We start from the raw sequence: 109,330 nt of genomic DNA on the forward strand, positions 1-109,330 counted from the left end.
CTCAGCATCACGGCCATGGCCTACCAGAGCCGCTGGAACTCCACCGACCAGATCCCCGAACGGCTGGTCGACAGTGGCGAGCTCTCGCGCTTCGGTTCGCTCAACACCACCGACGGCGGCAAGACGCGCCGCCTCAGCCTGTCGGGCAAGTGGTTCGACAACAGCCCCGAGGGGCAGACGCAACTGAGCGGCTATGTCATCGACTACCGCTTCGACCTGTTCTCCGATTTCACCTATTTCCTCAACAACCCCGAGCAGGGCGACCAGTTCGAGCAGACCGATCGTCGTCGGGTCTTCGGGCTGCAGGGCACGCACAGCCGTCCCAATCAGATTGGAGGACTCGATGGCGTCCTGAGCTTCGGAGGCAGTTGGCGCGGTGACCGCATCGGCGAGGTAGGCCTGTACAACACGGTGGCCCGCGAGCGGATCTCGACCGTGCGCAACGACAAGGTGCAACAAGACCTGTTCTCCATGCACGCCCAGCAGCTCGTGAACTTCAGCGAACGCTGGCGCGGCTACGTGGGCCTGCGCGGCGACCTGCTGCGCTACGACGTGCAGGGGCGCGAACCGCTCTATGGCCCCGTCAACAGCGGACGCGGCCACGACTCGCTCGTGAGCCCGAAGGCCGGCCTGGCCTTCACCGTGACGCCGGCCCATGAGCTCTACCTCAACGTAGGCACGGGCTTCCACAGCAACGACGTGCGCGGCGCGACGATCAATGTCGATCCGACGAACGGCCTGCCCGCGGACCGTGTGCCCGCGCTCGTGAAGGGGCGCGGTGCCGAGATCGGCTGGCGCTTCCAGCCCAGCGAGGACTTCAGCCTCACCACAGCGCTCTGGCAGCTGCGGCTCGACTCCGAGCTGGTTTACGTCGGCGACGCCGGCACCACCGAGCCCGGCCGCGCCAGCAGCCGCCGCGGCATCGAGGCCACGCTGCGCTGGAAGCTCGGTTCGCGCTGGCGCTTCGAAGCCGATGCGGCGATCTCGCGCGCGCGCTTCCGGGGCCTCGCACCTGAAGGCGAAGGCAACTACATCGACAACGCGGTGGAGCGCGTGTTCGCGGCCGGTGTCATCTACACCGAAGGGCCACTGACGGCCTCGCTTCGCCTGCGCTACATGGGCCCGCGCGCGCTCGACACGCTGAACACGGTGCGCTCGCGCGCCACCACGCTGCTGAACTTCGGCGCGCGCTATGCGGTCAACAAGCAGCTCACCTTGGGCCTGGACGTGTTCAACCTCGCGGGCCGCAAGGGCAACGACATCGAGTACTTCTATGCCTCGTGCAGCGCGGGCGAGGTGGCGCGCGGTGCCTGCGGCGACGGCATCGACGGGCGCCACATCCATCCGATGGAGCCGCGCAGCGCGCGGGTCAGCGCACGCTGGACCTTCTGAACGAAAGAAAGCGCGCGCCTTGCCTCGAGATTGAATCTGCATCGTGGCCCGGCCCGTAGTTGCAGCAGTCGATGCGCAATTCGCGCCGGCATCCTCACCAGGAGTACTCGCATGAAGAACAGATTCAATCGCATGGCCACGGTCGCCTTGGCCATCTCGCTGAGCTTGGGCTCGTTCGCCGCGCTCGCGCAGGTCACCGTCGGCGGTGCACCGATGTATGCCACCAAGGACATCATCGACAACGCAGTGAATTCGAAGGACCACACTACGCTCGTCGCCGCCGTCAAGGCAGCGGGCCTGGTCGAGACCTTGAAGGGTCCAGGCCCGTTCACCGTCTTCGCGCCGACGAATGCAGCCTTCGCCGCCCTGCCCGCGGGCACCGTCGATACGCTGCTGAAGCCCGAGAACAAGACGATGCTGACGGGCATCCTGACCTACCACGTCGTGCCCGGAAAGATCGATGCGGCCGCGCTGACCAAGATGATCATGGACGGCAAGGGCTCGGCGACGCTCAAGACCGTGGCCGGCGGCAACCTCACGGCCAAGTCCAGCGGCGGCAAGGTCATGATCACCGACGAGAAGGGCGGCTCCGCGACCGTGACCATCGCCGACGTGTACCAGTCGAACGGCGTGATCCATGTCGTCGACAAGGTGCTGCTGCCCAAGTAATCCATCGCGCACCCGCCCGCGCAAGCTGCGCGGACGGTTCGAAACGCGCCGGAGCCCCGACATCGATCGGGGCTTTTTTCTTTCACGCGGTGCGGCCGCGCCACGGCCTCCCGCTCAAGCGAACGGCAGGATCTTCACGTCGAACACGCGCTCGCAGAACCAGATGGCCGCCACCGCCACGGCCACGACGGAGCCGCCGCGCAGCACCACTGGCGCATAGCCGCGCCAGCCGCGCAGCGACAGCAGCACGACCAGCGCCACGGCCACCACCATGAGCTGGCCCGCTTCCACGCCGAGGTTGAACTGCAGCAGCGCGAGCACGAAGCCGCGCAGCGGCAGGTCGAGTTCGCCGAGCGCGCCCGCGAAGCCGAAACCATGGATCAGGCCGAACAGGAAGCTGAAGAGCTTGCGCCGGCCGCGCAGCAACGGCCGCAGGTTGTCCACGGCCGCGAGGATGATCGTGATCGCGATGCCCGGCTCGACGATGCGCGGCGAGAGGCTGACGATCTTCAGTCCGGCCAGCGCCAGCGTGATCGAGTGCGCGATGGTGAACATGGTGACGATGCCGAGCATCGGCCAGATCGCGTCGCGCCAATGCCTCACCGGTGTCCAGCCGCCATCGCCACGCCGCAGCAGCACTGCGGGCAACAGCAGGCACAGCAGGAACAGGATGTGGTCGTAGCCGATCAGGATGTGATGGATGCCGTCGCGGAAGAAGCCGGGGCTGTCGCTCTCGGCATTCGCTGCGGGCGTAGAAGATCCCGCCACCGCGCCCGGCCATGGCAGCGTCACGCTGCCGGCCGCGGGATCGAGCGAGTGGACTGCCGGCGAAGCACCACCGTCCGAAGCGATCCGCAGCAAACCGCGATGCGTCGGATCGATCTCGCGAAACAACCGGTAGTCGATCTCGAGCGTGGACCCCGTATCACATCGCGCGTGCAGTTGCAGCACGAGGTAGGCGCCATCGACGCGGTCCTCGATCGCAGGCGGCCGGGCCTCAACCAGCGCGCACCGGCCCTGCTGCAACTGGAGCCGCGCGAGCGCATAGGCACGGATGTCGTCGAGCCGCGAACGCACCTCGCCCCAGCGCAGTCGGCGGTCGCCATCGCGGTCGAGCTCGAGCGTCGCGTCGAGATCGCGCAGCGCGATGTCCCAGCGCAGGTCCAGGCCCTCGGCATCGCGCTGGATCTGCAGGTAGGCATCGCTGGCCTTGTGGGCGTGCGCGGCGCCCGGTGCGAGCGCCAGGAGCAGCGCCAGCGCGAACACCAGGACGGCGGCGAGCCCGATGCGGCGACGTTCAGGGAATGGCATCGACACGTGCGTCCTTCAGTCCGATCTCGCGCATCAGCGCCTTCGCTTCATCGCGCGCGGCCGCATCGCCGGCGGCCGAGGCCGCGCGCGCGAACACCAGCAGGTCGATCGGTTCGCGCTGCAGGCGCACATTGAGGCGGGCCAGCTCGACAGCGCGCTTCGCATCGCCTTGCACATCGAGCGCGAACATCGCCTCCTCGCGTGCGTGCTGCGCGGTGGTGCCGGGCCGCAGCGCGGCGGCCTCGAAACGCTCGCGCAGTTCCTCGGCCTCGGGAACCACCGCGCGCGGTGCCTGCGGCTTGCCCGCCGGCGTGTGCGCGATGGCCAGCCGCAGCAGCACCGCATCGCTGCGCGCTTCCTTCGCGAGCAATGAAGGGATCTCGCGCAACCGACCCGCACGCTGCAGGAAATCGCTGTAAGCCAGCAGCAGATAGCCCGAACGCTCGGCTGCGAGCGCCTTGCGGTACGCGGCATCCGCCTCGGCGGGCCGGCCCGCGAGCTCCTCGATCTCGGCGATCGAGGTCCACAGCCACTGCCGCGTTCCGGCCTGTGGCGCACCGGCCAGCGAAGGATCGGCCAACAGGCCTCGCAGCGCGTCGCGCGCGGCGGCATGGTTGCCGCGCAGGCCCGCGTTCTCCGCCAGGCAGGCCACGCCATAGAGCGCCGGCCCCACGCGGCCCAGCGCGCGGCAGGCAGCATCGGATTCGTCGTAGCGTCCGCGCACGCGCAGCACGGTCGCGAGCGTGATCCAGCCCTGGGGATCGGCGGGCCGGCGCGCCAGCGCCGCCTTCAACAGGGTTTCGGCGCCATCGAAGTCATGAAGGAACTGGGCGACGGTGGCACGCATCACCAGCACCGCGGGCGGTGTGTGGGCGATGGGCGTGGCGTCCCAGGCCTGCAGCGCGGCCGCGGCCTGGCCGGCATAGCGCGCATCGCCCTGCGAGCGCGCGAGGTCGAGGTAGGTGGTCGCGGCCTCGATCGCGGTGGCCTCGTCGCCGGGCCGCTGGGCCAGCTCGCGGCGCAGCTTGCGCTGCGCATCGAGCCAGCCGGCGATCACGGGCAGTTTCTCGACCACCTCGTCGTCGCTGGCCGGCACCCGTGGCGCCGCGAGCGCCGCCCCGGCCGTACCCAGCAACAACAACAGCGCCGCCGCGCGAGCCAGCCGGTTCGCGGCCCGCCGCGCGGCACGCTGCGCCTGCTTCATTGCGTGGCGACGGGGTCCTTGGTCTCCGACGTCGGCGCCGGATCGAAGGCGGCCACGTTGGCCGGCTCCGCCGTGTCGAGCACCGAGGCGACCAGCGACTGCACGTAGGCGATGAAGCTGTCGTAGGCGTCGGCTTGCGGCGGCGGGTTCTCCGGCGGGTTGCCGCTCACCGGCGGGAACGGATAGAACACGGCGCCACCGCCGCCGCCCCCGCCGCAGCCGGCGAGGAAGGCGGTCACCAGCAGCAGGCCGGCGATGCGAGGGATGTAGCGGTTCATGCCGGCATCCTCCTCAGCGCGCGGCCGATGCCGAGGTCGAACCCGGCAGCGGCGTGTTGAGGTACGGGAAGGCATCGGGGAACTGCGTGGGGCTCTGCGCGGCACCATCGGTCAGCGCGGCGCTGCCCGCGGGCGCGTCGGCCGGCTTGCAGCCGACCTTGAGCGTGTCGCTGGCACCGGTGGCCACGCACAGCACGCCCATGGCCACGCGCAGCTCGGCATCGACCACGTCGTCGCCCGGCCGGCGTCCGTTCGGGAAGCCCGCGTTGTCGCCACCGAGCACGCCGAGGTTGCTCTGGTTCGCCTTCACCGTGGGCGCGATGGACGTGTTCAGCCGCAGCATTTCCGACGCCTTGACGTTGGCCGGCTTGTTCACGCCCTCCACGCCCGTGAGGAAGGCCGCGACCAGGTCGGTGCGCGGGAAGTTGGTGGGCGCGGGCGCCGAGAACAGCGTCTGCACCAGCGCCGGCAAGGTCGGGTTGGTCACGTAGTCGGCGAACTGCGCGTCGTCCTGCGGCTTGGAGCTGTTGAAGCGGTCCTTGTCCTTCAGGCCGATCACCACCTCGTTGACCAGCGGCATGCCCAGGCGCGAGACCTGGGCCCAGGCGCCGCCGTTGATCGCGGTGGTGCCGTGGCCGCTCTTGGGCGGGCTGGCGATCAGGCGCCCCTGGCGCACGCTGGCCGTGGTCCAGCCGCCCACGATCGGATGGCCGGCGGTGGTGATGCACGAGATCGGCACCTCGAGCGCCATGGTCGTCACGTTCTTGTCGGCCAGCGCGTCGGGGTTGGCCGAGCTCGAGCCCAGCGGATTGAGGTTGATCAGGTCGAACACCTGGCCCAGGGCCACGGTGAACGGATCCTTGCGCTGGCCGACGAACACGCGGCCCTGCGTGGCGCAGCCCGGAATGTTGACCGTGTAGAGATGCTGGTTCGCATAGGTGGCATAGCCGGTCGGGCCGCCGAAGGTCTTGTCGCCGATGTTGTCGGTGGGCTTGTCGAACTCGGTGCCGCCGCCCGCCTTGGACACGGCCTCGACCTTGCCCTTGCGGCGATCGCCGCGCACGATGTTCAGCGTGTAGGTCTCGCGCAGGTTGCTGGTGGCCTGGTTCGGCCCGCTGATGCCGCCGGCCTGCACCAGCGGGATCGACACCTGCTTGCCCGCGATCGGCAGCTGGATGTCGCGCAGCGTGTTCTTGAACCTGAACTGGAAGGTGATGTCCTCGACCGCGTTGCCGTCGGTGTCGAGGTGGATCTCGTACAGGCCGTTCGGGTCCATGGTGAAGTAGTTGGGACCGCCATACGGGCTCTGGTCGGGCTGGTAGTTGGCGATCAGCGTCACGAAGTCCTGGCGGCCGGCTTCGTAGCTGCGGAACATGTAGAAGTCGGTGGCATCGAGCTTGGGCATGCCCGCGATCGACGGCGCCTCTCGGTGGCTGGATGCGATGGCACCCACGGCGGTCACGGCACTGAGCACGAAGACACAGGCCCTTGCGGGGGGTAGGGAGAATCTCATCGGCGTCACCTCGGTGTAAATGGTGGATGTGCGGGCACGACTCGTCCGACGAAAACGTCGGCTCTGGATGAGTACGAACCGAAGGTTCAACCGGATGTGCTTTTTTTACCGAGGGTTTTCACCGCGCAGCGCGGCCGTGGAAGTGCTACGCGCGCGTTCCCGCGAGGGCGCGCGCGGCCCTTCCTTCCGTCACCGAAACGTCACGAACTCAGCGGCTCGTGAACACGAGCACCGAGCGCCCCGTCGCCAGATAGTCGCCGCGCGCCGCGTCATCGCCCACGCCCAGTGCCGGGTCGGCACTGTCGAGCACCAGCGTCCACGCGCCGGCGGGCGCGGCCGGCAGCGTGAAGGGCACGGCCTCGTGCCAGGCGTTGAACACCAGCAGCACGCTCGCGTCGTGCGCCGCCACCGGAATCGCCGACACCGGCGCGCGGCCGTCGAGCAGCAGCGCGAACGAGCGCGTCTGCGGGTCGTCCCAGTGCGAGGGCTGCATCTCTTCGCCGGCCGGCGTGAACCAGGTCGAGTCCTTGGCGCCGATGTCCTCGAACCAGGCGCCGGCCAGGAAGCGGTTGCGCCGCAGCACCGGGAATTCCTTTCGCAGCGCGAGCAGGCGGGCCGAGAAGTCGCTCAGTGCGCGCCCTGCTTCGCCGCCGGCCGCGGCCCAGTCGACCCACGAGATCTCGTTGTCCTGGCAGTAGGCATTGTTGTTGCCCTGCTGGGTGCGGCCGAACTCGTCGCCGGCCAGCAGCATCGGCGTGCCCTGCGACAGCAGCAGCGTGGCCAGCAGGTTGCGCTGCTGGCGCGCGCGCAGCGCGAGCACGGCCTCGTCGTCGGTCGGGCCCTCGACGCCGCAGTTCCACGAGCGGTTGTCCGAATGGCCGTCGCGGTTGTCCTCGCCGTTGGCCTCGTTGTGCTTGTCGTTGTAGCTCACGGTATCGGCCAAGGTGAAGCCGTCGTGCGCGCTGATGAAGTTGACGCTGGCCCAGGGCCGCCGGCCGCGGTGGTTGAAGCGCTCGCCGCTCGCGGTGAGGCATTGCGCGAGCTTGCCCGCGGTGCCCTCCTCGCCCTTCCACCAGGCGCGCACGGTGTCGCGGAACTGGTCGTTCCACTCGGCCCAGCCGGGCGGGAAGCCGCCGACCTGGTAGCCGCCGGGGCCGATGTCCCAGGGCTCGGCGATCAGCTTCACGCTCGAGAGCACCGGGTCCTGCCGGCAGCTCTTGAGGAAGCCGCCGCCCTCGTCGAAGCCATGCGGCTCGCGCGCGAGGATGGTCGCGAGGTCGAAGCGGAAGCCGTCCACGCGCATCTCGGTCACCCAGTAGCGCAGGCTGTCGGTCACCATCTGCAGCACGCGCGGATGACTGAGGTTCACGGTGTTGCCGGTGCCGGTGTCGTTGATGTAGTAGCGCGGCGTGTCGGGCAGCAGCCGGTAGTAGCTCGCGTTGTCGATGCCCTTGAACGAGATCGTGGGGCCGAGCTCGTTGCCCTCGGGCGTGTGGTTGTAGACCACGTCGAGGATCACCTCGAGGCCGTGCGCATGGAAGCGGTCGACCATGTGCTTGAACTCGTCGATCTGCGGCCCGTCCATGTAGCGCGGATCGAGCGCGAAGAAGCCGATGGTGTCGTAGCCCCAGAAGTTGGTCAGGCCCTTCTCGAGCAGCGAGGACTGGTTCAGGAACATCTGCACCGGCAGCAGCTCCACGCTGGTCACGCCGAGCGCGCGGATCGGCGCCAGCACCTCGTCGCGCGCCATGCCCGCGAAGGTGCCGCGGAACTGCTCGGGCACCTGCGGATGCTGCATGGTGAAGCCGCGCACATGGGTCTCGTAGAACACGGTCTCGGGCCAGGGCACCCGCAGCGCATCGGTCTGCGTCCACTCGAAGCGCGAGTCGACCACCACGCACTTGGGCACCAGCGGCGCGCTGTCGCGCTCGTCGAAGCTCAGGTCGCCATCGGCATGGCCCACGGTGTAGCCGAACAGCTCGGGGCCCCACTTCAGCTCGCCCATGTAGGCCTTGGCATAGGGGTCGAGCAGCAGCTTGTGGTGGTTGAAGCGATGGCCCTTCTCGGGCTCGTAGGGACCGTGCACGCGCAGGCCGTAGCGCGCGCCGGGCTGCAGGCCGGGCACGAAGCCGTGCCAGATCTCGTCGGTGTACTCGGGCAGGGTGACGCAGCCGACCTGCGTGGTGCCGGCCTCGTCGAAGATGCAGACGTCGACCCGCGTGGCATGGGCCGAGAACACGGCGAAGTTGACACCGTCGCCATTGAAGGTGGCGCCCAGCGGGTGCGCGGTGCCTTCGAGCACCGTCAGGGGGGTCGTAGCGTGAGGGGTGTCGGCCATGGCGTGTGGGTGATCGGGCTGAGGGGTTGCGGGAAGGGACGGCAAAGTCTCCGTGTCCCCCGCGCGCACTTGCGGCAGCACTTGGCGCAGCCGCGCGTAGGCGGCGCGCCCGTCATCCGGCCACGCCGGCCGGCGGCTCATAATGCGGCCCGTCGCCGGACCCGGAACCCCGGGGTCCCTGCCCGAGTCCACCACGGCTCCTCTGCAACCGCACTCCTCTCCCATGACCGACAAAGAACGCCTCGACTACCTCCAGGGACAAGTGGCCGCGCTCAAGAGCTTCTGCCTGGCTCTGATGTCCTCGCACCCCAATCCCAGGCTGCTGTTCGACCGGATGGAACGATTCGGCAACCAGCAGGCGGGCATCCTGCTGGGCCAGCCCACGTCGGATGCGCTGCTGCAGGGCGCCGATGCCATGCGCGACCAGCTCCTGGCCTATGCCCGGGAGCTGCAGGCGGCGATCGACAAGAAGTCGGAAGCCGACAAGGCCTGAGGCCTTCGTTCGGCCGCCGGGCCCTGGATCGGGCCTGCGCCTACTGCGAATTCGCGGGGGTCGAGGTCTCGAACTCGATGCCGCCGACGAACTTCTGCAGGAAGTTGTAGATCAGGCAGCCGATGGCCACCGCGCAGTAGGCGAAGACCAGGTACATGAGCGGCGCGAGCAGCAGGAGCAGCAGCGACGGCCCGCTCTTGCCGGCCGGCTGCACCAGCGCGAACAGCAGCGCGAAGGGCACGAGGAACACCAGCGAGGTGACCGCCATCATGACGCCGAACACCTTGCCGTTCTGATGCGGTGAGAGTCGCGAGATCTGTTGTTTCATGGGGCGGCGCCTCCTCGCGCCTGGGTTCGAAATCGGACGGATAGCGTACCAGCGCGGGCCTGGCGGCGACGGTGTTACGCTCTCGGGCGCCCTCCTGCCCGCCGCCGCGCAGGCAGTAAAAAAAGGCCCAGCCACCCGCGGCCCGTCCGCCACGCAAGGAAGCCAAGGCCACGGCCTGCAGCGCAACCTTCCCCGACATTCCATTTCCATGTCCACCTCCACCCCGATCACCTCCTCCCGCACGCTGTCCTACGTCGCGCTCTTCGCCGCGCTGATCGCCGCCCTGGGCGCCGTTCCGCGCATCGACCTGGCCCTGGGCGTGCCGATCACGCTGCAGACCCTCGGCGTGATGCTCGCGGGCTGCCTGCTCGGCCCGCGCCGTGGCTTTCTCGCGGTGGCGCTGCTGCTCGTGGGCGTGGCGCTCGGTCTGCCGCTGCTGTCCGGTGGCCGCGGCGGACCGGGCGCGTTCGTGACGCCCTCCGCCGGCTTCCTCGTGGGCTGGCTGTTCGGCGCCTTCGCCTGCGGCTGGATCATGCGGCGCTTCGCCGCCGCGCGCGGACGCACGCTGTTCGCCGCGGCGCTGGCCGCCTCGTTCATCGGCGGCATCGTCGTGGTCTACCTGTTCGGCATCGCGGGGCTGTCGCTGGTGGCCCACCTGCCGCTGCAGAAGGCGGCGCTCGCCAGCCTGGTCTTCGTGCCGGGCGACCTCGTCAAGTGCGTGGTCTGCGCGCTGGTGGTGCAGACCGTGGCGCGCGGCCTTCCGAGCTGGCGCCTCGATCGCGACTGATGACCGGCCCGGCGCCCGATTTCCGGACCGTCCATGCGCCGCTCGCCTGGTGGGCGCGGCACACGCCCGATGCCCTCGCGCTCGACGATGGCCACACGCGACTGAGTTTCGCCGCGCTCGCGGCACGCGTGGCGACGGAAGCCGCCGCATTGAACGAGGCGGCCACGCCGACGGTCGCCTGGGCCAGCGCGAGCGCCTCGCCGTCCGACCAGCTCGCGAGCTTCCTCGCGATCCTCGCGAGCAACCGCACGGCGGCCGTCGGCGATCCCGACTGGCCGCAGCCCATCAGGGACAAGGTGCAGGCGCGCATGGCGCAGCACCTGGGCGCGGCCGCCGACATCGAGGAAGCGGACGCGAGCACGCCCTTCTACATCGGCTTCACCTCGGGCAGCACCGGCGTGCCCAAGGGCTTCCGGCGCACGCACGGATCGTGGACCCACAGCTTCGAGATCTGCGTCCAGAGCTTCGGCCCCGCCACCGGCACCACCGTGCTGGTGCCGGGACGGCTCTCGCATTCGCTGTTCCTGTTCGGCGCGCTGCTGGGCCTGTGGACCGGCGCGGGCATGCGCCTGCAGCGCCAGTTCTCGGCGGCAGCCGCGCTCGACACGCTGCAGCGCGGTCTCGCGGGCAGCCTGGTCGCCGTGCCCAGCCAGTTGCTGCTGATGCTCGAGCATGCGCAGCGCCACGGCCTGGCGCCCGTGACGGGCACGCGCCTCGTGATGATCAGCGGCGCCCCGTGGCCGCGCGCGCGCACCGCGGCGCTGCGCGCGCTGTTTCCCGAGGCACGCATCGTCGAGTTCTATGGCGCGTCGGAAACCTCGTTCATCGCCTGGGCCGACAGCGACGAGGCACTGCCCGACGACGTGGTCGGCCGGCCCTTCGCCAATGTCGAGCTCAGGATCGAGCCGCCCTTGCCCGGACTGATCTACGTGCGCAGCCCGATGGTGTTCAACGACTACGTGACGCTGACGGCCGAGGAAGACGGCACTGCCGTGCTGCGCGACGGCGACTGGCTCTCGGTGCGCGACATGGGCCATGTGGACGAGAAAGGCTTCCTGCACCTGGTCGGCCGGCAGCAGCGCATGCTGCTCGTGCAGGGCAAGAACCTGTTCCCCGAGGAAGTCGAGAACGTGCTGGCCGGGCATCCGGCCATCGCGGCCGCTTCGATCCAGGGGCTGCCGCATCCGCTGCGCGGCATGGAGGCCGTGGCCTTGCTCGCGCTGTCGGCACCGCTCTCGCGCGAAGAACTGCAGGCCTGGTGCCGTGACCGGCTCGAGCCCTTCAAGCTGCCGCGGCGCTTCTACCGCGTCGACGCCTGGCCTCGCACGCCGAGCGGCAAGACGGATCACGCCGCGCTCGCGCGACAGTTGGCCGATGCGTCCGCGGCGCCATGGAGCCGGCTGTGAATCCGCCCGTGATCCTCGGCTGGGCCCGCAGCGCGGTGGTACCGGTCGGCGGCGCACTCGGCGCGCTGGCGGCGCACGAGATCGGCGCGCCAGTGCTGCAGGCGCTGCTGGCACGCGCCGGTGTTCCGGCGCAAGCGGTCGATGCAGTCGTCGCCGGCAACGCGCTGGGCGCGGGCGGCAATCCCGCGCGCATGGTCGCGTTGGCCGCCGGCCTGCCGGACCACGTCGCCGCGCTGTCGGTCGACACCCAGTGCTGCGCGGGCCTCGATGCCCTGACCCTGGCCGCCGGCCTGCTGGCCAGCGGCAATGCCGCCATCGCGATCGCGGGCGGCGTCGAGGCCTGGAGCCGCGCACCGATCCGCCAGCATCGCCCGCGCGATGCCGACGAGGCGCCCGTGCCCTACGACCGCCCCGCCTTCGCGCCCGATCCGGCGCGCGATCCCGACCTGCTGCTCGCCGCCGCGCGCCATGCCGCGCTGCATTCGATCGGCCGCGCGCAGCAGGATGACTTCGCGGCCCAAAGCCATGCGAAAGCGCTCGCATGGCGCGAACGCATGTCGCAGGAGATCGTGCCCATCGGCGCTGCCACTCACGACAGCTACGCGCGCGAACTCACGGTCTCGCGCATGGCGCGCATGCCGATCGAGGCGGTCGCGGACACGCTGTCCGACCCGGCCGTTGCGCTGGAGATGGCCGTCAGCCGCCTCGCGATCGCGCCGCGCGCCGACGGTGCCGCCTTCGTGCTGCTCGCCACGCCGCAGGCCGCGGCCGCGTTGAAGATCGCGCCGCGCTTCCATTGGCTGGGCGGCACCTCGATCGGTGTGGCGCCGGAGATGCCGATGCTCGGCGCCTCCACCGCCGCCGATGCGCTGCTGCGCCGTGCCGGCCTCGATGCGGGCGCACTCTGGGGCGCGGAGCTGCACGAGGCCTTTGCCGTGCAGGCGCTGTCTTTCATCCAGGCACTGGGCTTGCAGCCCTCGCGCCTGAACCGTGGCGGCGGCGGCCTGGGCCGCGGGCATCCGATCGGCGCCTCGGGCGCGGTCAGCCTGGTGCGCCTGCTCGCCGACATGCAGCACGATGCCCCGTCGGGCGCGCACGGCCTCGCGGCCATTGCCGGCGCGGGTGGCCTGGGCGCGGCGGGGCTGGTGCAGCGGCTCTAGCGCATCACGCGAAAGAAGTCGTCGAGCGGCCGCCGCGCGGTCCGCACGGCGTTCTCGGGCGCCTGCGGATCGGCATAGCCCAGGGCCATCCCACACACGATGTGGTGCTCGTCGCCCAGCCCCAGCGTCGAACGCACCAGGCCCGGATAGGACGCGATCGCGCCGATCGCGCAGCTGCCGATGCCCTGGGCGTTCGCGGCCATCATCAGCGCGAACAGGCACATCCCCAGGTCCATGTAGCAGCCACTGCCCATGCGTGCATCGATCACCACCAGCAGCGCCACGGGCGCATCGAAGAAGCGGAAGTTGCGCTCGAACTGCGCATCGCGCGCCGCCCGGTCCTCGCGTGCCGCCCCCAGCGCGCCATAGAGCGCCTGTGCCGCCGCGACCTGGCGCCGGCGCAGGCTGTGGGGCATCGGGCGCGGAAAGTAGCTGTAGTCCTCGGCTTCCTGCTCGCCGTTGCGGAATGCGCCCACCAGCGCCGCGCTCAGCCGCGCGCGGGCATCGCCTTCGAGCGAGATGAACTCGCCGGGCTGCAGGTTCGCGCCGCTCGGGGCGCGGCGCGCCTGGATCAGGAGCTGTTCGAGGCAGCCCTCGGGCAGGGCCTGGTCGGTGAAGCCGCGGGTCGAGCCGCGTTGCTCGAGCAGCGTCTGGAGTACGAGGGGGTCGGGGGCGGAAGAAGCGGCTGCCGGGTCGGAAGCGAGAAGGCTGTGCATGCCGCATTTTCGCAAGCAATGCGAAGCGACCGCCGGCGCGGAAGGAAGCTGCCGCGCCGAGCACCCCAGCGCTCGGATTTCACAAGGCCTTCGTATAGAGAAAGCGATCCTTCACCATCCAGACGATCGCCCCCTTCGGCTGCCTCGTCAACGACAGCATGAACCCCGGATCGTTCGGCTTCATCCACAGCTGCATGCCACCCGCCACGGTCGTCGGCGGGCCGAGGGCGGCCACGAGAAAAGCCTCGGCGTTCTCGACGCGCAGCGCCTCGAGCTTCGCCGCGAAGCCCCGCTCCTCGGCCGTCATCGCCGCCAGGGCCTGCGCATTCCTCGCCGCCGGCGACTGCCCCGGATCGAATCCGTAGAGCAGGCGGTTCAGCACGCCGTTCGAACTCTTCACGCCCAGAATGCCCATCAACTCCTCGAAGTAACCCACCGCGCGCTCGCGTTCCTCGGTGTCCTCGTTCTCCCAGGCGGGATAGGCCGCCTTGAACGCGGCCATGAGCTTCTCCTTGGGATTCGGCCGGTCCGCGAGCGGCTGCAACTGCACGGCCAGCGCATTGATCGTGGCCTCGAAGCGCAGGCGCTCCGGCTCGTTCATCGCGCCCGGGTACAGGGTTTCCGGCATGAATTTCTTCTTGGCGATGAACGCGGACAGCGCCCGGGCCTGGGGGCCCGGCGGCGTGGAAGGCGAAGGTGGAGCGGCCATGGCGAGTTGACAGAAAAGGATGAGGGCGAGCAGGAAGACGCGCATGCCGCGCACCATACCTCCAGTCGACGCCGCCGGGCGCCCCCGCTTTCCCCACTCCCCGCATATCCATGCATGGATTTCTTCGTTGGTCCGGCACCGGCCGCTTCCTAGCATCGGCCATCCCTGTTCAGAGGCAGTTCCGCTGCCGGTCGCCATGTCCATCGAAAAGCTCTCCCCCTCCCGCGAATCCGCAACCGTCGCGTTGCGCGCGCCCTCGCGCCGCGGCCTGCTGCAAACCCTCGTCTCGCTGGGCACGGTGGGCAGCCTCGGCGGGCTCGGCGCGGCCGCGCTCGTGGGCTGCTCGCGCGACGAGGCCAAGTCGGCCTCGGCCGACGCGCCGGCCATCGTCAGGAAGACCGGCGACAAGGTCGCGTTCAAGTACCCCGACAACCCCTCGTTCGACCTGATCTACCTGGCCGACCAGCTCGGCTACTTCGAGGGCACGAACACGCGGCCGCAGTACGTGGGCAAGATCGCGGCGCCGCAGATCATTCCGCTCGTGGGCACCGGCGAGATCGACTTCGGCAGCCGCATGGTGCCGCTGGTGATCTCGGCCATCGCCTCGGGCGCCGACCTCAAGGTGGTGGCGGCCGGCGGCAAGACGCTGCAGGAAGCGCCGCACATGAAGTACTTCGTACGCAAGGACTCGGGCATCCTCAAGCCCAAGGACCTCGAAGGCAAGACCATCGGCTTCAACAGCTTCGGCGCCTGCGCCGAGTTCGTGACCAAGAAGTACCTGCGCCAGCATGGCGTGGACGTGAACAAGATCAACTTCGTGGTGGTGCCCGACGAGCAGGCCGAGCAGACGCTGGTCACGCGCAACACCGACCTCGCGATCATCCACGCGCCCTTCTCGGGCCGCGCCGACCATGCCGACGCGCTGGTGCGGCTGTGGAGCGACTTCGACCTCGACGGCGGCCTCGGCGGCATGGCGCCCTACAGCGCGCACGGCCGCTTCATCCGCGAGCATCCCGAGGCGGTGCGCGACGTGGTGACGGCACTGGCCAAGGCCGGCAACTGGGTCAACGCGAATCCCGAGGAAGCGCGCAAGCTGGTCGCCAAGCGCATCAACATGGACCTGCAGAACGTGGACCGCTACGCCTACGTCGAGGACCTGGTGGTGACCGAGCCGCCGATCGAGTACTACGTCGACATCCTGCAGTCCGAGGGCAAGATCCCGGCCGGCAAGGTGGCGGTGAAGGACGTCTACACCAACGAGTTCAACCCCTACGCGCAGGCGCCCTCGCAGCCCGCCGCAGCGAAGACCTGAGCGGCGCGCGCATGAGCGGCATCAAGATCTCGGCGCGCGACGTGCGCATGGACTACGCGGCGCGCGGCGCGAGCGAGCGCGTGCGCGTGCTCGAGGGCTTCGACCTCGACGTGCGCGAGGGCGAGTTCCTCTCGGTGCTCGGCCCCTCGGGCTGCGGCAAGTCGACCTTCCTCGGCATCCTGGCCGGGCTCACCGAGCGCACCGGCGGGCGCATCGCCATCGACGGCCAACCGGTCGCGGGCGTGCACCGCAACCAGGGCGTGGTGTTCCAGGGCTATGCGTTGTTCCCATGGCTCACGGTGCTCGACAACATCGCGGTGGGCCTCGAGATCCGCGGCATCGGCAAGGCCGCGCGCCGCCGCACCGCGCAGGAATACCTCGAGCTCGTGGGCCTGCACGGCTTCGGCGAACGCTATCCGCACGAGATCTCGGGCGGCATGAAGCAGCGCGTGGCGATCGCGCGCTCGCTGGCCTACCGGCCCGACGTGCTGCTGATGGACGAGCCCTTCGCCGCGCTCGACGCGCAGACGCGCGAGATCCTGCAGGGCGAGCTGCTGCGCATCTGGGAGCAGTACCGCAAGACCATCGTCTTCATCACGCACAGCCTCGAGGAGGCGGTCTACCTGTCCGACCGCGTGGCCGTGATGACGCAACGGCCCGGCCGCATCAAGGCGATCATCGACATCCCGCTGGCGCGGCCGCGCTCGGCCGAGCTGCGCCATTCGCCCGAGTTCGCGGCCCTGCGCCAGCGCGCCTGGGAGGTGCTGAAGGACGAGGTGCAGATCGGGCTGAAGCCGCGTTCGCTCGAAGGCGTGAACCTGGGAGTGGTCTCGTGAGCGCGGTGCTCGAAGGCGCGCCCGCCGCGCCCGCGCCGCGCCGCACGCTGGCGCGCTTCGCCCGGTTCGCGGGCCGCTTCGCCGAGCGCGCCGCCGGCATCGTGCTGTTCCTTGCGCTGTGGGAAGCGCTGCCGCGCCTGGGCATCGTGAGCGACGCCTACCTGAGCCCGCCCTCGGCCGTGCTCGCGAGCATCGGGCAGCTGCTCGACAACGGCCAGCTCTGGAAGCACGTGGCCGCGAGCCTGCAGCGCTCGCTCTGGGGCCTGGTGCTCGCGAGCAGCGCGGGCGTGCTGCTGGGCCTGCTGATCGGCGGCTTCCGCCGGCTCGCGGCCATCGTCGACCCGGTGCTGCAGCTGTTCCGCCAGACCTCGGCCTTCGCGCTGTTCCCGGTCTTCATCCTGTTCCTCGGCATCGGCGAGCTGTCGAAGGTGGCGATCATCTTCTGGGCCTCGTTCTGGCCGGTGCTGCTGAGCACCGTGAGCGGCGTGAAGCAGGTCGACCGGCTGCTCGTGAACTCCGCGCTGTCGATGGGCGCCTCGCGCCGCTTCGTCTTCTTCAAGGTGGTGCTGCCGGCCTCGCTGCCCTCGATCTTCACGGGCGTGCGGCTCGCGGGCGCCTACAGCATCACGGCGCTGGTGGCGGCCGAGATGATCGGCGCGCATTCGGGGCTGGGCTTCCTCACGCTCAACTCGCAGGAGACCTTCCAGATCCCGACCATGTACGCCGGCATCCTGCTGCTGGCGGTGCTCGGGCTGTTGCTGAACTACCTGCTGGCGCTGCTCGAGCGCCGGCTGCTGCGCTGGCGGCGCGGGTTGAGCCTCGATGAGTGAGAGCCCGCGCCCTTCTTCCTCCTCGGCCGTGGCCGGCCTGCTCGACGGCGTCGGCCGCTGGCCCAGCCTGGTCGCGGCCGGGCCGGTGCTCGCGGTGGTCGCCGCGCTGGCCGCCGCCGGCGGTGCCTGGCCGAATGCCGACAACGCGCCGCGCGAGCGTGGCTTGTCGGGCCCCGCGACCTGGCTCGCATGGCTGCCGCCGCTGGCCGTGCCCGCGCTGGCCACGCCGCTGAATCAACTGCCCAAGGGCCCGGTGCTCGCACGCGCGATCGCGCGCGGCGAACTGGTCGTCGGCGTACGGCGCTATCCGCGCCCTGCCCCGCCCGGCTCGCCCACGCCGCCCGAACCCGATGCCTTCGACGCCACCCTGGCACGCGAGCTCGCGGCCTCGCTGGGCGTGAAGGCCATGCTGGTCGGCCTCGCGCCCGACGAGCGCGACGAGGCGCTGCGCGACGGCCGCGTCGACCTGCTGGTGGCCGGCGTGCCCACGCAGGGCCAGGGCGCGCGCACCGACGAAGGCGGCGCCGGCATCGATGCCGCGCCCGGCAGCTACGACACCGGCCGCGGCCAGGTGGTCGCGCTGCGCCGCGGCCGCGTGCAGGACGAAGAGGCGCTGCGCGGCGCCTCGGTCTGCGTCGGCGAAGGCTCGGGCTACGCGGGCGCGGTGGCACTGCGCTATGGGGCCCAGCCGCGCAACTATCCCTCGGCGGTGCATGCGGCCTCGGCCTTCATGGCCGGCGAATGCGCGGCGCTGGCCGAAGACGCGCAGGTGCTCGAGCGACTGATGGGCAACGAGGAATGGCGCTTCTACAAGCCGGTCGCGCAGGACCTGCGCGCACCGGCCGACGCGGCCGTGCGGCTCGCGGCGGGCGACACGGCGTCGCGCGACTACATCGCGGCCGCGCTGCGGCGCTGGCGCGCCGATGGCACGCTGGCGCAGGCGCGGGGGGCGCGTGCGGGGAATCTGCAGTTCGAGATCACCTTGTTGAAGGATGGGTTGGTCTGCCACTCGTGAGCGGAACGGAAAGCGGACAGCCGAACGCAGAAGGAAGACCAAAGCAGCGCAGAAGTCGCAGAAGAAAAGCCATTTCTGGATTTCCTTCTGCGACTTCTGCGAAACCTTCGCGACTTCTGCGTTCGGCTGCCCGCCTTCTAACCCTCACCCGCCCACTGCCACTGCGCCAACGCGAAGTCCTGCGTCACCAGTTTCTCCGCCAGCAGGAACTTCTTCACCTCCTCGATCAGTCCCAGCCCCTCGGCGGGATAGGCCGCCTCGGGGTACTGGCTCAGCGGATGCGAGGCCTTGACCGCCTCGAGCGGGAAGCCGCTGACCTCGGCATGGAAGGCGTAGTAGGCCGCGCTGTCGGCGCGCATCTCGGCGATGGCCGCGCGGCGCGCGCGGGTCCAGGCGGCCGGCAGGCCGGGCGCGGTGGTGAGCAGCTTCGACGAGGCGACGATCACCGAGGTGCCGCGCAGGGTGGGATGGCGATCGGCCTCGTCGATCACCGGGTAGCCGCGCGATGCGAGCAGCGGCCCGACGTCGATCTGGGCCGCGAAGGCGGCGATCGAGCGCTGGTCGAGCGCGGCTTCGCCGTCGCGCGGGAACATGTGGATCACCTTCACCGACTTCTGCAGGCCGTGCTCCTTGAGCAGGCCCAGCACGTAGCGGTGCATGTAGGAACCGCGCGCCACGCCGATGGCCTGGCCCTCGAGCTCGCGCACGCTGCGCACGCCGTCGCGCGGCGTGAGCAGCCAGACGTTCATGCCCACGGTGTCGAAGCCGATCAGCCGCGCATCGAGGCCGCGCGAGCGCGCGACCACGGCGGGCGTGTCGCCGTAGATGCCGACGTCGAGCACGCCCGAGATGAAGGCTTCGTTGAGATCAGGTCCGTTCGGGAAGTTGCGTGTGACCACCTCCTTGAAGCCCAGCGGCGCGAGCTCGCGCTGCAACAGGCCCTGGCGCAGCGCCCAGCCGGTGGCGGCCGCGGGCTTCCTGCCCGGACCGATGTAGCCCAGGCGCAGCACGCCTGCGCCCGATGCGCCCTGCGCAATCGAGAACAGCGGCAGCGTGGCCGCGGAAGCGGCGACGGCGCCGCGCAGCAGCCGCCGGCGGCCGGTATCGACGGGCGCCGTCATCAGTGCGCGCGCCGCAGCAGTTCGAAGCTGGCGTCGGCCGAGGCCGTCGATTGGCGGCCACGCCCCCAGCCGATGTCGCGGCGGTAGCTGCCCATCAGCGCCTGCGCGGCCACGTCGCGCTCCTCGGCGGTGGCGCCGCGGTCGGCGATCGGCGCGACGTAGAGCGCGTCCTCGGGGCAGTAGAGCTCGCACATGAAGCAGGTCTGGCAATCGTCCTGGCGCGCGATGCGCGGCAGGCCGCCGGGCACGGCCTCGAACACGTTGGTCGGGCAGGCGCTCACGCAGATGTTGCAGGCGGTGCAGCGTTCGGCGCTGATGAGCTCGATCATGCGGCCACCTCTTCCTCGGCGCGCCGTTGCACGGCGTGGCGTTGCACCCAGACCTCGTCGAGCCCGCCGCTCAAGAGGCGATGGCGCTGGGTCGGGTCGATGGCCGAATGCTCGCGCCGGCGGTGCATGCCGCGCGTCTCGGTGCGCTGCAGCGCGCTGCGGTACATCCAGCGCGAGGTGGCCAGCATGGCGGCCGCTTCGCGCGCGCGCACCGCGTCGGCCGCGCTGGCCGCCGGCGCGCCCTGGCGCAGGCGCTCCCACAGGTCGTCGAGCCGCGCGAGCGAATCGCGCAGCGCGTCGCCTTCGCGGAACCAGTTGCGTTCGTAGGGGAAGACCTCGGCCTGCACCGCGCGCACCACGGCCTGGCTGTCCCAGGCCTGCGCGCCGCGCGTGGACAGCGCGACGCCGCCGGCACGCAGGGCGATGCGTTGCGAACGCGCGCGCGCATCGCGCCCGAAATCGGCCGCGCCGGCGCCGGCCCAGAAACCCGAGGACAGCGCCCAGGCCGCGTTGTGGCTGCCGCCGCCGGTGAAGCCGCCGCAGATCAGCTCGCGCGTGGCCGCGTCGCCCGCGGCATAGAGGCCGGCCACGGTGGTGGCGCAGCTGTCGTCGACCAGGTGCAGGCCGCCGGTGCCGCGCACCGTGCCCTCGAGCCGCAGCGTGACGGGGAAATGCTGCTTAAAGGGGTCGATGCCCTGCCGGTCGAAGGAGACGAAGAAGTTCGGCTGCGCGGTGCGCATCCAGGCGCGGATCTGCGCGTCGGCGCGGTCGAGGCAGGCATAGACGGGTTGCGCCTGCAGCGTCTGCGCGATCACGCCGCGGCCCTTGGACGAGCCCGCGCCCTCGATCGCCACGCCGTCGGCCGTGTAGAAGGTGGCCCAGTTGTAGAACAGCGACTTGGTGACCGACGAGAAGGCCGGCCCGAGCCCGTAGGCATTGGAGAACTCCATGCCCGACAGGGCCGCGCCGACCTCGGCCGCCATCAGCTGGCCGTCGCCGGTCAGCACGTTGCAGCCGAGCGCGCGGCTCAGGAAGGCGCAACCGCCGGTGGCGATGACCACCGCGCCGGCGCGCACCACCCAGCTTTCGCCGGTCTGCCGGTTCACGCCGGTGGCGCCGCAGACGGTGCCGTGCTCGTCGACCAGCAACTCGAGCACCGGGCTGTGGTCGAGGATGCGCGCGCCCGCGGCCTTGACGCGCTTGCGCATCAGCCGCATGTACTCGGGGCCCTGCAGCGAGGTGCAGCGCAGCGCGCCCTGGTCGTCGACCGGGAACGGATAGCCCCATTCCTTGAGCGTCTCGACGTTGGTCCAGGTCTGTTCGAGCACGCGGTCCATCCAGGCGTGCTCGGCCAGCTGGCCGCCCATCGCGAAGCGGCTGGCCTTGGCCTCCTCGCGCGCCGTGCCTTCGGCCGGCACGTGCCACAGGCCGGTGCCCGAAGGCGCGGTGGCGCCCGAGGTGCCGCAGAAGCCCTTGTCGGCCAGCAGCACGCGCGCGCCGCGCGCAGCCGCGCTCACCGCGGCCCAGGCGCCGGCCGGGCCGCCGCCGATCACCAGCACGTCGGCCTCGTGGCGCGTGCCGCCATCGGCGCCCGAAAGAAGCTGCCGCTCGAAATCCCTGGCGCCCATGTCGCGTGTCCTCTGCTGCAAAGAAAGAAAAGAGGACCGACCGTATCAACGGCGCGGACGCGGCACAAAGAAGGAATGCGTGCTTCGATATGCGCGGCCCTGGAATGCCGCTCAGGTACCCAGTCGCAGCTTGAGCCCGGCCCAGACCGCCAGCAGCACGGCCGCGCCGAAGACCCAGCCCGAGAGGGCGCCGGCCATGGTGCCCGACAGCAGGTTGCCGACGGTGCAGCCCAGGCCGGTCATCGCGCCCCAGCCGAGCAGCAGGCCGCCGCCGAGCCCGCGCGCGACCTGCGCCGGCCGCGGCCACACGGGCCTGAACTGCCCGCTCGCGAGCGCGGCCGCGAAGGCGCCGGCGACGAGGCCACCGACCAGCAGCGCATTCGGCGTCTGCCACAGGCTCTGCGCCACGGCCGTGACGCAGCCCGCGAAGCCGTCGAGGCCCTCGAGCCGCTGCGGCAGCAGGCCCTGCCCTTCGCCGGCCGCGCGCGCCGCGCTGCCGAGCGCGGCCGTCACGCCCAGCGGCCGCAGCCGCAGCACCACGATCACGGCGATGGCGCCCACCGCGAGGCCGCCCCAGACGTAGGGCCAGCGCCCCTGCAGCAGCGCGCGCAGCGCGGCGCCGAAGCTCGCGGGCACCGCGGCGTTCCGCGCGGGCGGCAGACGTCGCCACAGCAGCGCGCTCGCGAGCGCGAGCACCGCGAGCTGCAGCGCCGCCGAGCCCGCATAGCCGAGGTGATGCGGCAGCCAGGGCACGGGCGCGGTGGCGATGGTCGCGCTGTAGAGCGGGTTCCAGGTATTGAAGCCGAGCACGAAGCCCAGTGCCGCGCCCGCGAGCGCGAAGGGCGCGGTGGGCGAGCCCTCGCCGAGCCGGTACCAGTGCGCGCTGATGCACGAGCCAGACACCACCATGCCCGCACCGAAGGCCAGGCCCGCGAGCACCAGTGCCCAGCTCACCGGGCCGATGTGGGCATCGGGGGGCAGCCGGCCCGGCTGCGGCACCGGCAGCCAGCCGCTCATCACCACGTGCATGCCGAGCGTGCCCACCGCGAGCGCCGCGACGATCGCGAGCAGGCCGCGCGCGTCGCCGCGCTCGAAGTAGTCGCGCGCATGGCAATAGAAGCAGAAGCGCGAGCGCTGCAGCACGATGCCGAGCACCGCGCCGATGCCCAGCGCGAAGGCCAGCGCGCGGCCGCCGCTGCGCTCGCCGAGCAGGTGCACGCCGGCCGCGAGCAGCACCAGCACGACCGAGGCCACGGCCAGCGCGGGCCAGCGCGCCGCGCCCGTGCCATCCAAAAAAAACGAGCCCGAAGGCTCGCCCAATGCCGTCCGCGCTTCCGGCGGACGGCCACCCAACTCCTGGTGACTCACGCACCCTCCTCGTTCTTCTTCTCTCCTCGATTCACTTCGACGCCCAGACGGTGCCGCTCGGGTTGTTCACCGGCACGCCGACCGCGTTGCCGTACTCGGTCCACGAGCCGTCGTAGTTGCGCACGTTCTTGTAGCCGAGGATGCGGTGCAGCGCGAACCAGGTGTGGCTCGAGCGCTCGCCGATGCGGCAGTAGGTGATGACCGGCTTGCTGCCGTCGATGCCCGCGGCGGCATAGAGCGCCTTCAGCTCGGCCGGCGACTTGAAGGTGCCGTCCTCGTTGACCGCGCGGCCCCAGGGCACGTTGGCCGCGCCGGGGATGTGGCCCGCGCGCACCGCGAGTTCGGCCGCGCCCGGCGGCGCGAAGATCTTGCCGCTGTATTCGTCGGCCGAGCGGATGTCGACCAGGCGCGTGTCCGACTTGCCGTCGGCCACCGCCACCACGTCGGTCAGGCGCGCGCGCAGCGCCGGGTCGGGCCGGCTCGCCTTGAAGGCGGTGGCGGCGTACTCGGGCGTGCGGTTCTCGAGCGTGCGGTTCTCGGCCTCCCACTTCTTGCGGCCGCCGTCGAGCAGCTTGACGTTGTTCAATCCGTACTGCTCGAACACCCAGGCGCCCCAGGCCGCGAACCAGTTGTTGTTGTCGCCGTACAGCACGATGGTGGTGTCCTTGTCGACGCCCGCGGCCGACAGCAGCTTCTCGAACTGGGCCTGGCTCACGATGTCGCGGCGCACGCGGTCGTTGAGGTCGTTGTGCCACGAGAAGTTGACCGCGCCGGGGATGTGGCCGCGCTCGTAGAGGCCGGGGTTCACGCTGACCTCGATCACGCGCACCTTGGCGTTCCGGAGGTTCTTCTCGAGCCATTCGGTCGACACCAGCGCCTCGCCGGCTTCGGCCGTGGATTGGGCGACGGCCACGGGGGCGCTCGCGATGAAGGTCAGCGTGGCAAGGGAGGCGGCTCGCCACCAGCGGCTCAGGATCGACATGCGTAACTCCTTGTGAAAAGTGCAGGCCGCACTTTAGGGAGTCGCCGCGCGCTCACCAACGAAGCGTTTGCGATATGGCTATGACCAATGCATCTGAAAGCGGCTGCCGCTTCGGCGCGATCAGGCCGAGGGCTTCGCGCCCTTGCGGCCGAACACCTCGGGCGCCACCAGCATGAAGGCGCGCACGCGGTCGGCCAGCACCGCGTCGAGGTCCTCGGGCATGGCCTCGGCGTAGATCCAGCGCCGCACGCCGATGTAGAAGATCCCGCCGTGCATGCCCCACATCAGCTCGCGCTCGCGCTCGGTGGGCTTGGCGCGCCCCGCGAGGCCGAGCTCGTGGCGCATCTCGCGCCAGATGTGCGGGAACAGCCGTTCCTTGAGCAATTCCATGTACTGCCCCGGCACGTAGCCGTCGGACAGCCCCGAGAACACCAGGATGCGCACCCACTCCTTGGTGAGGATCGCGCGCGCATAGGCGCCGTAGAAGCGCACCAGCCGCGCCTCGAGCGGCGTGGAACGGTCGGACAGCCACGCCTCCCACTCCTGCTGCCAGCGCTCGAGGTAGACCTCCTCGTACACGCGCTCGATCAGCGCGCGCTTGTTCGGGAAGTAGTGATAGAGCAGCGGATGCGTGATGCCGATCTGCTGCGCCAGCTCGCGCGTCTGGCCGTCGAGGCCGCGCTCCGAGAAAAAGGCGATCGCGCCGTCGAGGATCTGGCGCTCGCGGTCCTCGGTCGAGAGCCGCTGGCGCGCGGGCTTGACGGCCACGTTCTTCGGGTCTTCGGATGCGTCTTTCATGAAACGGCTGTTGTCTTCGGTGTTGTCGTTGGAGGGTCGCAATTTACCTCATGGTAAGTACCAATGATCTTATTGACCAATCGTTAAATACTCCACCCCATGCGAACGGCACCGGCTCCCGGTGCGCCACCGAAGAAAGAGACGACGGATGGAACTGCAAGGCGAACAGTGGATTCCCGCGGGCCGCGAGACGGTCTGGCGCGCCCTCGACGATCCCGAGCTGCTGGCGCGCTGCGTACCCGGCTGCGAGGAGATCCGCCGGCTCGGTGAGAACGAGATGGAGGCGCGGCTGCTCGCCAAGATCGGCCCGGTGCGCGCGCATTTCAGCGGCCGCATCCGCCGGCTCGACGTGGTCGAGCCGCAGAGCTGCCGCATCGCCTTCGAGGGCAGCGGCGGCGCGGCCGGCATGGCCAAGGGCGAATCGCGTGTCACGCTCGCCACCGAGGGCAACGGCACGCGGCTGACCTACACGGTCGAGGCGGCCGTCGGCGGCAAGCTCGGGCAGATCGGCGGCCGGCTCGTGAATGCCTCGGCACGCAAGATGGCCGACGAGTTCTTTCTCGCGCTCAACGAGCAGCTCGCGCCCAAGCCCGCGGCGCAGGTGCTCGAAGCCGCGGCGGACAGGCCCGAGGCACGGCGCGAAACCGCCTCCGCGCCGGCGGCACTGATGGCACCTCGCGCCGCCGCCGCATCGGCCGGCTTCGGCCCCTGGTCCGGCGAACTGCAGCGCCTGCTGTGGCTCGCGATCGGCAGCGGCATCGGCTGGCTCGCGAGCCGCGCGTTCTGAGCCAGGAAAGCCCGCGATGAAAGCCCCCGCCTTCTCCTACCTGCGCGCGCAGAGCCTGGCCCAGACCTCGGCCCTGCTGCGCGAGCACGGCGACGCGGCCCGCGTGCTGGCCGGCGGCCAGACCCTGCTGGCCACGCTCAACATGCGGCTGTCGAAGCCGCAACTGCTGATCGACATCGCCGCCCTGCCCGAGCTGCGCGGCATCGAACTGCGCGGCGACTTCCTGCGCATCGGCGCGCTGGTGCGGCACGTCGACATCGAATGCTCGGAACTGATCGCGCAGCGGCTGCCGCTGCTGTCCCAGGCCGCGCCGCACGTGGCGCATGCGGCGATCCGCAACCGCGGCACGCTCGGCGGCTCGATCGCCTTCGCCGATCCCGCGGCCGAATGGCCGGCCTGCGCGCTCGCGGCCGATGCGGAGCTGATCGTGAGCGACGGCCAGCGCGAGCGCCGCGTGATGGCCGGCGACTTCTTCATCGACCTCTACCAGACCGACCTGCGCGCGCACGAGGTGCTGGTGGCGCTCGAGTTCCCGCTGCCGGGCCCGGCGCGCCGCTTCGCCTTCGCCGAACTCGCGCGGCGCCATGGCGACTACGCCATCGTGGGCATCGCGCTGGCCGCCGACGTGCACGCGGGCCGGCTGTCCGACCTGCGCATCGCCTTCTTCGGCATGGGCAACACGCCGATGCGCGCGCTCGGCGCCGAGACCCGGCTGGCCGGCACCCAGGCCGACGAAAGCACGCTCGAGGCCGCCGTGCTGAGCCTCGACGAGGACATGCAGCCCGACGCCGACCTGCACAGCAGCGCCGCGGCCAAGCGCCACCTGGCCGGCGTGCTGTTGCGGCGCGCGGTCGAGCGCGTGCTGCAACCGGAGACCGCCCAGTGATGGACACCACCGACACCCACGACCTCCAGCTCGCGGTGCGCATCGAGGTCAACGGCGAGGTGCACGCCTGCCGCGTGGAGCCGCGCCAGCACCTGGTCGACTGGCTGCGCGACGAGCTCGGCCTCAAGGGCACGCGCGTGGGCTGCGAGCACGGCGTGTGCGGCGCCTGCACGGTGCTGATCGACGGCGAGATCGCGCGCGGCTGCCTGGTGCTCGCGGTGCAGGCCGACGGCCGGCACATCGAGACCATCGAGGGCCTGTCCGACGCCGGCACGCTCGCCGACCTGCAGCGCAGCTTCTCGGCGCGCAATGCCGCGCAGTGCGGCGCCTGCACCTCGGGCATGCTGCTGACCGCGCATGCGCTGCTCGAACGCACGCCCTGCCCGAGCCGCGAAACGATCCGCGAACAGATCTCGGGCAACTACTGCCGCTGCACGGGCTACCACGCGATCGTCGACGCGATCGCGCTGGCCGGGCAGGAACGGCAGGCACGCTGCGGCGGCTGTACCGGCGCCGCGGGGAGCGCGGCATGAACGACCTCACCCTCCCCGCGCCGGTGCGCGAGATCGAGGCGCAGCGCTACATCGGACAGTCGGTCGAGCGGCCCAACATGCAGCGGCTCACGCAGGGCCGCGCGAACTACGTCGACGACCTCGAGCTGCCGCGCATGCTGCACGTGGTCTACCTGCGCAGCCCGCATGCGCATGCGCGCATCGTGCGCATCGATGCCGAGGCGGCGCGCCGCATGCCGGGCATCGCGGCCATCGTCGACGGCCGCCAGCTCGCGGCGGTCTGCGCGCCCTGGGTCGGCACGCTCAAGCACCTGGCGGGCATGCGCTCGCCGCCGCAGCATGCGCTGGCGATCGAGCGCGCCACCTGGCAGGGCGAGGCGGTGCTCGCCATCCTCGGCCGCACCCGCGCGCTGGCCGAGGACGCGCTCGACGCGGTCCAGGTCGAATGGGAGCCGCTGCCCGCGGCGGTGCACATGGACACCGCGCTCGATGCCGCCACGCCGGTGATCCATCCCGAGCTCGGCAGCAACCTGTGCTTCCACCGCGAGATCGACACCGGCGGCGTGGAGGCGGTGTTCGAGGGCGCCGACGTGGTGGTCGAGGACGAGTTCCGCTTCGGCCGCCACACCGGCGTGACGCTGGAACCGCGCGCCGTGCTGGCCGACTTCACGCCCACCGGCCGGCGCCTCGTGGTGCACCACTCGCACCAGGCGCCGCACATGATGGCCGACCTCTATGCGCGCCAGCTCGGCCTGCAGGAGGCCGACGTGCGCGTGGTCTGCCGCGACGTCGGCGGTTCCTTCGGCATCAAGGTGCATGCCTATGCCGACGACTTCGCGACGGTGGCGCTGTCGGTGTTGCTGGGGCGGCCCGTCAAGTTCGTCGCCGACCGGCTCGAGTCCTTCGTCACCGACGTGCATGCGCGCGAGCACCGCGTGAAGGCACGGCTCGCGCTGGCGCGCGACGGCCGCATGCTGGCGTTCCAGATCGACGACCTCACGGGCATCGGCCCGTTCTCGATGTTCCCGCGCACCAGCGCGATCGAGGGCAACCAGGTCATCAACATCACGGGTGGCCCCTACAAGCACGCGCACTACAAGGCCACGCTCGATGTCGCCTTCCTCAACAAGGTGCAGACCAGCCAGTACCGCGGCGTCGGCCATCCGATCGCCTGCACCGTGACCGAGGGGCTGGTCGATCTCGCCGCGGCGAAGCTGGGCATCGACCCGCTCGAACTGCGGCGCCGCAACGTGATGGAGGACGGCAGCTATCCGCGCCAGGGTGCCTCGGGCATCCTGCTCGAGGGGCTGTCGCACCAGGCCTGCCTGGACCGCATCGAGACGCTGATGGACTACGGCGCGCTGCGCCGCGAGCAGGCCGCGCTGCGCGAGCGCGGCGTGCACCGCGGCATCGGCCTGGCGGCGCTGATCGAGCTGACCAATCCCGGCCCGGCCTTCTACGGCGTGGGCGGCGCGCGCATCGCGGCGCAGGACGGCGCGACCGTGCGGCTCGACCCCACCGGCGTGGTGCACTGCGCCACCGGCGTGGGCGAACAGGGCCAGGGCACCGAGACCATCTTCGCGCAGATCGTGGCCGACACGCTGGGCCTGCCGATGGCCTCGGTGCGCGTGCTGACCGGCGACACCGCGGCCACGCCCTACGGCGGCGGCACCTGGGCCTCGCGCGGCGCGGGCATCGGCGGCGAGGCCGTGCTGCTCGCGAGCCGCGACCTGCGCCGCCACATCCTGGCGCTGGCGGCCGCGCACCTCAAGCGGCCGGCCGAGGGCCTGACGATCGCGCACGGCGAGGTGCGCTGCCTGGCCACCGGCGACACGCTGTCCGACCTGGCCGAGCTCGGCCGGCTCGCGCACTTCCGCCCCGACCTGCTGCCCGCGGGCTTCCAGCCCGAGCTGGTGGTCACGCGCCACTATGCGCAACGCGACTATCCCTTCGTCTTCACCAACGGCGTGCAGGCCTCGTACGTCGAGGTCGACGTCGACACCGGCTTCGTGCGGCTGCTGCGCCACTGGGTGGTGGAGGACTGCGGGCGCGTGCTCAACCCGATGCTGGTCGACGAGCAGATCCGCGGCGCCGTGGTGCAGGGCATCGGCGGCGTGCTCTACGAGGAATGCCTCTACGATGACCACGGCCTGATGCGCAACGGCAGCATGGCCGACTACCTGGTGCCGATGGCCTTCGAGATGCCCGACATCGAGGTGGCCCACATCGAGACGCCCACGCGCACCTCGCAGCTCGGCGCCAAGGGCGCGGGCGAAGCCGGCACGGCGGGTGCGCCGGCCGCCGTGCTCAACGCGATCAACGACGCGCTGCGGCCCTTCGGCGCCCACGTGTCGGAACAGCCCGTGACCCCCGAGAAAGTGCTGCGCGCCCTCGGACGCATCTGATCCCCGGCCGCGCGGGCGCCCCCGGGCCCGCGCCTTCATCGCTTGCATTGACCCGAACGACAAGGAGACACGCCATGACCTCGCCCCTCGACCTTCCCTCCCCCTCGCTGCGCCGGCGCACCGTGCTGCAGGCCGCCGGCGGCGCCCTGCTGGCCTCGGGCGCCGCGCTGCCGCTGCGCGCGCTGGCGCAGAACGAACCGTTCCGCGTCGGCCTGCCGATTCCGCTGACCGGCCCCTTCGCGGCCGAGGCGCGCGCGGTGCAGCAAGGCGCCGAACTCGCGGTCAAGGAATTCAACGCGGCCGGCGGCCGGCGCGCCGAGCTGCTGGTGCGCGACGACAAGCTCAACCCGCAGGAGGCCGTCACGCGCACGGTCGAGCTGATCGAGAAGGACCGCGCGCACTTCATCGTGGGCTCGGTGTCGGCGGCGGTGCAGCTGTCGGTCAACAACGCCACCAGGCAGCGCAAGATCATCTACAACTCGGTGAGCCAATCCGATTCGATCAACGAGGCCAAGGACTTCAGCAAGGACACCTTCCACGAGTGCCTGAACCCGCACATGACCGCGGGCGCGGTGGCGCGCTACGCCTTCCCGAAGATGGGCAAGCGCGTGGTGTTCCTCACGGCCGACTACGCCTACGGCCACGAGATGTCGCGCGGCTTCCTCGCGGCCGGCAAGGCCTTCGGCATCGAGGTGCTGGCCGACATCCGCCATCCGCTGGGCCAGACCGACTTCTCGAGCTACTTCCCGCGCATCCTCGCGCTCAAGCCCGACGTGCTGGTGGTCTGCAACTTCGGCCGCGACCAGTCGATCGCCTTCCGCCAGGCCGGCGACTTCGGCGTCAAGCAGAAGTCGAAGATCATCGCGCCGCTCTTGATGCACTCGGGCCGGATGGTCGACGGCCACGAGGTGTATGCCGACATCATCGGCGGCACCGGCTACTACTGGGGCATGGAGGAGAGCACGCCCTCGGCGCGCGCCTTCAACACGGCGTTTCGCGCGGCCAACGGCGGCACCGCGCCGACCGACTACGCGGGCCTGGGCTATGCGGGCGTGCGCAACCTGCTGGCCGCGGCCAGGCAGGCCAACAGCACCGACAGCGATCGCGTGGCCGAGGCGCTGCAGGCCCTCAGGAGCGACGCCTACAAGGGGCCGACCTATTACCGCGCCTGCGACCACCAGTCGGTGCAGTCGGTGCTGATCGTGGAGTCGAAGCCCGCCGCGCAGGCCAAGGGCAAGGACGACATCTTCCGCATCGTCGCCACCGAGGCACCCGACGAGGCGCGCATGCGCAGCTGCGCCGAGCTGGGCCACGCCTGAGAGCCTCGCCGTGGAACTCTCCGTCTCCCTGCTGCTCCAGCAGCTCTTCGTGGGCCTGGCGCTCGGTGCCATCTACGTGCTGGTGGCCGTCGGCCTGTCGCTCATCTTCGGGCTGCTGGGCGTGGTCAACTTCGCGCACGGCGCCTTCTACATGCTGGGCGCCTACGTGGCGGTCTACGCCTACGGCCTCACCGGCAGCTTCTGGTGGTGCCTGCTGCTGGTGCCGCTCGCGGTCGGCCTGCTGGGGCTGGTGGCCGAGCGCTGGCTGATCCGGCCGCTGTACGGCCGCGGCGTGGACTACCCGCTGCTGCTGACCTTCGGGCTGGCCTACGTGCTGGTCGACGGCGTGCGCATGGTCTGGGGCGTGCAGGGCGAGGCCTTCGCCACGCCCGAGGCGCTGCGCGGCGCGGTCGACCTGGGCTTCGGCGTGTTCCCGCTCTACCGGCTGTTCCTGCTCGGCCTGTGCGCGGCACTGCTGCTGGCGCTGTGGCTGTTCATCGAGAAGACGCGCCTGGGCCTGGTGATCCGCGCCGGTGCGCGCGACCCGCTGGTGCTCAAGGTGCTGGGCATCGACGTGGGCCGCGTGTGGCTCCTGATCTTCGGCCTCGGCACCGCGCTCGCGGGCCTGGCCGGGCTGCTGGCGGCGCCGCTGCGCGGGGTGAATCCCGAGATGGGCGGCTCGGTGCTGATCGAGGCCTTCGTGGTCACGGTGATCGGCGGCATGGGTTCGCTGGTCGGCGCCATCGTGGCCGGCCTGCTGGTGGGCGTGGTGGTGGCGATGACCACGCTGTTCCAGCCCGAGCTCGCCGAACTCGCCATCTTCGCGCTGATGGCCGCGGTGCTGATCCTGCGGCCCAACGGGCTGTTCGGCGCGCGCGACTGAAGGCGCGCCCTTCGCTTCCAACGCTTTCCAGACCATGTCCACCACCACTTCCTCCTCCCCGCCCCCGCTGCGCGCGCCGCGCGCCGAAGCCGCCGCGGCCCCGGGCGCGCGACGGCTGCGCGAGGCGGCCACGCGCCACCGCGTGCCGCTGAGCATCGCGGTGCTCGCGCTGTTCCCGCTGGTCGTTCCGTTCCACGCGATGGCGATCAACATCCTGCTGTTCGGCCTGTTCGCCGCGGGCTACAACCTGACCTTCGGCTACACCGGCAAGCTGTCGTTCGGCCACGCGGCCTTCTACGGCAGCGGTGCCTACGCCTGCGGCATCCTGATCGCCAGCCACGGCCTGCCCTGGCCGCTGGCCGTGGCGGCGGGCATCGCGCTCGGCGGGCTGGTGGCGCTGGCCATCGGCGCGCTCGCGATCCGCACGCGCGGCATCTACTTCGCGATGGTCACGCTGTCGCTCGCGCAGTGCGTGTACTTCGCGGCCTTCCACGCGACCTCGCTGACCGGCGGGGACAACGGCCTGCGCGGCGTGAACGTGCCCACGCTGCGCCTCGGCGGCTGGCAGGTCGACCTGCTGCAGCCGCTGAACCGCTACTACTTCATGCTCTGCTTCGTGGCGCTGGCCGTGTGGCTGCTGTCGCGCATCCTGCAGTCGCCGTTCGGCGCGGTGCTCGAGGCGGTGCGCGAGAACGAGCAGCGCGCCCGCGCCTCGGGCTTCGACGTGGAGCGCGCCAAGCTGCTGTCGTTCGTGATCTCGGGCCTGTTCTGCGGGCTGGCCGGCGCGCTGACGGCGATCAACCTCGCCACCGTGGGCATCGACACCCTGTCGTACCACACCTCGGGCCAGGTGATGATGGTCACGCTGCTCGGCGGCATGGGCACCTTCTTCGGGCCCTTCGTGGGCGCCGGCGTGTTCCTCGCGATGGAGCATGCGCTGACGGCCGTGACCGAGCGCTGGCAGCTGATCGTCGGGGTGATCTTCATCGCGCTGGTGCTGTTCTTCCCGAAGGGCATCTGGGGCACGCTGCTCGCGAGGATGGAACGATGACGACCACGCATCGGGACGCCATCCTCGAGACGCGCGGCCTCACCAAGCGCTTCGGCCAGTTCACCGCCAACGAGGACATCGGCGTGAGCTTCCCGCGCGGGCAACTCACCGCGATCATCGGTCCCAACGGCGCGGGCAAGTCGACCTTCTTCAACATGGTCTCGGGCGCCTTCGCGCCGAGCGCGGGCGAGATCCGCTTCGACGGCCGCGACATCACCGGGCTGGCCCAGCACCGCTTCGCGCACCTGGGGATCGCCAAGTCGTTCCAGGTGACCAACCTGTTCCCCGACCTCACGGTGCTGGAGAATGTGCGCGTGGCGGTGCAGGCGCTCGACAGCGGCTTCGACTGCTGGCGCCCGCGCGCCGCGCGCCGCGACTGGATCGAGAAGGCCGAGCGGCTGCTCGAGCGGGTGCAGCTGCAGGACAAGCGCGGCTTTCGCGCCGAGCGGCTCTCGCACGGCGAGCAGCGCGCGCTCGAGATCGCGGTGGCGCTGGCGAGCGACCCGAAGCTGCTGTTGCTCGACGAGCCCACGGCCGGCATGAGCCCCGAGGAGACGCGCTCGGTGATGGACCTGATCCTCGCGCTGGTGGCCGAACGCACGGTGGCGCTGGTGGAGCACAAGATGAAACTGATCATGGGCGTGAGCGACCGCATCGTGGTGCTGCACCAGGGCCGCCTGCTGGCCCAGGGCAGCCCCGCGGAGATCCGCGCCAACGAGGACGTGCAGCGCGTCTACCTCGGCCACGGAGGGCAACACCGATGACCCCAACGCAACCGCCGCTGCTCGCGGTGCAGAAGCTCGAGGCCTGGTACGGCCGCAGCCACATCCTGCAGGGCATCGACCTCGAGGTGCACGCGGGCGAGATCGTCTGCCTGATCGGGCGCAACGGCGCGGGCAAGACCACGATCATGCGCAGCATCATGGGCCTGATGGGCCGCACGCGCGGCAGCGTGCTGTTCGACGGCGTGTCGCTGCTGGGCCTGCCGCCGCACCGGCGCTTCCACCAGGGGCTGGCCTACGTGTTCGAGGAACGCCGCATCGTGCCCGGGCTCACGGTGCTCGAGAACCTGCGCCTGGGCATCCTGGCCTCGGGCCGGCGCGCGCGCGAGCAGGAACTGATCGACGAGGTGGCGCAGACCTTTCCGCGCCTCAAGGAGCGGCTCGCGCAGGTGGCGGTCACGATGTCGGGCGGCGAGCAGCAGATGCTGGCGATCGCGCGCGCGATGGTGGCGCACCCCAAGCTGGTGATGCTCGACGAGCCCAGCGAGGGGATCATGCCGGTGCTGGTGGACGAGATGTTCGCGCTGTTCGCGGCCTGGAAGCGCGCCGGCAAGACGCTGCTGCTGGTGGAGCAGAACGTCGAGCTGGCGCTGTCGATCGCGGACCGCGCCTACATCGTCGACCAGGGCTGCATCGCGCACCACGCGGGCGCGGCCGAGCTGCTGGCCGACCGCGAGATCCAGGAGCGCTACTGCTCGGTGTAGCGCGCCCGGACCCCGGCTCAGGCGCCGTCGACCACCGGGTTCGACAGCAGGCCCACGCCCTCGATCTCGACCTCGCAGACGTCGCCGGCCTTCATGAAGACCTGCGGCTTGCGCGCCAGGCCCACGCCCGAGGGCGTGCCCGCGATGATGATGTCGCCGGGCTGCAGCGCGAAGGGCTCGGAGCACACCGACACCAGCGTCGCCACGTCGAAGATCATGTCGCGCGTGTTGGCGTCCTGCAGCACCTGGCCGTTGAGCCGGGTCTGCAGCTTCAGGCCGGCGGCACCCGCGGGCAGCTCGTCGGCGGTCACGAACTCGGGGCCGAACGAGCCCGAGCGGTCGAAGTTCTTGCCCATCATCCATTGCGCCGACTTGAACTGGTAGTCGCGGATCGAGCCGTCGTTGAACACCGAGTAGCCGGCCACGTGGTCGAGCGCCTGGTCCTTGGCGATGTAGCGGCCGGCCTTGCCGATCACGATGACCAGCTCGCCCTCGTAGTCGAACTGGGTCGAGACGTGCGGGCGCTCGAGCGCCTTGCCGTGGCCCACCCACGAGGAGGCGAAGCGGTGGAACAGCACCGGGTAGGTCGGCGGGTCGAACTTGCTCTCGGCCGCATGGTCGATGTAGTTGAGGCCGACCGCGATCGCCTTGGCGGGCGACTGCACGGGCGGCAGCCAGTCGAGGCCGGCCAGCGGCAGCCGGCTGCGCGCGCTCTCGCCGGCGCGGCGCGCGGCGGCCAGGCCCTCGGGGCCGGCGCGCAGCAGCTCGTCGAGCGTGGCGGGCAGGCCTTCGGCGCTGAGGTTCACGACTTCGTCGCCAAGACGAAGACCGAGGGCGGGCTTGCCGCTGCTTTGAAAGGCCAGGAGGCGCATGGGAGTTCCTTGTGGTGGGTGAAAGAGGAAGAGAAACGCGAAAGGATCAGGCGGCGGGATCGGCGGCCGGCGGCGCGGGCTCGATCTCGAAGTTGGTGACGAAGTCCTCGGGCACGCGCGGTCCCCAGGCATAGAAGGAGTCTTCGGGCGGATGGTCGGCGGCGGGCCAGTCGAAGTCGCCGGGCACGAAGTCGATGTCGTACGAATACTCGGAGTAGCTGCCCCAGGGGTCGCGCACGTAGTGGAAGTAGTTCGAGCCCAGCACGTGGCGTCCCACGCCCCAGCCGCGCACATGGCCGGCGGCCAGCATCTGCTCCATGCCGCGGCCGACCTCGTCGATGTCGGCCACGTCCCAGCTCAGGTGGTGCAGGCCGGGCCCGCCCGACTTGGCCATCGCGACGAGGTGATGGTCGCTGCCGTGCACGCCGTGCATGAACACGATCAGGTCGCCCGAACGGTCGGAGACGCGCAGGCCCAGCGCCTCCTCGAAGAAGCGCACCGCCTCGGGCACCTTCGCGCTGAACAGCAGCACGTGCGAGAGCCGGCGCGGGTGCACCTTCGGGATGCGCGCGCGGTTGAGCGACGCGCCCACGCCCGGCGGCGGACGCGGCGCGAGCACCCGTTCGCCCGCGGCCTCGGGCGAGCTCTTGGCGGCCACCACGACCTGCACCGGGAAGCCATCGGGATGCAGCAGCCAGAGACCGGCCTCGCCGCCCTGCCCCGCGCTCAGCGGATGGGCCTCGCAGCGTGGCAGGCCCAGCTGCTGCGCGCGCGCGGCGATGGCGTCGAAGTCCTCCGCGAAGCAGCCGAAGCGCAGGTACTGCAGCTTCTTCGGACGGCCCGGCGCTTCGTAGAGCGAACCCCAGGCCTGCGGATGGCCGACGGTGTGGAGGTCGAGCCGGTCGCCATCGCGCCGCGGCGCCAGGCCGAAGGCGGCATAGAAGCGCTCGGCCTCGGCGAGGTCGGGCACGGTGAACACGAAGCGGTCGAGCGAATGCACGGCCTGCAGCGCGGCGCGCGGCGGGTTCTTGACGGTGCGAAGCGAGGAAGCGGTCATGGCGGCTTGTCTCCGGTGGACGGGTGGATCCGTGGTTTCTTATTCGAAGAATATATTATTTATTGAATCATAGATTTAAAAGCCTGCCAAGTATGATCTGGGCCGAAGCAACGCCACGGCGCGAAAGGACGCGATGAACGAGAAGACCAAGGGCATGAGCCAGACCCGGCTGGTGTTCACCCACCTGCGCGCCGCGATCGTCGGTGGCCGCCTGCTGCCCGACGCCAAGCTCAACATCGCCGCGCTGGCCGAGGAGCTCGACGTGAGCGCGGGCGCGGTGCGCGAGGGGCTGGCGATGCTCGAGGCCGAGTCGCTGGTGGTGTCGGAGCCCGCGCGCGGTTTCCGGGTCAGCCCCATCTCCGAGCCCGAGCTCGAGGACCTGGTGCAGGCGCGCATCGAGATCGAGAAGCTCTGCCTGGCCGAGGCGATCCGCCATGGCGGCCTCGAATGGGAAGGCCGCGTGGTGTCGGCGCACCACCGGCTGTCGCGGCTGGCCGAGCTGCAGCACGAGCTGCCGCAGACTTTGCTCAGCGAGGACTGGACCGCCGCCCATGCCGAGTTCCACCATGCGCTGGTGAGCGGCTGCCCCAACGGCTGGCTGCTGCGCATGCACCTGATGCTCTACCAGCAGAGCGAGCGCTATCGGCAGCTGTCGGCGCCGCTGGGCGGCGACCGGCGCGACGTGCGCGGCGAACACCAGGCGCTGGTCGACGCGGTGCTCAGCAAGGACGTGCAGGCCGCGCAGGCGCTGATCACGGAGCATCTGCAGACCACGGGACGCCTGCTGGTCGAGGGCCTGCGCGCGCAGGCGCCGAAGGCGGCGAAGCGCCGCGCCTGACTACGCGGCAACGACGCGGCGATTGCGCCGCCACATCACAGCTATATCGCGCGGCCTCTTCAACCGGCGCGCCCGGCATCGCAAGCTCGCTGCATCTTCAACAAAGCATGCAAGGAGCGACACGATGTTCGCGATGCAGTACTCGCACCGGCTGCCGGCCGGGCACGACATGGAAGCCATCCGCCGCCGCGCGGCGCAGCGCGGTCCGCTGTGGGACCACACCGAAGGCCTGGTGTTCAAGGCCTTCGTCGCGCAGGAACGCGGCCGGCACCGTGCCGTCGGCCACCTCTACGCCTCGGTCTACCTGTGGCGCGAGCCGGCGGCAGCGGCTTCGTTCCTGATGGGCGAGCGCTTCCAGAACGTGATCGACAGCTTCGGCCGGCCGCGCGTGGAGAGCTGGCTGCCGCTCGATGCGCGCGCCGGCGCGGCGCGCACCGAACGCGCGGCCTGGCTGCGGCGCAGCGAGCACGCGCTCGATGCCGATGCCGATCGCGCGGCGGTGTTCGCCGCGCAGGCCCGCGAGCCAGAGACAGGCGTGGTCGCGACCTGGAGCGCGCTCGACCTCACCGCCTGGCGGATCGTGCGCTTCACGCTGCTGACGGACGCGCCCGAGGCGCCCGATGTGGGCGATGGCGATGCGATCTACGAAGTGCTGCACCTCGCGAAGCCGGGCCTGGAGACGCTGCCATGAGCACCGCCTTCGACCTGCTCGCGGGCCATCTGCTGGCCGTGCTCTCGAGCGCCGCCGTGCTGGCGATGGCCACCGCCGTGGCGGCCATCGCCCTGCGCGCGCTCAGCGCGTGAGGCCGCCGGCCGTCGCGCGCATCGCGTCCGACAGCGACTTCAGGGCGCGCCGCGCCCGCACATCGGACACGCCCGCGTGCAGCACCACGTCGCGCGCGGGCAGCGGCGGCAGGCCCAGCACCGGGCCGACCTCGATCGTGCCGGCCGGCGCCACGCGGCGCCCGAGCGCGGCCACCGCGAGTCCGGCCGAGACGGCCGCGCCCACCGTGAGGATGCCGCCGCCCACGAACACCTCGGACCAGGGCACGCCGCCCTGCGCCAGCGCCGTGATGGCCATCTGCCGCACGCTGCAGGGCTCGGCCTGCGTCGCCAGCGGCAGCGGCTCGCCCGAGCGGTACACGAAGTCGGGCGCGGCCATCCAGCCGAAGGGCTCCTCGAACAGCACCTCGCCGTCGAGCCGGCGGCTGTCGTGGCGCAGCACCAGCACGGCATCGAGCGTGCCGCGGTCGAAGGCCTCGAGCAGTTCGCGCGAGGTGGAGATGCGCACCTCCATCACCACGCCGGGCTCGGCCTGCTTCACGCGGCGCAGCAGCAGCGGCAGCTCGGCGCCGACGATGTGGTGGCTCAGGCCCACCACCAGCCTGCGGCGCGGCGCCGCGAAGGCATCGAGCGCGCCGCTGTGCGCGGCCAGCAGGTTGCGTGCAAAGGGCAGGAAGGCATCGCCCTCGGCCGACAGCCGCACGCGGCGCGGCGTGCGCTCGAGCAGCCGGCGGCCCAGGCCGTCCTCGAGCCGCTTGATGCGCAGGCTCACGGCCGACTGGGTGCCGTCGAGCGCCTCGGCCGCGCGCGTGAAGCTGCGCAGGTCGGCCACCAGCACGAAGGCCTGCACGGCCTCGATGTCGAGCGCCTTCATGGCGCGCGCCCGTCGAAGGCTGGGGGATCGGTGGGGACGATGGAAGGCGCGCTCATTTCGATGCGATCATTTCACAAGGCATTCGCCCGCGTGTTCCGGCGCGGCACATCGACCCTCCACAGAAAGAGACATCCCGTGTCCCTCGAAACCCACTCCCCCGTCAATGCGCCGCTGATCGGCGTGCCCGGCGGCCGCCAGCAGCTCGACACTCCGGCGCTGCTGATCGACCTGAGCGCGATGACGCGCAACATCGAGCGCATGGCCGCCTTCGCGCGCTCGCGCGGCGTGGGCCTGCGGCCGCACGTGAAGACGCACAAGTCGGTGGCGATCGCGCGCATGCAGGTCGCGGCCGGCGCCATCGGCGTGAGCTGCGTGACGGTGGGCGAGGCCGAAGTGATGGTCGCGGGCGGCATCCCGGGCGTGCTGCTGACCTCGCCCGCGGTCACGCCGAGCAAGATCGCGCGCGTGCTCAAGCTCGCGCGCCAGGCCGGCCCCGGCGGGCTGATGGTGGTGATCGACGATCCGCGCAATGCCGCCGAGCTCGCGCGCGCGGCCGCCGCCCTGCCCCATCCGCTCGACGTGCTGGTCGACTACGGCGCGGGCTACAACCGCACAGGCGCCGCCACCGAGGCCCAGGTGCTGGCGCTGGCGGAGACGATCGCGGCCGAACCGCGGCTGCGGCTGCGCGGACTCCAGGCCTATGCGGGCAACCTGCAGCACATCGTGGAGCGCGAACACCGCAGCGCCTCGGCCGCGGGCCTGCGCAAAACGGTGGCACGGATCGTGGCCGCGGCCGGGCGCCAGGGCATCCGCTTCGAGATCGTGACCGGCGCCGGCACCGGCACCCACGACCTCGATGCGCAGGGCGACGGCTTCACCGAGCTGCAGGCCGGCTCGTACGTGTTCATGGACGCCGAGTACGCGCAGGTGCTGGCCGGCAATGCGCCCGGCCAGGAGTTCGAGGTCTCGCTGTTCGTGCAGACCGCGGTGGTCAGCACGCAGGCGGCCGACTGGGTGACGGTGGACGGCGGCAGCAAGTGCTTCGCCACCGACAGCGGCGTGCCGCTGGTGGCGCGCGGCGCCGGCACGGGCAGCCGCTATGCCTTCTTCGGCGACGAGCACGGCAAGCTGCTGGTGCCGGCCGACGAGCGCCCGGCGCTGGGCGCGCGTGTCGAGTTCGTGACGCCGCACTGCGACCCGACGGTGAACCTGCACGACGTCTACCACGTGGTCGAGGACGACACGCTGGTCGCCATCTGGCCGGTGGACGCGCGCGGGAAGCGCTGAAGAAGAAGAAGAGGAAGACGGCCGCTCAGACGCGCGGCAGCGCGGCCAGGTAGGTCGACACCACGATCGCGGCCGCGCGGTCGAGCTGCAGGATGTCGGCCACGTCGAAGGCATGCGGCGCGGTGCGGCCGGTGGCGCCCAGCGGCTTGCGAATCTCGACCAGCACCTCGGCCGCGAGCTCGCGATCGCTGCGCGGACGCCCGTCGGCATGCATCACCCAGGCATCGACGTCGTCCATCGCGATGGTGCGGAACACCCCCACGATCGGGACGTACTTGTAGCGATCCTCGCCCACCAGGATGGGGACGTTGAGGTTGCAGAAAAACGTGGTCGTCGACATGCAGGATCGCTGCCGTGGCAAGGCTTCTTAATAATTGATAAGTGTGATGCGAAGGATTTCCCATGACGGCAGAGTTCACGGCATCCAGCCGTGACCTTCTGCACACAAACCGTCCCAAACAGCCCCGTCGCATGCAAAACGAATACTTACATTTTACATGTTCGTAAATCTTTGTGTCGCAAAGGCGTCCATTTGTTACTTAATTCATTCGTAAAGATGTGACGCATGCACGTTTCATGACCTTGTCATCACGCGCCGGGACGCGCCGGCGCGACCGCGCCGCCACGGTGCGGCCTCGTCACGTACCTGCAATGGCGATGCTGCTGTGCGCGCGGAAGGGCTCGACGGCAGCCGCGGGCGTGCGGGGCCGCGCGCCGCGCGAAGCGGACGTGCGCTGTCGGCGCCTGGGCCCGGCGCCGCTCAGTCGGGCGCGGTGAAACGCGGCGCGCGCCGCTCGATGTTGGCGCGCACGGCCTCGACCTGGTTCGGGCTGCCGATCAGCGCCTGCTGCTCCACCGACTCGGCGATCAAGAGCTCGGCCGCGCTGTGTGCCAGCGAGGCATTGAGCAGCCGCTTGCCGGCGCGGATCGCATCGGGGCTCTTGCCAGCGATCTCGTGCGCCATCGCGAGCGCCTCGGCCAGCGGATCGGCCGAAAGGCGCGTGGCGAAACCGAGCTGCAGCGCCTCCTCGCCCGAGAACACGCGGCCGGTGTAGGTCAGCTCGCGCACCACGTCGCTGCGCGCCAGCTCGCGCATCAGCACCATGCCGCCCATGTCGGGCACCAGGCCCCACTTGATCTCCATCACCGACAGCCTGGTGTCGGGCGCGACGATGCGGATGTCCGCGCCCAGCGCCACCTGCAGGCCGCCGCCGAAGGCCACGCCGTGCACCGCGGCGATCACCGGCACCGGCACCTCGCGCCACACCATCGCGACCTGCTGCGCGGCATTGGCCAGGCCGTGCGTGCGTGCCACCAGCCCGGCGCCGCCGGCCGACTGGCCCAGCACCTCGCCGGCCGCGCCCTGCTCCATGCGCTGGAACGAGGCCATGTCCAGCCCCGCGCAGAAGGCCTTGCCGCGCCCGGCGATCACCACCGCGCGCACCGTGGCGTCCGCGCGCAGCGCTTCGCCGGCGGCGATCAGCGCATCGAACATCGCGGGATCGAGCGCGTTCATCTTGTCGGCGCGGTCCAGCTGCAGTTCCACCACGCCGTCGGGGTGGCGGATCGTTTCGATGCGTTCGGTCATGCGGTGTGTCTCCTGGGGTCGTTGGCAAAGTATCGCGCGCCGCGGTGCTCGGCGATGATGGCGGCTGTCGCCGACCCAACACCCGCACCGCCGTCCATGTCCCTCGACCGCCGCCGCTTCCTGCAATCGGGCACCGCCGCCGTGGTGGCGCTGCTGGCCCAGCATCCTGCCGGGGCCACCGAGCCCACGGTGTCCGGTGAGGCTGGCGAAGCTCTGGGCTTCACGGCCGTGCCGGCCTCGCTGCGCGACGCGGTCGTGGTGCCGCCCGAGTACGAATGGCAGCTGCTCTACCCCTGGGGCACGCCCACCGGCATCGCGGGCCAGCCGATGCCCGCCTTCGCGCCCGACGGCGGCAACAGCGCGGCCGACCAGGCGCTGCAGGCCGGCATGCACCACGACGGCATGCATTTCTTTCCCCTCGCCACGCCCGGGCGCGCGCTGCTCGTGATGAACCACGAGTACACCGACGAACAGTTGCTGCATGCCGATGGCGCGAAGGAATGGAATGCGCAGAAGGTGCGCAAGTCGCTGCATGCGATGGGCGTGTCGGTGATCGAGATCGCGCGCACGCCCGAGGGCGGCTGGCGCCAGGTACTGCCCTCGCCCTATGCCCGCCGCGTGCATGGCAACACGCCGATGCGCATCGCCGGCCCGGCCGCGGGTTCGCCGCGCCTGCGCACCGCGCTCGATCCTGCCGGCACCGAGGTGCTCGGCACCTTCGCCAACTGCGCGATGGGCGTCACGCCCTGGGGCACCTACCTCACCTGCGAGGAGAACTTCCACGGCTACTTCGGCGGCCCGAAGGAGGCGGCCAAGGAGGCTACGCCCGCGCAGCGCCGCTACGGCACGGTGGCGGGCTCGCAATGGGTCGAGTACTGGCGCTTCGACGAACGCTTCGACCTGAGCCGCCATCCCAACGAGCCGCACCGCTTCGGCTGGGTGGTCGAGATCGACCCCTTCGATCCCGCCGCGAAGCCCGTCAAGCGCACCGCGCTGGGCCGCAAGCGCCAGGAGAGCGCGACCTGCACCGTGACCAGGGACGGCCGCGTGGCGGTCTACATGGGCGACGACGCGCGCTTCGAATACATCTACAAGTACCTGAGCACCGACCGCATCGCGCCCGCCGGCGAGGGCTCGCGCGCGGCGGCCAATGCGCGGCTGCTCGACGAAGGCACGCTGTACGTCGCGCGCTTCGACGCCGACGGCCGCGGCCGCTGGATCGAGCTGGTGCACGGCCGCCACGGGCTCGACGCCGCGGCCGGCTTCGCCGACCAGGCCGAGGTGCTGGTCCATGCGCGGCTCGCGGCCGACGCGGTGGGTGGCACGAAGATGGACCGCCCCGAGTGGATCGCGATCAGCCCCGGCGGCGAGGTCTACGTCACGCTCACCAACAACAGCCAGCGCGGCGACCTCGGCAAGCCCGGCCCCGATGCCGCGAACCCGCGCGCAGACAACCTGTTCGGCGGCATCCTGCGCTGGCGCGAGGACGACGGCGACGCGGCGAGCCCGGGCTTCGCCTGGGAGCATTTCGTGCTCGCGGGCGACACCGCGCAGCCCGGCAGCGGCGCGCGCTACCCGAGCGCCGATGCCGACCTGTTCGGCAGCCCCGACGGCCTGCACTTCGACAGCGGTGGCCTGCTGTGGATCCAGACCGACATGAGCGGCCAGTTGATCGGCAAGCCGCCCTACACCGCCCTGGGCAACAACCAGATGCTGGTGGCCGACCCGGCCACGGGCCGCATCAAGCGCTTCCTGACCGGACCCAGCGGCTGCGAGATCACGGGCTGCGTGGTCGCGCCCGACCGCCGCGCGCTGTTCGTCAACGTCCAGCATCCGGGCGAGTCGCGCGACGACGGCAGCGCCACCCACAACAGCGCCTGGCCCGACGGCACCGCACCGGGCAGCGCGCGGCCGCGCTCGGCCACGTTGGTGATCCGGCGGCGCGACGGCGGCATCGTCGGTACCTAGAGGAGACCCCCATGAGCATCCGCATCGTTCGACTCGGCACGCCGCGCAGCCCCGGCGAAGGCCTGCGCGTGGGCACCGTGCGGCGCCCGCCGCGCGGCGTGCCCAAGAGCGAATTCGCGTCGCAGGACTGGTACGACGTCTGGTACCCGAACCTCGCGCCCTCGACCGAGACCATGAAGCTGGGCCAGGCCGCGCAGACGCCGGCCGAGTGGAATGTGTTCATGCGCAAGTACAAGGCCGAGATGGCCGAGGCCGACGCGAGCCGCAGCCTCGACCTGCTCGCGGCGCTCTCGCACCAGACCGCGCTGGCCGTGGGCTGCTACTGCGAGGACGAGTCGCGCTGCCACCGCTCGCTGCTGCGCGGCCTGCTGGCCGAGCGCGGCGCCGACATCGCGGCCTGATCAGACCTGCGGCAGCGCCGCGAACACCGGCAGGTCCTCGGCGCGCGCGGCATGGGCCGCCAGTGCCGGGCAACGCGCGGGCGCCACCAGCTCGGGCAGCATCAGTTGCGTGAACGACCAGGCCACGGCCGCCGAGACGGCGTCCTGCGTCAGCGCCGCTTCTTCGACGGTCCATGGCGCCACCGCCACCTCGCGCTCGAGTTCGTCATAGGCCGCCAGCAATTGCCCCAGCACCCGGTCCACCCAGGGCTGGTGCAGCTTCTCGGCCGGCCGGAGGTTGCGCTCGTAGACGATCTGCACCGTCTTCTCGCAAGCCGCGAGCGCGAGCCCCGTGAGACGCAGCGCGCGCAGCCGCGCCGCCGCCTCGGCCGGCCACAGGCTGCGGCCGGCGAGGAACTCCGCGTGCTCGACGATCAAGGTCGAATCCATCAGCACCGCGCCGTCGTCGAGCACCAGCGTCGGCGCCTTGACCACCGGGTTGATCGCGCGGAACTGCTCGAAGGTGCGGAACACCGAGAGCGAGCGGTGTTCGAAGGGAATGCCCAGCAGCCGCAGCGAGACGGCGGTGCGGCGCACATAGGGCGAGTCGAGCATGCCGACGAGTTGCATCGAAGGTTCCTCCTTGGGTCTTGAACGAAGCCACGACCTTAGCGGCGTCCCCGCGCGCGGGCCACGGGCATTCATCGAAAATCGACGCTCCCGGCCGATGGACCATCGGTGCCCCTCTTCTCATCGCATGGACATCGACAAGAAAGACCGCCTGATCCTCGAAGCCCTGCAGGCCGACGCGCGCCAGAGCCTCGCGGCGCTGGGCAAGCGCATCGGCCTGTCGCAGCCGGCCATGAGCGAGCGCGTGCGCAAGCTCGAGGACGCGGGCGTGATCGAGGGCTACGGCGCGCGCGTCAACCTGCGCGCGCTCGGCGTGGGGCTGCAGGCCATCATCCGCATCGACACCACGCATGCGGGCATCGCGCGCTACCTGAAGCTGTTCGAGCAGATGCCCGAGGTGCTGAGCGCCGACCGCGTGACCGGCGAGGACTGCTTCATCGTGCGCTGCGCGATCGCCGAGCCGGCCGACCTCGAGCGCGTGGTGGACGCGCTCGCGGTCGACGGCGCGGTCACCACCTCGCTGGTGCTGTCGAGCCCCGTGAACAAGCACGTCACCGTGCACGCGGCGAAGCCGCCGAGGAAGTAGCGCGCCGGCTCAGCGCTGCGTCTTGTCCTTCTGGTTCTGCGCCTCGATGCGCTCGCGCGCGGCCAGCCAGTCGCCGTCGCTCCACTGGCGCAGCTCGTAGAAGTTGCCGCCGTTGGCCAGCGCGTTGGCGCCGTCCATCATGATGCTCTGGCCCGTGAGCCAGTCGCACTGGCCCGGCGACATCAGGAAGGCCGCGATGTTCTGCAGCTCGCTCATGCGGCCGGTGCGCGCCATCGGGCTCATCGCGATGGTGCGCGCGCCGGGCTCCTCGCCGGGGTTCAGGCGCTTGCTCATGCCCTCGGTCGGGATCTCGCCCGGGCCCACGGCATTGAGCCGCACGCCGTAGCGCGCCCACTCCACCGCGAGCGACTTGGTCATCACCTCGATGCCGGCCTTGCTCATCGCCGAGGGCACCACGTAGGGGCTGCCGTTGTCGACCCAGGTCACGATGATGCTCATCACGCTGCGGAAGGCATCGCCGGCCTTCCACTGGCCCGACTTGGCCTCGGCCACCCAGCGCTTGCCCACGGCCTGCGTGACGTAGAAGCTGCCGTGGAAGACGATGTTCGCGATCGCGTCGAAGGCGCGCGGCGAGAGGCTCTCGGTCGGCGAGACGAAGTTGCCGGCCGCGTTGTTCACCAGGCCGGTGAGGCCGCCGCTCTGCCAGAGGCTCTCGACCATCTCGTCCACGCTCTGGGCGACGCGGATGTCGACGCCGAAGGTGTCGATGCGCCGTTCGGGAAACTGCTGGCGCCATTCGGCCGCGGTCTCCTCGCAGACCGACTGGCGCCGGCCGCAGATCGCGATGTCGGCGCCCAGGCCGAGGAAGCGCTCGGCCATCGCGCGGCCGAGCCCGGTGCCGCCGCCGGTCACGAGGATGCGCTGGCCGCTCATGAGGGAAGGTTGGAACATGCGTCGTCTCCTGGAGGTTTGCCTGACGGCGGCCATGCTACGCGCGGCGGGCGCCGCGCGCATCGGGGGCCGGGTCGCGGGCGCGACGCGGGGCTGGGGCGAGAATGGCCGCTTCCGCAGACTGCCCCGAGCCCCTCGCCACCCATGTCCGACTCCATCGACGCCTCCTCGCAGCCGCTCGCCGGCGTGCGCATCCTGAGCCTCGCGCTCAACCTGCCCGGCCCGGCCGCGCTGCTGCGCTGCCGCCGCATGGGCGCCGATTGCCTGAAGCTCGAGCCGCCCGCGGGCGACCCGATGGCGCTCTACAACCAGGCGGCCTATGCCGCGCTGCACGAGGGCATCGCCATCGAGACGGCCGACCTCAAGAGCGAGGCCGGCCAGCGCGCGCTGCACGAGGCACTCGCGCGCACCGACGTGCTGCTGACCTCGTTCCGTCCCTCGGCGCTGGCCAAGCTCGGGCTGGACTGGAACGCGCTGCATGCGCGCCATCCGGCGCTGTCGCAGGTGGCGATCGTCGGCGCCCACGGCGAGCGCGCCGAGGAGCCCGGCCACGACCTGACCTACCTCGCCGAGAGCGGCCTGGTCACAGGCACCGCGCTGCCGGCCACGCTGTTCGCCGACATGGGCGGCGCGCTGCTCGCGAGCGAGGCGGTGCTCAAGGCCCTGCTGCTGCGCGCGCGCGGCGCCACGGCCGAGGGCGTGTACCTCGAGGTCGCGCTCAATGTCTCGGCCGACTGGCTCGCGCTGCCGCGCACCTGGGGCCTGACGCAGCCGCAGGGCGCGGTCGGCGGCGCGCATGCGGGCTACCGCGTCTATCCCTGCGCCGACGGCCGCGTGGCGGTGGCCGCGCTCGAGCCGCATTTCGCCAACCGGCTGTGCGAGGCCGCGGGCCTGGCCTCGCGCGACATGATGGCGCCGGCCACGCACGAGGGCGTGGCGGCCTGGATCGCACAGCGCAGCCGCGCCGAACTCGAGGCGATGGCGCGCGAGCGCGACGTGCCGCTGCTCACGCTGGCGGACTGAATCCCGCCGGGCCGGCGGACCTCAGAGCTTGATGCCCGCCGCCTTCACCGTCGGCCCGAGCACCGCCACCTGCTCCTTCACGATGCCCTCGAAGCGGGCCGTCGTCTCGGGCTTGGCGACGATGCCCAGCTCGATCAGCTTCTTCTGCACCTCGGCCATGGCCAGCACCTCGTTGCAGGCGGCATGGAGGCGCGCCACCACCTCGGGCGGCAGCTTCGCGGGGCCGCTGAGGCCGAAGAAGTTCTCGAGCACCAGCTTGGGCTGCCCCACCTCGGCGATGGCCGGCACCTCGGGCATCAGCGGCGAGCGCGCGCTGCCCGTGACCGCCAGCGGCACCAGTTGGCCGCTCTTGAAGTACGGCACGTAGGCGGTGATCACGTCGATCCCCACGGGAATGGTGTTGGCGATCAGGTCGGTGGTCATCGGCGCGCCGCCGCGGTACGGCACATGCTCCAGGTGTAGTCCGGTCACGCGCCGGATCAGCTCGCCGTGGATGTGGCCGATCGAACCCGGGCCGCCCGAACCGAAGTCCAGCCGCCCGTCCTTGCGCGCGCGGGCTTCCAGGTCGGCGAAGCTCGCGATGCGCGAACCCTTGCTGGCCATCACCACCAGTGGCGCCGAGCCCAGCGCGGCGATGTGGCTGAAGGCGGCAACCGGGTCGTAGGGCTGCTTGTCGAGCGTGAACGGCCCGAGCGCGATCGGCGTGGTGTTGGCGAGCATCAGCGTGTAGCCGTCGGGCGCCGCGGCCGCGACCTGGGCGCCGCCGATGGTGCCGCCCGCGCCGGGCTTGTTGTCGATCACCACCGCCTGGCCGAGCCGGCGCGCGAGCTGCTCGCCCATCACGCGCGCCAGGATGTCGCTCGAGCCGCCCGGCGGGAAGGTCACGACGATCCTGATCGGCCGGTCGGGCCACTGCGCGAAGGCCGGCAGCGCGAGCGCGGCGGCCCCGGCCGCCAGCAGCTGCAGTGCGCCGCGGCGCGTGGGATGGACAAGGGAGGGGGCGGTGGAGGTCATGGCGCGGTCCAGCAAGAGCGATGCCCACACTCTAGGAACGCGCCCATGGCACGCCAATCGCTAGCGCCTTATGCGCGGCATAGCAAAGCGCCGGGCCTGCACGATGGCTTGGCACCAAAGCTGTGCAGCGCCCTTCCCTCCATGTCCCGCGCCAACGATCCTTTCGACACCTACCTGCTGCGCGTCTTCGCCGTGCTGCTGGCCGAACGCAGCGTCTCGCGCGCCGCCACCCGGCTCAACCAGTCGCAGCCGGCCGTGAGCACCGCGCTCAAGCGGCTGCGCGAGATCTTCGGCGACCCGCTGCTGGTGAAGGACAAGCAGCGCATGGTGCCGACCGAGCGCGCGCTGCGGCTCGAAGCCTCGGTGCGCGTGGTGCTCGGCGAGATCGACGCCCTGCTCGCGCCGGCCGACAGCTTCGATCCCGCGACCACGCGGCTGACCTTCCACCTCGGCACGCCCGACTACCTGGCGCCGCCGCTGATGGCCGCGGTCGTGCAGTACCTGCGCGGCACCGCGCCGGGCGCGCGCCTGTTCATGCATCCGCTCGGGCCCGAGTTCGATGTCGAGGCCGCGCTGGCCGACGGTTCGCTCGACGTGGTGGTGGGCAACTGGCCGCAGCCGCCCGAGCACCTGCACACCACCTTGCTGATGGAGGACGAGATCGTCTGCCTGGTCGACCGCGACCACCCGGGCGCGCAGGGCCTCGCGTTGAGCGACTACCTGCACGGCGCCCACGTGGTGCCGCAGCTCTACAGCACCCTGCAGCGCGGCGTGGTCGAGAGCCACCTGGCCACGCTGCGCCTGGCGCGCACGCCGACCGTGACGGTGCCCTACTTCTCGATGGCGCCGCAGCTCCTGCCCGGCACCGACCTGATCTTCACCACCAGCCGGCACTTCGCGCAGCACTATGCCGCGCTGCTGCCGCTGGCGATCGTGCCGGCGCCGCTCGACTTTCCGCCGATGCGCTTCTACCAGCTCTGGCATGCGCGCCACCAGCGCGCGCCGGGCCACGTGTGGTTCCGCTCGCTGCTGTCGGCCGTGATGCGCACGGCCGGCGCCACGCGGCATCTGCGGATGCCGCCGGCGCCGGAACTCAGGAAGGCAGCCGCAGCGCCCCGAGCTTCTTATCGAGCTTGATCAGCCACAGCCGCGTGGGCCGCTCGAGGTCGGTGCCGCGCGTGAGGCGCGCACCGGTCACGCCCTCGGGACAGCCGCTCACGATCGCGCCGGCCGCGTTCACGGTGCAGTCCTCGACGCTGCCGGCCACGGTGTTGCCGTTGGCGTCGAGCAGGATGGTGCGCAGGCCGAAGTCGTCGTCGTTGACCAGCGCCAGCGTCTGGTCGTCCACGATGGTCAGGCCCTCGGCCTTTTCGGCCAGCCAGCCCAGCGCATTGAGGTCGAGCAGCTCGGTCTTGCGCATCGTCACGACTTTCGAATAGTCGGCCGTGCCCGAGGGCGCCTGCGTGATGCTGCTGATCTCGAGCTCGTGCCCTTGCGCCGCGATGTCGGTCGCGTTGGCCGGCAGCTCCACCAGCATCAGCTTGTTGACCACCTTGGCGTCGCTCTTGCGCGCGCCCTGCTCGATCACGATGAAGCGGCCGTTGCCCAGGCTCACCACGTCGCCGAGCTTGGCGTTGCCGGTGCGATCCTTGTCGTACTGGCTGCCGTCGATCGGGTAGGCGTAGAGCTTCGAGGTCTCGGTCGCGGGATCGAACTCGAGCCAGCGCGTGAACTTCGCGATGTGGCGCACGTCGGTGTTGCTGCCGCCGGGCGGCTTGGCCTTGATCGACTTGCCGCTCTCGTCGCGCGGATCGATCGGGCTCTGCAGGAAACCGTGCAGCCGGCCGCTGGCGGCATCGAGCGTCAGGCCTTCCATGCCGCGGTTGGGACGGCGCTTGGCCAGCACCAGCGGCAGGTCGTGCGCCGAGGCGCCGGGCGCATACTTCTTCTCGACCACGCCGGTGGCGATGTTCAGGCGCGCGATGAAGGGGCCGTACTCGTCGCTGGTCCACAGCACGTTGCGCGCCTTGTCGAGCACCAGCGTCTCGGGGTCGAGGCCGTTGGCGTCGTAGCCGGCCTTGGCCTCGTCGAACACGTAGCGGTCGGTCAGCGGCGTTTCGCCGGTCGAGCCGATGCCCGAGCGCGGCGGCAGGCCGGTGATCTTGCGGTTGGCGTCGATCCGCAGGGGCACGCTCGAGCTCAGCACCGCGCCGGTCTTGCCGATGCGGATCAGGCCGAAGCTGGGCGCGAACGACGGCGCCGGGAACACCTTGCTGATGCTGAGCGTGTCGCTGCCGGGGATCGGCGCGTTCGGGCCGTCGCCGTTCGGGCCGCGGTCGGTGATGGCGTAGAACTCGAGCGCGCCGTCGTCGGCCTTGCCCTTGAAGGCCAGGCCCGAGCCGTAGGCCGGCAGGAAGCCCTTGGGGAAATCGGCCTGCACCTTCGGGTTCGCGCCCTCGTAGGGCACGTTGAACTTCTCGTCGGCCTGCAGCTGGTAGCGCGTGACGCTGGCGCCGATGCTGCCGAGCGCGTTCGACTGGGTGAAGGCCTCGGTCACGGGCGCGTTGAGGCGCGCGGCCAGCGTGTTCTCGAAGTGCTCGCGCGCGAGCATGCGGCGCGCGGCATCGACGCTGCGGCTCGCGTAGGGCGCGGGCAATCCGGCCAGCACGGCATTGAGCGCGGTGTTGAAGGCTTCGGCCGAAGCCGCGAAATCGAGCGAGCCGGCCTTGAGCGCGGCCTTCAGGGCGGGCGCGAGGCGGATGCCGTTGGAGGGATCGAGGTCCTCGTCGAAGCTTTGCAGCGCGAGCAGGCGGTTGACCACCGCGTCGGCCTTGACGTCGCTGCCGCCCACGAGGTTCAGCGGCGTGACCGTGCTGCCGCAGGCGGCGCTGCCGATGGCGAGCGCGCCGACCGAGAAGCTCACGGTCTCGCCGTCCTTGCATGTGAATTCGCCGTTGGCATTGGTGGCGGCCTTGGCGCCGCCGCCGGCCACGTAATCCAGGCCCTCGACCGCGGCATCGAGGAAGGTGCCGGTCTTCGATTGCGCGGCGGGCGGGTTGTTGCCGCCACCGCTGCCCGGCTGGAACACGAAGCCCCCGCCGCCTCCGCTGCCGCCGCCGCAGGCCGCGAGCAAGGCGCTCGCGCCCGCGAGCGCCAGCCATCCGATCCCCGGCCGCGCGGCCGCCCTCTGCATCTTGTTCGTCATGTGTCTTTCATCTCCGTGTCATGGCCGCGCGCGGGTTGCGCGCGGGCCGGGCGATTAGCCCCGGCGCGTGTGACAGGAAAGTGAAAGCGAGGCAGGCAGCGTCAGCGGCCCAGCCCCTCGCGCTGCCGGTCCTCGCGCTTGAGCGCGAGGTAGGTGTCGAGGTCGATCTCGTGCAGCTGGCGCGGGAACTGCTCGGCGGCCGCGAACCAGTGGCGCTGCCGCTGCTCGGACTGGCCCTTGGCATCGGCCGCGAGGTAGGCGTCGAGCGTGAGGAAGTAGCGCATCGCATTGCGCTCCACCAGCCCGCGCATGCCGCGGATGTACTCGGGCTTGCCGTCGGGCGCCTGCCCCACCACGGTGAAGCCGACCTTGTCGCGCCCGAAGGTCGCGAGGTAGGCCTGGGTGGCGAGCTTCACCATCATGCTGTGGTCGTAGCTGTAGCTGAAGTGCAGGAAGCTCTTGTGCTCGTCGAGCGCCACCGCCTCCAGCGTGACGTGGTAGTTGCTGGTGCCGAACGGGCCGCTGGCGGCCGACAGGTCGATCATCAGGTGCTCGGGTGTCGCGCTCGCCACGCGGTAGGCGAAGGGCAGCTCGAAGGCCTGGTCGACCGGCTTGTCGTAGCGCCGCACCACGTAGAGCGTGAGCGTCTCGCGGCCCGGCGCGCCGCTCACGCGGCAGCGCCGGTTGTTGACGTGCAGCAGCATCAGCTCGCACCAGTTGGCAGAGCCCTTGAGCGCGCTGCCGACCTCCGACAGCGGATGCTCGACCACCGCGTAGACGTCGCCCTGCAGCCCGTCGGGCGTCTCGATCGAATCGAGCTGTATGGGACGGCCGAAGCTGCTGCGCTCGAGCTTGTCCTTGATCTGCTTGTGCCGGGCACGCAGGGCCTGCGCGCGGGCTTCGCCGGCCGCCGGCTCGCTGGCCGTGGGCGCGGCGCCGGCCTGGAGACTGCCCGCCAGCAGCCAGCCGCACAGGGCGGCGCCGCAGGCACGCCGCAGGTGCCGCGCTGGCGAGAACATGCCGGGGCCCGGCCGGTAGAACGAAATGCTCATCGGACCACACCATACAACGGCGCGGCCTTTCGCGTGCTCGGGCGCTTCCCGCGCCCTTGCCCATGCACGCCAGCGCGGACGCGCCCACAATCGCGCCGAGCGCCTCCCGCTCGCCAAGGAAGACACCATGCCCCTCGTCCGCATCGACCTCCCCGACACCGCCCCCGAGACGCTCGGCCCGGCCATCGGCGATCTCATCTACCAGGTGATGACCGAGACCATCAACGTCCCCAAGGACGACAAGTTCCAGGTCATCGCGCGCCATCCGCCGGGGCAACTCGTGCATCCGCGCAGCTACCTGGGCATCGAGTATTCGGCGCGCTTCGTGCTGATCCAGATCACGCTGAACCAGGGCCGCAGCATCGAGATGAAGAAGGCCTTCTATCGGCACGTGGCCGACGGGCTGCACGAGAAGCTCGGCATCCGGCGCGAGGACGTGTTCATCAGCCTGGTCGAGGTGGTCAAGGAGAACTGGTCGTTCGGAAACGGAGAGATGCAGTACGCGTAGCCCAGGCGCCGCCGGCCAATGCCACGCCCGGCAGCACCAGCGCGAGCGCGATCCAGGTCGAGACCGTGAGCGGCTCGCGCAGCAGCCAGGCCGCGCCCACGGCGGTCATCAGCGGCACCAGCGCGCCCGACAGCGAGGCGCGCGCCGCGCCCAGCCGCGCCACGGCCAGGCCGTAGAGCGCCAGCCCCAGCAGGCCCGCGAACAGCCCCTGCCCCACGGCCTGCAGCGCCACCTCGCGCAGCGGCGCGCTCACCAGCTTCGGCGCGCCCGCGAACCACAGCAGCGGCAGCAGCAACAGCGTCGAGCCGAGGTTGATCGCGGCCGCGCCCTGCCAGGCCGTGAGGCCGCTGCGGCGCAGCGCCAGGGTGTAGCCCGACCACAGCAGCGCGGCGAGCAGGAACAGCAGGTCGCCGCGCCATGCCGAGGCGGCCGCGGCCAGCCCGCCGAGGCCGGACACCGCGAGCCCCGCGGCCATCAGCGCCAGCCCGAGGCAGCGCGAGCGCGCGGGCCGCTCGCCATCGAGCCACCAGCCGCCGAGCGCGGTGAACAGCGGCACGCTGCCGGCCACGAACACGCCCATGTGGGCGGCCGGCGCCCACTGCGCGCCGGCCATCACCACCAGCCCGAACGGCAGGCCGCCGCCGAGCACCAGCAGCGCGCCCTGCCGCGCCGGCAGCGCGCACAGCACCGCGCGCGAGGCCCACGCCACCGGCAGCAGCACCAGCGCGGGAATCGCATAGCGCAGCACCGCCAGCTCCAGCGGACCGAGCGAGGTGGTGACGCCATGGCGCGAGGCGATCTGCCAGCCGCTGCCGATCAGCGCGGTGGCGAGCGCGGCGAGCACGCCTGTCCAGGGAAGGGATCGGTTCATGCGGCCAGTCTGGCCGCGTGCGCCTGGCGGCGCTATCAAGATCCTGCGCAGCTGCGTGCGGACTTAGGCGGCGTGCAGCGCGCGGCGCGCCTCGCCGGGCGTCATGCCGACCTCGCGCAGGAACAGCGCGCCGAGGTGGCTCTGGCTGCAGAAGCCGAGCGCGTGCGCCAGGCCCGCGAGGTCGCGTTCGCCGGCATCGAGCTGCGCGAGCGCCGCGGCCAGCCGCAGGTGCAGCCGGTACTGGTGCGGACTCAGGCCGGTGCGGCGGCGAAAGCTGCGCGCCAGATGGAACGGCGAACTGCTGGCCGCCTCGGCCAGTTCGTGCAGCGACAGCGCACGGCCGTCGACGGCTTCCGCCGCCAGGCAGCGCCGCGCGCGCCCCACCGCGCCCTCGCTGTGCGCGGTGCCGCCGGCCGCGAGGGCCTCGGCGATCAGTTGCGGCGTGGCCTCGACGGCATCGAGCCCCGCCTCAAGGCGGCGCCAGTGCAGGCGCAGCCGGTACAGGGCGCGTGGCGACAGCAGGCGCTGGGCGCCGTCGCCAGTCCAGGGCGCATCGGCCACGCCGTCGGTGGCGCTCACGACCACGCTGCAGCGCGGCTCGCGCGCCTGGGGGCGCAACTGGTAGCGCTGCGCGGGCGCCACGCGCAGGGCCGTCAGCGCATCGATCCAGGCACCGTGGCCGTCGTCGCCGCGGAACTCCATCGCGGCGGCATCGAAGGGCAGCACCAGCCGGCCCGAGGGCGCGGTGTAGACGGGACTCCATTGCGGCGCGGTCGCGTGCGAACGCACGCGTTCGACGCGCCAGCGCGGGTCGGCGACCAGGAGGATGCGTTGCTGTGCCATGGCGGCCGGGGCGATCGCCGGAGCCGGATCGCCCGCCGCTTCAGCGCACCTTGCGCGCCGAGGGCTTGGCGCCGGCGGGCTTGGCCGAGGGGCGGCCCGAACCGGTGTCGCGCGGCGGCAGCCCGGTGTGCTGCGTGAGGATGCGGCCCTTCGAGGGCTTGACCATCGGCAGCTTCACCGACGGCGCGGCCTTGGCGGTCTTCGCCGCGGGTGCGCTGGTCGAGTTCTTGCGGCGCGCGCTGGTGTAGCCGCCGTCGGTCAGCGGCTGCCAGGTCGGGATCAGGTGGTGCTTGCCGTTGCCGATCAGGTCGGCGCGGCCCATGGCCTTGAGCGCCTCGCGCAGCAGCGGCCAGTTGTTGGCGTCGTGGTAGCGCAGGAAGGCCTTGTGCAGCCGGCGCCGCTTTTCGCCGCGCACGATGTCCACCGTTTCGCTCTCGCGCGTGATCTTGCGCAGCGGGTTGCGATTGCTGTGGTACATGGTCGTGGCCGTGGCCATCGGGCTCGGGTAGAAGGTCTGCACCTGGTCGGCGCGGAAACCGTTCTTCTTGAGCCAGATCGCGAGGTTCATCATGTCCTCGTCGCTGGTGCCCGGATGCGCGGCGATGAAGTACGGGATCAGGTACTGCTTCTTGCCCGCCTCGGCCGAGTACTTCTCGAACATCTGCTTGAACTTGTCGTAGCTGCCGATGCCGGGCTTCATCATCTTGCTGAGCGGGCCCTGCTCGGTGTGCTCGGGCGCGATCTTCAGGTAGCCGCCCACGTGGTGCTGCACCAGTTCCTTCACGTACTCGGGCGACTGCACGGCCAAGTCGTAGCGCAGGCCCGAGCCGATCAGGATCTTCTTGATGCCACGCAGCGCGCGCGCGCGGCGGTAGATCTTGATCAGCGGATCGTGGTTGGTGTTGAGGTTCTGGCAGATGCCCGGGTACACGCAGCTGGGCTTGCGGCAGGCGGCCTCGATCTCGGGCGACTTGCAGCCGATGCGGTACATGTTGGCCGTGGGGCCGCCGAGGTCGGAGATGGTGCCGGTGAAGCCCTTCACGCTGTCGCGGATGGCCTCGACCTCCTTGATGATCGAGTCTTCCGAGCGGCTCTGGATGATCCGGCCCTCGTGCTCGGTGATCGAGCAGAAGGTGCAGCCGCCGAAGCAGCCGCGCATGATGTTCACGCTGAAGCGGATCATCTCCCAGGCCGGGATCTTGGTCGCGCCGTCGTGGCTGCCGTTCTCGTCGGCATAGCGCGGATGCGGGCTGCGCGCATACGGCAGGTCGAACACGTGGTCCATCTCGGCCGTGGTCAGCGGGATCGGCGGCGGGTTGATCCAGACGTCGCGCGCGGTCGTGCCCTCGCCATGCGCCTGCACCAGCGCGCGCGCATTGCCGGGGTTGGTCTCGAGGTGCAGCACGCGGTTGGCGTGCGCGTAGAGCACCGGGTCGGCACGCACCTGCTCATACGAGGGCAGGCGGATCACCGAGCGGTCGCGCGGCGGCACCTTGGTCTTGCCACGGCCCTGCAGCGCGGGGTTGGGTACGAACTGCAGCGGCTTGATGGCGGGGTTGACCACCGCGGCGGCGGCTGCCGCGGCGGCCGGCGAACCGGCGACCTCGGCCGCCTTGGCGACCGCCTCGGCCTCGTCCTCGCGCGCGCAACTCGCGCCGTTGGCCTTGGCCTGGTCCGAGACCATCAGGTAGGGATTGACGTGCGCCTCGACGCGGCCCGGCTCGTCCACGCTGGTGGAGTCGATCTCGAACCAGCCCTCGGGCGTTTCGCGGCGCACGTAGGCGGTGCCGCGCACGTCGTCGATCTGGTGCACCGGCTCGCGCGCGGCGAGGCGGTGCGCGATCTCGACGATGGCGCGCTCGGCGTTGCCGTACAGCAGCAGGTCGCACTTGGAATCGACCACGATCGAGCGGCGGACCTTGTCCTGCCAGTAGTCGTAGTGGGCGATGCGGCGCAGGCTGCCTTCGATGCCGCCGAGCACGATCGGCACGTCGTTCCAGGCTTCCTTGCAGCGCTGCGAATAGACGATGGCCGCGCGGTCGGGCCGCGAACCGCCGACGTCGCCGGGCGTGTAGGCGTCGTCGCTGCGGATCTTGCGGTCCGCGGTGTAGCGGTTGATCATCGAATCCATGTTGCCGGCGGTCACACCGAAGAACAGGTTCGGCTTGCCCAGCGCCTTGAAGGGCTCGGCGCTCTGCCAGTCGGGCTGGGCGATGATGCCCACACGGAAGCCCTGCGCCTCGAGCATGCGACCGATCACCGCCATGCCGAAGCTCGGATGGTCGACGTAGGCGTCGCCGGTGACGATCACCACGTCGCAGCTGTCCCAGCCGAGCGCCTCCATCTCCTGGCGCGAGGTCGGCAGGAACTTCGCCGTGCCGAAGCGGGCTGCCCAGTACTTGCGGTAGCTGGTCAGCGGCTTGGCGGCGCGCGCGAAAAAGGAGACGTCGACGGGGGCGTTCATCAAATGGGGGTGGTGCGGCAGGCGGCCTCGAACGGAAACGAGAGATGCGGCTGCGATGGGTAACCCGCGATTTTAGGGTTTTCCACCCTTTCTGTCCCGTGAAAGCGGTGGCGCGGCTTCGGGATTAGGGGCATCGGCCCAGGGAAGGCACCCCTTCGCCCTGCCGGCATTGAAAGCTCCAGTCATTCAATTACTTGCTTTTGTCAATCAATTGACGGATAGTCGCCCCATGCCGACCACCGAATCCCCTGCCGTTTCCGCTGTTCCTGTCGAAGCCGTCAAGGCGGTTCGCCGTTTCAACCGTTTCTTCACGCGCCAGGCCGGCGTGCTCGAGCCCTACCTCGGCGGCGCGCTGCCGCTGACCGAAGTGCGCGTGCTCTACGAACTCGCGCACCGCGACGCGCTGGTCGCGACCGATCTCGCGCGCGAACTGGGCCTGGACGGCGGCTACCTGAGCCGCATCCTCAAGCGCTTCGAGACCGAGGGCTGGATCGTGCGTTCGCCGAGCCCGCGCGATGCGCGCCAGAGCCTGCTGACCCTGACCGAGGCCGGCCATGCCGCCTTCGCGCCGCTGCAGCAGAAGTCGCGCGAGGAAGCCGCCGCCCTGCTCGCGCCGCTGCCGCCGCGCGAACGCGAACAGGTGGTCGAGGCCATGGGATGGATCGAGCGCCTGCTCGACCCCACCGCGCCGCGCGCGCCCACGCGCACGGTGGTGCTGCGCGATCCCAAGCCCGGCGACATGGGCTGGGTGGTGCAGCAGCACGGCGAGCTCTATGCGCGCGAGTACGGCTGGAACAGCGAGTTCGAGGCACTGGTCGCGGAGATCGTGGCGCAGTACATCCGCAAGTTCCAGCCCGAATGGGAAAAGGGCTGGATCGCCGAGCTCGACGGCGAGCGCGTGGGCGCGATCTTCGTGGTGCGCAAGTCGGCCACCACCGCGCAGCTTCGGCTGCTGCTGCTCACGCCCGCCGCGCGCGGCCTGGGCCTGGGCAGCCGGCTCACCGACGAGTGCATCGCCTTCGCGCGCGCCAAGGGCTATCGCAAGATGGTGCTGTGGACCAACAGCTGCCTCTCGGCCGCGCGTGCCATCTACGCCAAGCGCGGCTTCGAACTCGAGAAGACCGAAGCCTACGAGGGCTTCGGCCAGCAACTGGTCGGCGAGACCTGGTCGCTGAAGCTCTGATCCTGCCTTGCTCCTTCCCCCTCTGGGGGAAGGTCGGGATGGGGGCACCGGGCCTTTCCACCACCGCGGCGCCTTGCGAGCGCCCGTGCCCCCACCCCTGCCCTCCCCCAGCGGGGGAGGGAGAAAGACTCACTGCATGTACCAGCCATGGCTCACCACCAGCGACTGGCCGGTGAGCGCATTGGTCGGGAAGGCCGCGAACAGCAGCGCCACGCGCGCCACGTCGTCGGTGGTGGTGAATTCGCCATCCACCGTTTCCTTGAGCATCACGTTCTTGATGACTTCCTGCTCGCTGATGCCCAGCGTCTTGGCCTGCTCGGGGATCTGCTTCTCGACCAGCGGCGTGCGCACGAAGCCCGGGCAGATCACGTTGGCGCGCACGCCGTGCTTGGCGCCTTCCTTGGCCACCGTCTTCGCGAGGCCGATCAGGCCGTGCTTGGCCGTCACGTAGGGGGCCTTGAGCAGCGAGGCTTCCTTCGAGTGCACCGAGCCCATGTAGATCACGCTGCCGCCGCGGCCCTGCGCATACATGTGCTTGAGGCAGGCCTTGGTCGTGAGGAAGGCGCCGTCGAGGTGGATCGCGAGCATCTTCTTCCAGTCGGCGAAGCTGAACTCCTCGACCGGATGCACGATCTGGATGCCGGCGTTGCTCACCAGGATGTCGATGCCGCCGAAGGCCTTGGCGGCCTCCTCGACCGAGGCGTCGACCTGTGCCTCGTTGGTCACGTCGACCGCCACGCCGATGGCCTGCGCGCCCGTGGCCTTGAGCTCGGCCGCGGTGGCGTCGGCGGCGTCCTTGTTGAGGTCGGCGATGACGATCTTCGCGCCTTCCTGCGCGAAGAGGATCGCGATCTCCTTGCCGATGCCGCTGGCCGAGCCGGTGATGTAGGCGACCTTGTCCTTGAGTTGCATGGTGGTTCCTTGGGTTAGGGTTGCGAAGAAGACGAAGAAGAGGAAGCAGCGAGGTAGTCGAGCTCGACCGTGCCGAGCGCGAGCGTCATGTCGGCGATGTAGTGCACGGCCGATTCGACCTTGCGCACCGGCAGCTCGGCCACCGGCGCGAGCGCATGCGGATGCAGCTCGAGCGAGGCCGGGCCGGTCCAGGCGCCGTGCAGCGTGACGTCGACCATGTGGTAGCGCACCAGCTCGCAGATGCGCGGCGTGCCATCCACATGCGGAATGATCTTGAGCAGGAAGTTGGGCTGCGCGATGCCTGCAAGGATCGGGCCGGGCTCGAGCGCGCGGTGCTTGAAGCCCATGGTGGCCTTGGCCACGCGCAGCTTGCCGTAGTCGAGGGTGCCGACGATGGTGTCGGTCTCGTAGTCGAACTGCGGCGAGGCCAGCTTCTTCGGAAAGCCCCAGAGCTCGCGCCCGCCCGCGATCGGCGGATGGTCGTTGAGGTACATCGCATGCACGTAGGCGCCCTGCTCGAGGCCGCGCGCGGTGCGCAGCTGCACCGGGATGACCTGGCCCGACTCGGTGTAGTCGCCGAAGCCGGTGGAGTCGGGCATGCGGATGAACTCGTACTTGACGAGCGGCTCGACCACCTCGAGCGGCTCGGGCACCACGGCGCGCAATGCGTCGAGGTCGGTGCGATAGGTGATCACCATGAACTCGCGCCGCATGAAGCGGTACGGTCCGGGCGGAAAGGCGGGGCTGGTCAGCGGCATGGCGAAAGCCTGGCGCCGCACGTCTTCAATGTTCACGACATTCCTCCTTTGAAGCATCTTGAATCCGGCAACCAGTCTCGTGCCGGTTTCTTAGCCGGGGCTGAATCGTGAGGGCGATTCTTCTCGTCAGCGTGACAGACCGGGCCGCTTCACGCGGCCGCTGCCGCCCTCGCCGAGGTCGAAGGTGGTGACGCCGTTGACCGCGGCGTCGCTGCGCAGCGTCTCGGGATGCGCGAGCACGCGGCGCATGTCGCGCGCGCCCGACTCCCAGTGCTCCTCGACCGCCGCGCGCGAGAACTCGTAGTCCTTCGACTCGAGCTCGTAGGGCTTGTCGCGGTAGATCAGGTGGAAGATGTCGATCGGGTGGTGCGTGAGCTCGGCCTGCACCGCCTCGACCGCGGGGTCGCGGCGCAGGTGCGGCGGCAGCTTCTCGATCAGGTCGGCGATCGCCTGCTGCAGGTTCATGTTGGCCGCCAGTGCGTCGGTGTTCATGCGGGTGCGGCTCGAATAGGTGATGTCCTTCTGCCGCTCCATCACGCCCGACAGCGTGTGCGGCATCTCGCCGCGCGCATTGAACAGGTCGACCTGCAGCACCACCAGCGGCTCGCTGCGCGGATGCAGGTCGAGCACGTACTGCAGCGGCGTGTTCGAGACGATGCCGCCGTCCCAGTAGTCGTCGCCGTCGATGTGCACCGGCGCGAAGCCCGGCGGCAACGCGCCGCTGGCCATGATGTGCTCGGGGCCGATGCGCTGGCGCGTGTTGTCGAAGTACACGGAGTTGCCGGTGCGCACGTTGACCGCGCCCACGCTGAAGCGCGCCTCGCAGTGGTTGATGCGGTCGAAGTCGACCAGGCGCTCGAGCGTGGCCTTCAGCGGCGAGGTGTCGTAGTAGCTCAGCAGCGGCGCCGCGCCGCCGAGCAGCAGGGCCGGCGAATAGCGCGGCTCGAAGAAGCCGGGAATGCCCACCAGCGAGGCCATGGTCGCGCTCCACTGGTTCTGCGTGCTGCGATCGCCGAACCATGACGGCAGGCGCTGCGAGGGGCCCGAGGACACGAGATGCCAGAACTCGCGCAGCCGGTCGACCCGGTGCTCGGGCGCATTGCCCGCGATCAGCGCGGCATTGATCGCGCCGATCGACACGCCCGCGATCCAGTGCGGCTGCAGCTCGGTCTCGCTGAGCGCCGCGTAGACCCCGGCCTGGTAGGCGCCGAGCGCGCCGCCGCCCTGCAGCACCAGCGCCTTGCGCGCGGAGCGCATGTCCTCGCGCCGCGCCGCGAAGGCTTCGAGCTTGCGCGCCGCGGAAGCGGCCTGGCTCTTGCGGCGAGCGGGGGGAGACGGGGAACGGGAGGGAGTCGGGACAGAGGGGGAACGGGGCTTCTTCGGGGACGTCGTCATGCGGCCATTTGACATCAGCCCCGTGACCCCCGACTGACCAGGGGGCACTCGAAGCCGCGTTCAGCGGACCTGTTTCACATCTTCGGCAGCAATTGCCCGCGGATCTCGCCGCCCGGATTCGCGGCCGTGTGGACGTTGGCGTACCACTTGCCCGCGCTGAGGTCGGCGGCCTGCGCCGGCGTGAGCGTGGCCTCGCCCTCGATCGGGCTGGCCGCGTTCGAGAACGGCAGCACCACGCCGGCATTGGCGCCGGCCGGTGCCGGGCCATGGAAGTGGGCCGCGGTGGCCGGGCCGCTGAGGCCGGTGTAGGTGATCTTGTACTTGAGGACGTTGGTGTCGCGGTTGAGCCAGGCCTCGGCCATGCCGCTGCCGCGCGTCATGTTCGGTGGCACCTCGCTGGCCGCGTTCATGGTGCCGCTGAAGCTCGCGACATTGGCCTTGGACATCATGCCGCAGCCGGCCAGTGCCGCACTGGCCGCGCCGGCGACGAGGGCGGCGCGCAAGAGGGTGCCGTATCGGTTCATGTGAAGTCTCCTGATCGTGAATGAATGCGGACCAGCATAGGCAGGGCATTCGCAATCCCTTGTCGGCCACCACCTCGAATTCGCCGTGCACGCGGCGCCAGCCCTGGCATTGAAAGCCGATTGAAAGAAGACAATGCCGCGATGATTTCCGCCACCGAATCTTCTTCGTCTTCCACCCCGTCCTCCACCCTGCCCTCGGCCCGCGATGTGGTGCAGTTCTGGCGCGAGGCCGGCCCCAAGCGCTGGTTCGCCAAGAATGAGGCCTTCGATGCCGAGTTCGCCCATCGCTTCGTCGAAGTCCACCATGCCGCCGCGCGCGGCGAACTCGATGCCTGGATGGACGATGCCGAAGGCACGCTCGCGCTGCTGGTACTGCTCGACCAGCTGCCGCGCAACACCTGGCGCGACAACGCCCACATGCTGGCCACCGACGGCAAGGCGCTGGCCGTCGCGCACCATGCGGTCGACGCCGGCTTCGACCGCCAGCTCGAGGAGGTGCTGCGACCTTTCTTCTACATGCCCTTCATGCACTCCGAAGTGCTGGCCGAACAGGAGCGCTCGGTCGTGCACTGCAGCGCGCTCGATGCCAACACCCAGCGCTTCGCGGTGCTGCACCGGGACATCGTGGCGCGCTTCGGCCGCTTTCCGCACCGCAACCGGATGCTGGGCCGCGCGAGCACGCCCGAGGAAGAGAAGTTTCTCGCCGAGGGCGGCTTCAAGGGCTGAGCGCGCTCAGAGATCGCCGCCCGAGCGCGTGCGCGCCGGCACATGGTCGTCCTTGCCGGCGCCGATGCCGACGTCGGAGTGCTTGAGCGAGCCGTAGCTGCGCGCATAGACCCAGGTGAACTCGGCGCCCAGCAGGAAGATCTGCGCCGAGTAGTAGACCCACACCAGCACCACCACCAGCGAGCCCGCGGCGCCGTAGCCCGAGGCCACGCTGCTCTTGCCGATGTACAGGCCGATCAGGTGCTTGCCGATGGTGAACAGCAGCGCCGTCACCGCCGCGCCCACCCACACGTCGCGCCACTGCACCTTCGCGCGCGGCATGATCTTGTAGATCATCGCGAAGATCACGGTGACCATGCCGAAGCTGAAGCCGAAGTTGACCCATTGGGCCAGCGTCTCCCAGGCACCGAACATCGGCGACCACCACTTGCCGAGCGCGGCCAGCGCGGCGCTCGCCACCAGCGACACCATCAGCAGGAAGCCGATGCCCATCACCATGCTGAAGGACAGCAGGCGCACGCGCAGCAGGTTGAAGATGCCGCTGCTCTTGGCACGCGCGGGGGCGCGCCAGATGCGGTCGAGCGCGTCCTGCAGTTCGCCGAACACGGTGGTGGCGCCGACCACCAGCAGCGCGATGCCGATCAGGGTGGCGACGATGCCCTCGCGCGGCTTGTTGACCGCCTGCAGCATGCTCTGCACCGCGGCCGCGCCCTGCTCGCCCATCAGGCCCGAGAGCTGCGCGAGGATCTCGCCGCGCGCGGCCTCCTGCCCGAACACCAGCCCGGCGACGGCGATCACGATCAGCAGCAGCGGCGCGATCGAGAACACGGTGTAGTAGGCGAGCGCGGCGCCCATGCTCGGGGCGTAGTCGTTCGACCAGGACGCGACGGCGCGGCGGCAGAGATCGAAGAGGGGTCGCAAATACATGGCGGAAAGTCTCCTGTCGGTGGCGGCACCGTCCTGTCGGAGCGGCACCCGGCATCTTGCCGTCTGCCTACGATAATCGCTGAAACATGCAACCGTCTCCCCCAGCCTCCGGCGCGGCGGCGCCGTCCGCGCCCTCGCACCCGCAGTCGCCGCGCGACCTCTTCGTGTCCTTCACCTTCCTGGCGCTGCAGGGCTTCGGCGGCGTGCTGGCGATCGTGCAGCGCGAGATGGTCGAGAAGAAGAAGTGGCTCACGCCCGAGCAGTTCCTCGAGGACTGGGCCGTGGCCCAGGTGATGCCGGGGCCCAACGTGATCAACCTCGCGCTGATGATCGGCGACCGCTACTTCGGCCTGCGCGGCGCGCTCGCCGCGGTGGCCGGCATGCTCACGGTGCCGCTGTTCGTGATCCTCGCGCTCGCGGTGCTCTACGCGCACTACGCGGGCAACCCGCAGGTCGCGGGCGCGCTGCGCGGCATGGGCGCGGTGTCGGGCGGGCTGATCGCGGCCACCGGCATCAAGCTGATCCCGCAACTGCGCAAGCATCCGCTGGGCTTCGCCACCTGCCTGGCGTTCGTGGCGCTGGTGTTCGGCGCCATCGCCTGGGCGCGCATCCCGCTGGGCTGGGTGCTGCTGGTGCTCGGCGGCGTGGCCTGCGGCTGGACCTGGAAGAGGATCGCGCCATGAGCGCCGCGCCGGGCCGCCCCACGCAAGCTCGCACCGCCGTGCGAAGCACGGAGGTACTTCAATGACCATCGTCATGCAATGGCACGACTGGCTCGCGCTGTTCGGCCAGTACATGCTGCTGTCGATGCTCTCGATCAGCGGCGCCATCACCACCGTGCCCGACATGCACCGCTACCTGGTGGCGCAGCACGGCTGGCTCACCGACGCGCAGTTCACCTCCTCGGTCGCCATCGCGCAGGCCGCGCCCGGGCCCAACGTGCTGTTCGTCGGGCTCATGGGCTGGAACGTCGGCCTCAACGCGGGCGGCGGCATCAGCGCCGGGCCCTCGGCCTGGCTGCTCGGCCTGTTCGGGCTGGCCGTGACCATGGTCGGCATCATGCTGCCGAGCACCACCCTGACCTACTTCGCCACCCGCTGGGGCCACCGCAACCGCACCCGCCGCGGCGTGCGCGCCTTCAAGCAGGGCATGGCGCCGGTGGTGGTGGGCCTGTTGATCGCCACCGGCTGGGTGCTGGCCGCCGGCAACCACGTGGGCAACGCACCGGCCTGGCACCTGTGGCTCCTGACCGGCGTGGCCGCGCTCATCGTCTGGCGCACGCGCATCCACCTGCTGTGGCTGCTGGGCGCCGGCGCGGCGCTCGGCGCCATCGGTTTCGTCTGAACTTCGCCCCCTTCTTCGTCCACCCTCTTCTTCCTTCCTCAGGAGCTTTCCCATGTCGCAACTTCGCCCCCTCGGCCGCTCCGGCCTCCAGGTGTCCCCGCTCGCCTTCGGCGGCAACGTGTTCGGCTGGACCGTCGACGAGGCCGCCTCGTTCAAGCTGCTCGATGCCTGGCTCGACGCCGGCTTCAACTTCGTCGACACCGCCGACGTCTACTCGTACTGGGTGCCGGGCCACAGCGGCGGCGAGTCCGAGACCATCATCGGCAAGTGGCTCAAGCAGAGCGGCAAGCGCAGCCGCGTGGTGCTGGCCACCAAGCTCGGCAAGTCGATGGGCGAAGGCAAGGTCGGGCTCTCGCCGGCCTACATCCGCGAGGCGGTCGAGGCCTCGCTCAAGCGCCTGCAGACCGACTACATCGACCTCTACCAGTCGCACGACGACGACGCCAACACGCCGCTCGAGGACACGCTGGGCGCCTTCGACGACCTCGTGAAGGCCGGCAAGGTGCGCGCCATCGGCGCCTCGAACTTCACGGCGCCGCGGCTGGCCGAGGCGCTCGACGTCTCCGAGCGCCTGGGCATCGCGCGCTACGAGAGCCTGCAGCCGCTGTACAACCTCTACGACCGCGCCGTGTTCGAGGACGAGCTCGAGCCGCTGTGCCTGAAGCGCGAGGTCGGCGTGATCAACTTCTACGCGCTGGCCGCCGGCTTCCTCACCGGCAAGTACCGCACCGAGGCCGATGCGGCCAAGAGCGCGCGTGGCGCGAGCACCACCAAGAAGTACCTCAACCCGCGCGGGCTGCGCATCCTCGAGGCGCTCGACAAGGTGGCGCAGCAGTACAACGCGAAGCCGGGCCAGGTCGCGATCGCGTGGCAGATCGCGCGGCCCTCGGTGACCGCGCCGATCGCGAGCGCGACCTCGATCGCTCAGCTCGACGAGTTGGTGACCGCCACCCAGCTCAAGCTCGACGCGGGCACGATCGCGATGCTCGACCGCGCGAGCGAGGAAGAAGGCAAGGCGGCCGCCTGAGGACGCGGCGATGAGCGACGTCGAAGCCATCGCGGCGCCTTCGCTCGAGCACTTCGCCGACCTGCGCGTGGAGGTCGGCGAACCCCAGGTGCTGGGCCAGGGGCCGGGCGGCCTGCGCCGCGTGGTGCCGATCACCGGCGGCCAGGCGCAGGGCCACGGCTGGACCGCGCGCGTGCTGCCGGGCGGCAGCGACTTCCAGCTGATCGTGGGCGAGACCCTCTCGGTGCTCGATGCGCGCTACGGCTTCGAGACCGATGCCGGCGACCTCGTCTACGTTCAGAACCACGCTATCCGCAGCGCCTCGCGCGAGACCATGGCGCGGCTGCTGCGCGGCGAGCCGGTCGATCCGGCGCAGGTGTATTTCCGCTGCACGCCGCATTTCGAGACCGCCTCGCCCGCGCTGGCCTGGATCGCCGAACGGCTGTTCCTCGGCGCCGGCGTGCGCCGGCCGGCCCAGGTGGTGATGCGCTTCTGGGCCGTGAACTGAGGATCAGCCGTCGACCGGCTCGGCGGGCGTGGCCAGGATGCGCTGGTAGAAGGCCACGTCGAGCCAGCGGCCGAACTTGAAGCCCGCCTGCCGCACCGTGCCCGCGTGCTCGAAGCCCAGGCGCTCGTGCAGCGCGATGCTGCCGGCGTTCTGGGCGTCGATGGCGCCGACCAGCACGTGCACCTCGCGCGCCTGCGCCTCGGCCACGATCGCCTCGAGCAGCGTGCGGCCCAGGCCCTTGCCGCGGTCGGCGGCATCGACGTACACCGAGTGCTCGACCGTGTACTTGTAGGCCGGGAAGGCGCGGAACGTGCCGTAGCTCGCGAAGCCCATGAGCCGGCCGTCATCGTCCACCGCGCCGATCACCGGGAAGCCGTTGGCGCGCTTGGTGGCGAACCAGCCGGCCATCTGCTCGGGCGTGCGCGGCTTGTAGTCGTAGAGCGCGGTCGAGGTGACGATGGCGTCGTTGAGGATCGCGAGGATGGTGCCGGCGTGGGCTTCCTCGGTGCAGGGGATCAGGCGCATGGGGCTCCTTTGCAGCATTGCGCGGTTGTTCACTATAGGAGAATAATAGTCTCTTATGAGAAACGACGCATCCCCCTCGGACCTTGAAACCGGCGAGCCCATCGACGCGCTGATCGCCCGGCGGCTGCTGGCGCTGCGGCAGGCGCAGGGCCTGAGCCTCGCGGAACTGGCCGAGCGCTCGGGCGTGAGCAAGGCGATGATCTCCAAGGTCGAGCGCGCGCAGAGCAGCCCCACGGCCGTGCTGCTGGGCCGGCTGGCCGCAGGGCTGGGCGTGCCGCTGGCGCAGTTGCTGACGCAGGACGACGAAGGCCGGGACACGCAGCGCCTGCGTACCCGCGCCGCGCAGGCGGTGTGGCGCGATCCCGGCGCGGGTTACCTGCGGCGGCAGGTGCTCGAGCGCGGCGCGGCCGGCGGCATCGAGCTGGTCGAGGTGGAGCTGCCGCGCGCGGCGCAGGTCGGCTATCCGCGCTGGAGCGGCAAGCCGTACCGGCAATGCCTGTGGCTGCTCGAGGGCGAACTGCAGGTCGACTATGGCGAGGAGCGCTTCCGGCTCGCACCGGGCGACTGCCTGGATTTCGGGGTCGACCGGGCGCTGGTGTTCCAGGCGCTGGGCGACGGCGGCTGCCGCTACCTGCTGGTGGCCGACCAGGACCTGCGTCCGCGGTAGGCCCGCTCCCACAGCCGCAGGCGGCACCGGCCGGTGCGGGCGACGAGCATGCTCCAGATACTGCGAGACATCACAGCTTCGGAGGAACACGCATGTCGTTCGCGCTCTACATGATCGGTTTTCTGATCTTCATGGCCGGCCTGATCTGGGGCGCCTCGGTGGCCGGCGTGCCCACGCTCTACATCGGCATCGGCTCCCTGATCCTGCTGGGCATCGGCATCTTCAGCGCGGTGGGCCGCACGCGCGGCAAGGATCCGTCGCAGTAAGGCCGCGGCGCGGCGCTCAGGCGCCGCGCTGGCGCATCGCCTCGTAGAGGCACACGCCGCTGGCGACCGAGACGTTGAGGCTCTCGACCGCGCCCGCCATCGGGATGCTGACCAGCTCGTCGCAGGTCTTGCGCGTGAGCTGGCGCATGCCCTCGCCCTCGGCACCGAGCACCAGCGCCAGCGGGCGCTTGAAGTCGCTCTGGTAGATGGTGCCGGGCGCGTCGTCGCTGGTGCCCACGCACCAGATGCTGCGCTCCTTGAGCTCGTTGAGCGTGCGCGCGAGGTTGGTCACCATGAAATAGGGCACCGTCTCGGCGGCACCGCTGGCCACCTTGGCCACGGTGGCGTTGATGCCGGCCGCATGGTCCTTGGGCGCGATCACCGCATGGGCACCGGCGCCGTCGGCCACGCGCAGGCAGGCGCCGAGGTTGTGCGGATCGGTCACGCCGTCAAGCACCAGCAAGAGCGGCACGGTGCCGGCCTCCTCCAGGCCCTCGAGCAGTTCGTCGAGCGAATGGATCTGCGCCGCCGGCTCCACGCGCGCCACCACGCCCTGGTGGCCGTGGCTGCCGCTGAGCTTGGCGAGCCGCGCGCCGTCGGCCTCGACCAGCCGCACGCCGGCATCCTGGGCCCGCGCCATGAACTGTTTCATGCGCGCATCGCGCCGGCTGGCGTCGAACAGCACCTCGAGCACGGACTTGGGCGCGGTCTTGATGCGCACGCCCACGGCATGGAAGCCGAAGATCACTTTGGGAGAAGACATGCGCCGATTATCGAGGGACCCCGCCCTCGCCCGGCTTCAGGCCAGCGGCAGGCCGGCGCGCGCCTGCGCCAGCTCGTCGTGCAGCGTCTGCACCGCGAGCGCGCGCGGATGCACGCGCTGCGCGTCGCCCACGCTCTCGAGGTACTCGCAGGCCGAGAAGCGATCGGCCATCTGCTCGTAGCGCGCCACCCAGGCCTCGCGCTGCGCGAGCCGCTCGGGCGCCACCGGCCAGACGCCCGGGCGCGGCCGCAGCGGATCGCCGATGCCGATGCGCCAGGGCTTGGCGCTCACGCGCGCGCGAAAGCAGTTCTGGTTGCGGCACATGCGCGCATAGACCTTGTCGGCGCCCAGCGTCTGGAAGACGTCGGCGACCGCGGCATCGGACGGCGTGAACACGTCGTGCATGGCGAGCGCGCGCAGTCCCGCGGGCGTGCGGTAGAGCCGCAGGTGCCAGTCGGGATGCTGGTGGATGAAGCGCTCGATGCGCGCGCGCACGGCCGCGAGCGGGTCGCCCTGGGGTTCGGCCAGGCGCAGCCCCTCGGCGCGCACGCGCCAGAAGCCGAAGCCCGCCACCAGCACGGCAGCCACCACGGCCAGCGGCCACGACTGGGTGGCATAGCCCGCGACCAGCGCGCCGATGAGCGCCGCGCCGATGATGGTCAGCCCGCGGCCGCTGGCATGCCGCGGGTCGTCGAAGTCCACGTCGACGAACAGCACGTCGGGCGTGTTGAGGCAGCGAGCGCCATAGCCGTTGCGCGTGACGATGTCCTCGCCGTGGCGCTCGACGATCTCCTCGCGGATCGGCATGCCATCGGCGCCGTTGTAGGCCACCTTGCGCTCGCGGCGCTCGAGCTTCTCGCCGCCGGCGATGCGCTCGAAGGCCTCGCGCGTGCGCTGGTCGGCATGGGCCTGCGCGGCCACCGGGCTGTCGTCGGACCAGCCGAAGCGGCGCACCGTGATCTGGCGACCATCGATGCGTTGCTGGAGGCGGCCTTCGGCCCAGAACTGCGGAACGATCATCGGGCTCAGGCGCTGACGAAGAAGAAGACGGCGGCCGCCACCGCGACCACCAGCACGATCGCCAGCCACTTGACGCCGCCGCCCGAAGGTACGCGGCCCGGCTCGGCCATCGGGTCGAAGGCACCGTGCGGTGCGGACTGGCCGCGCTCGCCATGCATGTGCTCATCGACCCGCTTCAGCGATTCGGCCAGGCCGAGGCCGGTGGCCTCGCGCACGATCTTCACCGCCTCGACCTTGCGGCCTTGCGCCAGCGCCGCGATCGCCTCGGCCGGCAGGCCCTGCGCGCCGCCGCTCAGCAGCCGGTTCCATTCGTCGGCCTCGGGCGCGGGTTCGCCCTCCACCGCGTTGGCATGCCGCTCGACCAGTTCCTTGGACTCCTTGAGGCCGAGGCCGGTGCGGTCGCGCACGATCTTGATAGCCTCGATCAGGTTGCCGCGCTGCAGCGCGAGTCGGGCATCGGGGGGTAGCTCGTCCTGCATCTTGAATCTCCTCCTGCAGGCCCGGTTGTACCCGAAGCCTTCAGGCTGGCGCGTCGGCGTTCTTCTCGTTGAGGATCACGCGGCCGGCCTCGATCATGATGCGGCGCTCGCACTGGGCCGCGATGCCGCGGTCGTGCGTCACCAGCACGAGCGTGGTGCCGAGCTCGCGGTTGAGGTCGAACATCAGCCGCATCACCTGCTCGCCGGTGGCGAAGTCGAGGCTGCCCGTGGGTTCGTCGGCCAGCAGCAAGGCGGGCTGCACCACGAAGGCCCGCGCCAGCGCCACGCGCTGCTGCTCCCCGCCCGACAGCACCTTGGGATAGTGGTTGAGCCGCTGGCCCAGGCCGACGCGGCCCAGCATTTCGGTCGCGGCCTTGCGGGCATCCTTGCGGTTGGCCAGTTCCAGCGGCAGCATCACGTTCTCGAGGGCGCTGAGGTTGCCCAGCAGCTGGAAGCTCTGGAACACGAAGCCCACGCGCTGCGCGCGCAAGGCGGCCCGGTCGTCCTCGTCGATGGCGAAGATGTCGTCGCCGGCCAGCTTCACAGTGCCGCGCGTGGGCGTATCGAGCCCGGCGACGATCGACAGCAAGGTGCTCTTGCCCGACCCCGAGGCACCCACGATGGCCGCGGTTTCCCGTGCCCCGAGGGTGAAATCGATGTCCTGCAGAATGTCCAGGGTACCGGTCGAGTCGGTGACGGACTTGAACACATGCTCGACGGTGACAATCGCTGGGGACGGGGGTTGGGACATGGAAAGGCTTTGGTTTTGAATCGACGTGACTTTATCTTGACCACTGCCGCGCTCGGCAGTTCCGGGGCATGGCGTGGGGCGATGGCGCAGAGCGCCGCCGCGCGCAAGCCGGTGATCCTGGTGCTCGGCGATTCGCTGAGCGCCGAGTACGGCCTGAAGCGCGGCGAAGGCTGGGTGCCGCTGCTCGAGAAGCGCCTCGCGCAGCAGAAGGTCGATGCCACCGTGGTCAACGCCAGCATCAGCGGCGACACCAGCTCGGGCGGACGCGCGCGCTTCGCGGCGCTGCTGGCGCAGCACAAGCCCAGCCACGTGGTGCTCGAGCTCGGCGCCAACGACGCGCTGCGCGGCCTGCCGCTCACGGACACCGAGGCCAACCTGCTGCAGATCACGCAGTCCGCGCAGGCCGCGGGCGCCAAGGTGCTGATCGTGGGCATCCAGGTGCCACCCAACTACGGCGGCGACTACACGCGGCGCTTCGAGGCGGTGTTCGCCAAGGTGGCGGCCACGACGAGGTCGGCGCTGGTGCCCTTCCTGCTCAAGGGCGTGGCCGACGCGCCGAACGCGATGTCGCTGTTCCAGGCCGACCGCATCCATCCGACAGCGGCGGCGCAGCCGCAACTGCTCGACAACGTCTGGCCCGAACTGCGCAAGCTGCTCGCCGCCAAATAGGGCCGAAGGGCCGGGCCCTGCGCCGATCGCGCGCCAACAAAAAGCCGCTGCGGGACCGACAGGCCCCCAGCGGCTTCGTCATTCAGAACGGAAAGAATCCGGACGGTGCAGCGTTCAACCGTTCTTGGTCGGCAGTTCGGGAACGGTCGGCGGATCGCGTTCGAGCGAGGCCACGTCGTCTTCCGGATCGCCCGGCGCGAGGCCGTCGCTGCTCGGGGAAAGCTTGCGGTTCGCCTTTTCGCGGAGCTTTTCTTCCTTCTTCTTCTTGCGAGCCAGCTCTTTCTGCCGCTTCTCGTAACCGTAATTCGGTGTTGCCACTGATCTCTCCTTCAGGCGAAGCAGTCGAACGACTGCGCGTCGGGGTACTGTAAGCGATAACCGGAGCGCCTCCTGCGAAGGCCGGTCAGGCCATCCGCGCGAGCGCCTGCTGCAGGTCGGCGCGCAGGTCGTCCACGTCCTCCAGGCCGATCGAGAAGCGCACCAGCGTGCCCTTGTAGGGCCAGGGCGCCACGCCGGGGTCGCGCATCAGGCCGATGTCGTAGGGCACCACCAGGCTGATCGGCCCGCCCCACGAGTAGCCGAGGCGGAACAGCTGCAGGCTGTCGCAGAAGCGGTCGACCTGCTCGGTGCCGTAGCGCTCGTCGAAGACGATCGAGAACAGGCCCGCCGCGAGGTCGGCCTCGCCGCACAGCGCGCGCCAGTGGCGGTGGCCGGGCGAACTCTCGATCGCCGGATGCAACACCTGCGCGACCTCGTCGCGGTCGGTGAGCCAGCGTGCGAGCTCGCGCGCCGCGCGGTCGTGCGCCGCATAGCGCAGCCCGATGCTCGGCAGCGAGCGCAGCAGCGTCTCGACATCGCCCACGCCGACGCCGAAGCCGATGCGCATGTGGGTGAGCTTGAGCGCGCGGTGCAGCCGCTCGTCGCGCGTGACCACGCTGCCCATGAGCACGTCGCCGCCGCCGCTCGGGTACTTGGTCAGCGCATGCACCGAGATGTCGACACCCTGCCCGCTGCCGTTGAAGTCGAAGGGCGCGAAGGCCAGGCCCGCGCCCCAGGTGTTGTCGAGCGCGCTGAGCACGCCGCGCGCGCGGCAGGCGGCCGCGAGCGCGGGCAGGTCCGGGAACTCCATCGTCACCGAGCCCGCGGCCTCGAGCCACACCAGCTTCGTGCGCGGCGAGATCTTGGCCGCGAGGTCCTCGGGGTTCATGGCGTCGTACAGGCGGTACGCGATGCCGAAGTTCGCGAGCTCGCCGGTGGCCAGCGCCTTGTTGGGGCCGTAGGCGTTGTCGGGGATCAGCACCTCGTCGCCGGTCTTGAGGAAGGCGAAGGCCACGAGCGAGATCGCCGCCAGGCCGCTGGGCACCAAGAGGCATTCGGTGCCGCCCTCGAGGGTGGCCAGGCGCTCCTCGAGCGTGAAGGTGGTGGGCGTGCCGTGCAGGCCGTAGGTGTAGCCGGCCTTGGTCTTCCAGTCGCGCGCGCGCATCGCGGCCACGTCGGCGAAGAACACCGTCGAGGCCTTGTAGACGCCGGGCTGGGGCGCGTCGAAGGTGGCGGGCGGCACGTAGGGGTGGTGGATCAGGGTCGTGGAAGGCTTGCTCATGCGGTCGATGCTAGCGCGCCCTCGCGGGCCGGGTTTTTGTGCGTTTTTATAAAAACAGTTCTTGTGTTTAAATCAAGTGTATGAAATCGAACCCACCCTCCCCGGCGGCCTCCTATGCGCTCGCGGACCTGTGCGTGCTGGCCGACCTGCCGCCGCGCACGGTGCGCTACTACGTGCAGATCGGCATCGTCGACCGGCCCGAGGGCGAGACCCGCGCGGCGCGCTACGGCGCGCGCCACCTCGAGCAGTTGCTGCTGATCAGGAAGTGGACGGCGGCCGGCGTCTCGCTCGAGCGCATCCGCGAGCTGCTGCAGGGCCAGGAGGCGCCGGTGCCGGCGCGCCCGCGCATGGCCGGCTCGGTGGAGGTGCGCAGCCACCTGACGGTGGCCGACGGCGTCGAGGTGGTGATCGAACCCGGCCGGGCCGGGCTGTCGCCGGAGCAGGTGCGCGGTTTCATCCAGGGCGTGATGGCGGCCTTCGCCGCGGCTTGCGCCCCCTCCCCCGTCGACGGCCCCGCCGCCGACGTTCCGAAGAAGAACTGACGACACAGGAAAGGGCAATCCCATGAGCTATCAGGAACACGCACGCATGACGACCGCGAACGGCGACAGCATGCTGCTCGAGGGCGTGAAGGCCAGCGGCGACCTGCGCGGCGTGCTGCTCGAGATGACGGTCGAGCAGCGCTTCCGCAACCCGAGCGCCTCGAACGTCGAGGTGGTCTACGGCTTTCCGCTGCCGTGGGGCGCGGTGCTGCTGGGCGTCGACGTGAAGCTCGGCGAGCGGCGTCTGTGCGGCACGGTGGTCGAGAAGGCCGAAGCCGAGGCGGCCTACGAAGGCGCTTTGGCCGAGGGCCACACGGCCATCATGCTGGAGAAGAACCACGACCGCAGCTACACGCTGAACCTCGGCAACCTCGCGGCGCAGGAGGCCTGCATCGTCACCCTGCGCTACGCGCAGACGCTGGCCTTCGAACAGCAGGGCCTGCGCCTGCTGATCCCGACGGTGATCGCGCCGCGCTACGGCGACCCGGTCGCCGACGGCGGGCTGCAGCCGCACCAGGCGCCCGTGCACAGCCCGGTGGCGGCCTACCCCTTCGACATCGAACTGCGCCTGCATGGCGAACTGGCACGAGCGCGCGTGGCCTCGCCCAGCCATCCGGTGGGCGTGGCGATGCGGTCCGACGGCGGGCTGCTGCAGGTGTCGCTGGCGCGCCGCGGCGCGCTCGACCGCGACTTCGTGCTGGTGGTCGACCAATTGGCGCAGGCCTCGATGGCCGTGGCGGCGCCCGATGGCGTCGCGCCCGGCGGCATCGTCGCGCTCGCGAGCTTCTGCCCGCGGGTGCCGGCGCGCGGCCCGGCCACCACCGACGTGCAGCTGCTCGTCGACTGCTCGGGCTCGATGGCCGGCGACAGCATCGATGCCGCCCGGCGCGCGCTGCAATCGATCGTTTCGCAGATGGGCGCGGGCGACCGCTTCTCGCTCTCGCGCTTCGGCACCACGGTCGAGCACCGTTCGCGCGGCCTGTGGCAGCTCACCGAGGTCACGCGGCTGGCCGCGCAGCGCTGGATCGGCGCGCTGCAGGCCGACCTGGGCGGCACCGAGATGGAAAGCGCGCTGGCCTCCACCTTCGCCCTGGGCACCGGCGCGTCGAGCGACGTACTGGTGGTCACCGACGGCGAGATCAGCGCCATCGACGCGACCGTCGAATCGGCCCGCGCCTCGGGGCATCGCGTGTTCGTGGTCGGCATCGGCAGCAGCCCGGCCGAGAGCCACCTGCGGCGCCTGGCCGAGGCCACGGGCGGGGCCTGCGACTTCGTCGCGCCCGGCGAGGCGGTCGAGCCGGCCGTGCTGCGCATGTTCGCGCGCCTGCGTTCGCCGCGGCTCGACGCGCTGCGCGTCGCATGGCCGAGCGACGCGCGGCCGCGATGGACGTCGGCGCTGCCGGTCTCGGTGTTCGGCGCCGACACGGTGAACGTGTTCGCGCTGTTCGACGCGGTGCCCGAGGGCGAAGTGCGGCTGCTCGGCGTGCGCGCGGAGAGCGACGCGGCCGAGGAAGCGATCGGCAGCGCGCGCGTGAATGCCGTGAGCGAACCGATCGACGCGCTCGGCCGGATCGCGGCGCACGCACGGGTGGCCGAACTCGGCGCAGAGTACGTGGCGGAAGCCCGCCGCATCGCCGTGGCCTACCAGCTCGTGACCGACCTCACCAACTACCTGCTCGTGGTCGAACGCGCCGAGGGCGAGCGCGCGACCGACATGCCCGAACTGCGCAAGGTGGCGCAGATGGTGCCGGCGGGCTGGGGCGGCGCCGGCTCCGTGCAGTTCGACGCCATGCTCGCGGCACCGGCGTCGGCGCCGATGCTGATGCGCACGCGCGGCATGCCGATGGCGGCCGCCGCCGGTGGCGCGCCCTGCCGAATGATGAAGATGCAGGCGAACTCGGCGGCCGAGTCCGCGGCAATGGCCCCGGCGGGCACGCCGCGCGCGCTCGCCGCCTGGCTGCGCAAGGCACCGCCGAACGCCTGGCCGACCACCTATGCCGCGCTGGCGGCCCAGGGCATTCCGCAGGAAGTGGTCGACTGGCTCGAGCTGGTGATGGCGGCGCTGGACGGCACGCAGCGCACGGAGGCGACCGTGGTGGCCTCGTTCCTGCACCTGCTGGCCAACGTGCGGGTCTTCGAGCAGTCCGGCCAGCCCGAAGGCGTGCTGCGCGGCACCGCCCATGCCGTGCGCCGCCTGCGCGAGGCCTTCGGCCGCGGGCCGGCCAGCGCGGCCCCCGATGTCGACATGCGCTTCGTCGAGCAACTGGCGGCCCAACTGGCCGGCATGACGCCCGAGCGCTGGCCCGACCCGGTCTACGCGCTGCACGCGGAGGCCCAGGCCTGAGATGCGGCAGCTCACGCGCGCGCCCGTGCCGCACCTGCGGCCCTTCGTGCGGCAGGTCTGGGCCTGGGCGCCGGGCGCCGAGAGCGCGGGTGCCGAACGCCCCGGCGCGCGCGAGCATGTGCTGCCCACGGGCGGCATGCACCTGGTGTTCCGGCTCTCGGGGCCGCCGCTCAAGCTGTTCGGCCACGCGGCCGACACCGAGGGCCAGACCTACGGCCATGCCATCGTCGGCGGCGCGCGCAGCAGCTTCTACCTGCGCGACGTCTCGGTGGCCACGCGTTCGGTCGGCGCCCAGCTGCAGCCCGGCGCGGCGCGCGTGCTGCTGGGCGCGCCCGAGGACGCGTTGTCGGGCCAGCACACGCCGCTCGACGCGCTCTGGGGCGCGCGCGAGGCGGCGGATGCGCTCGAGCGGCTGCATGCCGAGGACGACCTGGCGCGCCAGCTCGCCCTGTTCGAGGCGATGCTGTCGGCGCGGCTGGCACTCGCGCTGCGCGCCGGCCTGCGCGGGCTGCATCCGGCGATCGCGGCGGCGCTCGGGCCGCTCGCGGGCGAGAACCCGGCCATCGGCGCGCTGGTGGCCGAGAGCGGCTACAGCCACCGGCGCTTCATCGCGCTGTTCCGCGGCGCCATCGGGCTCTCGCCGAAGGAGTACGCGCGCGTGATGCGCTTCGACCGCGCGCTGGCGCTGGCGGCCGATCCGGCGCGGCCCTGGGCCGAGATCGCGTTCGAGGCCGGCTATGCCGACCAGGCGCACCTGAGCCGCGAGTTCTCGGCGCTCGCGGGCATGGCGCCGCAGGCCTGGCGACGCACGGGGGCCACGTCGCCGCGCCACGTGGCGGTGCCCGGGAACGCCGCCCCCGGTCAAATTCGTTCAAGACGGCCGCGCTGAAGCCTTCCAGAATCGGCGCCGACACGCGATTTCTTCCACGAACCACGACGAGAGGCACCCCATGGCGATCCACGAGCTCTTCCCCTACATCTGCGTCCACGATGCCAAGGCCGCGGTCGACTTCTACTGCGAGGTGTTCCAGGTCAAGGAGATCTTCCGGCTGGTCGAGCCCAGCGGCCGCATCGGCCATGTCGAGCTCGACTTCCACAACGGCGCGATCCTGATGATCTCGGACGAGTACCCCGAGTACGGCATCCCGAGCGCGAAGACGCTGGGCGGCAGCGCGGTCACCCTGCACCTGCACGTGGACGATGCCGACGCGGTGGTCGCGCGCGCGGTGGCGGCTGGCGCCACGCTCGAGATGCCGACCGAGGACCGCTTCTACGGCGAGCGCTCGGGCGTGTTCCGCGATCCCTTCGGCCACCGCTGGAACGTGGGCCACAGCATCGAGAAGCTGTCGCCCGAGGAGATGCAGCGGCGCTACACGGCGATGTTCGAGAACGGCAGCGGCGCCTGCTGACGCGCCATGAAAAACGCCCCGGCAAGCCGGGGCGTCAAACTCTGGTCGAGATCGGAGGCAGGCCTCAGACCGACCACTTCTCGATCAGCTTCTCGGGCCGCAGCGAGTCGTAGCCTTCGAAGGGCTGGTGGATCCACGGATTGGTCTGCAGGAACTCCACCGAGTAGTCGGGCGTGAAGGTCGACAGCGCCTTGGTCCACAGCACCGCGCTGCGCAGCTCGGTGATCGGCGCGTAGTTGTTGCGCAGCATGTTGATCACCGCATGCAGCGTGTGGCCCGAGTCGGCCAGGTCGTCGACCAGCAGCACCTTGCCGGCGATCTCGCCCTTGGGCGTGGTGATGTAGCGCGCGATGTCGAGATGGCCCTGGATGGTGCCGGCATCGGCCCGGTAGGAGCTGGTCGACATGATCGCCAGCGGCTTGTCGAAGATGCGCGACAGCACGTCGCCCGGGCGCATGCCGCCACGGGCCAGGCACAGGATGGTGTCGAACTCCCAACCCGACTGGTGCACCTTGATCGCGAGCTTCTCGATCAGGTTGTGGTACTCGTCGTAGCTCACGTAGAGGTGCTTGCCGTCTTCGGTCAACATGGGGGATGGGCTCCTGGATGAATAGCGGATGTCGCCCGGGTCAGCGGGCGCAGGGGGCTTCTTTTTTGGGGTTGTCGTCGAGCCGGGAAATCAGTCGGCCAGATAGGGGTGGCGCATCATGATCGTGTGATCGCGGTCGGGGCTGGTCGACACCATGTGGATCGGCACGCCGGTGACCTGCTCGATGCGCTGCAGGTACAGGCGCGCGTTGACCGGCAGCTTGTCGTACTGCGTCACGCCGACCGTGCTTTCGCTCCAGCCTTCGAGGGTTTCGTAGATCGGGGTGCAGCGCTCGATCTCGTCGGCGCCCATCGGCAGGATGTCGGTGGTCTCGCCGTCGAGCTCGTAGCCGGTGCACAGCTCGAGCTTCTCGAGGCCGTCGAGCACGTCGAGCTTGGTGATGCACAGGCCCGACAGGCCGTTGACCTGCGCCGAGCGCTTGAGCAGCGCGGCGTCGAACCAGCCGCAACGGCGGCTGCGGCCGGTGGTCACGCCCTTCTCTGCGCCCACGGTGCTCATGTGGTAGCCAGGGGTACCGGGCGTGGCCCAGTCGAGTTCGGTCGGGAACGGACCACCGCCCACGCGCGTGCAGTAGGCCTTGGTGATGCCGAGGATGTAGTGCAGCATGCCCGGGCCCACGCCCGAACCGGCGGCGGCGTTGCCGGCCACGCAGTTGCTCGAGGTGACGTAGGGGTAGGTGCCGTGGTCGACGTCGAGCAGCGTGCCCTGCGCGCCTTCGAACAGCAGGTTGGCGCCGTCGCGATGGGCGTCGTTCAGTTCGCGCGACACGTCGGCCATCATCGGCTTGAGCAGCGCGGCGTGGCGCATGGCTTCGTCGAACACGGTGTCGAAGTCGATCGCGGTCGAGCCCAGCACCTCGGTCAGCACGTGGTTGTGCAGGTCGAGCAGCACGCGCAGCTTGGCCGCGAAGCGCTCGGGGTGCTTGAGGTCCTGCACGCGCAGCGCGCGACGCGCGATCTTGTCTTCGTAGGCCGGGCCGATGCCGCGGCCGGTGGTGCCGATCTTCTCGACGCCGCCCTTTTCGCGGTAGGCCTCGCGCGCGATGTCCAGCGCCGAGTGGAACGGCAGGATCAGCGGGCAGGCCTCGCTGATGCGCAGGCGCGAACGCACTTCCACGCCGGCCTTTTCGAGCCCTTCGATCTCCTCGAACAGCTTGGCCGCCGACAGCACCACGCCGTTGCCGATGTAGCACTTCACGCCGGGACGCATGATGCCGCTGGGGATCAGGTGCAGCGCGGTCTTCACGCCGTTGATCACGAGCGTGTGGCCCGCGTTGTGGCCGCCCTGGAAGCGGACCACGCCCTGGGCGCTCTCGGTCAGCCAGTCGACCAGCTTGCCTTTGCCCTCGTCGCCCCATTGGGTACCGACGACGACCACGTTTCTTCCGGTGGTTACGCTCATGCTCGTTCCATTGCTAAAAATTCAGATCGTTCGGACTTGCCACTGGCCGGCCTGCTCGACGAGCTCGCGGTCGCAGTGGAACTCATCGATTTCGCTGCCATGGCCCGGCAGCACGCACACCACGGTTTCGCCGGCCTTGCGCAGCCCGGCGATGGCCTGACGCAGGCCGGTTTCGTCGCTCCAGGGCGCGCGGATCGCCGCGCGCAACGGACGCTTCGGCAGCACGCCGACCAGCTCGCGCACATCGAGGCTGAAGCCGACTGCCGGACGGTTGCGGCCGAACACGGCCCCCACCTCGTCGTAGCGGCCGCCGCGCACCAGCGAATCGGCAGCGCCCGGCACGTAGATGCCGAAACGCATGCCGCTGTAGTAGGCATAGCCGCGCAGGTCGGCCAGGTCGAAGCTGATCTTGCGCCCCGCCACGCCGTCGAGGCCGGCGGCCAGCAGCTTCAGGTCGGACAGCGCCGCGCGCACCGCGGGCGTGCTCTGCAGCGCCCGGGCGGCCTCGTCGAGCACGGCGGCGTCGCCGTAGAGCTGGATCAGGGCCAGCAGGCCTTCGCGCGAAGCCGCGGGGAAATCGCGCGTCAGCGCACGCAGCTCGCTCGCGTCCTTCGCGGCCAGCGCCGCATGCACGCGCGCCAGCACGGCCGCGTCGACCGGCACGCCGGCGAACAGCGCGCGCACGATGCGGGCATCGGCGAGGTCGACGATCACGCCCTCGTGCAGGCCGGCCGCATCGAGGCAGTCGAGCGCGAGCAGCAGGATTTCGGTGTCGGCCTCGAGGCCGGCGTGGCCATAGATCTCGGCGCCGAACTGCAGCGGCTCGCGCGTGGCGTGCGGCCGGTCGGGACGGGTGTGGAGCACCGGGCCGCAGTAGCACAGCCGTGCCACGCCGTCGCGGTTGAGCAGGTGGGCATCGATGCGCGCGACCTGCGGCGTGGTGTCGGCCCGCAGACCCATCGAGCGGCCCGAGAGCTGGTCGACCAGCTTGAATGTCTGCAGGTCGAGCGCCTCGCCGGTGCCCGAGAGCAGCGACTCCAGATGCTCGAGCAGCGGCGGCATCACCAGCTCGTAGCCGTAGCTGCGGGCGGTGTCGAGCAACTGGCGGCGAAGTTCTTCGATGTGGCGCGCCTCGGAGGGCAGCACATCGGCAATGTGATCCGGGAGGACCCAGGCGGACATGGGGATCGGGGGCGTGGTTAAACCGGAATTCTACCGGCAGCCGAAAAACGCCCCGGCGGTGCCCGCTCGAAGCGGGCGGCGAGGCGGTCGAAAAGCGGCGCTGCCGGCCTCAGGCCAACAGCCAGAGCAGGCACAGCCCGAGCACGATGCAGCACAGGCCGAAGAAGCGCAGCTGCCCGTCGCGCAGCTGCATCAGCTGGCCGAAGCCACGGCGCCAGCCGCCGGGCGACACGAAGGGCAGGATGCCCTCGATCACCAGCACCAGCGCCAGCGCGCTCCAGAAGGTGTCGGAACTCACGTTCCCGAAACTGCTGCGAACGCAGGCGTCAACGGCGCGGCGCGCCGGCCGACGAACCCGCGCCCTGCATCGCGCGGAAGAAGTCCGACGAGGGATCGACCACCATCACGTCGCTCTTCTTGTTGAAGCTCTGCTTGTAGGCCTCGAGGCTGCGATAGAACTGCGCGAACTGCGGATCGCGGCCGAAGGACTCGCTGTAGACCGAAGCGGCCTGGGCATCGCCCTCGCCCTTGATCTTCTGCGCGTCGCGGTAGGCGTTGGCAACGATCACTTCGCGCTGGCGGTCGGCGTCGGCGCGGATCTTCTCGCCTTCGGCCGTGCCGGTGGAACGCAGCTCGTTGGCCACGCGCTTGCGCTCGGCTTCCATGCGGCGGTAGACCGATTCGGTGATGGCTTCCACGTAGTCGACGCGCGTGATGCGCACGTCCACCACGTCGACGCCCCAGGGCTTGGCACCCTTCACCACGGTCAGCACCTCGCGCTGCACGTCGGCCATCAGGGCCTCGCGGCGCACCGAGATCAGGTCGCGCACGGTGCGCTTGTTGATGTTTTCCTGGAACGCGTTGCGCACCACGCGGTTGAGCTGCATGGCACCGGCGTTCTCGTCGAGGCCGACGTTGCGGATGTAGGCCTGCGGGTCGGTGATGCGCCAGCGCACGTACCAGTCGATCACCACGCGCTGCTTCTCGGCCGTGAGCATGGGCTCGGTGTCGAGGCTGGACAGCGTGAGCAGCCGCTTGTCGATGTACGACACGTTCTGGAACGGCGGCGGCAGCTTGAAGTTGAGGCCGGGCTCGGTGATGACCTGCTTGATCTGGCCCAGGGCGTAGACCACGCCGAACTGGCGCTGGTCGACCACGAAGAGGGTCGAGCTCAGCAGCACCAGCAGCACGAGGATCGACGAGGCGATGAATCCGATTCTGTTCATGTTCTTGTTGCCTTCCAGGTTCAACGCACGTCGCGGTCACGCGAGCGGCCGTCGCGGGCACGCATGTCGTTGGTCGGCGCGACCGGGATCACCGAGGACTGCACCGGCGCGGTGCCGGCGACGCTCGGGCTGGCGGCATCGACCGGGGTGGACTGGTTGCTGCCGGTCTGCTGGATCAGCTTGTCGAGCGGCAGGTACAGCAGGTTGGAACCCTGCTTGCTGTCGACCAGCACCTTGGTCGTGCTGGCGTAGATCTGCTGCATGGCGTCGATGTACATGCGGTCGCGCGTGACCTGCGGCGCCTTCTGGTACTCGGTCAGCACCGAGGCGAAGCGGCCGGCGTCACCCTGGGCCTGGGCCACGATGCGCGCCTTGTAGGCTTCGGACTCTTCCTTCAGGCGCGAAGCGGTACCGGTGGCCAGCGGCACCACGTTGTTGGCATAGGCCTGCGCCTCGTTCTTGGCGCGCTCGCGTTCCTGGCCGGCCTTGAGCACGTCGTCGAAGGCGGCCTGCACCTGCTCGGGCGGACGCACGCCGCCCTGCTGCAGGTTGATGCCGACCACTTCGACGCCAACCTGGTAGCGGTCGAGGATGTTCTGCATCAGCTGGCGCACGCGCGGCGCGATCTGGTCGCGTTCCTCGGCGAGGGCCGCGTCCATCTTCATCTTGCCGACGACTTCGCGCACGGCGGTCTCGGCCACCTGCACCACCGTGTCGGCGGGCGTCTTGCTCTCGTAGAGCCAGGCGCGCGCATCGCTCAGGCGGTACTGCACGGCGAACTTGATCTCGACGATGTTCTCGTCCTCGGTCAGCATGGCCGATTCGCGCAAGCCGGTGGAACGCACGATGGCGTCGCGGCCCACGTCGGTCGAGCGGATCTGCGTGACGACCACGGTCTCGTGGCGCTGGATCGGGTACGGCAGGCGCCAGTTGAAGCCCGCGCCCACGGTGGTCTTGTAGCGGCCGAACTGGGTGATGACGGCCTGCTGGCCTTCGTTCACGATGAAGAAGCCGGTACCGAGCCAGATCAGCACGGCGACGATGGCCACCAGGCCGATGCCGAAGCCGGCGTTCTTCATGTCGGGTTTGTAGCCATTGCCGCCACCGTTGCCGCCGCTGGGACGGTTGTTGTTGCCTCGGCCACCGCCGAAGAAGCCGCCGAGCTTGCGGTTGAGATCGCGCCAGAGTTCATCGAGGTCCGGCGGACCCTGGTTCGGGCCCTGGCCGCGCGGGCGGTTGTTGTTGCCGTTGTTGCCCGAAGGCGGGGGCGTGGGGGCACCCGGAGGATCGGCATCGGGAGGCCTGTTGCCCGAAGGGCGATCGCCGTTGGAGGAGGACGAATCGTCGCCACGCCCCCATCGGCCATCGTTCAGGTTGAACATGCCCAAGAACCCTTTCCACACTGGCTTTGCATTCATTCGCGTCGTTCTCTTGTCAGTGGCGGGATTGTGCCCAATCAATGGGTGGCACCGTGCAATTCAGCGTCACCCTCAGGGGTCATGGTATCGGCGATCGAGCCCGAGAGTCGGGCCAGCTCCGCGCGCAGCAGGGGCAAGCCCTCGCCGCTGCGGGCGCTCAGGAAGATGCGCGGAACCTGCACGCCGTCGATGTCCATGTCGTCCTGCAGATGCAGCGGACGTTGCGTGCTTTCAAGGGCATCGAGCTTGTTGAAGACCAGCAATTGCGGCACGGTGTCGGCGCCGATCTCGCGCAGCACCGTCTGCACCTCGGCCATCTGCTCGGGATGGTGCGGGTTCGAGGCATCGACCACGTGCAGCAGCAGGTCGGCATCGACCGCTTCCTGCAGGGTGGCCTTGAAGGCGTCGACCAGGCCGTGCGGGAGGTCGCGGATGAAGCCCACGGTGTCGGAGATCGAGACCTGCCGGCGCGCATCGCCGAGGTAGAGGTTGCGCGTGGTGGTGTCGAGCGTGGCGAACAGTTGGTCGGCCGCGTAGGCACGGGCCTTCACGAGCGCATTGAACAGCGAGGACTTGCCCGCGTTGGTGTAGCCCACCAGCGAGATGTTGAAGGTCTCGCGGCGCTCGCGCTGGCGGCGCTGCGTGCCGCGCTGCTTCTGCACCTTGGCCAGGCGCTCGCGCGTACGCTTGATCGACTCGGCGATCATCCGGCGGTCGAGCTCGATCTGCTTCTCGCCCGGACCGCCGCGCACGCCGGCACCGCCGGTCTGGCGCTCCAGGTGGGACCAGCGGCGCACCAGGCGCGTGCTCAGGTACTGCAGGCGGGCGAGCTCGACCTGCAGCTTGCCTTCGTGCGAGCGCGCGCGCTGCGCGAAGATCTCGAGGATGAGGAAGGTCCGGTCGTACACCGCGACGTCGAGCTGGCGCTCGAGGTTGCGCTGCTGGGCCGGGCTCAGCGACTGGTCGAAGATGACCTCGCTCGCGCGATGCATCGCGGCGAGCTCCTTGATCTCGTCGGCCTTGCCGCTGCCGACGAAAAGCGCCGCGTCGGGCACCTTGCGCTTGCACACGAGGCGCGCCACGGGCGAGAGGCCCGCGGTTTGCGCGAGCAGGCCGAGTTCTTCGAGTTCGCTGTCGAAATGGGGCAGCCCGAAGTCGACGCCGACGAGAACGACGGCGCCTTCCTGGCGGGAATTCAGTTCAGACAAGCGGTATCAGAAAAGGGGAAAAGCGCGGCGGGTTTGACACCGCCGCGCTCCGCGCCGATCAGGCTGCGGCGTCGTCGTTCTCGTTGGCCGAGAAGTTGACGGCACGACCCGGCACGATGGTGGAAATGGCGTGCTTGTAGACCATCTGTGTCACCGTGTTGCGAAGCAACACGACGTACTGGTCGAAAGACTCGATCTGACCCTGCAGCTTGATACCGTTCACCAAATAAATGGAAACCGGCACATGCTCGCGACGCAGTGTGTTCAGAAACGGGTCTTGTAGAAGTTGCCCTTTATTGCTCACGATATTCTCCGTGTTCAAGAGTAGTTGTTGGAAAAGGGACCTTAACACAGGCCTCCCGCGCTGCAGCATTCCGCGCCAAAAGCCTTTGAAAAATAACGGTTCTCAAAAGACGGAACTTCCGTTCCGGCGGCCGCTCATCGGCCGCCAACGGTGCCCAAGACTCACTCGTCCTTGTCGGCGTAGGGATTGTGGGAGCTCTTGAATTCGATTCGCAATGGTGTACCCACCAAGTCGAATTCCTTGCGGAACCGCCCCTCGAGAAAGCGCTTGTAGGCGTCGGTCACATGCTCGAGCGAATTGCCGTGGATCACGATCAGCGGCGGATTCATGCCGCCCTGGTGCGCATAGCGCAGCTTGGGCCGGAACATGCCGGTGCGTTTGGGGGTCTGGAATTGCACCGCCTCGAGCAAGAGCCGGGTCAGTACCGGCGTCGACATCTTGCGGGTGGCCGACTTGTGGGCCTGTGCGATCGCCTGCCACAGCGGCCCCAGGCCCTGGCGCTTGATGGCCGAGATGAAATGCAGCGCGGCGAACTTGAGGAACACCAGCCGGGTCTCGATCTGGCGCTGGATCTGCTCGCGCTGGTAGCTGTCGACCGCATCCCACTTGTTGATGGCAATCACCACCGCGCGGCCACTCTCGAGGATGTAGCCCGCGATGTGGGCGTCCTGGTCGGTCACGCCCTGGGTGGCATCGAGCAGCAGCAGCACGACATTGGCCGATTCGATGGCCTGCAGCGTCTTGACCACCGAGAACTTCTCGATCGCCTCGAACACCCTGCCCTTGCGGCGCAATCCGGCGGTGTCGATCAGCTCGAAGCGCTGGCCGTTGCGCTCGAAGGGCACCGAGATCGCGTCGCGCGTGGTGCCGGGCATGTCGAAGGCCACGAGCCGCTCTTCGCCGAGCCAGGTGTTGATCAGCGTGGACTTGCCGACGTTCGGCCGCCCCGCCACCGCGAGCTTGATCGGCTTGTTGACGTCGTCTTCGCCGTCCTCGTCCTCTTCGGGCTCGGGCAGGTTCAGCGACTCGAGCGCGAGTTCGACCAGGCCGCGGATGCCCTGCCCGTGCGCGGCCGACACGCCATGCACCTCGCCGAGACCCAGCTCGTAGAAGTCGACCAGCTTGGAGCCGTCGTGCATGCCTTCGGACTTGTTGGCCACCAGGATGCAGGGCTTGCCCAAACGGCGCAGCTCGTTGGCGATGTCGTGGTCCTGCGCCGACAGCCCCTCGCGGGCGTCGACCACGAACACCACCACGTCGGCCTCGGCCACGGCCTGGCGCGTCTGCTTGGCCATCTCCTTGAAGATGCCGCTGCCCGCGTCGGGCTCGAAGCCGCCGGTGTCGATCACGATGAACTCGTGCTTGCCCAGCCGACCATTGCCGTAATGGCGGTCGCGCGTCAGCCCGGCGAAGTCCGCCACGATGGCATCGCGCGTCTGGGTCAGGCGGTTGAACAGGGTCGACTTGCCGACGTTGGGACGGCCCACCAGGGCCATGACGGGTTTCATGGCCGCTCCTTCGCGGATTCGCAATTCATGGCCATGCCCTGGAAAAAATATCAGTCTGGACGGTAGCCGAAGACGCCGCCGTTGGCCGTGACGACCACCACCGTGTTGCCCACGACCACCGGAGCGGTTTCGATGGCCGAGCCATCGGGCGTGACGCGGTTCAGCAGGCCGCCGTTCTCGCGCGAGACGAACAGCAGCAGGCCGGTGCTGTCGCCGATGACCAGCGAGCGGCCCACGGCCAGCGGCGCGGTCAGCGTGCGGTTCTTGAAGGTGGTGGTCTGCCAGGCGCGTTCGCCGTCGGCGCGGCGCCAGGCGGTGACGCTGCCATCGGCTTCGGTGCCGTAGACGAAACCGTCGTCGCCACCCAGGCCTTCGGCGCCCGAGGCCGCCTTGCTCCAGACCAGGGTGCCGCGCAGCGTGTCGACGCAGCCGACGCTGGCGTAGTAGGCGCGCGCGCAGACGGTATCGCCCACGCGGCTCACGCTGCCGGTCAGGTCGACCAGGCGCTCGACGTCGTTGGTGCCGCGCGGCGCCGCGATCGGCGATTCCCAGCGCGAGGTGCCGTTCGACGGGTTGATGCCCGCGAGGCGGCCGCCGATGCCGGCCACCAGGGTGTCGCCCACGGCGAGCAGCACGCCCGGCTTCTTCAGCACGAGGTTCTCGCCGGTGCGCTGCTGCGACCAGAGGCGGCGACCGCTCTCACCGTCCCAGGCGCTGATGTTGCGGTCGGCGGTCTGCACGAAGACGCGGCGGCCGGCCACCAGCGGCGCGGTGAAGGCCTGCGCCGTGAGGCGCTGCTTCCAGATCACCTTGCCGCCCTGCAGCGCGACCAGTTCATTGTTGGTGGTGACCACCGCGGTGATGCTGCCGTCGCTGCCCACGCCCGCCGTGAGCGGTGCGCCGACGCTGGCACGCCAGGTTTCGCGGCCCGCGCGGGCATCGATGCCGACCACGGTGCCGTCGGCGGCCGCCACGGTCACGATGTCGCCGCTGATGTCGGTGGTGAGCGGGAACTTGACCGCCGGGATCTTCACGCTCCAGGCCTGGCGCACGCCGATCAGCGAGGCATTGGTCGGCAGTTCGGCCGGCTTCGGCTTGGAGGTGCCCGAGCAGGCGGCCAGGACCGCTACCAAAACAAGAGCGGACCCCGCACGCACGGCGGTCGATTCAGGCATGAAACGCATGAAATTCATGATGGCTGGCGATCAGGATTTGGCAGGAACTGCGGGGGTGACGGTGATAGCGGGCGCCAGGCTCTTGGGGTCGACGCCGACCGCATTGAGCTTGAATTCGACCAGCCGGCGGTATTCGGAAGCGGCACCCAGGCCGGTCCAGGCCTTGCGGTACTCGGCCTGCGCCTCGTCGCGCTTGCCCTGGGCCAGGTAGATGTCGCCCTTGCGGTCGGCCACCAGCGGCTCGAATTCCTTCGGCACGTTGCCCGAGAGCTGCTTGATCGCGTCGTCGTAGGACTTGGCATCGAGCAGTTCGGCCGCGAGGCGCAGCTTGGCGATGGCCTGGTAGCCGGGGTCGGTGGCCTTGTCGGCCACCCAGCCGAGCGCGGCGCGCGAGGCTTCGGCATTGCCCTTGTCGTAGAGGGTCTTGGCGGCCAGCAGGCCGGCCTGCTGCGCATAGGCGGTGCCCGCGAAGCGTTCCTTCATGTCGTTGAACACGCGCTCGATGCGAGCGGCGTCGCCCGACTGGGCACTGCGCTCGACCTCGTCGTACAGCGCCGCCGCCTGGGCTGCCTTGGTGCGCTGGAAATACTGCCAGCCGTTCCAGGCCACGAAGGCGCCGGCGACGAGCAGCACGACCCAGGTGATCAGGGTGCCGTAGGTGTTCCAGAAATGCTTGAGCTGGTCGAGCTGTTCCTGTTCTTCGAGATCGAGATGGGTTGCCATGCGCTGTCAGTGGTTGGAAGGACTCGAGGCCGCGGTGCGCCGGGTGCGCCCGTGTGTTTTGATTCTGTGCCTCCGTGAGGCTGAAAGACTCAGGAACAGTCCGATGATTCCCCGGGAGCCGGCGATTGTAGGGTGGCGGCCCAGCCGGCCACGTCCGCGAGCGGGCGGGCCACCTGCGAACCGCTGCCATCGCGCAAGGATTTCACGGTGACCTCGCCACGCGCGAGTTCGTCCTCGCCGAAGATCAGCGCAAAGCGCGCCCCGCTCGCATCGGCCTTCTTGAACTGCGCCTTCATGCCGCCGCCGCCCGCATGCTGCACCACGGCCACGCCGGCCGCGCGCAACTGCTCGAGCACCACCATCGCCTGCGGCAGCGCCGCGGCCGAGGGCACGATGGCGTAGGCCGCGGGTTCGCTGCCGGGCACCGGCAGGCCGAGTTCCTGGATCAGCAGCAGCAGCCGCTCGATGCCCAGGCCGAAGCCCACGGCCGGCGCAGGCTTGCCGCCCATCTGGCCGATCAGGCCGTCGTAGCGGCCGCCGCCGCACACGGTGCCCTGCGAGCCGAGCTGGTCGGTGACCCACTCGAACACGGTCAGGTTGTAGTAGTCCATGCCGCGCACCAGGCGCGGGTTGACGCGGTAGCCCAGGCCCGCGGCGTCGAGCACCGCGCGCACCGCGGCGAAGTGCGCGCGCGACTCCTCGCCGAGGAAGTCCATCAGCTGCGGCGCGGCCTCGACCATCGCCTGCATGGCGGGATTCTTGGTGTCGAGGATGCGCAGCGGATTGCTGTGCAGGCGACGCTGCGCATCGGCGTCGAGCAGCTCGGCATGCGCCTCGAAGTGACGGATCAGCGCCTCGCGATGCGCCTGGCGCTCGGCCGGCTGGCCCAGGCTGTTGATCTCGAGCCGCACGTGCTGGCCCTCGAGCAGCCCGAGCTCGCGCCACAGCGCGCGCACCATGAGGATCAGCTCGGCATCCACGTCCGGACCGGCGAAGCCCAGCGCCTCGACGTCGAGCTGGTGGAACTGGCGGTAGCGGCCCTTCTGCGGCCGCTCGTGGCGGAACATCGCGCCCAGGGTCCACAGGCGCAGCGGTCCGTTGTAGAGCGCGTTGTGCTCGACCATCGCGCGCACGATGCCGGCGGTGGCCTCGGGGCGCAGCGTGAGCTTGTCGCCGTTCATCGAGTCGGTGAAGGAGTACATCTCCTTCTCGACGATGTCGGTCACCTCGCCGAGGCCGCGCACGAACAGCGCCGTGGGTTCGACCACCGGCGTCACGATGTACTGGTAGCCGTAGCGCCCGAGCAGTCCGCGCACCGTCTGCTCGAACCACGACCACAGGGCCGAGTCGGGCAGGCGGTCGGTGCGCGGCACGCTCGCCGGCAATATGTCGTTCATGCCTTTGACGGCATTGATCTTGTCAGCCATGGGAGAAGAGTGGTCAGGCGACGTCGGCAGCCTGGGGCTGGCCGAAGCGCTTTTCGATGTAGGTTTCGACGAGCTGGTGGAACTCGTTGGCGATATTGTCGCCGCGCAGCGTGAGGGCCTTTTCGCCGTCGATGAAGACCGGCGCGGCGGGGGCCTCGCCGGTGCCGGGCAGGCTGATGCCGATGTCCGCGTGCTTGCTCTCGCCAGGGCCGTTGACGATGCAGCCCATCACGGCCACCTTCATCGTCTCGACGCCCGGGTATTTCTTGCGCCAGACCGGCATCTGCAGGCGCAGGTAGTCGTCGATCTGCTTGGCCAGTTCCTGGAAGGTGGTGCTGGTGGTGCGGCCGCACCCCGGGCAGGCGGTGACGCTCGGCACGAAGATGCGCAGGCCCAGCGACTGCAGGATCTCGGAGGCGATCACCACCTCCTGCGTGCGCGACTCGCCCGGCTGCGGCGTGAGCGACACGCGGATGGTGTCGCCGATGCCCTCCTGCAGCAGGATCGACAGCGCGGTGGCCGACGCCACCGTGCCCTTGGTGCCCATGCCGGCCTCGGTCAGGCCCAGGTGCAGCGGGTAGTCGCAGCGCCGCGCGAGTTCGCGATAGACCGAGATCAGGTCCTGCACGCCGCTGACCTTGCACGACAGGATGATCTGCTCGCCGGCCATGCCCATGGATTCGGCCAGCTTCGCGGATTCGATGGCCGAGGTGATCAGCGCCTCGTACATGACCTGCTTGGCATCCCAGGGCTGCGCGCGCAGGCTGTTGGTGTCCATCAGGCTGGCCAGCAGCTCCTGGTCGAGGCTGCCCCAGTTCACGCCGATGCGCACCGGCTTGTTCCAGCGCATGGCCGCGTCGATCATCTGGCCGAACTGACGGTCCTTCTTGTCGCCCTTGCCCACGTTGCCGGGGTTGATGCGGTACTTGCTCAGCGCCTCGGCGCAGGCCGGATAGTCGGTCAGCAGCCGGTGGCCGTTGTAGTGGAAGTCGCCGACCAGCGGCACGTCGATGCCCATGCGGTCGAGCTGCTCGCGGATGTAGGGCACCTGCGCCGCGGCTTCGGGCGTGTTGACCGTGATGCGGACCATCTCGGAGCCGGCCTGGGCCAGTTCCTTGACCTGGATCGCGGTGCCGATCGCGTCGACGGTGTCGGTGTTGGTCATCGACTGCACGCGCACCGGCGCATCGCCGCCGACCGTGACCACGCGCGGGCCCCAGACCACGCGGGCCTGGCGCGAGCGGCGCGCCTTGGGCGCCGCGGATTCGATCGGCAGGGGTTCGCTCACGATTTCACCTCGAAGCGCGCAACGCCGCCGTTGCGCGTGAAGGGTTTGAGATCGAAGGGCTTGCCGAGCACCTGCACATCGACGCTCGATGCGCGCCCGACCACCACCGAGAGCGGCAGCGCCCCCGACAGCGCGACCGTTTCGCCGGCCAGCAGGCTGCGCCGCAGCAACTGCTTGCCCGCCGAATCGGTGACGGTGATCCAGCATTCCTCGCGCGCCACGAAGACCAGCGCCTGGCCGCTCGCGTCGGCGGCAGCCGGCGGCGTGGTCGTCGCGGGGGCGGCGGGCGTTGCCGCGGCCGGCGTCGCCGGTGCAGCCGCCACGGCCGGTGCCGGCGTGGCGGTGCCGACGGCCGCGGCCGGGACCGGCACGTTCTCGGTCGCGACGCCCGGCGTGGTGCCGGGGGCGGCAGGCGCCTCGCCGGCGTTCGGTCCGATCTCGGCCGCGCCGCGCGCCGTGATGCGCGACACCGTGCTGCCGATGCGGTCGAACACCGACTGCGGCAGCCAGAAGATCGCGGCCGCGCCGACCAGCAGCAGCGCGACCACGGTCAGCAGCGCGCGCGACGGCAGCCCACCCGAACGGCCGCTGCCCCAGCGCGAGGTGCCCGAGACGATGTGGGTCTTGAGATTGCGGTCGGCCACCGCCACCGCGGCCTTGGGCGCGCCCGGCAGCTTGGCGAGCACCGGCGCCGGATCGACGCGCAGCGCGCGGCAGACGCTGCTGGCCAGCGCGCGCGCGAACACCGGATCGGGCAAGGCGGCGATGTCGTCGGCCTCGAGCGCCAGCAGCTTCTGCGCCGGCACCTTGAGCGCGGCCGCGACCATCTCGATGTGCAGGCCGTGCGCTTCGCGCGCCTCGCGCAGCATGGTGCCGGCGGACTTGTTCGTGTTGTCGGCTTCCTCGAGCGGAATCACCGCGGAAGTGCCGAATTCGGAAACCCGTTCAGTCATTGAAATTCCCGCGCTCGAACGCCGAAGCTTCGCGCGACTGCGGGAAGCGGCGCTGCAGCTGCCCGCCCAGCTGCGCGACCGCCTCGCGGTTGTTGAGACTGCGCTCGATCTTGATCCCCAGCCACAGGGTTTCGGCGTTGGCCGAGGGACCGTTGTTGACGCGGCGCACGTAGAACTGCGCGCGCGACCATTCCCCGCGCTTCGCGAGCAGCGAGGCGAGGTTGAAGCCGACCACCGGATTGCCGGCATCGATCTCGTAAGCCGCCTGCAGCGAGCGCTCGGCCTCGACGGGCTGGCCCGCGCGCATCTCGCACAGGCCCTGCGTCATCAGCGTCTTGGCGCGTTCGGTGTAGGCCGGCGTGGCCAGCGCCTCGGTGAACTGCTGGGCGGCGTCGCGGTAGCGGTTCTGCTGGCACAGCAGCCAGCCGTAGTTGTGGCGCGTGTTGCCGTCGCGCGGATTGAGCGCCAGCGCGCGGCGGAAGCTGTCCTCGGCCAGGCCGGCGTCTTCCATGCGCATGTAGACCAGCCCGCGCAGCGCGAAGGCGTCGGCATAGCTGGGGTCGGCGTTGAGCGCCTGCTTGATCTCGTCGAGCGCGACGGTGTTCTGGCCATGCTCGAAATAGCCGGCCGCGAGTTCCATGCGCAGGCGGGCGCGGCGACGGGCGTTCGACTCGTCCGACTCGGTGACGAGCTGCGGGCCCGAGGACGAGCTGGCCGAATCGAGGCTGGTGGTCGTGGTGCGGGTGTTCACGCACCCCGAGAGCAGCAGCGCCGCGAGGCCCGCGAAGCTGGCCACCAGCACGCGTTGCAGCCCGGCGCTCGCCGTCGGAAAAGCCATGCTCATCGGTTCAATGCTCCTGGGAGGCGGTGGAAGCGGCCTTGCGGACCGGATGCAACACGACCGTTCGCTCCGTTCCCGAGGCAGAAGACGCCAGGCGGCGCTGCGCCATGCGCTCGGCCGCGCGGGTGCGGTCCTTGACGTCGCCGGCCAGCTGGCCGCAGGCGGCGTCGATGTCGTCGCCGCGCGTCTTGCGCACCGTGGTCACCAGGCCGGCTTCGCTCAGCATCTTCGCGAAGGCCAGCACGCGCGGCTGCGGCGAACGCAGCAGGCCCGATGCCGGGAAGGGGTTGAACGGGATCAGGTTGAACTTGCACGACACGCCGTGCGTGCGCACCAGCTCGATCAGCTGGCGCGCGTGCTCGGGCTGGTCGTTGACGCCGTCGAGCATGCAGTACTCGAAGGTGATGAAGTCGCGCGGCGCGTGCGCGAGGTAGCGCTTGCAGGCCTCGAGCAGCTCGGCGATCGGGTACTTGCGGTTCAGCGGCACCAGGTCGTCGCGCAGCGGATCGTTGGGTGCGTGCAGCGAGACGGCGAGCGCCACCGCGCAGTCGGTGCCCAGGCGGTCGATCATCGGCACCACGCCCGAGGTCGAGACCGTGACGCGGCGGCGCGAGAGGCCGTAGCCGTTGTCGTCGAGCATGGTGCGCAGCGCGGGCACCAGCGCCGAATAGTTCTGCAGCGGCTCGCCCATGCCCATCATCACCACGTTGGAGATGACGCGCTCGTCGCGCTTCAGGTGCTTGCGCAGGAAGTGCTCGGCGAACCAGAGCTGGGCGACGATCTCGCCCGTGCTCAGGTTGCGGCTGAAGCCCTGGTGGCCGGTCGAGCAGAAGCGGCAGCCGACCGCGCAGCCGGCCTGGGACGACACGCACAGCGTGCCGCGGTCGTCCTCGGGAATGAAGACGGCTTCGACGGCATTGCCGTCACCGACGTCGAACAGCCACTTGATCGTGCCGTCCTTGGATTCGTGCTGGGTGATGACCGGCAGCGCCTCGACGCGCGCGGTCGTCGCGAGTTTCTCGCGCAGCGACTTGGCCAGATCGGTCATCTGGGAGAAGTCGCTGGCGCCACGCTGGTGGATCCAGCGGAACAGCTGCGTGGCGCGGAATTTCTTCTCGCCGAGTTTTTCGCAGAACGCAGCCAACCCCTCGAGATCGAAATCGAGCAGGTTGGCCGTGGTCATGGATTCGGTCGAGATGCGGCTTCAGCGTGCGTAGACGTTGAGGCCGGCGAAGAAGAACGCCACTTCGTTGGCGGCGGTTTCGGGAGCGTCCGAACCGTGCACGGCGTTGGCGTCGATGCTGTCGGCGAAGTCGGCGCGGATGGTGCCGGCGGCGGCCTTCTTCGGGTCGGTGGCGCCCATCAGGTCACGGTTCTTGGCGATCGCGTTCTCGCCTTCGAGCACTTGCACGAACACCGGGCCCGAGATCATGAACTCGACCAGGTCCTTGAAGAAGGGACGTTCCTTGTGCACGGCGTAGAACTGCTCGGCTTCGTTGCGCGAGAGGTGGACCAGCTTGGCGGCCACGATCTTCAGGCCGGCGGCCTCGAAGCGGGAAACGATCTTGCCGATGACGTTCTTGGCGACGGCGTCGGGCTTGATGATGGAGAGGGTACGTTCGATAGCCATGGAAGTGCTTTCTGAGCTTGCTTGATTCTGAAGTTTTTTGTCACAACTGCAACGATATTGTTGCGCTGTATCCCGACAAAGCCCGCGATTTTAACCGGCGGGATTCACCACCTTGGTGAAAACCCCGCGAAAGGCCGCGCGGGCGCGGCTGTTTTTGTTCAGCGGCCGCGGCGCCGGCCACCGCCGCCGCCCTGCCCGCCAAAGCCGCCGCCTCCACCACCGCCCCCGCCGCCCCCACCGCCACGGCGGCCGGAACCGCCCTGGCGCTGTTCCTTGCGCTGGCGCGTGAAGCTGTCGGCGCCGATGTAGCCCAGCGAGGTCTTCATCGGATCGGGCTGGTTGGCACCGCTCGGCGGACGGTCGTCGCCGCCCTGCCGGTTGCGGTTGCCGGCGTTGTTGTTGCCGCTGTTGCGCCGGCCCTGCTGCTGCTGCGGCGGACCGCCGTTGCCACCGCCGGGGCCGCGGTTGTTGCGCGGGCCGCGCGGCGGACGGCCGTCGCCCAGCGGGCTGGGGATCGGCGGCTCGCGGTTGTCGTCGCGCGCCTGGGCACCACCGCCGTTGCGGCCACCGCGGCGCTTCTTGTTGCGGCCGTTCCGGCCGCCACCGCCGCCATCGGGACCCTGGCCGCGCTGCTGCGGCGGGCCCGGACGCGCCTGCGCGCCACCCGAGGCCTGGAACAGCGCGCGGATGTCGCGCTCGTCGAGCTCCATCCAGGCGCCGCGCTTGAGGCCGCGCGGCAGCACCATCGCGCCGTAGCGGATGCGGATCAGCCGGCTGACCGCATGGCCCACCGATTCGAACAGCCGGCGCACCTCGCGGTTGCGGCCTTCGGAGATGGTGACGCGGTACCAGCAGTTGGAGCCCTCGCCGCCACCGTCCTCGATGGTGCCGAACTGCGCCATGCCGTCGTCGAGGCGCACGCCGTCGAGCAGCTTCTGCCGTTCTTCGCTGCTGATCGCACCGAGCACGCGCACCGCGTACTCGCGCTCCAGGCCGAAGCGCGGATGCATCAGCTGGTTGGCCAGGTCGCCCGAGCTGCTGAACAGCAGCAGGCCTTCGGTGTTCAGGTCGAGCCGGCCGACCGACTGCCACTTGCCCTGGTGCAGGCGCGGCAGCTTGCGGAACACGGTCGGGCGGTTCTGCGGATCGTCGTGCGTGACGACCTCGCCCACGGGCTTGTGATAGGCGATCACGCGCGGCGGCGGCGGCGCGATCCGGTAGCGGATCGGCTTGCCGTTGATCTTGACCTGGTCGCCGTACTGGATGCGCTGGCCGATGTGGGCCGGCTCGTTGTTGACCGAGATGCGCCCCTGCAGGATCAGCTGCTCCATCTCGAGGCGCGAGCCGAGGCCAGCCTGCGCCAGCACCTTGTGCAGCTTGGGCGAATCGGCCTCGGGCAGCAGCACGCGCTTGAGCGGCGGCACTTCGGGGCTGTCCTCGTCGGCATCGAACTGGCCCGAGATGACGTCGGCGAAGCGGATCGGCTCGGGCGGCGGCGCATTGCGCTGCTCGCGCTCGGCGGCGCGGCGGGCGCGGTCGAGGTCGTCCTCCTCGTCGTCGGGGTCTTCCTCGTCTTCTTCGTCCTCGGAACGGTCGTCCGAATCTTCCTCGTCCCGGGGCTGCAGGCGCGCCGGTTCGGCACGCGCGGGTTCGGGCGCCGGCTGGGGCACCGGTGCCGCGACGGGCTCGGGGGCCGCTTCGAGCGCGGGCGGCTCGGATTCGGCTGCGGGCTCCTCGGGCGCCGCTTCGACCACGGCCTTCGGCTTGCGCGGGCGTTTCGGCTTGGCGGGCTTGGCCGGCTCCCCGGCGCTCTCGGCGGCCACGGCCGCTTCGGGTTCGGCCGCGGCCGGCGCCTCGGTGGCCTCCACGGCCTCCTTCTTGCGCCGCGGACGCCGCTTCGGCGCCGCGCCCTCCTTCGCCGTCGCTACGGCTTTCGCAGCATCGCCCGTGGACTGGCCGGTCGTTTCCGGCGTGTTTTCATTGGACAAGGGGTCGATCGGCAGGATCGCCGCTTGGTCGGGGTCGGATGAGCTCATGAGGTCTTTCCGGGGAGGACTGCGTCAGGATCGGTCGCGTCCGGCGGCGGAGCGTCGGGATCGATGCGGGGTTCTTCGGAGGGTTCGGTATCGGCGGAAGCCTGGGCTTCCGCGGGGGCTGGCTGTTCGGCGTCGTCGCCTCGCTCGTCGAGGGCGGCGGCATCGCCCGGCTCGGGAGCCATGTCCGGCTCGACCGACGCGCTGTCGGTCGCCACGATCTCGTCGGCGATCGCTTCGTCGGCCAGCGATGCATCGTCCGCGATCGCCTGCTGGACTTCGGGTTGTTCCGAGGGGTGTGCCCCAGTCTGCGCCTCTTCCGCCGCGACGGCAACCGCCGTCTCGTCGGCGGCCGGCGCCGGCTCGGCCTCCGCCGGCGGCTCGTCGATCGGCAGCGCCGGCTGGTTGCCGCCGCCCGCGCGCTCGAGCGAGTCGACCAGTGCCGCCTGCTGGGCTGGCGTCTCGATCACCGGCAACTGGTCGAGCGAGGCCAGGCCGAGGTCGTCGAGGAACTGGCGCGTGGTCGCGTACAGCGCCGGGCGCCCGACCGTCTCGCGGTGGCCGATCACCTCGACCCAGTTGCGGTCCTCGAGCTGCTTGAGGATCAGCGAGTTGATGGTGACGCCGCGGATGTCTTCCATGTCGCCGCGCGTGACCGGCTGGCGATAGGCAATGATGGCCAGGGTCTCGAGCGCCGCGCGGGTGTAGCGCGGCGGCTTTTCGGGGTGCAGCCGGTCGAGGTGGTCGCGCATCTCGGGCCGGCTCTGGAAGCGCCAGCCACTGCCCACGCTGACCAGTTCGAGGCCGCGTTGCGTCCAGTCTTCCTGCAGCTCGAGAAGCAGCGACTTGATCGTATCCACGCCCAGTGCGTCGTCGAACAGCACGCGCAATTCGCGCACCGGCAGCGGCTGGCTCGAACAGATCAAGGCGGTTTCGAGAATGCGCTTGGCATCCGCCGTATTCATGGTTCGCGTTGTCCGGGAAAAGGCGCCTTGGGGGACGCTTTTTTTGTTCAGAAGGATGGAAGGAGGCGTTGCCGGCACGCGGCGAGTGCAACGCGGGGCCGGCACCAAGCGGCCGGCGAGGCGGCCCTGGAGGCCGTCAGGCGCGATTGTAGTCCAGCCCCCAGGCCCGCAAGGCCTCGGCGAGATCGGCCGGCACGGGCGAATGCAGCGCGATCGGCGCCTTGGTGACCGGATGGACGAAGGCCAGCCGGAACGCATGCAGCGCCTGCCGCGCGAGGCCCACGGCGGCCGTGCCGCCATAGAGCGTGTCGCCCACCAGCGGATGGCCGATCGACGCCATGTGCACGCGGATCTGGTGCGTGCGGCCGGTTTCGAGGGTGCAGCGCACCACGCAGCCGCGCTCCTCGCTGTCCAGGCGCTCGATCAGGGTGCGGGCGGTCTTGCCGGCGTGCTGCTGCAGGTCGACCACCGCCATGCGCAGCCGGTTGCGCGGATCGCGGCCGATGGCCGCGTCAACCTGCCGCGCGGCCGCGCCGGTCCAGGGCTTGTGGCCCAGCGCCAGGTACTGGCGCTTGACCTCGCGCGCGGCGATCAGCGCCACCAGCGCGTCCATGGCGGCGCGGGTGCGCGCGACCATCATCAGCCCGCTGGTGTCGCGGTCGAGCCGGTGCACGATGCCCGCGCGCGGCAGCAGCAGCGCCTTGGGATCGAGCGCGAGCAGCCCGTTGAGCAGCGTGCCGCTCCAGTGGCCGGGGGCGGGATGCACCACCAGGCCGGCCGGCTTGTCGATCACGCGCAGGTGCTCGTCCTCGTAGACGGTGACGATCTCCATCGGCTCGGGCCGGAACGCCTGGCTCTGCGGCGTGGGGCGCAGTTCGACCCGCCCGGCCTGCCCCGCCCGCACGGCCGCCGAGGCCTTGGTGGCGGCGCGGCCCTGCAGCTCGACGGCGCCAGCCTCGATCAGCTGCTGCAGGTAGCTGCGCGAGAACTCGGGAACCAATGCGGCCAGCGCGCGATCCAGCCGCAGTCCGTGCTGCGCGGGGTCGACGACGAAATCCCGCCACTCGCTGGCTTCGGACGGATCGGCGGCCTCGTCGAGCTCGGCCGCCTCCTGGGAGTTGTCGCGGGGGTCGGTCGATATAATTGAGGGCAACTGTTTCACGAAAGCCGCATGTGATGATTCGCGCCAAATTATCGGTCCCAGCCTGGATGGCGCTCAGCGCCCTCGCGCTGCTCGCCGGCTGTTCGAGCACCAAGGACGACAAGACCGCGACCTGGAGCCCCAACCGGATCTACGCGGAAGCCAAGGACGAAGCCGGCTCCGGCGCCTACGACAAGGCCGTGCCGCTGTACGAGAAGCTCGAGGGCCGCGCCGCCGGCACCCCCCTGGCCCAGCAGGCCCAGCTCGAGAAGGCCTACGCCCAGTACAAGGGCGGCGACAAGGCGGCCGCGGTCTCCACCATCGATCGCTTCCTGAAGCTGCACCCCGCCAGCCCCGCGCTCGACTATGCGCTGTACCTCAAGGGCGTGGTCAACTTCAACGACGACCTCGGCATGTTCGCGTTCCTCACGCGCCAGGACCTGTCGGAGCGCGACCAGAAGGCGGCCAAGGAGTCGTTCGAGTCGTTCAAGGAACTGATCACGCGCTTCCCCGACTCGCGCTACACGCCCGATGCGCGCCAGCGCATGAACTACATCGTGAACTCGCTCGCCCAGTACGAGGTTCACGTGGCGCGCTACTACTACTCGCGCGGCGCCTACCTGGCGGCCATCAACCGCGCCCAGAGCGCGATCGCCGACTACCGCGAAGTGCCCGCCGTCGAGGAAGCGCTCTACATCATCGTGCGCTCGTACGACGCGCTCGGCATGAACGACCTGCGCGACGACGCGCAGCGCGTGCTGACCTCCAACTACCCGCAGAGCACCTACCTCTCGCAAGGCTTCAAGACCAAGGACGATCCCTGGTGGAAGATGTGGTGATGGCGGCCGGCCGGCTCGGCTGACCCGACACGAAAGCCCGACGGCGCGAGCCCTCGGGCTTTTTTATCGCCCGCGGCCCGCGCGCTTCAGTCCTGCACCGGCACGGCCAGGTCCGCGATCGCCGCGTCGAGATCGGCCTCGGTCTCGAGCCGCCGCATCGGCGGCAGCGCCCCGAGCAGACGCCGGCCATAGCCCATCGCGACCAGCCGCGTGTCGCAGATCACCAGCACGCCGCTGTCGGTCTCGCGCCGGATCAGCCGCCCCGCTCCCTGCTTGAGCGCCACCGCGGCCTCGGGCAGCGAGTAGTCGCCGAAGGAGCTGCGGCCCTGCGCCTCGAGCCGCTGCGAGCGCGCCTCGACCAGCGGATCGTTGGGCGGCGGGAACGGCAGCTTGTCGATCACCACCAGCTGCAGGGCATCGCCGGGTGCATCGAAGCCTTCCCAGAACGAGGCCGAGGCGACCAGCACGCAGCCGGGGCGGCCCATCGTGTCGCCCTCGCGGAAGCGGTCCATCAGCACCCGCTTGGGCAGCTCGCCCTGCACCAGCACCTCGGGCCGCCGCTCGATGCCCAGGCGCTCGATCTGCTGGCGGATCTCGTCGCCCACGGTGCGCAGCGCGCGCAGCGTGGTCGTCAGCACCAGCGTACGGCCGCCGAGCGCGCCGGCGCCGCGCGCGGCCAGTTGCGCCACGCGCAGGCTGTGCGAGGGCTCGTTGGGTTTGGGGAAGGCGCGCGGCACGTAGAGCGCGGCCTGCGCGGCGTAGTCGAAGGGGCTGCGCACGCGCAGCACCTCCGCGTCCTCGAGGCCGCAGGGTTCGGTGAACCAGCGCAGCGTGGGATCGTCGCCCAGGGTGGCGGAGGTGAAGACCCAGGCGCGGCGGCGCCGCTCGGGGGCCTCGGGCTGCTCTTGCGCGCGCGGCGGCTCGTCGTCGTCGTCATCGCCACCGCCCTGCGCATCGAGCCAGGCGTCGTATTCGTCGACGGCCTCGCGGGCGCCGCGCCCCAGCGTCTCGTCGCCATGCGCGTCCGGCTGCGCCTCGGGCGCCTTGGCGATCTTGAGCACGCGCGTGCGCATCGCCTCGGCGATGTCGAGCGGCGACTCCACCAGCCGCAGCTGCGTGCCCACGTCGACCCAGCGCACCGATTCCGGCGCGCAGGCGCGCGCGAACTTGGCAGCGCGCTTCGCGAGTTCGCGCGCGCGTTCGAGCAGCCGCACGAAATCGGGCGACAGCTCGCTGACCGTGTCGAGGCCTTCGGCCGCCTCCTCGAAGGCGATCTGCAGCGTGTCGAGCGCGCCCTGCCATTCGTGCTCGCCGATGCCCTCGGGCGAGGGCCCGGCCCAGCGCAGCTTCGCGCCCGGCCATTGCTTGCCCACCGCCAGCCGCAGCTCGCGCGCCGCGCGCTCGAGCCCGGCCACGATGCCCTGCCAGTCGACCAGGCCGCGCGCATGCGTGAGGCCGGCCGCGAGCACGTCGCGCGCGAAGTCGAGTGCCTGCCCGGTGCCGAGGTTGGTGCCGAGGAACTGCACGCCGGTCTCGTTGAGCTGGTGCGCCTCGTCGAACACCACCACGCTGACGCTCGGCAGCAGCTCGGCCATGCCGGTCTCGCGCACCGCGAGGTCGGCGAAGAACAGGTGGTGGTTGATGACCACCACGTCGGCCGCGAGCGCCTCGCGCCGCGCCAGGTTGACGTGGCAGGGCTTGAACTGCGGGCACTGCGCGCCCAGGCAGTTCTCGCGCGTCGAGCTCACCAGCGGGATCAGCGGCGAGCGCTCGTCGAGCCCCGGCAGTTCGGCGAGGTCGCCGGTGCGCGTGGCCTTGGACCATTGCTCGATCTTCGCCAGCGTGCGCAGGCTGCCGCGCTCGGGCAGCGAGGCATCGTGGCGCGCGATGTCGAGCCGGTGCAGGCAGAGGTAGCTGCCGCGGCCCTTGAGCAGCGCGGTGCGCACCGGCAGGCCCAGCGCTTCCACGAGTCGCGGCAGGTCGCGGCCGAAGAGCTGGTCCTGCAGCGCCTTGGTGGCGGTCGAGAGCAGCACGCGCTCGCCGCTCAGCAGCGCGGGCACCAGGTACGAGAAGGTCTTGCCGACGCCGGTGCCGGCCTCGACCACCAGCATGCCGCCCTGCTCGATGGTGCGCGCCACGGCCATCGCCATCTCGGTCTGGCCCGAGCGCTCGCGGAACTGCTCGGCCGCACGCGACAGCACGCCGCCCTCAGAGAAAGCGTCCAGCACCTTCGATGCGAGCGTGTCTTCCAGGCCCACCGCGCTCATGCCGGCTCCTTCGGATCGATCGCGTTCTCGAGCCGCACGATCTGGTCGCGCAGCGCAAGGCGGCGCTTCTTGAGGCGGCGCAGCAGCAGTTCGTCCTGCGGCGCGACCTCGCTCAGGCTGTCGATGGACGCGTCGAGGTCCGCATGCTCGATGCGCAACTCGATCAATTGGCGGGAAAGGGAGTGGAGATTGGAGTCCAACGTGGGAGAAGCGGACGCATCTTCTGCGCGGCTCGGGCTCGGGTTCATTCGATAATACGTCGTGATCCGAACTCCAGAGAAGACAGGCGGCGCTGCATCGGCGCATTCGCGCTCATGACCCAAGGCTTTCGACTCGTTGCCGCCACCGGACTGCACAAGGGCGACCGCCCCTACCAGCAGGACCAGGTGCTGCTGATCGCGCATCCGCGCACGCCGGGCTGCGTGCTCGCCGTGGTGGCCGACGGCATGGGCGGGCGCAGCGGCGGACGCAAGGCCTCCGACCAGGTGCTGATGACCGCGCGCCAGCTCTTCGCGCGCTACAACCCGGCGCGCGACGAAGCCGAGGCGCTGCTGCGCCAGCTGCTCGAGGACGCGCACACGGTGATCAAGCTCACGGCCGTGTCGAGCGAGCAGGAACCGCACAGCACGCTGGCCGCCTTCCTCATGAACCCGACCGGCGACTGCGCCTGGATCCACGCGGGCGATTCGCGCATCTACCACTTCCACGACGGCCGGCTGATCAAGCGCACGCGCGACCATTCGTACGTGCAGACGCTGATCGACCGCGGCGAGATCACCGAGGCCGAGGCCAACGTGCATCCGCAGGGCAACATCCTGCTCGGCTGCCTGGGCATGCGCTCGACGCCGCCGCCGATCGCACCCGACCAGGTGCCGAGGATGCAGCCCGGCGACCTGCTGATGGCCTGCAGCGACGGCCTGTGGCACTACTTCACTCCCGAGGAACTCGCGAGCGTGCTCCATGCGCAGCCGCCGCGCGATGCGGTCGAGATCCTGGTGGGCGAAGCACGCCGCCGAGCGCATGGCACCGGCGACAACATCTCGATCGCGGTGCTCAAGCTCGAGCCCCTGCCGGCCGCCTGAAATCTCCGCGGCCCGCGCGGGCCGGTGCGCGGCGGTCAGGGCTTCGCAGCCGGCTCCGCGGGCGGCAGGGGCGCGCCACGCGGCTTGGTGCGGTTGGTGTTCTGCCGCTCGCGGCTGGCGCGGTGCTCCTCGGCCTTGCGCTGCTTTTCCTCGTAGCGCTGGGCCTGCGCGGGCGCCTCGGCGCGGCGCTGCGCAGCCTTGGCCTGCTCGGCGGCCTGGTTGCTCTGCTTCTGGTCGAACTGGCGCTGGCGCTCGGGCGCTTCCGCGGCCGTCGCGGCACGGCCTTCGGCATGGTCGGCGGCACGCTGTTCGCGTTCGCGCTGGTTCTGCTGGGACTGCTCGCGCTGCTGCGCGGAATCCTGCGGGCGTTCGGTGGTCTTCTTCTCGTCGAGCTTGCGCAACTCGGCGGCGCCGCGGCGCTGGCGCTCGATGTCGTTGATCGACGATTCCTGGCGCTTGATGTGGTCGTTCTCGGTGCGGCGGCGCGCGCGGCTGTCGCGCAGGCAGTCCTCGACCGCGAACTTGGCGTAGCAGGCCTTGCGCTCGTTCTCGTAGCGCGCCTCGATGGCGGCGCGCTCGCTGGCCAGGCGGTTGCGCTCGGCCTCGAGATCGGCGACGCCGGCGGCGGCGCTGGACTGGGCCCAGGCCGGCAGGCCGGCCAACGACATCCACAGGGCAAGGACGAGGGTTTTCTTCATGTGAGGCGAGTGTCGACGATGCGGCGTTCCAGCGCGAGGAATTCGGCCGACTGCATCTCATTGAGCCGCGAGACCGTGCGCGGAAACTCGTGCGCCAGCGGCCCCTCGGTGTACAACGCCTCGGCCGGTACCTCGGCCGACATGATGAGCTTGACGCGGCGGTCGTACAGCACGTCGACCAGCCAGGTGAAGCGGCGCGCCTCCGAAGCCATGCGCACCGGCATGTGCGGCACGTCGGACAGCAGCACGGTGTGGAACTGGCTCGCGATCTCGAGGTAGTCGTTCTGCGAGCGCGGCCCGCCGCACAGCGTCTTGAAGTCGAACCAGACGACGCCGCCGGCCTTGCGGCGCGCGCGGATCTCGCGCGACTCGATGTGCAGCACCGGGTTCTCGTCGGCCGTCTCGGCCAGCTTCTCGAAGGCCTTGCGCATCTCCTTCTCGGCGCCGGCATCGTTCGGCGTCAGGTACATGCGCAGCTGCTCCATGGTGCGGCGCCGGTAGTCGGTGCCGTTGTCCACGCTGAGCACCTCGAGCTTCTGGTTCAGCAGCTCGATGGCGGGCAGGATGCGGTCGCGGTGCAGCCCGCCGGGATAGAGGTCGTCGGGCTTGAAATTGGAAGTGGTGACGAAGCCCACGCCGTTCTCGAACAGCGCCATCAGCAGCCGATGCAGGATCATCGCGTCGGTGATGTCGGCGACGTGGAACTCGTCGAAACAGATCAGCTTGTAGCGCTTCGAGATGCGCAGGCCCAGCTCGTCGAGCGGGTTGACGGTGCCCTGCAGCTCGCGCAGCTCGCGGTGCACCTCGCGCATGAACTCGTGGAAGTGCAGGCGCGTCTTGCGCCGCAGCGGTACGGCGTTGAAGAAGAGGTCCATCAGGAAGCTCTTCCCGCGCCCCACCCCGCCGTACATGTAGACGCCGCGCGGCAGCTCGGGCCGGTTGATGAGCTTCTTCAGCGCATTGGAACGCTGCGACTTGTACGCGGCCCATTCCGTGGCGCAGCGGTCGAGCGCCTCGACGGCCCTCAGCTGCGCGGGATCGCTCTTGAACCCGCGTGTCGCGAGTTCCGCTTCGTAGGCCTGTTTGACGCTCAAGGGATCGAAATGCTAGGTGTTGGGGGCTGCGGGCGGCCAGCGAATGGCCGCCCGCAGCGTGGTCGCCGCTGGATCAGAAGTTCAGCGTGCGCTTGTCCACCGCCAGGGCGGCTTCCTTGGTGGCTTCCGACAGCGAGGGGTGCGCGTGGCAGATGCGCGCGATGTCCTCGGCGCTGGCCTTGAACTCCATCGCCACCACGGCTTCGGAGATCAGTTCGCTGGCCTGCGGGCCGACGATGTGCACGCCCAGGATCTCGTCCGTGGCCGCGTCGGCCAGGAACTTGACCATGCCGGTCGTGTCGCCGAGCGCGCGTGCGCGGCCGTTGGCCAGGAACGGGAAGGTGCCGGCCTTGTAGGCGCGGCCCGAGGCCTTGAGCTGCTGCTCGGTCTGGCCGACCCACGCGATCTCGGGGCTGGTGTAGATCACCCACGGCACGGTGTTGAAGTTGACGTGCCCGTGCTGGCCGGCAATGCGCTCGGCCACGGCAACGCCCTCTTCTTCCGCCTTGTGCGCGAGCATCGGGCCGCGCACCACGTCGCCGATCGCCCACACGTTCGGCAGGCTGGTCTTGCAGTCGTCGTCCACGGCGATGGCGCCGCGCTCGTCGAGCTTCAGGCCCACCGCTTCGGCGTTCAGGCCGATGGTGTTGGGCACGCGGCCGATCGACACGATCAGCTTGTCGACCTCGAGCGTCTGGGCCTCGCCCTTGGCGTTGGTCCAGGCCACGCTCACGCCGTTCTTGCCCGACTTGATCTCGCCGACCTTCACGCCGAGCTCGATCTTCAGGCCCTGCTTGTCGAAGGCCTTCTTGGCTTCCTTGGCGATCTGCTCGTCGACCGCGCCGAGGAAGGTCGGCAGCGCTTCGAGCACCGTGACTTCGGCGCCGAGGCGCCGCCACACCGAGCCCATCTCGAGGCCGATGACGCCCGAGCCGATCAGGCCCAGCTTCTTCGGCACCGCGCCGATGCGCAGGGCGCCGTCGTTCGAGAGGATGTTCTCCTCGTCGAAGGCCGCGCCGGGCAGCGCACGGGCGTTGGAGCCGGTGGCGACGATGATGTGCTTGCCGGTGATGGTTTCCTCGGCGGCGCCGGTCACCTTGATGTCGTAGCCGGCGTCGCCGGCCTTCTCGAACGCGCCACGGCCGTGGAAGAAACTGATCTTGTTCTTCTTGAACAGGTACAGGATGCCGTCGTTGTTCTGCTTCACGACCTGGTCCTTGCGGGCCAGCATCTTGGCGAGGTCGATGCCGAGGCCCTCGACCTTGATGCCGTGGTCGGCGAAGTGGTGGTTCGCCTGGTCGTAGTGCTCCGACGACTGCAGCAGTGCCTTCGAGGGGATGCAGCCGACGTTGGTGCAGGTGCCGCCCGGTGCCGGGCCGCCCTTGCCGTTCTTCCACTCGTCGATGCAGGCAACGTTGAAGCCGAGCTGCGCCGCGCGGATGGCGGCGATGTAGCCGCCGGGGCCACCGCCGATGACGATGACGTCGAATTGTTTGTTGGCCATCTGTTCGTGCCTCCGATCAGATGTCGAACAGGAGGCGCGAAGGATCTTCCAGCGCTTCCTTCATGGCGACCAGGCCCAGCACGGCTTCGCGGCCGTCGATGATGCGGTGGTCGTAGCTCATCGCCAGGTAGTTCATCGGGCGGATGACGATCTGGCCGTTCTCGACCACGGCACGGTCCTTGGTGGCGTGCACGCCGAGGATCGCGGACTGGGGCGGGTTGATGATCGGGGTCGAGAGCATCGAGCCGAAGGTACCGCCGTTCGAGATCGAGAAGGTGCCGCCGGTCATCTCTTCGATGCCGAGCTTGCCGTCCTGGGCCTTCTTGCCGTACTCGGCGATCTTCTTCTCGATGTCGGCGAAGCTCATCTGGTCGGCATTGCGCAGGATCGGCACCACCAGGCCGCGCGGCGAACCGACGGCGATGCCGATGTCGAAGTAGCCGTGGTACAGGATGTCGTTGCCGTCGACCGAGGCGTTGATCACCGGGTACTTCTTGAGCGCGTGCACCGCGGCCTTCACGAAGAAGCTCATGAAGCCGAGCTTGACGCCGTGTTCCTTGGTGAAGCTGTCCTGGAAGCGCTTGCGCAGTTCCATGACGGGCGCCATGTTGACCTCGTTGAAGGTCGTGAGGATGGCGTTGGTCGATTGCGATTGCAGCAGGCGCTCGGCGATGCGGGCGCGCAGGCGGCTCATCGGCACGCGCTGTTCGGGGCGCTCGCCCAGGTCCGGCGCGCTGGTGGGCGCGGCGACCTGCGGCAGCGCGGGCTTGGCGGCCGGCGCGGGGATCGCGGCGGGCGCGGCCTTGGCGGTGGCACCCGAGGCCACGGCGCCGAGCACGTCGCCCTTGGTCACGCGGCCGTCCTTGCCGGTGCCGGCCACGTCGCTGGTCTTGAGGTTGTTGTCGGCCAGCAGCTTGGCGGCGGCGGGCATGGCGACGTCGGACTTGGCACCACCGGTGGCGGCAGCAGCGGCTGCCGCGGGCGCAGCGGCGGCGGGTGCCGGGGCGGCAGCGGCGGGCGCGGCGGCCGGAGCGGCGGCGCCGGCCTTGCCTTCGGTGTCGATCTTCGCGATCAGCTGCTCGGCCACGACGGTCGCGCCGTCGCCTTGCACGATCTCGGCCAGCACGCCGGCGGCGGGGGCCGGCACTTCGAGCACGACCTTGTCGGTCTCGATCTCGATCAGGATTTCATCGATGGCGACGGCTTCGCCGGCCTTCTTCTTCCAGGTGAGCATGGTGGCTTCGGCCACCGATTCGGACAGCTGAGGGACTTTGACTTCTACGATAGACATTTGGAGTTTGCTCCGCTTTGATTTGTGTGTGCCCCTGGGGCCGGGGTTCGCCCGGCCCGCCCCTCGTGGGGGATCGGGCGATGTGGCCGTGCCACATGCGCCCGAGCGGGTTGTTCGTGTTGAAAGGAGATCGTTCTATTACTTGGTCAGCACGAAGCCCTTGAGCTTGGCGAAGGCGGCATCGACCAGTGCCTTCTGCTGTTCCTGGTGCAGGTGCGAGTAGCCGACGGCCGGCGAGGCCGAGGCCGCACGGCCGGCATAGCCGAGCTTCTGGCCTTCCTGCATGTTCTCGTGGATGTAGTGCTGCACGAAGAACCAGGCGCCCTGGTTCTGCGGTTCGTCCTGGCACCACACCACGTCGACGAGGTTCGGGTACTTCTTGATCTCGGCCGCGAAGGCCTTGTGCGGGAACGGATAGAGCTGCTCGACGCGGATGATCGCCACGTCGTCGTCGCCGCGTTCCTCGCGCTTCTTGGCCAGGTCGTAGTAGACCTTGCCCGAGCACGCGACCAGGCGCTTGACCTTCTCGGCCTTGAGCGCCTTGCTTTCCGGAATGATGGTCTGGAAGCTGCCCTTGGTGAACTCGGCCAGCGGCGAGGTCGCGTCCTTGTTGCGCAGCAGCGACTTGGGCGTGAGGATGATCAGCGGCTTGCGCAGGTTGCGCACCATCTGGCGGCGCAGCACGTGGAAGATCTGGCTGGCCGTGGTCGGCTGCACCACCTGCATGTTGGTGTCGGCGCTCAGCTGCATGAAGCGCTCGAGGCGCGCCGAGCTGTGCTCGGGGCCCTGGCCTTCGTAGCCGTGCGGCAGCATCATCGTGAGGCCGTTGACGCGGCCCCACTTGACTTCGCCCGAGGCGATGAACTGGTCGATCACCACCTGCGCGCCGTTCACGAAGTCGCCGAACTGGGCTTCCCAGATCACCAGCGTGTTCGGGTCATTCGAGGCGTAGCCGTATTCGAACGCGAGCACCGCTTCTTCCGACAGGATCGAGTCGATCACGACGAACGGGGCCTGGTTGTCGGCGACGTTCTGCAGCGGCGTGTAGGTGCCTTCGTCGAACTTCTCGCGGTTCTGGTCGTGCAGCACGGCGTGGCGGTGCGTGAACGTGCCGCGGCCCGAGTCCTCGCCCGACAGGCGCACCGGGTAGCCGCTGGCCACCAGCGAGGCGAAGGCCATGTGCTCGCCCATGCCCCAGTCGACGTTGACGTCGCCGCGGCCCATGGCGGCGCGGTCGTCCAGCACCTTCTTGACCAGCGGATGCACCGTGAAGCCTTGCGGCACGGTGGTGATCTTCTCGGCCAGGCGCTTCCACTCGCTCGAGGGAATCGCGGTGTCGCCGGCGTCGGTCCACTTCTTGTTGAGGTACGGGCTCCAGTCGACGGCGTACTTGCTCTTGAAGTTGGTCAGCACCGGGTCGACGGTGTTCTTGCCTTCGTCGAAGGCGGCGCGCTGCGCCTTGACCATGTCGTCGCCGAGCGTGTCGCCCAGGCCCTGCGCGGCCAGCTTGTCGGCGTACAGCTTGCGCGTGCCGGGGTGCTGGGCGATCTTCTTGTACATCAGCGGCTGGGTCAGCGAGGGGGTGTCCTGCTCGTTGTGGCCCAGCTTGCGGAAGCAGATGATGTCAACGACCACGTCCTTCTGGAATTCCATGCGGAAGTCCAGCGCGATCTGGGTGGCGAGTACCACGGCTTCGGGATCGTCGCCGTTCACGTGCAGCACCGGCGCCTCGATCATCTTGACGATGTCGGTGCAATACAGCGTCGAGCGGCTGTCGCGCGGGTCGCTGGTGGTGAAGCCGATCTGGTTGTTGATGACGATGTGCACCGTGCCGCCCGTGGAGTAGCCACGGGTTTCGGCCAGCGCCAGCGTTTCCATCACGACGCCCTGGCCCGCGAAGGCGGCGTCGCCGTGCACGATCACGGGCAGCACCTGCTTGCCCAGCGGGTCGGCGCGGCGGTCCATGCGCGCGCGTACCGAGCCTTCGACCACGGGGTTCACGATCTCGAGGTGCGAGGGGTTGAACGCGAGGCTCAGGTGGACCGGGCCGCCGGGGGTGGTCACGTCCGAGCTGAAGCCCTGGTGGTACTTGACGTCGCCGCTGGGCAGGTCTTCAGGCGCGGTATGGTCGAACTCGGCGAACAGGTCGGCCGGCATCTTGCCGAGCGAGTTGACCAGCACGTTGAGGCGGCCGCGGTGGGCCATGCCGATCACGATTTCCTGCACGCCCTTGGCGCCGGCCTGATTGATCAGCTCGTCCATCGAGACGATGAAGCTTTCGCCGCCTTCGAGCGAGAAGCGCTTCTGGCCGACGTACTTGGTGTGCAGGAAGCGCTCGAGGCCCTCGGCCGCGGTCAGGCGGTTGAGCACGTGCTTCTTCTGCTCGGCGCTGAGCTTGGGGTTGGTGCGGGCGCTTTCGAGTCGCTGCTGCCACCAGCGCTTGTGATTCTGGTCGGTGGTGTACATGTACTCGGCACCCATGGTGCCGCAGTACGTTTCGCGCAGTGCGTTGAGCAGGTCGCGCAAGGACATGGTGTCCTTGCCGAAGAAGGTGTTGCTGGTGTTGAACACCGTCTCGAGGTCGGCGTCGGTGAAGC

At 70.1% G+C, this 109,330-nt stretch carries 109 protein-coding genes (1 of these 109 cut by a window edge); 43 read left to right on the plus strand and 66 right to left on the minus strand.

The genetic code is table 11. The features are described 5' to 3' along the window. A partial coding sequence (locus BM109_RS09775; RefSeq protein ID WP_143129136.1) for a TonB-dependent receptor occupies window positions 1–1,392 on the plus strand: 1,392 nt, incomplete at its 5' end. A 111-nt stretch (window positions 1,393–1,503) separates the two neighbouring features. Beyond that, window positions 1,504–2,061 carry a fasciclin domain-containing protein gene (locus BM109_RS09780; RefSeq protein WP_093342507.1) on the plus strand — a complete coding sequence of 186 codons (558 nt, stop codon included), beginning with the start codon at window positions 1,504–1,506 and terminating at the stop codon, window positions 2,059–2,061. Between the two features lie 114 nt (window positions 2,062–2,175). Here the strand turns inward: BM109_RS09780 and BM109_RS09785 are convergent, their stop codons facing one another. From BM109_RS09785 to glgX, 5 genes are all read right to left on the minus strand, one after another. Further along, a complete protein-coding gene (locus BM109_RS09785) occupies window positions 2,176–3,372 on the minus strand; it encodes a HupE/UreJ family protein (RefSeq protein ID WP_093342509.1) in 1,197 nt (398 codons plus the stop codon). Next, window positions 3,359–4,576 carry a tetratricopeptide repeat protein gene (locus BM109_RS09790; RefSeq protein ID WP_093342510.1) on the minus strand — a complete coding sequence of 406 codons (1,218 nt, stop codon included), beginning with the start codon at window positions 4,574–4,576 and terminating at the stop codon, window positions 3,359–3,361. The genes BM109_RS09785 and BM109_RS09790 overlap by 14 nt, the downstream gene beginning before the upstream one ends. Next, entirely contained in the window at window positions 4,573–4,854 is a 282-nt protein-coding gene (locus BM109_RS09795) for a hypothetical protein (RefSeq protein WP_093342512.1), read from the minus strand. The genes BM109_RS09790 and BM109_RS09795 overlap by 4 nt, the downstream gene beginning before the upstream one ends. 13 nt (window positions 4,855–4,867) lie before the next feature. Continuing rightward, complete coding sequence (locus BM109_RS09800; RefSeq protein WP_093342513.1) at window positions 4,868–6,367, minus strand: DUF4331 domain-containing protein; 1,500 nt, start codon at window positions 6,365–6,367, stop codon at window positions 4,868–4,870. Between the two features lie 208 nt (window positions 6,368–6,575). Beyond that, entirely contained in the window at window positions 6,576–8,705 is a 2,130-nt protein-coding gene (glgX, locus tag BM109_RS09805) for a glycogen debranching protein GlgX (protein WP_093342515.1), read from the minus strand. Window positions 8,706–8,928: 223 nt separating this feature from the next. Between glgX and BM109_RS09810 the strand changes: the two genes are divergently transcribed. After that, a complete protein-coding gene (locus BM109_RS09810; protein ID WP_057594242.1) occupies window positions 8,929–9,198 on the plus strand; it encodes a hypothetical protein in 270 nt (89 codons plus the stop codon). 40 nt (window positions 9,199–9,238) lie between these two features. Here BM109_RS09810 and BM109_RS09815 read toward each other — a convergent pair whose 3' ends face one another. After that, entirely contained in the window at window positions 9,239–9,526 is a 288-nt protein-coding gene (locus BM109_RS09815) for a hypothetical protein (protein WP_093342516.1), read from the minus strand. Window positions 9,527–9,734: 208 nt separating this feature from the next. Between BM109_RS09815 and BM109_RS09820 the strand changes: the two genes are divergently transcribed. From BM109_RS09820 to BM109_RS09830, 3 genes are read left to right on the plus strand one after another with little or no spacing between them, the layout of a single operon-like run. Next, window positions 9,735–10,313, plus strand: coding sequence for a biotin transporter BioY (locus tag BM109_RS09820; protein ID WP_093342518.1), 579 nt, complete (start codon window positions 9,735–9,737; stop codon window positions 10,311–10,313). After that, on the plus strand, window positions 10,313–11,719 hold the full coding sequence (locus BM109_RS09825) for an AMP-binding protein (protein WP_093342519.1): 1,407 nt from the start codon (window positions 10,313–10,315) through the stop codon (window positions 11,717–11,719). The genes BM109_RS09820 and BM109_RS09825 overlap by 1 nt, the downstream gene beginning before the upstream one ends. Then, on the plus strand, window positions 11,716–12,879 hold the full coding sequence (locus BM109_RS09830; RefSeq protein ID WP_093342521.1) for a thiolase family protein: 1,164 nt from the start codon (window positions 11,716–11,718) through the stop codon (window positions 12,877–12,879). Before BM109_RS09825 ends, BM109_RS09830 begins: the two co-directional genes overlap by 4 nt. On the opposite strand, the gene BM109_RS09835 is transcribed toward BM109_RS09830, so the two are convergent. Both BM109_RS09835 and BM109_RS09840 read right to left on the minus strand, forming a co-directional pair. Continuing rightward, complete coding sequence (locus tag BM109_RS09835) at window positions 12,876–13,595, minus strand: nitroreductase family protein (protein ID WP_093342522.1); 720 nt, start codon at window positions 13,593–13,595, stop codon at window positions 12,876–12,878. The two genes, BM109_RS09830 and BM109_RS09835, sit on opposite strands and share 4 nt — an antisense overlap. 79 nt (window positions 13,596–13,674) lie before the next feature. Next, a complete protein-coding gene (locus tag BM109_RS09840; RefSeq protein WP_177239301.1) occupies window positions 13,675–14,349 on the minus strand; it encodes a DUF4844 domain-containing protein in 675 nt (224 codons plus the stop codon). Window positions 14,350–14,500: 151 nt separating this feature from the next. On the opposite strand from BM109_RS09840, the gene BM109_RS09845 reads away from it, so the two are divergent. Genes BM109_RS09845 through BM109_RS09860 form a run of 4 tightly spaced genes read left to right on the plus strand, consistent with a single transcriptional unit; the run spans window position 14,501 to window position 18,297 of the window. Further along, a complete protein-coding gene (locus BM109_RS09845) occupies window positions 14,501–15,616 on the plus strand; it encodes an ABC transporter substrate-binding protein (protein ID WP_093342524.1) in 1,116 nt (371 codons plus the stop codon). Between the two features lie 11 nt (window positions 15,617–15,627). Then, entirely contained in the window at window positions 15,628–16,452 is an 825-nt protein-coding gene (locus BM109_RS09850; protein WP_093342525.1) for an ABC transporter ATP-binding protein, read from the plus strand. Continuing rightward, window positions 16,449–17,282 carry an ABC transporter permease gene (locus BM109_RS09855; protein ID WP_093342527.1) on the plus strand — a complete coding sequence of 278 codons (834 nt, stop codon included), beginning with the start codon at window positions 16,449–16,451 and terminating at the stop codon, window positions 17,280–17,282. Before BM109_RS09850 ends, BM109_RS09855 begins: the two co-directional genes overlap by 4 nt. Then, window positions 17,275–18,297, plus strand: coding sequence for a transporter substrate-binding domain-containing protein (locus BM109_RS09860; RefSeq protein ID WP_177239302.1), 1,023 nt, complete (start codon window positions 17,275–17,277; stop codon window positions 18,295–18,297). Before BM109_RS09855 ends, BM109_RS09860 begins: the two co-directional genes overlap by 8 nt. A gap of 137 nt (window positions 18,298–18,434) precedes the next feature. On the opposite strand, the gene BM109_RS09865 is transcribed toward BM109_RS09860, so the two are convergent. From BM109_RS09865 to BM109_RS09890, 6 genes are all read right to left on the minus strand, one after another. Continuing rightward, window positions 18,435–19,418, minus strand: a complete 984-nt coding sequence (locus BM109_RS09865; RefSeq protein WP_093342528.1) for an ABC transporter substrate-binding protein — start codon at window positions 19,416–19,418, stop codon at window positions 18,435–18,437. Continuing rightward, the gene (locus BM109_RS09870; protein ID WP_057594253.1) at window positions 19,418–19,747 is read right to left on the minus strand and encodes a 4Fe-4S binding protein; all 330 of its coding nucleotides are present in this window, start codon (window positions 19,745–19,747) and stop codon (window positions 19,418–19,420) included. Before BM109_RS09870 ends, BM109_RS09865 begins: the two co-directional genes overlap by 1 nt. Next, window positions 19,744–21,375, minus strand: a complete 1,632-nt coding sequence (locus BM109_RS09875) for an FAD-dependent oxidoreductase (RefSeq protein ID WP_093342529.1) — start codon at window positions 21,373–21,375, stop codon at window positions 19,744–19,746. The genes BM109_RS09870 and BM109_RS09875 overlap by 4 nt, the downstream gene beginning before the upstream one ends. A gap of 111 nt (window positions 21,376–21,486) precedes the next feature. Beyond that, window positions 21,487–22,668: a YeeE/YedE thiosulfate transporter family protein gene (locus BM109_RS09880; RefSeq protein ID WP_177239303.1), complete on the minus strand. Its 1,182-nt coding sequence runs from the start codon at window positions 22,666–22,668 to the stop codon at window positions 21,487–21,489. A 106-nt stretch (window positions 22,669–22,774) separates the two neighbouring features. Beyond that, window positions 22,775–23,725, minus strand: coding sequence for a sulfurtransferase (locus tag BM109_RS09885; RefSeq protein WP_093342532.1), 951 nt, complete (start codon window positions 23,723–23,725; stop codon window positions 22,775–22,777). A 120-nt stretch (window positions 23,726–23,845) separates the two neighbouring features. Continuing rightward, window positions 23,846–24,523, minus strand: coding sequence for a TetR/AcrR family transcriptional regulator (locus BM109_RS09890; RefSeq protein ID WP_093343419.1), 678 nt, complete (start codon window positions 24,521–24,523; stop codon window positions 23,846–23,848). 148 nt (window positions 24,524–24,671) lie between these two features. On the opposite strand from BM109_RS09890, the gene BM109_RS09895 reads away from it, so the two are divergent. The 9 genes from BM109_RS09895 (at window position 24,672) to BM109_RS09935 (ending at window position 33,852) form a co-directional block, all read left to right on the plus strand. Then, the gene (locus BM109_RS09895; RefSeq protein ID WP_093342534.1) at window positions 24,672–25,310 is read left to right on the plus strand and encodes an SRPBCC family protein; all 639 of its coding nucleotides are present in this window, start codon (window positions 24,672–24,674) and stop codon (window positions 25,308–25,310) included. 16 nt (window positions 25,311–25,326) lie between these two features. Next, on the plus strand, window positions 25,327–26,196 hold the full coding sequence (locus BM109_RS09900; RefSeq protein ID WP_093342535.1) for an FAD binding domain-containing protein: 870 nt from the start codon (window positions 25,327–25,329) through the stop codon (window positions 26,194–26,196). Then, window positions 26,196–26,729 carry a (2Fe-2S)-binding protein gene (locus BM109_RS09905; RefSeq protein ID WP_093342536.1) on the plus strand — a complete coding sequence of 178 codons (534 nt, stop codon included), beginning with the start codon at window positions 26,196–26,198 and terminating at the stop codon, window positions 26,727–26,729. Before BM109_RS09900 ends, BM109_RS09905 begins: the two co-directional genes overlap by 1 nt. Next, a complete protein-coding gene (locus tag BM109_RS09910) occupies window positions 26,726–29,113 on the plus strand; it encodes a xanthine dehydrogenase family protein molybdopterin-binding subunit (protein ID WP_093342537.1) in 2,388 nt (795 codons plus the stop codon). The genes BM109_RS09905 and BM109_RS09910 overlap by 4 nt, the downstream gene beginning before the upstream one ends. 74 nt (window positions 29,114–29,187) lie before the next feature. Then, on the plus strand, window positions 29,188–30,432 hold the full coding sequence (locus BM109_RS09915) for an ABC transporter substrate-binding protein (protein WP_093342538.1): 1,245 nt from the start codon (window positions 29,188–29,190) through the stop codon (window positions 30,430–30,432). A 10-nt stretch (window positions 30,433–30,442) separates the two neighbouring features. Further along, window positions 30,443–31,315, plus strand: coding sequence for a branched-chain amino acid ABC transporter permease (locus BM109_RS09920; RefSeq protein ID WP_057594262.1), 873 nt, complete (start codon window positions 30,443–30,445; stop codon window positions 31,313–31,315). Between the two features lie 34 nt (window positions 31,316–31,349). Further along, window positions 31,350–32,366, plus strand: a complete 1,017-nt coding sequence (locus BM109_RS09925) for a branched-chain amino acid ABC transporter permease (protein WP_093342540.1) — start codon at window positions 31,350–31,352, stop codon at window positions 32,364–32,366. Beyond that, entirely contained in the window at window positions 32,363–33,130 is a 768-nt protein-coding gene (locus BM109_RS09930; RefSeq protein ID WP_093342541.1) for an ABC transporter ATP-binding protein, read from the plus strand. Before BM109_RS09925 ends, BM109_RS09930 begins: the two co-directional genes overlap by 4 nt. Beyond that, window positions 33,127–33,852, plus strand: a complete 726-nt coding sequence (locus BM109_RS09935) for an ABC transporter ATP-binding protein (RefSeq protein WP_256222476.1) — start codon at window positions 33,127–33,129, stop codon at window positions 33,850–33,852. The genes BM109_RS09930 and BM109_RS09935 overlap by 4 nt, the downstream gene beginning before the upstream one ends. Before the next feature lie 17 nt (window positions 33,853–33,869). Here the strand turns inward: BM109_RS09935 and BM109_RS09940 are convergent, their stop codons facing one another. Both BM109_RS09940 and BM109_RS09945 read right to left on the minus strand, forming a co-directional pair. Continuing rightward, entirely contained in the window at window positions 33,870–34,724 is an 855-nt protein-coding gene (locus BM109_RS09940) for a fumarylacetoacetate hydrolase family protein (protein ID WP_057594263.1), read from the minus strand. Window positions 34,725–34,770: 46 nt separating this feature from the next. Next, complete coding sequence (locus BM109_RS09945) at window positions 34,771–35,781, minus strand: VOC family protein (protein ID WP_093342542.1); 1,011 nt, start codon at window positions 35,779–35,781, stop codon at window positions 34,771–34,773. Window positions 35,782–35,914: 133 nt separating this feature from the next. Between BM109_RS09945 and BM109_RS09950 the strand changes: the two genes are divergently transcribed. Continuing rightward, the gene (locus tag BM109_RS09950; protein ID WP_093342544.1) at window positions 35,915–36,619 is read left to right on the plus strand and encodes a GntR family transcriptional regulator; all 705 of its coding nucleotides are present in this window, start codon (window positions 35,915–35,917) and stop codon (window positions 36,617–36,619) included. 124 nt (window positions 36,620–36,743) lie between these two features. After that, window positions 36,744–37,310 carry a DUF4865 family protein gene (locus BM109_RS09955; protein WP_093342545.1) on the plus strand — a complete coding sequence of 189 codons (567 nt, stop codon included), beginning with the start codon at window positions 36,744–36,746 and terminating at the stop codon, window positions 37,308–37,310. A 102-nt stretch (window positions 37,311–37,412) separates the two neighbouring features. On the opposite strand, the gene BM109_RS09960 is transcribed toward BM109_RS09955, so the two are convergent. Beyond that, a complete protein-coding gene (locus tag BM109_RS09960; protein ID WP_093342547.1) occupies window positions 37,413–38,276 on the minus strand; it encodes a LysR family transcriptional regulator in 864 nt (287 codons plus the stop codon). A gap of 135 nt (window positions 38,277–38,411) precedes the next feature. Here BM109_RS09960 and BM109_RS09965 point away from each other — a divergent pair, with 135 nt between their 5' ends. Continuing rightward, on the plus strand, window positions 38,412–39,563 hold the full coding sequence (locus tag BM109_RS09965; RefSeq protein WP_256222477.1) for a DSD1 family PLP-dependent enzyme: 1,152 nt from the start codon (window positions 38,412–38,414) through the stop codon (window positions 39,561–39,563). A gap of 25 nt (window positions 39,564–39,588) precedes the next feature. Here the strand turns inward: BM109_RS09965 and BM109_RS09970 are convergent, their stop codons facing one another. Next, entirely contained in the window at window positions 39,589–39,903 is a 315-nt protein-coding gene (locus BM109_RS09970; protein WP_093342549.1) for a hypothetical protein, read from the minus strand. A 420-nt stretch (window positions 39,904–40,323) separates the two neighbouring features. Beyond that, the gene (locus BM109_RS09975; protein ID WP_093342551.1) at window positions 40,324–41,151 is read right to left on the minus strand and encodes a crotonase/enoyl-CoA hydratase family protein; all 828 of its coding nucleotides are present in this window, start codon (window positions 41,149–41,151) and stop codon (window positions 40,324–40,326) included. A 96-nt stretch (window positions 41,152–41,247) separates the two neighbouring features. Here BM109_RS09975 and BM109_RS09980 point away from each other — a divergent pair, with 96 nt between their 5' ends. Together BM109_RS09980 and BM109_RS09985 are read left to right on the plus strand one after the other, a co-directional pair. After that, entirely contained in the window at window positions 41,248–43,119 is a 1,872-nt protein-coding gene (locus BM109_RS09980; RefSeq protein ID WP_093342553.1) for a PhoX family protein, read from the plus strand. A gap of 11 nt (window positions 43,120–43,130) precedes the next feature. Beyond that, entirely contained in the window at window positions 43,131–43,520 is a 390-nt protein-coding gene (locus BM109_RS09985) for a DUF488 domain-containing protein (protein WP_093342554.1), read from the plus strand. Here BM109_RS09985 and BM109_RS09990 read toward each other — a convergent pair whose 3' ends face one another. Further along, complete coding sequence (locus BM109_RS09990; protein WP_093342556.1) at window positions 43,521–44,129, minus strand: glutathione S-transferase; 609 nt, start codon at window positions 44,127–44,129, stop codon at window positions 43,521–43,523. Between the two features lie 127 nt (window positions 44,130–44,256). On the opposite strand from BM109_RS09990, the gene BM109_RS09995 reads away from it, so the two are divergent. Then, window positions 44,257–44,715: an Lrp/AsnC family transcriptional regulator gene (locus BM109_RS09995; protein WP_057594273.1), complete on the plus strand. Its 459-nt coding sequence runs from the start codon at window positions 44,257–44,259 to the stop codon at window positions 44,713–44,715. Between the two features lie 9 nt (window positions 44,716–44,724). On the opposite strand, the gene BM109_RS10000 is transcribed toward BM109_RS09995, so the two are convergent. Continuing rightward, window positions 44,725–45,627: an SDR family oxidoreductase gene (locus BM109_RS10000; RefSeq protein WP_093342557.1), complete on the minus strand. Its 903-nt coding sequence runs from the start codon at window positions 45,625–45,627 to the stop codon at window positions 44,725–44,727. A 144-nt stretch (window positions 45,628–45,771) separates the two neighbouring features. On the opposite strand from BM109_RS10000, the gene BM109_RS10005 reads away from it, so the two are divergent. Then, complete coding sequence (locus BM109_RS10005; protein WP_093342559.1) at window positions 45,772–46,650, plus strand: CoA transferase; 879 nt, start codon at window positions 45,772–45,774, stop codon at window positions 46,648–46,650. A 21-nt stretch (window positions 46,651–46,671) separates the two neighbouring features. Here the strand turns inward: BM109_RS10005 and BM109_RS10010 are convergent, their stop codons facing one another. Next, window positions 46,672–47,664 carry a Bug family tripartite tricarboxylate transporter substrate binding protein gene (locus tag BM109_RS10010; RefSeq protein ID WP_093342560.1) on the minus strand — a complete coding sequence of 331 codons (993 nt, stop codon included), beginning with the start codon at window positions 47,662–47,664 and terminating at the stop codon, window positions 46,672–46,674. 141 nt (window positions 47,665–47,805) lie between these two features. On the opposite strand from BM109_RS10010, the gene BM109_RS10015 reads away from it, so the two are divergent. Then, window positions 47,806–48,801 (plus strand): LysR family transcriptional regulator, encoded by a 996-nt coding sequence (locus BM109_RS10015; RefSeq protein ID WP_093342562.1) that lies wholly within the window; start codon window positions 47,806–47,808, stop codon window positions 48,799–48,801. Here BM109_RS10015 and BM109_RS10020 read toward each other — a convergent pair. Next, window positions 48,758–50,869, minus strand: coding sequence for an esterase-like activity of phytase family protein (locus BM109_RS10020; protein WP_256222478.1), 2,112 nt, complete (start codon window positions 50,867–50,869; stop codon window positions 48,758–48,760). The genes BM109_RS10015 and BM109_RS10020 overlap by 44 nt on opposite strands. 101 nt (window positions 50,870–50,970) lie before the next feature. Then, window positions 50,971–51,921, minus strand: a complete 951-nt coding sequence (locus BM109_RS10025; RefSeq protein WP_256222479.1) for a hypothetical protein — start codon at window positions 51,919–51,921, stop codon at window positions 50,971–50,973. Window positions 51,922–52,048: 127 nt separating this feature from the next. On the opposite strand from BM109_RS10025, the gene BM109_RS10030 reads away from it, so the two are divergent. After that, window positions 52,049–52,429 carry a tautomerase family protein gene (locus tag BM109_RS10030; protein ID WP_093342565.1) on the plus strand — a complete coding sequence of 127 codons (381 nt, stop codon included), beginning with the start codon at window positions 52,049–52,051 and terminating at the stop codon, window positions 52,427–52,429. Here the strand turns inward: BM109_RS10030 and BM109_RS10035 are convergent. From BM109_RS10035 to BM109_RS10045, 3 genes are all read right to left on the minus strand, one after another. Continuing rightward, window positions 52,383–53,300, minus strand: a complete 918-nt coding sequence (locus tag BM109_RS10035; protein ID WP_093342566.1) for a DMT family transporter — start codon at window positions 53,298–53,300, stop codon at window positions 52,383–52,385. The two genes, BM109_RS10030 and BM109_RS10035, sit on opposite strands and share 47 nt — an antisense overlap. Window positions 53,301–53,363: 63 nt before the next feature. Beyond that, a complete protein-coding gene (locus BM109_RS10040; protein WP_093342568.1) occupies window positions 53,364–54,143 on the minus strand; it encodes a helix-turn-helix domain-containing protein in 780 nt (259 codons plus the stop codon). A 40-nt stretch (window positions 54,144–54,183) separates the two neighbouring features. Continuing rightward, window positions 54,184–56,607 (minus strand): YgiQ family radical SAM protein, encoded by a 2,424-nt coding sequence (locus BM109_RS10045; RefSeq protein ID WP_093342569.1) that lies wholly within the window; start codon window positions 56,605–56,607, stop codon window positions 54,184–54,186. Window positions 56,608–56,836: 229 nt separating this feature from the next. Between BM109_RS10045 and BM109_RS10050 the strand changes: the two genes are divergently transcribed. Then, window positions 56,837–57,790, plus strand: coding sequence for a bifunctional helix-turn-helix transcriptional regulator/GNAT family N-acetyltransferase (locus BM109_RS10050; protein ID WP_093342571.1), 954 nt, complete (start codon window positions 56,837–56,839; stop codon window positions 57,788–57,790). Window positions 57,791–57,919: 129 nt separating this feature from the next. Here the strand turns inward: BM109_RS10050 and BM109_RS10055 are convergent, their stop codons facing one another. From BM109_RS10055 to BM109_RS10070, 4 genes are all read right to left on the minus strand, one after another. After that, entirely contained in the window at window positions 57,920–58,702 is a 783-nt protein-coding gene (locus tag BM109_RS10055; protein WP_093342572.1) for a 3-hydroxybutyrate dehydrogenase, read from the minus strand. Between the two features lie 14 nt (window positions 58,703–58,716). Continuing rightward, window positions 58,717–59,496 carry an acetoacetate decarboxylase gene (locus tag BM109_RS10060; protein ID WP_093342574.1) on the minus strand — a complete coding sequence of 260 codons (780 nt, stop codon included), beginning with the start codon at window positions 59,494–59,496 and terminating at the stop codon, window positions 58,717–58,719. A 90-nt stretch (window positions 59,497–59,586) separates the two neighbouring features. Then, window positions 59,587–60,717, minus strand: a complete 1,131-nt coding sequence (locus BM109_RS10065) for a patatin-like phospholipase family protein (RefSeq protein WP_177239304.1) — start codon at window positions 60,715–60,717, stop codon at window positions 59,587–59,589. 212 nt (window positions 60,718–60,929) lie between these two features. Then, on the minus strand, window positions 60,930–61,379 hold the full coding sequence (locus BM109_RS10070) for a CHRD domain-containing protein (RefSeq protein WP_093342577.1): 450 nt from the start codon (window positions 61,377–61,379) through the stop codon (window positions 60,930–60,932). Window positions 61,380–61,520: 141 nt separating this feature from the next. Here BM109_RS10070 and BM109_RS10075 point away from each other — a divergent pair, with 141 nt between their 5' ends. Then, window positions 61,521–62,105, plus strand: a complete 585-nt coding sequence (locus BM109_RS10075) for a DUF924 family protein (protein ID WP_093342579.1) — start codon at window positions 61,521–61,523, stop codon at window positions 62,103–62,105. A 6-nt stretch (window positions 62,106–62,111) separates the two neighbouring features. Here the strand turns inward: BM109_RS10075 and BM109_RS10080 are convergent, their stop codons facing one another. Further along, the gene (locus BM109_RS10080) at window positions 62,112–63,032 is read right to left on the minus strand and encodes a YihY/virulence factor BrkB family protein (protein ID WP_256222480.1); all 921 of its coding nucleotides are present in this window, start codon (window positions 63,030–63,032) and stop codon (window positions 62,112–62,114) included. A gap of 86 nt (window positions 63,033–63,118) precedes the next feature. Between BM109_RS10080 and BM109_RS10085 the strand changes: the two genes are divergently transcribed. From BM109_RS10085 to BM109_RS10100, 4 genes are all read left to right on the plus strand, one after another. Beyond that, window positions 63,119–63,715 carry a chromate transporter gene (locus BM109_RS10085; protein WP_093342580.1) on the plus strand — a complete coding sequence of 199 codons (597 nt, stop codon included), beginning with the start codon at window positions 63,119–63,121 and terminating at the stop codon, window positions 63,713–63,715. Between the two features lie 61 nt (window positions 63,716–63,776). Beyond that, a complete protein-coding gene (locus tag BM109_RS10090) occupies window positions 63,777–64,376 on the plus strand; it encodes a chromate transporter (RefSeq protein ID WP_093342582.1) in 600 nt (199 codons plus the stop codon). Window positions 64,377–64,428: 52 nt separating this feature from the next. Further along, window positions 64,429–65,403, plus strand: coding sequence for an aldo/keto reductase (locus BM109_RS10095; protein WP_093342583.1), 975 nt, complete (start codon window positions 64,429–64,431; stop codon window positions 65,401–65,403). Between the two features lie 10 nt (window positions 65,404–65,413). Next, window positions 65,414–65,890, plus strand: coding sequence for a DUF3237 domain-containing protein (locus tag BM109_RS10100; RefSeq protein WP_093342585.1), 477 nt, complete (start codon window positions 65,414–65,416; stop codon window positions 65,888–65,890). 3 nt (window positions 65,891–65,893) lie between these two features. Here BM109_RS10100 and BM109_RS10105 read toward each other — a convergent pair whose 3' ends face one another. Next, entirely contained in the window at window positions 65,894–66,415 is a 522-nt protein-coding gene (locus BM109_RS10105) for a GNAT family N-acetyltransferase (RefSeq protein WP_093342586.1), read from the minus strand. Between the two features lie 55 nt (window positions 66,416–66,470). Between BM109_RS10105 and BM109_RS10110 the strand changes: the two genes are divergently transcribed. After that, the gene (locus BM109_RS10110) at window positions 66,471–67,082 is read left to right on the plus strand and encodes a helix-turn-helix domain-containing protein (RefSeq protein WP_093342588.1); all 612 of its coding nucleotides are present in this window, start codon (window positions 66,471–66,473) and stop codon (window positions 67,080–67,082) included. A 92-nt stretch (window positions 67,083–67,174) separates the two neighbouring features. Beyond that, on the plus strand, window positions 67,175–67,348 hold the full coding sequence (locus BM109_RS40710; protein ID WP_057594737.1) for a hypothetical protein: 174 nt from the start codon (window positions 67,175–67,177) through the stop codon (window positions 67,346–67,348). Window positions 67,349–67,364: 16 nt separating this feature from the next. On the opposite strand, the gene rlmB is transcribed toward BM109_RS40710, so the two are convergent. From rlmB to BM109_RS10130, 4 genes are read right to left on the minus strand one after another with little or no spacing between them, the layout of a single operon-like run. Further along, on the minus strand, window positions 67,365–68,111 hold the full coding sequence (gene rlmB / locus BM109_RS10115) for a 23S rRNA (guanosine(2251)-2'-O)-methyltransferase RlmB (protein WP_093342589.1): 747 nt from the start codon (window positions 68,109–68,111) through the stop codon (window positions 67,365–67,367). Window positions 68,112–68,147: 36 nt separating this feature from the next. Beyond that, window positions 68,148–69,131, minus strand: coding sequence for a hypothetical protein (locus BM109_RS10120; RefSeq protein ID WP_093342591.1), 984 nt, complete (start codon window positions 69,129–69,131; stop codon window positions 68,148–68,150). A 5-nt stretch (window positions 69,132–69,136) separates the two neighbouring features. Then, a complete protein-coding gene (locus tag BM109_RS10125; protein ID WP_093342592.1) occupies window positions 69,137–69,610 on the minus strand; it encodes a ribosomal protein L7/L12 in 474 nt (157 codons plus the stop codon). A 40-nt stretch (window positions 69,611–69,650) separates the two neighbouring features. Beyond that, window positions 69,651–70,361 carry an ABC transporter ATP-binding protein gene (locus tag BM109_RS10130; protein WP_093342593.1) on the minus strand — a complete coding sequence of 237 codons (711 nt, stop codon included), beginning with the start codon at window positions 70,359–70,361 and terminating at the stop codon, window positions 69,651–69,653. An 81-nt stretch (window positions 70,362–70,442) separates the two neighbouring features. Here BM109_RS10130 and BM109_RS10135 point away from each other — a divergent pair, with 81 nt between their 5' ends. Further along, entirely contained in the window at window positions 70,443–71,030 is a 588-nt protein-coding gene (locus BM109_RS10135) for an arylesterase (protein ID WP_177239305.1), read from the plus strand. A 114-nt stretch (window positions 71,031–71,144) separates the two neighbouring features. Here the strand turns inward: BM109_RS10135 and BM109_RS10140 are convergent, their stop codons facing one another. After that, complete coding sequence (locus BM109_RS10140; RefSeq protein WP_057594731.1) at window positions 71,145–71,348, minus strand: hypothetical protein; 204 nt, start codon at window positions 71,346–71,348, stop codon at window positions 71,145–71,147. 85 nt (window positions 71,349–71,433) lie between these two features. Continuing rightward, window positions 71,434–72,630, minus strand: a complete 1,197-nt coding sequence (locus tag BM109_RS10145) for a PLP-dependent transferase (protein WP_093342595.1) — start codon at window positions 72,628–72,630, stop codon at window positions 71,434–71,436. An 80-nt stretch (window positions 72,631–72,710) separates the two neighbouring features. Here BM109_RS10145 and BM109_RS10150 point away from each other — a divergent pair, with 80 nt between their 5' ends. The 4 genes from BM109_RS10150 (at window position 72,711) to BM109_RS10165 (ending at window position 76,925) form a co-directional block, all read left to right on the plus strand. Beyond that, a complete protein-coding gene (locus BM109_RS10150; protein ID WP_093342596.1) occupies window positions 72,711–73,172 on the plus strand; it encodes a MerR family transcriptional regulator in 462 nt (153 codons plus the stop codon). Window positions 73,173–73,218: 46 nt separating this feature from the next. Continuing rightward, complete coding sequence (locus tag BM109_RS10155; protein ID WP_218159369.1) at window positions 73,219–75,516, plus strand: VIT domain-containing protein; 2,298 nt, start codon at window positions 73,219–73,221, stop codon at window positions 75,514–75,516. A gap of 1 nt (window position 75,517) precedes the next feature. Further along, entirely contained in the window at window positions 75,518–76,405 is an 888-nt protein-coding gene (locus BM109_RS10160; protein WP_093342599.1) for a helix-turn-helix domain-containing protein, read from the plus strand. 61 nt (window positions 76,406–76,466) lie between these two features. Next, window positions 76,467–76,925 carry a VOC family protein gene (locus BM109_RS10165; RefSeq protein WP_093342601.1) on the plus strand — a complete coding sequence of 153 codons (459 nt, stop codon included), beginning with the start codon at window positions 76,467–76,469 and terminating at the stop codon, window positions 76,923–76,925. Window positions 76,926–76,989: 64 nt separating this feature from the next. On the opposite strand, the gene BM109_RS10170 is transcribed toward BM109_RS10165, so the two are convergent. The 20 genes from BM109_RS10170 to BM109_RS10265 all read right to left on the minus strand — a co-directional run bounded on the left by BM109_RS10170 (window position 76,990) and on the right by BM109_RS10265 (window position 97,970). Further along, window positions 76,990–77,514 (minus strand): phosphoribosyltransferase, encoded by a 525-nt coding sequence (locus BM109_RS10170; protein WP_057594725.1) that lies wholly within the window; start codon window positions 77,512–77,514, stop codon window positions 76,990–76,992. 90 nt (window positions 77,515–77,604) lie between these two features. Then, window positions 77,605–78,936, minus strand: a complete 1,332-nt coding sequence (locus BM109_RS10175; protein ID WP_093342602.1) for an adenylosuccinate synthase — start codon at window positions 78,934–78,936, stop codon at window positions 77,605–77,607. 21 nt (window positions 78,937–78,957) lie between these two features. After that, entirely contained in the window at window positions 78,958–80,118 is a 1,161-nt protein-coding gene (locus BM109_RS10180; protein ID WP_093342604.1) for an ATP phosphoribosyltransferase regulatory subunit, read from the minus strand. 109 nt (window positions 80,119–80,227) lie between these two features. Continuing rightward, the gene (locus BM109_RS10185; RefSeq protein ID WP_093342605.1) at window positions 80,228–80,416 is read right to left on the minus strand and encodes a DUF2065 domain-containing protein; all 189 of its coding nucleotides are present in this window, start codon (window positions 80,414–80,416) and stop codon (window positions 80,228–80,230) included. A 28-nt stretch (window positions 80,417–80,444) separates the two neighbouring features. Beyond that, window positions 80,445–81,344, minus strand: a complete 900-nt coding sequence (gene hflC / locus BM109_RS10190) for a protease modulator HflC (RefSeq protein WP_093343425.1) — start codon at window positions 81,342–81,344, stop codon at window positions 80,445–80,447. A gap of 20 nt (window positions 81,345–81,364) precedes the next feature. Beyond that, entirely contained in the window at window positions 81,365–82,726 is a 1,362-nt protein-coding gene (gene hflK / locus BM109_RS10195) for an FtsH protease activity modulator HflK (RefSeq protein WP_093342607.1), read from the minus strand. A gap of 74 nt (window positions 82,727–82,800) precedes the next feature. Continuing rightward, window positions 82,801–83,970 carry a GTPase HflX gene (gene hflX / locus BM109_RS10200; protein WP_093342608.1) on the minus strand — a complete coding sequence of 390 codons (1,170 nt, stop codon included), beginning with the start codon at window positions 83,968–83,970 and terminating at the stop codon, window positions 82,801–82,803. 58 nt (window positions 83,971–84,028) lie between these two features. Then, window positions 84,029–84,292 carry an RNA chaperone Hfq gene (hfq, locus tag BM109_RS10205; RefSeq protein WP_172438262.1) on the minus strand — a complete coding sequence of 88 codons (264 nt, stop codon included), beginning with the start codon at window positions 84,290–84,292 and terminating at the stop codon, window positions 84,029–84,031. Window positions 84,293–84,435: 143 nt separating this feature from the next. After that, window positions 84,436–85,782 (minus strand): ribosome biogenesis GTPase Der, encoded by a 1,347-nt coding sequence (der, locus tag BM109_RS10210; RefSeq protein ID WP_093342610.1) that lies wholly within the window; start codon window positions 85,780–85,782, stop codon window positions 84,436–84,438. Between the two features lie 50 nt (window positions 85,783–85,832). Further along, complete coding sequence (gene bamB, locus BM109_RS10215) at window positions 85,833–86,975, minus strand: outer membrane protein assembly factor BamB (protein WP_093342611.1); 1,143 nt, start codon at window positions 86,973–86,975, stop codon at window positions 85,833–85,835. A gap of 12 nt (window positions 86,976–86,987) precedes the next feature. Continuing rightward, entirely contained in the window at window positions 86,988–87,680 is a 693-nt protein-coding gene (locus BM109_RS10220) for a YfgM family protein (RefSeq protein ID WP_093342613.1), read from the minus strand. 89 nt (window positions 87,681–87,769) lie between these two features. Beyond that, the gene (gene hisS / locus BM109_RS10225) at window positions 87,770–89,107 is read right to left on the minus strand and encodes a histidine--tRNA ligase (protein WP_093342614.1); all 1,338 of its coding nucleotides are present in this window, start codon (window positions 89,105–89,107) and stop codon (window positions 87,770–87,772) included. A 13-nt stretch (window positions 89,108–89,120) separates the two neighbouring features. Beyond that, complete coding sequence (gene ispG / locus BM109_RS10230; protein ID WP_281077512.1) at window positions 89,121–90,383, minus strand: flavodoxin-dependent (E)-4-hydroxy-3-methylbut-2-enyl-diphosphate synthase; 1,263 nt, start codon at window positions 90,381–90,383, stop codon at window positions 89,121–89,123. Window positions 90,384–90,391: 8 nt separating this feature from the next. Further along, window positions 90,392–91,348 (minus strand): helix-turn-helix domain-containing protein, encoded by a 957-nt coding sequence (locus BM109_RS10235; RefSeq protein WP_093342615.1) that lies wholly within the window; start codon window positions 91,346–91,348, stop codon window positions 90,392–90,394. Beyond that, window positions 91,341–92,192 (minus strand): type IV pilus biogenesis/stability protein PilW, encoded by an 852-nt coding sequence (gene pilW / locus BM109_RS10240; RefSeq protein WP_093342617.1) that lies wholly within the window; start codon window positions 92,190–92,192, stop codon window positions 91,341–91,343. Before pilW ends, BM109_RS10235 begins: the two co-directional genes overlap by 8 nt. A gap of 4 nt (window positions 92,193–92,196) precedes the next feature. Next, a complete protein-coding gene (gene rlmN, locus BM109_RS10245) occupies window positions 92,197–93,372 on the minus strand; it encodes a dual-specificity RNA methyltransferase RlmN (protein ID WP_093342618.1) in 1,176 nt (391 codons plus the stop codon). Window positions 93,373–93,393: 21 nt separating this feature from the next. Then, window positions 93,394–93,819 (minus strand): nucleoside-diphosphate kinase, encoded by a 426-nt coding sequence (gene ndk / locus BM109_RS10250; RefSeq protein ID WP_019653122.1) that lies wholly within the window; start codon window positions 93,817–93,819, stop codon window positions 93,394–93,396. Between the two features lie 158 nt (window positions 93,820–93,977). Further along, window positions 93,978–95,855 carry a pseudouridine synthase gene (locus BM109_RS10255; protein WP_093342620.1) on the minus strand — a complete coding sequence of 626 codons (1,878 nt, stop codon included), beginning with the start codon at window positions 95,853–95,855 and terminating at the stop codon, window positions 93,978–93,980. Further along, window positions 95,852–96,817 (minus strand): SMC-Scp complex subunit ScpB, encoded by a 966-nt coding sequence (scpB, locus tag BM109_RS10260; protein WP_093342621.1) that lies wholly within the window; start codon window positions 96,815–96,817, stop codon window positions 95,852–95,854. Before scpB ends, BM109_RS10255 begins: the two co-directional genes overlap by 4 nt. A gap of 136 nt (window positions 96,818–96,953) precedes the next feature. Beyond that, entirely contained in the window at window positions 96,954–97,970 is a 1,017-nt protein-coding gene (locus BM109_RS10265; protein WP_177239331.1) for an RluA family pseudouridine synthase, read from the minus strand. Between the two features lie 23 nt (window positions 97,971–97,993). Here BM109_RS10265 and BM109_RS10270 point away from each other — a divergent pair, with 23 nt between their 5' ends. Continuing rightward, the gene (locus tag BM109_RS10270) at window positions 97,994–98,797 is read left to right on the plus strand and encodes an outer membrane protein assembly factor BamD (protein ID WP_093342623.1); all 804 of its coding nucleotides are present in this window, start codon (window positions 97,994–97,996) and stop codon (window positions 98,795–98,797) included. 86 nt (window positions 98,798–98,883) lie between these two features. Here BM109_RS10270 and BM109_RS10275 read toward each other — a convergent pair whose 3' ends face one another. Further along, the gene (locus BM109_RS10275; protein ID WP_256222485.1) at window positions 98,884–101,064 is read right to left on the minus strand and encodes an ATP-dependent DNA helicase; all 2,181 of its coding nucleotides are present in this window, start codon (window positions 101,062–101,064) and stop codon (window positions 98,884–98,886) included. Continuing rightward, entirely contained in the window at window positions 101,061–101,264 is a 204-nt protein-coding gene (locus tag BM109_RS10280) for a YdcH family protein (RefSeq protein WP_093342624.1), read from the minus strand. The genes BM109_RS10275 and BM109_RS10280 overlap by 4 nt, the downstream gene beginning before the upstream one ends. A gap of 114 nt (window positions 101,265–101,378) precedes the next feature. Here BM109_RS10280 and BM109_RS10285 point away from each other — a divergent pair, with 114 nt between their 5' ends. Further along, window positions 101,379–102,146, plus strand: a complete 768-nt coding sequence (locus tag BM109_RS10285; RefSeq protein ID WP_093342626.1) for a PP2C family protein-serine/threonine phosphatase — start codon at window positions 101,379–101,381, stop codon at window positions 102,144–102,146. Window positions 102,147–102,181: 35 nt separating this feature from the next. Here BM109_RS10285 and BM109_RS10290 read toward each other — a convergent pair whose 3' ends face one another. The 5 genes from BM109_RS10290 to BM109_RS10310 form a co-directional block, all read right to left on the minus strand. Further along, complete coding sequence (locus BM109_RS10290) at window positions 102,182–102,844, minus strand: hypothetical protein (RefSeq protein WP_093342628.1); 663 nt, start codon at window positions 102,842–102,844, stop codon at window positions 102,182–102,184. Next, window positions 102,841–103,938 carry a cell division protein ZapE gene (gene zapE / locus BM109_RS10295; RefSeq protein ID WP_093342630.1) on the minus strand — a complete coding sequence of 366 codons (1,098 nt, stop codon included), beginning with the start codon at window positions 103,936–103,938 and terminating at the stop codon, window positions 102,841–102,843. The genes BM109_RS10290 and zapE overlap by 4 nt, the downstream gene beginning before the upstream one ends. Before the next feature lie 73 nt (window positions 103,939–104,011). After that, window positions 104,012–105,442 (minus strand): dihydrolipoyl dehydrogenase, encoded by a 1,431-nt coding sequence (gene lpdA / locus BM109_RS10300; RefSeq protein ID WP_093342631.1) that lies wholly within the window; start codon window positions 105,440–105,442, stop codon window positions 104,012–104,014. 16 nt (window positions 105,443–105,458) lie between these two features. Next, the gene (gene odhB, locus BM109_RS10305; protein WP_093342632.1) at window positions 105,459–106,733 is read right to left on the minus strand and encodes a 2-oxoglutarate dehydrogenase complex dihydrolipoyllysine-residue succinyltransferase; all 1,275 of its coding nucleotides are present in this window, start codon (window positions 106,731–106,733) and stop codon (window positions 105,459–105,461) included. A 138-nt stretch (window positions 106,734–106,871) separates the two neighbouring features. Then, window positions 106,872–109,330: the 3' portion of a 2-oxoglutarate dehydrogenase E1 component gene (locus BM109_RS10310; protein WP_093342634.1), read on the minus strand. It continues 418 nt past the right edge of the window; only the last 2,459 of its 2,877 coding nucleotides appear in the window; its start codon lies off the right edge, out of view; its stop codon occupies window positions 106,872–106,874.

Source organism: Variovorax sp. PDC80 (genome assembly GCF_900115375.1).
GTDB lineage: Bacteria > Pseudomonadota > Gammaproteobacteria > Burkholderiales > Burkholderiaceae_C > Variovorax.

Excerpts from the sequence above, each read along its gene's own strand:
- BM109_RS09780 (WP_093342507.1), top strand. The coding sequence starts at position 1,504 with ATGAAGAACAGATTCAATCGCATGGCCACGGTCGCCTTGGCCATCTCG.
- BM109_RS09785 (WP_093342509.1), bottom strand. The coding sequence starts at position 3,372 with ATGCCATTCCCTGAACGTCGCCGCATCGGGCTCGCCGCCGTCCTGGTG.
- BM109_RS09790 (WP_093342510.1), bottom strand. The coding sequence starts at position 4,576 with ATGAAGCAGGCGCAGCGTGCCGCGCGGCGGGCCGCGAACCGGCTGGCT.
- BM109_RS09795 (WP_093342512.1), bottom strand. The coding sequence starts at position 4,854 with ATGAACCGCTACATCCCTCGCATCGCCGGCCTGCTGCTGGTGACCGCC.
- BM109_RS09800 (WP_093342513.1), bottom strand. The coding sequence starts at position 6,367 with ATGAGATTCTCCCTACCCCCCGCAAGGGCCTGTGTCTTCGTGCTCAGT.
- glgX (WP_093342515.1), bottom strand. The coding sequence starts at position 8,705 with ATGGCCGACACCCCTCACGCTACGACCCCCCTGACGGTGCTCGAAGGC.
- BM109_RS09810 (WP_057594242.1), top strand. The coding sequence starts at position 8,929 with ATGACCGACAAAGAACGCCTCGACTACCTCCAGGGACAAGTGGCCGCG.
- BM109_RS09815 (WP_093342516.1), bottom strand. The coding sequence starts at position 9,526 with ATGAAACAACAGATCTCGCGACTCTCACCGCATCAGAACGGCAAGGTG.
- BM109_RS09820 (WP_093342518.1), top strand. The coding sequence starts at position 9,735 with ATGTCCACCTCCACCCCGATCACCTCCTCCCGCACGCTGTCCTACGTC.
- BM109_RS09825 (WP_093342519.1), top strand. The coding sequence starts at position 10,313 with ATGACCGGCCCGGCGCCCGATTTCCGGACCGTCCATGCGCCGCTCGCC.
- BM109_RS09835 (WP_093342522.1), bottom strand. The coding sequence starts at position 13,595 with ATGCACAGCCTTCTCGCTTCCGACCCGGCAGCCGCTTCTTCCGCCCCC.
- BM109_RS09840 (WP_177239301.1), bottom strand. The coding sequence starts at position 14,349 with ATGCGCGTCTTCCTGCTCGCCCTCATCCTTTTCTGTCAACTCGCCATG.
- BM109_RS09845 (WP_093342524.1), top strand. The coding sequence starts at position 14,501 with ATGTCCATCGAAAAGCTCTCCCCCTCCCGCGAATCCGCAACCGTCGCG.
- BM109_RS09850 (WP_093342525.1), top strand. The coding sequence starts at position 15,628 with ATGAGCGGCATCAAGATCTCGGCGCGCGACGTGCGCATGGACTACGCG.
- BM109_RS09860 (WP_177239302.1), top strand. The coding sequence starts at position 17,275 with ATGAGTGAGAGCCCGCGCCCTTCTTCCTCCTCGGCCGTGGCCGGCCTG.
- BM109_RS09865 (WP_093342528.1), bottom strand. The coding sequence starts at position 19,418 with ATGACGGCGCCCGTCGATACCGGCCGCCGGCGGCTGCTGCGCGGCGCC.
- BM109_RS09870 (WP_057594253.1), bottom strand. The coding sequence starts at position 19,747 with ATGATCGAGCTCATCAGCGCCGAACGCTGCACCGCCTGCAACATCTGC.
- BM109_RS09875 (WP_093342529.1), bottom strand. The coding sequence starts at position 21,375 with ATGGGCGCCAGGGATTTCGAGCGGCAGCTTCTTTCGGGCGCCGATGGC.
- BM109_RS09885 (WP_093342532.1), bottom strand. The coding sequence starts at position 23,725 with ATGTCGATCCTGAGCCGCTGGTGGCGAGCCGCCTCCCTTGCCACGCTG.
- BM109_RS09890 (WP_093343419.1), bottom strand. The coding sequence starts at position 24,523 with ATGAAAGACGCATCCGAAGACCCGAAGAACGTGGCCGTCAAGCCCGCG.
- BM109_RS09895 (WP_093342534.1), top strand. The coding sequence starts at position 24,672 with ATGGAACTGCAAGGCGAACAGTGGATTCCCGCGGGCCGCGAGACGGTC.
- BM109_RS09900 (WP_093342535.1), top strand. The coding sequence starts at position 25,327 with ATGAAAGCCCCCGCCTTCTCCTACCTGCGCGCGCAGAGCCTGGCCCAG.
- BM109_RS09905 (WP_093342536.1), top strand. The coding sequence starts at position 26,196 with ATGGACACCACCGACACCCACGACCTCCAGCTCGCGGTGCGCATCGAG.
- BM109_RS09910 (WP_093342537.1), top strand. The coding sequence starts at position 26,726 with ATGAACGACCTCACCCTCCCCGCGCCGGTGCGCGAGATCGAGGCGCAG.
- BM109_RS09915 (WP_093342538.1), top strand. The coding sequence starts at position 29,188 with ATGACCTCGCCCCTCGACCTTCCCTCCCCCTCGCTGCGCCGGCGCACC.
- BM109_RS09925 (WP_093342540.1), top strand. The coding sequence starts at position 31,350 with ATGTCCACCACCACTTCCTCCTCCCCGCCCCCGCTGCGCGCGCCGCGC.
- BM109_RS09930 (WP_093342541.1), top strand. The coding sequence starts at position 32,363 with ATGACGACCACGCATCGGGACGCCATCCTCGAGACGCGCGGCCTCACC.
- BM109_RS09935 (WP_256222476.1), top strand. The coding sequence starts at position 33,127 with ATGACCCCAACGCAACCGCCGCTGCTCGCGGTGCAGAAGCTCGAGGCC.
- BM109_RS09940 (WP_057594263.1), bottom strand. The coding sequence starts at position 34,724 with ATGCGCCTCCTGGCCTTTCAAAGCAGCGGCAAGCCCGCCCTCGGTCTT.
- BM109_RS09945 (WP_093342542.1), bottom strand. The coding sequence starts at position 35,781 with ATGACCGCTTCCTCGCTTCGCACCGTCAAGAACCCGCCGCGCGCCGCG.
- BM109_RS09950 (WP_093342544.1), top strand. The coding sequence starts at position 35,915 with ATGAACGAGAAGACCAAGGGCATGAGCCAGACCCGGCTGGTGTTCACC.
- BM109_RS09955 (WP_093342545.1), top strand. The coding sequence starts at position 36,744 with ATGTTCGCGATGCAGTACTCGCACCGGCTGCCGGCCGGGCACGACATG.
- BM109_RS09960 (WP_093342547.1), bottom strand. The coding sequence starts at position 38,276 with ATGAAGGCGCTCGACATCGAGGCCGTGCAGGCCTTCGTGCTGGTGGCC.
- BM109_RS09970 (WP_093342549.1), bottom strand. The coding sequence starts at position 39,903 with ATGTCGACGACCACGTTTTTCTGCAACCTCAACGTCCCCATCCTGGTG.
- BM109_RS09975 (WP_093342551.1), bottom strand. The coding sequence starts at position 41,151 with ATGACCGAACGCATCGAAACGATCCGCCACCCCGACGGCGTGGTGGAA.
- BM109_RS09980 (WP_093342553.1), top strand. The coding sequence starts at position 41,248 with ATGTCCCTCGACCGCCGCCGCTTCCTGCAATCGGGCACCGCCGCCGTG.
- BM109_RS09985 (WP_093342554.1), top strand. The coding sequence starts at position 43,131 with ATGAGCATCCGCATCGTTCGACTCGGCACGCCGCGCAGCCCCGGCGAA.
- BM109_RS09990 (WP_093342556.1), bottom strand. The coding sequence starts at position 44,129 with ATGCAACTCGTCGGCATGCTCGACTCGCCCTATGTGCGCCGCACCGCC.
- BM109_RS09995 (WP_057594273.1), top strand. The coding sequence starts at position 44,257 with ATGGACATCGACAAGAAAGACCGCCTGATCCTCGAAGCCCTGCAGGCC.
- BM109_RS10000 (WP_093342557.1), bottom strand. The coding sequence starts at position 45,627 with ATGTTCCAACCTTCCCTCATGAGCGGCCAGCGCATCCTCGTGACCGGC.
- BM109_RS10005 (WP_093342559.1), top strand. The coding sequence starts at position 45,772 with ATGTCCGACTCCATCGACGCCTCCTCGCAGCCGCTCGCCGGCGTGCGC.
- BM109_RS10010 (WP_093342560.1), bottom strand. The coding sequence starts at position 47,664 with ATGACCTCCACCGCCCCCTCCCTTGTCCATCCCACGCGCCGCGGCGCA.
- BM109_RS10015 (WP_093342562.1), top strand. The coding sequence starts at position 47,806 with ATGTCCCGCGCCAACGATCCTTTCGACACCTACCTGCTGCGCGTCTTC.
- BM109_RS10020 (WP_256222478.1), bottom strand. The coding sequence starts at position 50,869 with ATGACGAACAAGATGCAGAGGGCGGCCGCGCGGCCGGGGATCGGATGG.
- BM109_RS10025 (WP_256222479.1), bottom strand. The coding sequence starts at position 51,921 with ATGAGCATTTCGTTCTACCGGCCGGGCCCCGGCATGTTCTCGCCAGCG.
- BM109_RS10030 (WP_093342565.1), top strand. The coding sequence starts at position 52,049 with ATGCCCCTCGTCCGCATCGACCTCCCCGACACCGCCCCCGAGACGCTC.
- BM109_RS10035 (WP_093342566.1), bottom strand. The coding sequence starts at position 53,300 with ATGAACCGATCCCTTCCCTGGACAGGCGTGCTCGCCGCGCTCGCCACC.
- BM109_RS10040 (WP_093342568.1), bottom strand. The coding sequence starts at position 54,143 with ATGGCACAGCAACGCATCCTCCTGGTCGCCGACCCGCGCTGGCGCGTC.
- BM109_RS10045 (WP_093342569.1), bottom strand. The coding sequence starts at position 56,607 with ATGAACGCCCCCGTCGACGTCTCCTTTTTCGCGCGCGCCGCCAAGCCG.
- BM109_RS10050 (WP_093342571.1), top strand. The coding sequence starts at position 56,837 with ATGCCGACCACCGAATCCCCTGCCGTTTCCGCTGTTCCTGTCGAAGCC.
- BM109_RS10055 (WP_093342572.1), bottom strand. The coding sequence starts at position 58,702 with ATGCAACTCAAGGACAAGGTCGCCTACATCACCGGCTCGGCCAGCGGC.
- BM109_RS10065 (WP_177239304.1), bottom strand. The coding sequence starts at position 60,717 with ATGCGCTCCGCGCGCAAGGCGCTGGTGCTGCAGGGCGGCGGCGCGCTC.
- BM109_RS10070 (WP_093342577.1), bottom strand. The coding sequence starts at position 61,379 with ATGAACCGATACGGCACCCTCTTGCGCGCCGCCCTCGTCGCCGGCGCG.
- BM109_RS10075 (WP_093342579.1), top strand. The coding sequence starts at position 61,521 with ATGATTTCCGCCACCGAATCTTCTTCGTCTTCCACCCCGTCCTCCACC.
- BM109_RS10080 (WP_256222480.1), bottom strand. The coding sequence starts at position 63,032 with ATGTATTTGCGACCCCTCTTCGATCTCTGCCGCCGCGCCGTCGCGTCC.
- BM109_RS10085 (WP_093342580.1), top strand. The coding sequence starts at position 63,119 with ATGCAACCGTCTCCCCCAGCCTCCGGCGCGGCGGCGCCGTCCGCGCCC.
- BM109_RS10090 (WP_093342582.1), top strand. The coding sequence starts at position 63,777 with ATGACCATCGTCATGCAATGGCACGACTGGCTCGCGCTGTTCGGCCAG.
- BM109_RS10095 (WP_093342583.1), top strand. The coding sequence starts at position 64,429 with ATGTCGCAACTTCGCCCCCTCGGCCGCTCCGGCCTCCAGGTGTCCCCG.
- BM109_RS10100 (WP_093342585.1), top strand. The coding sequence starts at position 65,414 with ATGAGCGACGTCGAAGCCATCGCGGCGCCTTCGCTCGAGCACTTCGCC.
- BM109_RS10105 (WP_093342586.1), bottom strand. The coding sequence starts at position 66,415 with ATGCGCCTGATCCCCTGCACCGAGGAAGCCCACGCCGGCACCATCCTC.
- BM109_RS10110 (WP_093342588.1), top strand. The coding sequence starts at position 66,471 with ATGAGAAACGACGCATCCCCCTCGGACCTTGAAACCGGCGAGCCCATC.
- BM109_RS40710 (WP_057594737.1), top strand. The coding sequence starts at position 67,175 with ATGTCGTTCGCGCTCTACATGATCGGTTTTCTGATCTTCATGGCCGGC.
- rlmB (WP_093342589.1), bottom strand. The coding sequence starts at position 68,111 with ATGTCTTCTCCCAAAGTGATCTTCGGCTTCCATGCCGTGGGCGTGCGC.
- BM109_RS10120 (WP_093342591.1), bottom strand. The coding sequence starts at position 69,131 with ATGATCGTTCCGCAGTTCTGGGCCGAAGGCCGCCTCCAGCAACGCATC.
- BM109_RS10125 (WP_093342592.1), bottom strand. The coding sequence starts at position 69,610 with ATGCAGGACGAGCTACCCCCCGATGCCCGACTCGCGCTGCAGCGCGGC.
- BM109_RS10130 (WP_093342593.1), bottom strand. The coding sequence starts at position 70,361 with ATGTCCCAACCCCCGTCCCCAGCGATTGTCACCGTCGAGCATGTGTTC.
- BM109_RS10135 (WP_177239305.1), top strand. The coding sequence starts at position 70,443 with ATGGCGCAGAGCGCCGCCGCGCGCAAGCCGGTGATCCTGGTGCTCGGC.
- BM109_RS10145 (WP_093342595.1), bottom strand. The coding sequence starts at position 72,630 with ATGAGCAAGCCTTCCACGACCCTGATCCACCACCCCTACGTGCCGCCC.
- BM109_RS10150 (WP_093342596.1), top strand. The coding sequence starts at position 72,711 with ATGAAATCGAACCCACCCTCCCCGGCGGCCTCCTATGCGCTCGCGGAC.
- BM109_RS10155 (WP_218159369.1), top strand. The coding sequence starts at position 73,219 with ATGACGACCGCGAACGGCGACAGCATGCTGCTCGAGGGCGTGAAGGCC.
- BM109_RS10160 (WP_093342599.1), top strand. The coding sequence starts at position 75,518 with ATGCGGCAGCTCACGCGCGCGCCCGTGCCGCACCTGCGGCCCTTCGTG.
- BM109_RS10165 (WP_093342601.1), top strand. The coding sequence starts at position 76,467 with ATGGCGATCCACGAGCTCTTCCCCTACATCTGCGTCCACGATGCCAAG.
- BM109_RS10170 (WP_057594725.1), bottom strand. The coding sequence starts at position 77,514 with ATGTTGACCGAAGACGGCAAGCACCTCTACGTGAGCTACGACGAGTAC.
- BM109_RS10175 (WP_093342602.1), bottom strand. The coding sequence starts at position 78,936 with ATGAGCGTAACCACCGGAAGAAACGTGGTCGTCGTCGGTACCCAATGG.
- BM109_RS10180 (WP_093342604.1), bottom strand. The coding sequence starts at position 80,118 with ATGTCCGCCTGGGTCCTCCCGGATCACATTGCCGATGTGCTGCCCTCC.
- hflC (WP_093343425.1), bottom strand. The coding sequence starts at position 81,344 with ATGAACAGAATCGGATTCATCGCCTCGTCGATCCTCGTGCTGCTGGTG.
- hflK (WP_093342607.1), bottom strand. The coding sequence starts at position 82,726 with ATGTTCAACCTGAACGATGGCCGATGGGGGCGTGGCGACGATTCGTCC.
- der (WP_093342610.1), bottom strand. The coding sequence starts at position 85,782 with ATGAAACCCGTCATGGCCCTGGTGGGCCGTCCCAACGTCGGCAAGTCG.
- bamB (WP_093342611.1), bottom strand. The coding sequence starts at position 86,975 with ATGAATTTCATGCGTTTCATGCCTGAATCGACCGCCGTGCGTGCGGGG.
- BM109_RS10220 (WP_093342613.1), bottom strand. The coding sequence starts at position 87,680 with ATGGCAACCCATCTCGATCTCGAAGAACAGGAACAGCTCGACCAGCTC.
- hisS (WP_093342614.1), bottom strand. The coding sequence starts at position 89,107 with ATGGCTGACAAGATCAATGCCGTCAAAGGCATGAACGACATATTGCCG.
- BM109_RS10235 (WP_093342615.1), bottom strand. The coding sequence starts at position 91,348 with ATGACTGAACGGGTTTCCGAATTCGGCACTTCCGCGGTGATTCCGCTC.
- pilW (WP_093342617.1), bottom strand. The coding sequence starts at position 92,192 with ATGAGCATGGCTTTTCCGACGGCGAGCGCCGGGCTGCAACGCGTGCTG.
- rlmN (WP_093342618.1), bottom strand. The coding sequence starts at position 93,372 with ATGACCACGGCCAACCTGCTCGATTTCGATCTCGAGGGGTTGGCTGCG.
- ndk (WP_019653122.1), bottom strand. The coding sequence starts at position 93,819 with ATGGCTATCGAACGTACCCTCTCCATCATCAAGCCCGACGCCGTCGCC.
- BM109_RS10255 (WP_093342620.1), bottom strand. The coding sequence starts at position 95,855 with ATGAGCTCATCCGACCCCGACCAAGCGGCGATCCTGCCGATCGACCCC.
- scpB (WP_093342621.1), bottom strand. The coding sequence starts at position 96,817 with ATGAATACGGCGGATGCCAAGCGCATTCTCGAAACCGCCTTGATCTGT.
- BM109_RS10270 (WP_093342623.1), top strand. The coding sequence starts at position 97,994 with ATGATTCGCGCCAAATTATCGGTCCCAGCCTGGATGGCGCTCAGCGCC.
- BM109_RS10275 (WP_256222485.1), bottom strand. The coding sequence starts at position 101,064 with ATGAGCGCGGTGGGCCTGGAAGACACGCTCGCATCGAAGGTGCTGGAC.
- BM109_RS10285 (WP_093342626.1), top strand. The coding sequence starts at position 101,379 with ATGACCCAAGGCTTTCGACTCGTTGCCGCCACCGGACTGCACAAGGGC.
- BM109_RS10290 (WP_093342628.1), bottom strand. The coding sequence starts at position 102,844 with ATGAAGAAAACCCTCGTCCTTGCCCTGTGGATGTCGTTGGCCGGCCTG.
- lpdA (WP_093342631.1), bottom strand. The coding sequence starts at position 105,442 with ATGGCCAACAAACAATTCGACGTCATCGTCATCGGCGGTGGCCCCGGC.
- odhB (WP_093342632.1), bottom strand. The coding sequence starts at position 106,733 with ATGTCTATCGTAGAAGTCAAAGTCCCTCAGCTGTCCGAATCGGTGGCC.